The 93,763-nt window shown below is 63.2% G+C and carries 64 protein-coding genes and 1 pseudogene; 24 read left to right on the top strand and 41 right to left on the bottom strand.

Translation table 11 applies throughout. From position 1 onward, the window contains the following. Positions 1 to 236: 236 nt before the first annotated feature. Together BMZ66_RS22780 and BMZ66_RS22775 are read right to left on the bottom strand one after the other, a co-directional pair. Positions 237 to 677 (bottom strand): hypothetical protein, encoded by a 441-nt coding sequence (locus BMZ66_RS22780; protein ID WP_092678685.1) that lies wholly within the window; start codon positions 675 to 677, stop codon positions 237 to 239. Between the two features lie 262 nt (positions 678 to 939). Then, the gene (locus tag BMZ66_RS22775) at positions 940 to 1,335 is read right to left on the bottom strand and encodes a hypothetical protein (RefSeq protein ID WP_092678684.1); all 396 of its coding nucleotides are present in this window, start codon (positions 1,333 to 1,335) and stop codon (positions 940 to 942) included. Between the two features lie 147 nt (positions 1,336 to 1,482). Here BMZ66_RS22775 and BMZ66_RS26510 point away from each other — a divergent pair. Both BMZ66_RS26510 and BMZ66_RS26195 read left to right on the top strand, forming a co-directional pair. Beyond that, positions 1,483 to 1,755, top strand: a pseudogene (locus BMZ66_RS26510) (transposase); the annotation flags it as partial. A gap of 299 nt (positions 1,756 to 2,054) precedes the next feature. Then, a complete protein-coding gene (locus BMZ66_RS26195; protein ID WP_234795213.1) occupies positions 2,055 to 2,294 on the top strand; it encodes a hypothetical protein in 240 nt (79 codons plus the stop codon). 232 nt (positions 2,295 to 2,526) lie between these two features. Here the strand turns inward: BMZ66_RS26195 and BMZ66_RS22765 are convergent, their stop codons facing one another. From BMZ66_RS22765 to BMZ66_RS22690, 16 genes are all read right to left on the bottom strand, one after another. Further along, the gene (locus tag BMZ66_RS22765; protein WP_092678682.1) at positions 2,527 to 5,976 is read right to left on the bottom strand and encodes a hypothetical protein; all 3,450 of its coding nucleotides are present in this window, start codon (positions 5,974 to 5,976) and stop codon (positions 2,527 to 2,529) included. A gap of 280 nt (positions 5,977 to 6,256) precedes the next feature. Beyond that, a complete protein-coding gene (locus tag BMZ66_RS22760; RefSeq protein WP_143080373.1) occupies positions 6,257 to 6,778 on the bottom strand; it encodes an efflux RND transporter periplasmic adaptor subunit in 522 nt (173 codons plus the stop codon). Between the two features lie 188 nt (positions 6,779 to 6,966). Continuing rightward, positions 6,967 to 7,416, bottom strand: a complete 450-nt coding sequence (locus tag BMZ66_RS25650; protein ID WP_177204868.1) for a zinc-binding dehydrogenase — start codon at positions 7,414 to 7,416, stop codon at positions 6,967 to 6,969. After that, the gene (locus BMZ66_RS22750) at positions 7,401 to 7,865 is read right to left on the bottom strand and encodes an alcohol dehydrogenase catalytic domain-containing protein (protein WP_092678679.1); all 465 of its coding nucleotides are present in this window, start codon (positions 7,863 to 7,865) and stop codon (positions 7,401 to 7,403) included. Before BMZ66_RS22750 ends, BMZ66_RS25650 begins: the two co-directional genes overlap by 16 nt. 48 nt (positions 7,866 to 7,913) lie before the next feature. Further along, positions 7,914 to 8,816 (bottom strand): alpha/beta fold hydrolase, encoded by a 903-nt coding sequence (locus BMZ66_RS22745; protein ID WP_092678678.1) that lies wholly within the window; start codon positions 8,814 to 8,816, stop codon positions 7,914 to 7,916. Between the two features lie 24 nt (positions 8,817 to 8,840). After that, a complete protein-coding gene (locus tag BMZ66_RS22740) occupies positions 8,841 to 10,328 on the bottom strand; it encodes an alginate export family protein (protein ID WP_177204867.1) in 1,488 nt (495 codons plus the stop codon). Between the two features lie 67 nt (positions 10,329 to 10,395). Continuing rightward, positions 10,396 to 10,620: a DUF2798 domain-containing protein gene (locus BMZ66_RS22735; protein ID WP_092678676.1), complete on the bottom strand. Its 225-nt coding sequence runs from the start codon at positions 10,618 to 10,620 to the stop codon at positions 10,396 to 10,398. Between the two features lie 46 nt (positions 10,621 to 10,666). Next, positions 10,667 to 11,224 (bottom strand): hypothetical protein, encoded by a 558-nt coding sequence (locus tag BMZ66_RS22730; protein WP_092678675.1) that lies wholly within the window; start codon positions 11,222 to 11,224, stop codon positions 10,667 to 10,669. Positions 11,225 to 11,254: 30 nt separating this feature from the next. Further along, on the bottom strand, positions 11,255 to 11,704 hold the full coding sequence (locus BMZ66_RS22725; RefSeq protein ID WP_092678674.1) for a nuclear transport factor 2 family protein: 450 nt from the start codon (positions 11,702 to 11,704) through the stop codon (positions 11,255 to 11,257). A 64-nt stretch (positions 11,705 to 11,768) separates the two neighbouring features. Then, positions 11,769 to 12,431, bottom strand: a complete 663-nt coding sequence (locus BMZ66_RS22720; protein ID WP_439645772.1) for an NADPH-dependent F420 reductase — start codon at positions 12,429 to 12,431, stop codon at positions 11,769 to 11,771. A gap of 7 nt (positions 12,432 to 12,438) precedes the next feature. Then, on the bottom strand, positions 12,439 to 12,927 hold the full coding sequence (locus BMZ66_RS22715; protein ID WP_092678672.1) for a hypothetical protein: 489 nt from the start codon (positions 12,925 to 12,927) through the stop codon (positions 12,439 to 12,441). Positions 12,928 to 12,980: 53 nt separating this feature from the next. Next, positions 12,981 to 13,406 (bottom strand): nuclear transport factor 2 family protein, encoded by a 426-nt coding sequence (locus BMZ66_RS22710; RefSeq protein WP_092678671.1) that lies wholly within the window; start codon positions 13,404 to 13,406, stop codon positions 12,981 to 12,983. 12 nt (positions 13,407 to 13,418) lie between these two features. Then, the gene (locus BMZ66_RS22705) at positions 13,419 to 14,150 is read right to left on the bottom strand and encodes an SDR family NAD(P)-dependent oxidoreductase (RefSeq protein WP_092678670.1); all 732 of its coding nucleotides are present in this window, start codon (positions 14,148 to 14,150) and stop codon (positions 13,419 to 13,421) included. A gap of 11 nt (positions 14,151 to 14,161) precedes the next feature. Then, a complete protein-coding gene (locus BMZ66_RS22700; RefSeq protein ID WP_092678669.1) occupies positions 14,162 to 15,091 on the bottom strand; it encodes an alpha/beta fold hydrolase in 930 nt (309 codons plus the stop codon). A 20-nt stretch (positions 15,092 to 15,111) separates the two neighbouring features. After that, positions 15,112 to 15,852 carry an isochorismatase family protein gene (locus BMZ66_RS22695; RefSeq protein WP_092678668.1) on the bottom strand — a complete coding sequence of 247 codons (741 nt, stop codon included), beginning with the start codon at positions 15,850 to 15,852 and terminating at the stop codon, positions 15,112 to 15,114. Between the two features lie 53 nt (positions 15,853 to 15,905). Continuing rightward, a complete protein-coding gene (locus BMZ66_RS22690) occupies positions 15,906 to 16,286 on the bottom strand; it encodes a hypothetical protein (RefSeq protein WP_092678667.1) in 381 nt (126 codons plus the stop codon). A gap of 291 nt (positions 16,287 to 16,577) precedes the next feature. On the opposite strand from BMZ66_RS22690, the gene BMZ66_RS22685 reads away from it, so the two are divergent. The 3 genes from BMZ66_RS22685 to BMZ66_RS22675 all read left to right on the top strand — a co-directional run bounded on the left by BMZ66_RS22685 (position 16,578) and on the right by BMZ66_RS22675 (position 25,554). Continuing rightward, positions 16,578 to 22,538 (top strand): sigma 54-interacting transcriptional regulator, encoded by a 5,961-nt coding sequence (locus BMZ66_RS22685; protein WP_092678666.1) that lies wholly within the window; start codon positions 16,578 to 16,580, stop codon positions 22,536 to 22,538. A gap of 500 nt (positions 22,539 to 23,038) precedes the next feature. Further along, on the top strand, positions 23,039 to 23,626 hold the full coding sequence (gene kefF, locus BMZ66_RS22680) for a glutathione-regulated potassium-efflux system oxidoreductase KefF (RefSeq protein ID WP_092678665.1): 588 nt from the start codon (positions 23,039 to 23,041) through the stop codon (positions 23,624 to 23,626). Positions 23,627 to 23,637: 11 nt separating this feature from the next. Next, entirely contained in the window at positions 23,638 to 25,554 is a 1,917-nt protein-coding gene (locus BMZ66_RS22675) for a monovalent cation:proton antiporter-2 (CPA2) family protein (protein ID WP_092678664.1), read from the top strand. A 355-nt stretch (positions 25,555 to 25,909) separates the two neighbouring features. Here the strand turns inward: BMZ66_RS22675 and BMZ66_RS22670 are convergent, their stop codons facing one another. The 13 genes from BMZ66_RS22670 to BMZ66_RS22610 form a co-directional block, all read right to left on the bottom strand. Continuing rightward, positions 25,910 to 27,193: a sugar MFS transporter gene (locus BMZ66_RS22670; RefSeq protein ID WP_092678663.1), complete on the bottom strand. Its 1,284-nt coding sequence runs from the start codon at positions 27,191 to 27,193 to the stop codon at positions 25,910 to 25,912. A gap of 33 nt (positions 27,194 to 27,226) precedes the next feature. Continuing rightward, positions 27,227 to 28,675, bottom strand: a complete 1,449-nt coding sequence (locus tag BMZ66_RS22665) for a glycoside hydrolase family 125 protein (protein ID WP_092678662.1) — start codon at positions 28,673 to 28,675, stop codon at positions 27,227 to 27,229. A 123-nt stretch (positions 28,676 to 28,798) separates the two neighbouring features. Continuing rightward, a complete protein-coding gene (locus tag BMZ66_RS22660; protein WP_092678661.1) occupies positions 28,799 to 30,148 on the bottom strand; it encodes a right-handed parallel beta-helix repeat-containing protein in 1,350 nt (449 codons plus the stop codon). Positions 30,149 to 30,220: 72 nt separating this feature from the next. Then, entirely contained in the window at positions 30,221 to 31,234 is a 1,014-nt protein-coding gene (locus BMZ66_RS22655) for a zinc-dependent alcohol dehydrogenase (protein WP_092678660.1), read from the bottom strand. 55 nt (positions 31,235 to 31,289) lie between these two features. Beyond that, positions 31,290 to 31,697, bottom strand: coding sequence for a VOC family protein (locus tag BMZ66_RS22650; RefSeq protein WP_092678659.1), 408 nt, complete (start codon positions 31,695 to 31,697; stop codon positions 31,290 to 31,292). 11 nt (positions 31,698 to 31,708) lie between these two features. Beyond that, complete coding sequence (locus tag BMZ66_RS22645) at positions 31,709 to 33,838, bottom strand: hypothetical protein (RefSeq protein ID WP_234795212.1); 2,130 nt, start codon at positions 33,836 to 33,838, stop codon at positions 31,709 to 31,711. Then, entirely contained in the window at positions 33,838 to 34,572 is a 735-nt protein-coding gene (locus BMZ66_RS22640; RefSeq protein WP_092678658.1) for an RraA family protein, read from the bottom strand. The genes BMZ66_RS22645 and BMZ66_RS22640 overlap by 1 nt, the downstream gene beginning before the upstream one ends. Then, positions 34,569 to 35,270 carry an SDR family oxidoreductase gene (locus tag BMZ66_RS22635; protein WP_092678657.1) on the bottom strand — a complete coding sequence of 234 codons (702 nt, stop codon included), beginning with the start codon at positions 35,268 to 35,270 and terminating at the stop codon, positions 34,569 to 34,571. Before BMZ66_RS22635 ends, BMZ66_RS22640 begins: the two co-directional genes overlap by 4 nt. Beyond that, a complete protein-coding gene (locus BMZ66_RS22630) occupies positions 35,267 to 36,979 on the bottom strand; it encodes a sodium:solute symporter family transporter (protein WP_092678656.1) in 1,713 nt (570 codons plus the stop codon). The genes BMZ66_RS22635 and BMZ66_RS22630 overlap by 4 nt, the downstream gene beginning before the upstream one ends. A 67-nt stretch (positions 36,980 to 37,046) precedes the next feature. After that, positions 37,047 to 38,717 (bottom strand): GH39 family glycosyl hydrolase, encoded by a 1,671-nt coding sequence (locus BMZ66_RS22625; protein WP_439645771.1) that lies wholly within the window; start codon positions 38,715 to 38,717, stop codon positions 37,047 to 37,049. Between the two features lie 150 nt (positions 38,718 to 38,867). Further along, a complete protein-coding gene (locus BMZ66_RS22620) occupies positions 38,868 to 40,187 on the bottom strand; it encodes a TolB family protein (protein WP_177204865.1) in 1,320 nt (439 codons plus the stop codon). Between the two features lie 57 nt (positions 40,188 to 40,244). Then, positions 40,245 to 41,681: a RagB/SusD family nutrient uptake outer membrane protein gene (locus tag BMZ66_RS22615; protein ID WP_092678655.1), complete on the bottom strand. Its 1,437-nt coding sequence runs from the start codon at positions 41,679 to 41,681 to the stop codon at positions 40,245 to 40,247. Between the two features lie 19 nt (positions 41,682 to 41,700). After that, positions 41,701 to 44,856, bottom strand: coding sequence for a SusC/RagA family TonB-linked outer membrane protein (locus BMZ66_RS22610; RefSeq protein WP_092678654.1), 3,156 nt, complete (start codon positions 44,854 to 44,856; stop codon positions 41,701 to 41,703). A gap of 386 nt (positions 44,857 to 45,242) precedes the next feature. Here BMZ66_RS22610 and BMZ66_RS22605 point away from each other — a divergent pair, with 386 nt between their 5' ends. Both BMZ66_RS22605 and BMZ66_RS22600 read left to right on the top strand, forming a co-directional pair. Beyond that, a complete protein-coding gene (locus BMZ66_RS22605; RefSeq protein WP_092678653.1) occupies positions 45,243 to 46,010 on the top strand; it encodes an SDR family oxidoreductase in 768 nt (255 codons plus the stop codon). Between the two features lie 22 nt (positions 46,011 to 46,032). Further along, complete coding sequence (locus tag BMZ66_RS22600; RefSeq protein ID WP_092678652.1) at positions 46,033 to 46,770, top strand: IclR family transcriptional regulator; 738 nt, start codon at positions 46,033 to 46,035, stop codon at positions 46,768 to 46,770. Between the two features lie 36 nt (positions 46,771 to 46,806). On the opposite strand, the gene BMZ66_RS22595 is transcribed toward BMZ66_RS22600, so the two are convergent. Continuing rightward, a complete protein-coding gene (locus BMZ66_RS22595; RefSeq protein WP_143080372.1) occupies positions 46,807 to 48,822 on the bottom strand; it encodes a glycoside hydrolase 5 family protein in 2,016 nt (671 codons plus the stop codon). A 290-nt stretch (positions 48,823 to 49,112) separates the two neighbouring features. Here BMZ66_RS22595 and BMZ66_RS22590 point away from each other — a divergent pair, with 290 nt between their 5' ends. From BMZ66_RS22590 to BMZ66_RS22550, 9 genes are all read left to right on the top strand, one after another. After that, entirely contained in the window at positions 49,113 to 51,404 is a 2,292-nt protein-coding gene (locus BMZ66_RS22590; protein WP_092678650.1) for a glycoside hydrolase family 3 C-terminal domain-containing protein, read from the top strand. A 52-nt stretch (positions 51,405 to 51,456) separates the two neighbouring features. Further along, entirely contained in the window at positions 51,457 to 52,374 is a 918-nt protein-coding gene (rbsK, locus tag BMZ66_RS22585) for a ribokinase (RefSeq protein ID WP_092678649.1), read from the top strand. Positions 52,375 to 52,445: 71 nt separating this feature from the next. Continuing rightward, positions 52,446 to 53,441, top strand: coding sequence for a GRP family sugar transporter (locus BMZ66_RS22580; RefSeq protein WP_092678648.1), 996 nt, complete (start codon positions 52,446 to 52,448; stop codon positions 53,439 to 53,441). Between the two features lie 77 nt (positions 53,442 to 53,518). After that, the gene (locus tag BMZ66_RS22575; protein ID WP_092678647.1) at positions 53,519 to 55,096 is read left to right on the top strand and encodes an ADP-ribosylglycohydrolase family protein; all 1,578 of its coding nucleotides are present in this window, start codon (positions 53,519 to 53,521) and stop codon (positions 55,094 to 55,096) included. A gap of 82 nt (positions 55,097 to 55,178) precedes the next feature. Next, positions 55,179 to 57,509 (top strand): beta-glucosidase BglX, encoded by a 2,331-nt coding sequence (gene bglX / locus BMZ66_RS22570; RefSeq protein WP_092678646.1) that lies wholly within the window; start codon positions 55,179 to 55,181, stop codon positions 57,507 to 57,509. A 45-nt stretch (positions 57,510 to 57,554) separates the two neighbouring features. Further along, positions 57,555 to 60,002 (top strand): GH92 family glycosyl hydrolase, encoded by a 2,448-nt coding sequence (locus tag BMZ66_RS22565; RefSeq protein ID WP_092678645.1) that lies wholly within the window; start codon positions 57,555 to 57,557, stop codon positions 60,000 to 60,002. 109 nt (positions 60,003 to 60,111) lie between these two features. Beyond that, on the top strand, positions 60,112 to 61,458 hold the full coding sequence (locus tag BMZ66_RS22560) for an MGH1-like glycoside hydrolase domain-containing protein (RefSeq protein ID WP_092678644.1): 1,347 nt from the start codon (positions 60,112 to 60,114) through the stop codon (positions 61,456 to 61,458). Between the two features lie 90 nt (positions 61,459 to 61,548). Next, positions 61,549 to 63,735, top strand: a complete 2,187-nt coding sequence (locus BMZ66_RS22555; protein WP_092678643.1) for an alpha-galactosidase — start codon at positions 61,549 to 61,551, stop codon at positions 63,733 to 63,735. A 131-nt stretch (positions 63,736 to 63,866) separates the two neighbouring features. Continuing rightward, positions 63,867 to 67,499, top strand: coding sequence for a choice-of-anchor D domain-containing protein (locus BMZ66_RS22550; protein WP_092678642.1), 3,633 nt, complete (start codon positions 63,867 to 63,869; stop codon positions 67,497 to 67,499). Between the two features lie 1,111 nt (positions 67,500 to 68,610). Here the strand turns inward: BMZ66_RS22550 and BMZ66_RS22545 are convergent. The 7 genes from BMZ66_RS22545 to BMZ66_RS22515 all read right to left on the bottom strand — a co-directional run bounded on the left by BMZ66_RS22545 (position 68,611) and on the right by BMZ66_RS22515 (position 78,716). Next, positions 68,611 to 69,498 carry a glycerophosphodiester phosphodiesterase family protein gene (locus tag BMZ66_RS22545; RefSeq protein ID WP_092678641.1) on the bottom strand — a complete coding sequence of 296 codons (888 nt, stop codon included), beginning with the start codon at positions 69,496 to 69,498 and terminating at the stop codon, positions 68,611 to 68,613. Next, positions 69,498 to 70,994 (bottom strand): calcineurin-like phosphoesterase C-terminal domain-containing protein, encoded by a 1,497-nt coding sequence (locus tag BMZ66_RS22540; RefSeq protein WP_092678640.1) that lies wholly within the window; start codon positions 70,992 to 70,994, stop codon positions 69,498 to 69,500. Before BMZ66_RS22540 ends, BMZ66_RS22545 begins: the two co-directional genes overlap by 1 nt. Positions 70,995 to 71,092: 98 nt before the next feature. Beyond that, positions 71,093 to 71,578 carry a hypothetical protein gene (locus BMZ66_RS22535; protein WP_092678639.1) on the bottom strand — a complete coding sequence of 162 codons (486 nt, stop codon included), beginning with the start codon at positions 71,576 to 71,578 and terminating at the stop codon, positions 71,093 to 71,095. A gap of 12 nt (positions 71,579 to 71,590) precedes the next feature. After that, the gene (locus tag BMZ66_RS22530) at positions 71,591 to 72,373 is read right to left on the bottom strand and encodes a DUF5689 domain-containing protein (protein ID WP_092678638.1); all 783 of its coding nucleotides are present in this window, start codon (positions 72,371 to 72,373) and stop codon (positions 71,591 to 71,593) included. 54 nt (positions 72,374 to 72,427) lie between these two features. Further along, positions 72,428 to 73,894 carry a SusD/RagB family nutrient-binding outer membrane lipoprotein gene (locus BMZ66_RS22525; protein ID WP_092678637.1) on the bottom strand — a complete coding sequence of 489 codons (1,467 nt, stop codon included), beginning with the start codon at positions 73,892 to 73,894 and terminating at the stop codon, positions 72,428 to 72,430. An 18-nt stretch (positions 73,895 to 73,912) separates the two neighbouring features. Beyond that, a complete protein-coding gene (locus BMZ66_RS22520) occupies positions 73,913 to 77,179 on the bottom strand; it encodes a SusC/RagA family TonB-linked outer membrane protein (RefSeq protein WP_092678636.1) in 3,267 nt (1,088 codons plus the stop codon). A 1,003-nt stretch (positions 77,180 to 78,182) separates the two neighbouring features. Beyond that, positions 78,183 to 78,716 (bottom strand): hypothetical protein, encoded by a 534-nt coding sequence (locus BMZ66_RS22515; RefSeq protein WP_092678635.1) that lies wholly within the window; start codon positions 78,714 to 78,716, stop codon positions 78,183 to 78,185. 931 nt (positions 78,717 to 79,647) lie between these two features. Here BMZ66_RS22515 and BMZ66_RS22505 point away from each other — a divergent pair. From BMZ66_RS22505 to BMZ66_RS22485, 5 genes are all read left to right on the top strand, one after another. Beyond that, positions 79,648 to 80,388, top strand: coding sequence for an RNA polymerase sigma factor (locus tag BMZ66_RS22505; protein WP_143080371.1), 741 nt, complete (start codon positions 79,648 to 79,650; stop codon positions 80,386 to 80,388). Then, entirely contained in the window at positions 80,385 to 81,233 is an 849-nt protein-coding gene (locus BMZ66_RS22500; protein ID WP_092678632.1) for a HEAT repeat domain-containing protein, read from the top strand. Before BMZ66_RS22505 ends, BMZ66_RS22500 begins: the two co-directional genes overlap by 4 nt. Positions 81,234 to 81,364: 131 nt before the next feature. Continuing rightward, positions 81,365 to 82,132 carry a hypothetical protein gene (locus BMZ66_RS22495; RefSeq protein ID WP_092678631.1) on the top strand — a complete coding sequence of 256 codons (768 nt, stop codon included), beginning with the start codon at positions 81,365 to 81,367 and terminating at the stop codon, positions 82,130 to 82,132. Positions 82,133 to 82,225: 93 nt separating this feature from the next. Continuing rightward, on the top strand, positions 82,226 to 82,942 hold the full coding sequence (locus BMZ66_RS22490; RefSeq protein WP_092678630.1) for a DUF4097 family beta strand repeat-containing protein: 717 nt from the start codon (positions 82,226 to 82,228) through the stop codon (positions 82,940 to 82,942). Between the two features lie 260 nt (positions 82,943 to 83,202). Continuing rightward, a complete protein-coding gene (locus BMZ66_RS22485; RefSeq protein WP_092678629.1) occupies positions 83,203 to 85,653 on the top strand; it encodes a TonB-dependent receptor in 2,451 nt (816 codons plus the stop codon). A gap of 45 nt (positions 85,654 to 85,698) precedes the next feature. On the opposite strand, the gene BMZ66_RS22480 is transcribed toward BMZ66_RS22485, so the two are convergent. Both BMZ66_RS22480 and BMZ66_RS22475 read right to left on the bottom strand, forming a co-directional pair. Beyond that, positions 85,699 to 86,430 (bottom strand): LytR/AlgR family response regulator transcription factor, encoded by a 732-nt coding sequence (locus tag BMZ66_RS22480; RefSeq protein WP_092678628.1) that lies wholly within the window; start codon positions 86,428 to 86,430, stop codon positions 85,699 to 85,701. After that, the gene (locus tag BMZ66_RS22475) at positions 86,396 to 87,433 is read right to left on the bottom strand and encodes a sensor histidine kinase (protein WP_092678627.1); all 1,038 of its coding nucleotides are present in this window, start codon (positions 87,431 to 87,433) and stop codon (positions 86,396 to 86,398) included. Before BMZ66_RS22475 ends, BMZ66_RS22480 begins: the two co-directional genes overlap by 35 nt. Before the next feature lie 266 nt (positions 87,434 to 87,699). Between BMZ66_RS22475 and BMZ66_RS22470 the strand changes: the two genes are divergently transcribed. The 3 genes from BMZ66_RS22470 (at position 87,700) to BMZ66_RS22460 (ending at position 93,115) form a co-directional block, all read left to right on the top strand. Beyond that, positions 87,700 to 88,626 (top strand): ABC transporter ATP-binding protein, encoded by a 927-nt coding sequence (locus BMZ66_RS22470; protein WP_092678626.1) that lies wholly within the window; start codon positions 87,700 to 87,702, stop codon positions 88,624 to 88,626. Further along, the gene (locus BMZ66_RS22465; RefSeq protein WP_092678625.1) at positions 88,623 to 92,204 is read left to right on the top strand and encodes an ABC transporter permease/M1 family aminopeptidase; all 3,582 of its coding nucleotides are present in this window, start codon (positions 88,623 to 88,625) and stop codon (positions 92,202 to 92,204) included. Before BMZ66_RS22470 ends, BMZ66_RS22465 begins: the two co-directional genes overlap by 4 nt. Positions 92,205 to 92,881: 677 nt before the next feature. Next, positions 92,882 to 93,115, top strand: coding sequence for a hypothetical protein (locus BMZ66_RS22460; protein ID WP_143080370.1), 234 nt, complete (start codon positions 92,882 to 92,884; stop codon positions 93,113 to 93,115). Positions 93,116 to 93,763 lie beyond the last annotated feature (648 nt).

Genomic DNA, 93,763 nt, shown 5'->3' with positions numbered 1-93,763 from the left:
ACGCCATTCTTCGCTCGGTTACCAATCGCCAAACCACTTTGAAACCCACTTCAAAACCACGTCCCAATTGTGTCCAGCCTAGCTAGACCACCTCAAATTATGCGACTACACCATTAAACTTTTCAAGTAAGCTCGGCCGCAACCTTACCTTTTTACCAGTTCACGAAAACGGTCCCAAGGTAAACTTGCTCCGTTCAAGTTAAGGAGCCGTTGATCCTAAGCTGGGCATTACTGGCCTACTCCCAGGAATAGTAGTAGCTGATTTCCTGGGCGATGGAATCGTAGTCGCTAGCGAGCACAAAGTTCCAGCCCAGCTCGACGGTGTGGGCGACGGCGCGGCGCGCGGCGTAGGCCGCCGGCTCGACCAGTTCCGCAGCCGGGCCTGGGCCCAGATGCTGCCAGCACCCACAAAACAGCGTCGAGACGGCGTAGGCTAGGGCACGGTCCAGCGGGGCGGCGGCCTTGCTCGCCCAGCTACGCTCGGAGGGGACCGGGCCGTTGAGGTGGCGGTTGAGCGCCTCGTAGCAGGCCACCACGTCGGCCAACTGCCGGGCGACGGCAGGGCCGGGAACAGGCTCCCGGGCCAGGGCCTGCAGCAGGCCTTCGGTCTCGGGCACGCCGGCGCTGGGCAGGTTAGCGTGGTTCAACAGGCGCTGGACGGCCTCGGGGTATTCCATGGACGGCAAAGTAGGCAGCGAACCGGGAGGAATCCCCAGGTAAATTCGGTTTAGTGAAAGGGTCGTGGCTGTTGCAGAACTCGTGCAGCGCATGCGCTAGTTGAGCAAAAGCGAGTGCGCTTAGCTAAAAAGAGGCTTTGGAAGCTTATTTGGGCAGTTGTTGCCTGGTCAAATTAGTGAATCTGGCCTGCCGGGGGAGTTCTGCAACAGCCACGGTCAGAAACGCAAAGCAGCGTTATTGAAGTAGCTCGCTCATGGGGTATTACATGTGCTTGGGGGGCTGGTAAGGTTCGTCGTCGCGGTAGTTGTCAAACGCCCCGGTGGGGGACATGTACACCCGGGAGGACAGGCGGTCGCGTACGCAGCCCGAAGTGAAGGCCATTTTCAGCGCGTGCCCGTCGAGGGGGGCCCAGTTCACCTCCAACCAGCAAAACCCGACGGGTTCGATGAGGGCGTAATTGGTTTCGGGCGGGAAGAAGTCGGTGTAGCGGCCGGGAATGAGGTAATAGTCGCTGCGCCAAAACCAACTCACCGGCCGAAAGACCGTGAGGGTCTTTCGCCCGTCGGGGCTGTGCACAAAGGACCGGTGCGCGTTCAGCAGGCACAACAGGGCAAACAAAGCCCCGACGCAGAGTGCGCTTTTGTAAATGGTTTTCATGGGATTAGATGCCTACACCCCCTGCGCGGCGTGAACGCAAAGGAACGGCTCCCTCGCTTATCATAGTGCGCTTCATCAGTTCAGCCAAACGGTGGTGGCTGTTGCAGAAGTCCCATCCTGGTGGCCTGGGTGGTTCGTAAAAGGCGGATGCAAGGCAAGAAGCTGTTGCTCGACAAAGAGGTGACCCGCTTTCGGCTCTCCGAGCGGGTGCCGCCCCACAATTTGTACCGTCAGCTGGCCGAGCTGGTGGACTGGGAGTTTCTCTACGACGAGACCCGTGCGCTGTACAGCCACACCGGGCAGCCCTCGCTCGACCCGGTCGTGTTCTTCAAGCTCGTGCTCGTGGGCCGACTGGATAACCTGGTCAGCGACCGCCGCCTGGTCGAGCACTGCGCCCTGCGGCTGGACATCCTCTTCTTCCTCGGCTACAAGGTGGACGAGGAACTGCCCTGGCACTCGACCATGAGCCGCACCCGCCAGCTGTTTCCGGCCGCCGTCTTCGAACGCTTGTTCGACCACGTTTTCGCCCAGTGCGTGGCCCGGGGCCTGGTGGCCGGCGAGCGGCAGGCCGTCGACTCGGCCCCGGTCAAGGCCAACGCAGCGCTGGAATCGGTGGTGGAAAAGCAGCCCGCCGGGCCGACAGGGCCCCGTTTGGCCACGGATGAGCCGTCACCACCCGCCCCGACCGGGTCAGTGGTGACGGCCCCGGCCCCCACCAGTTGCGCAACCTCGCCACCCACCAGGCCCGGCTCGTCGCCCACTCCAGCGTGCCGGGCGCCCAGCACCCCAAGGCGCGGCTGCTCAGCAACAAGACGCACTACAGCCCCGCCGACCCCGACGCGCGCATCTCCGTCAAGCCCGGCAAAGCCCAGGCCCTGAACACCATTCAGGCCAAAATCGACGCGGTGCAACAGGACCTGGAGGCAGGCCGGGCGGTGGCGGGCGGGTCAGTGTTTTAGGGCAGTTATGGGACAGTCCTGTCGGCAGCTGACTTTTCTATGACCTGCTTACCCGCCACCCCTACGGCGAAGTGTCCCGTGCGTGGTCCGAGAACAGGTGCTCGTCAAGCTAGAAACGTACAAAGACGGGGGTCTGCTGGACACGAAGCACTTCTGAACGGGCCGGGCCACCAAAACGGCGGGCAAACAGCTTGGTAAGCAGGAGGTGTGCTTCCTTCTGGGCCCCGGGAGCTCAGAAGAAGAAGCCCAACCGTACCAGCGGTAACGAGTCTTCTCCGGAAAACCCGTACATGGCCGAGAGCACCACCTGCTGAAATGGCGCCACCCAAACCCCGCCGCCGTAGCCGCGGTGCCAGCGGCTCGCGCCTTCGCCGGGCATCCACACCCGACCAAGGTCGTGAAACGCGAGCATGCCGTACGAGGCCGGAAACAGGTAGGTGCGGAATTGGCCCACCCGCAACCGCACTTCCGCATTGTTGTAAACGCTCTGACGGCCGGCAAAGCGGGTCCGGCGGTAGCCGCGGAGGGTGGTGAGCCCGTCCAGAACGGCCGCCTGGAAAAACTCGTAGTCGTGGCTGAGGACGGCTGTGCCCCCCAGGCGGGCCGCCAGGGTTAACTGCACCGGGTAGCGCACGCTGCGGTAGAGCGCCAGCTCCGAGCTAAGCCTCGTCAGCGGCCGCGCGGCAGTATTTAAGCTACGCAGCGTTAACAGCTCGGCGTGCCAGCGCAGGCCATCGGGCAGGAGCAGGGCGGGAGGGCGTCCGTCGTAGCTCACCCGCATGGTGCCACCGGCGTAGTGCTTGGGGGTAAACAGCGCCGCCGGCCGCAGGCGCTCGTCGCTCAGGCCCGCCAGCAGCCTTCCGGCAGTGCGCTCCACTTCCACAGCCTGGTAGCTGGGCCCGGCGGCGAGTTGCCAACGCGTACTCAGCCGGCGTTGCAACTGCACGCTTAAGGCAAGTTCCCGAAACCGGACCCGGTAGTAGCGGATGCCCTGGCTTTCGTCGAAACGGGTTTCGTTGCCGAGCCCGAAGAAATTGCGCACGTAGTTCGGTGCCTGCAGCCCTGCCTGCACCTGCACGTCATATGGTCCCAGCAAGTGGTTGAACTGCCCCGCGTAGGCAAAGGAAAACGCGCCCGTGGCCAGTGCGACGCTGCCAGTGAGCTGCTGCGTGACGGCCCAGGGCGGATTGCGGAAGCCGGGCCGGCGCCAGAGCACTCCCAGGCCCAGAAACACGCCGTCGTCGACATTGAAGGCCACCGGGTAACGTGGCCCCGTGTAATTGTACTGGAACGCCTGGGGGTCGTAGTCGTTGACGCCGGCCGTGGCGGCGCGCCGGTCGCGGGTTTCGGGGCCGGTCGTCAGCGCCAGGCCCCGGGGCTCGTCGTACACCTGGGTGCGGCGCGGGCCGTGGCGCACCCGGGAGTCATCACTCACGCTGTCGCGGCCCGCCCCGCCGATAATGCGCAGCAGCGGACCTTCCCCCGCGGTGCCCCGCACCGTGAAGACATCGTCCCCGCCCAACCCATACAAGCGGATTTCGCGGGTTTCCGCGGCATTAAACACTCGCTCGTACTTCACCGGGCCGCGCTGCCCCTGCGCCGACAAGGCGAATACGGACACTCTGGTCTGGTCGGAACCCCGGCGCTCCACCTCGAAGGCTTCGCGCCCGTCGCTGCCCACCACGTCCACGTTGCGGGCCAGAAACCGGTAGTACTGCCCGGCCCAGGCGGGCAGCTGGTCGCGGTGCGCCCGCAGCTTGGCCAGTAGGGTAGCGCCGGAATGCTGGTACACCGAGTCGGGGAGCTGCGCCAGCGCCCGGGCCAGCACGTCTTCGGTCAGGGCCGCGCGCACCGAGTCGGCTACCGCGCGCCAGTCCGCTTCGCTGAGCTCGGTCAGAAAGCGCCGGTCGAAGTAGCGGGCCTGGAAGTTGAAGCTGTTGACGTTGCGAAAGGTATAGTCGAAGCCCTGAAACTTGGGCAGCATCCATTCCGAGCTGGCCCGGCGGGGCACCAGCCCCTGGTTGACGAAGTAGGCCTGGTCCCGGTCGCGCGGGGCCGCCCGGAAAAGCCGGCCCCCGTCGGGCCGGCGGTAGGCCAGCCAGCGCCACTGGTCCTCATGACGGTCCCAGTCGGCCAGCACCATATCCAGCAGCCGGGCGCGCAGCACCTGGCGCTGGTCCACGCGGTGCCGCGGGTCGGCCTGCAGCTGCTCGATGACATCGGCGGTGCTGTAGGTTTTGGGCAGCAGCTGGCCGGTAAAAGCGGCGGGCGGGCCGGGGTCGCGGGCTTCGAGCAGGGCCAGGGCGCCGGCAAAGGAGTGGCGGTAGGGGCCCAGGCGCGGGTCGTCGGGTACGAGCACCACTTGCGGCCGGGTATGCGGCACGCCGGCGGCTTCCGCCAGCGTCGGCACGGTCAGGGCGGCATAGGGATGGGAGGCGGAAATTTGGTCCTGCACCACGTCGGCAGCTAGGGTGTGCCGCAGAAAAGCCGGCACGGCGCGGTCCACGTCCTTGCTAATGGAGCGCAGCACGTACTCGCGCCCGTCGCCGCCCAGCAGGCGCAGCGACTTGGTTTGCTGGCCGCCGCCCCGCTTGAGGGGGGTGAGGCCTCCGTGGGCCCGGGCCAGGTCGAGCACCGGCACGCGCACGGCTTGCCCCCACTCGGCGCGGTAGTTAGCCCCGAGCAGCCTGGTCCGCCACTTGCCGGCGCCGTATTGCGCCCCCGCCCGGACCTGGGCAGTCGTATCCAGCCGGGCCGAAACCAGGGCCGGGGCAGGCGACGGCGCCACGCTGGTCGGCTCCCGCCAGCCCCGTTGGAACAGCACCGGCCCGGCCGCGCTGCACAGGCGCAGCGTCACACTGTCGGCAGTTCCGTAATCCAGGCGGGCGAAGCCGGTGGTGCGGGCCGCAAACACGGCGGTGGGCCGGGGCTTGCGCCCGCCGGCCGTGGCCCCGGCTCCGCTGACCACGTAATGCTGGCCTGCCCCCGGCTCCAGGTACTGCAGGCTGGGTTCGTGGCCGCCCACGTAGGTCAGGTGCGGGTAGCGGTTGAGCACGGACAGCAGCGACTGGCGCAGCAAGCGGTTACGGGGATTGGGCAACAGAGCCAGCGCTGCCCCGTAGCCCGCGCTGAAAAGCGGGTGGTGGCCGGCGACCAGCACGTGCTTGCCCTGGCTGCGGCTGAGAATGTCGTCGAGCTGCGCCGCCACGGCCCCCGGGTCTTTGGCATCGCAGGAGGAGGCTTCACCCGGCTTTTCCCAGGCATGCAGCCACCACTGGGTATCGAGCACTACCAGGGTGTGGGTAGCATCCAGCGCCAGTTCCACGGGGCCGGGACAGCCGTCCGAAGGCAAGAACAGCGCGCGGGGCAGGGCAGCTTTGATAAAGGCTTCCTGCTGGCGCACCCGGTCCCATCCCCGGGCCCCGCCGTCCTGCCATTCGGCCTCGCCGGGCAGGAATACTACTCTTCCGGGAAAAGTCTGCAGCTCAGCCAGCAGTGGCCGCAGCCTCGTTTCGGCCGCTTGCTTTGCGTGCTCGTGCTTGGACGGCATTCCTGCGACGGGCCACTGGTCGCCCAGTACCACCAGGACGCTGCCGGGGCCGGCGGCACGCGCCTGCGTCAGCAACGCTGGCAATGCCACGGATACCAAACCCGGCGCGGCCGCACCCGTGCCACCGAGCATAAATACAGTTAGCGAGGATGGCCCTGTTCGACTTGATTCCACCAGTTGAGCCTTGGCCGCCGATACTCCTCCCACGGCAAGCACGAGGCGGCAGGCTACCAAAAGCCGCCTCCACCTTACCCAAGTGGATTGCGGCAATCCTTTTCCGGGCCCGGTAAAGGCATCAAGCCAAGCTAGAAAGCGGCACGGCACGTTCATGGTTGAGGAGATTAAGGAAAGAGACCAGAAGCAGGCAGTCGAAAAAGCAGGCAGACCTCAGCTCGGCAAGAGCAGCAAAGCCTCATTTGGGGTCCGGCCCCTGGTTGACTTCGACGGAAACAACCGCTGCCAGAGGGGGCGGCAGCCGGCGCCGCACGATGGCCTGCTCGCCAATGCGGAACGGGGCACCAGGCTTGAGCAGTACCGTCCAGGTACCGGGCAGCTCACTTAGGTCTAGTGCCGCCAAGCTGCCCGACGCCACGCGGGTGGGACGCGTGGCCACCCACACCGAGACCGAGTCACCTACCCGAACCCGAGCCGGCCGGGTGTTACCCGGCGGACAAACAACGACTAGGAGATGCCGCCGCGAGATGGTAGTGACTTGGGTTGTGGGCGTCAGGTATTGCCCGGCAGCAATTTCGCAGGGCCCCAGGAACCCGTCGCGGGGCGCGACCACGAAGGTGTAGTTGTAAAGTTTCGCCAGCACGTCCCCCCGGTGCACGTATTCACCGCCGGTAAAGAAGAGCCTGCGCACCCGGCCGACCGTGCGGGCCAGTAGCGGCTCCTGGCCGCCCGCCCCCACAACGCCCGCCGTCGAGAGCAATAGGGAATCAGGCCCAACCCCAGGCAATGGCAACGCCCGTTCGACAGGAGGAACAACTGCGGGGCAAACCCTTCGGCCGCACCACCCCCCGGCTCCCACGACGGCCACGGCAAAACAGATAAGTACCAGTCGTATCATAACGCTTAGGGCGATGAAAACCATTTTTGCCAGTTTTGGGGTAGTGGCCCTCACCCGGGGATTTGCAGAATAACCTTGCCCGGCGTGCCGGGAAGCTGCGCCAGTTCCAGGGCCTGGGCGGCCCTGGCCAGCGGCAGAACCTGGGCCACCTTGGTTTCAATGCGGTGGGCCGCGGCGCGCTGAAGCACGCGGTGAAGCGTGGCCCCGTCAGGGGAAGGCCGGGCATGATGGCCCCGCAGCTGATAGGTGGCAAGGATTTCAGCTTCCGGTACTTCCACGGTTGATACCACCCGGCCACCGGGCCGCAGCACCCCGTAGGAGCGCCGCAGCAGGTCTCCGCCCAGCGTGTCCAGCACCAAATCCACCTCGGGCACGACCGACTCAAACGTCGGCGCTGCCTGGTCCACCACCCCGCGCACGCCCAGGCTTTCGACGTAGGCCACAAACGGGGCGGAGGTCGTGCCAAACACTTCGGCGCCCTCGCTCAGGGCCAGCTGCACCGCCACGCAGCCCACGCCCCGGCCGCCCCGTGCACCAGCACCCGCTGCCCGGACCGTAAACCTCCTTGGGTGAACAGCCCCTGCCAGGCCCACAGTCCCGCCAGGGGCAGCGTCGCCCCCTCTGAAAAGCTTAGTCCCGCGGGCAGGGCCGCCACCGCCGAAGCCAGTACGCACACCCACTCGGCAAAAGCGCCCAGTACGGAGGGGCAAATCAGGGCGCACACCGCATCGCCCACGTGCCAGCCGCGCACCTGCGGCCCCGTACCGGCTACGAGGCCGGCCACCTCCTGGCCGGCAATGCGGGGCAGGGCCGCCGCTTCCGCCAGGGTCAGGTCGTCGGGGTTAACCCCGGCGGCGTGTACGTGAATCAGCACGTCCGCTGGTCCCACGGTGGGAGCGGGGGTGTCGCGGTACCAGAGCTGGCCGTGCTCGGCAAGGATGGCTTTCATGACGGCGTAATTAGGTGCAACAGGTAAGGGAAGGCCCGTGAAGGCTGCTTACTCCGCAGCTTGGTCGGCCTCGCCGAAGAAGTCCAGAAAATGAGTGGCCAGGGCTGCCGGCTGCTCTTCGGCAAGCCAGTGGCCGGCCCCTTCCAGTACCAGGGGCCGAACGTCCTCGGCCGCGACCGCGAAGGCCTGAGCGATGTAGGCGCCCCCGCTGCAGGCCCCGCCCACGGCCAGCACCGGCATGGGCAGCTTGCGCTGGGCGCTTGCGCGGTTGTGCTCGGCGTCGGTCCACACGGCGGCGTAGAGGTTGATGCCGGCCCGGAAGGCGCCGGGCTTGCTGAGCTGGCGGGCGTACACTTCGAAGTCTTCCGGACTGACGGCGTCGGGGTTGCAGGACAAGTGCCAGAATATCCAGCTCAGAAACTTGCGCTCCTGCCCGCCCATGAAGCTTTCGGCTACGTCGGGCAGGGTGAAGAGCGCCGCGTGCCAGTTCACGCCGTTGTGCCAGTCGGGGCCGGGCGTAATGCCCTGCTCCCAGACGCCGAAGCCCGGCAGGGCAAACTCCATGAACACGAGCCGGCGCACGGCCTCGGGGTGGGCCGCGGCGTAGGCGTAAGCGACGCCCGCGCCCAGGTCGTAGCCCACCAGGTTGATGCGCGCGTGGCCCAGCTGCTGCATCAGGCCATAAATGTCGGCGGCCAGGGTGCGCTTGTCGTAGCCGGTGGGCAGGATGCTGGAGCCGCCGATGCCGCGCAGGTCGGGGGCGATGACCAGGTAGTGCTCGGCCAGGGCGGGCATCAGGCGCCGCCACATGTGGGAGTGCTGCGGAAAGCCGTGCAGCAGCACCAGCGGGGCGCGGCCGGGCCGGGGCTCGCCGGCCTGCAGGTAGTGCAGGCTGACCTCGCCCACCTGGGCCCGGTGGTGGGTGATGGCAATTTCAGAAACAGTGTTCATGTTGAGGAAAGTGAGATGAAGCCATTAGAATTTAAAGGTGAGCCAGCTGGCCAGGTAGTGGATGTCGCGGGCCGGGGGCGTTTTCCGCAGGAAGGTGCCCGTGCGGAAGTAGGCGTAGCTAGCCGTCAGGGACAGGTAGCGGCTGAGCTGCCAGCTGGCGTCGAGTTCGGGTTGGGTGCCCACGGAGCGGGCCCGGCTGGGGCCGGGGGGCGTGACCGGGAAACCCGGCACGTTGTAGAGGCCATCGCCCCGGCTTTGCCGCCAGAAAAAGTAGCAGTAGCCCAGCAAGGTCAGCCCCTTGGCTGGGCTTAGCCGCAAAGTCGGGGCAAAGCCCACCAGGTTGGGCGGGCCGGTGGCCCCCGCCGCCCCGAAGTAGGCCCCGCGCGGGGCCGGGGCCAGGAAGGTCTGGTTGTCGGGGTTGGCCGGGTCCAGGTCGCCGCTGTTGGCGCCCAGGTTCAGGCCCAGCGCGGGCTGGCCGCGCCACTGGGGAAAGCTTAACGTGTTGCTGGAGGCCACAGCCCAGGCCCGGATGCGGCCCGTCCCAAACGTGCCGACCTGATAGGTAGCTTCCAGGTCCGAGCTGAGTTGGGCGGTGCGGTACCAGAGCCGCCCGCCGCCGGAGTGGCGGGTTTCGGCGCCGCGCCCTTCGGCCAGCACGCCCACGTCGCGGTCCTGGCCCAGGTAGTACAGGTCCAGGTGGAGGGCCGGGGTCAGGGGCCGCGTGGCGTAGCTGCCCCAGATGCTCTGGGTAGGGTCGGCCCCGTCGTCAAAGACGCCCCGGTTGGTTTCCACGGGCCGCACGCCGAATGCCTCCACGTGCCAGGGGCCGGCCTGAATGGCAAGCAGGGCCCCGTCGAAGGCCTGGCGCACGTTGGGCAGCTCCCGCACGGAAATAAGCCGGCCGGCCCCGTACTCCAGCTCCTGCCGGCCCAGGCGCAGGCGCAGCGGGGCCGGGTCACCTTCTCTGGAGGCCTTGCCCACGCCCAGCTCCACAAAGCCCTGGTTCAGGTCCAGCTCGTCCACGTCGGGCGGGCGCGGGCCATTGCGCTGCCCGGCGGCCAGCCCGCTTTTGAGCTCGGCAAACACCCGCACGTGGGGGCCCAGCTGGGCGCTGGCGTGGGCCATGGTTCGAAATAGCCAGTAGCCGTTGTCGTCCGGGGGCCGGGTGCCCCACTGCTCGTTTTGATAGCGCTCGTAAAACACCCGCGCTTCGCCCCCCAGGGTCAGAAACCAGGCGGGCTGCGCTGGCCCGCGCAACGGGAGGTACTTAACCGGGTCCAGCGCGCCGCGGCGGCGGGTAGAGTCGCGCAGGTAGCGGTAATCTTCGTCGTAGCGCAGGGGCCGGGGCCGGGGTGGCGCGGCAGCCCGGGGCTGGCCGGACGGGGTGTGGTCGGCCGGGGTGGCCAGGATAACCGAGGAAGGCGCCTGGGCCCGGGCTGCTACGATGCTGCCGGCCAGGACGAACCCCACGGCCAGCAGCCCGCGCTTCGCCCCGCCAGGACGGTCAGACAAGCAGGAGGGCAGGGGAGCCATAGGCCGGAAAATGGGTCAGGAAAGGGAAGTAGCCGGGGGGCGGGTATCAGCGGGTTATTTTCTGCACCAGGGCGGCTACCCGGGGCGAGAGCAGCAGGGCCGTGGGGATGCCCACGCCGGCCCCCACCGCAAAAGAGAACAGCCAGGCACTCAGAAAGCCGGGGCCCAGGGGCGTGTGCAGGGCCGTCATTACCAGCGATATGAGCAAGCCCATGGATAAGCCCATGAGCAGGCCGGTAAGGGCGGGCGCGTATTTTTTCGGGATGGTCATGGGCCGGGAAGAAGGGGTTGGCGGAAGCCTGACCCGGCTCGATGGCTCACCAGGTCACGCGAAACGAGTTTTTGTAAAGGCCCTCGGCGGGTCCCGACGGGTCCAGGTCCACGCTCAGGCGCACGGCCCCGGCCGGTTTGTAGCGGCGGGCCAGGCCCGTCACCACCCCGTGCTCAAACTCCACCGGGTGGGGCGTGCAGCGCTCCATGCGCAGCTCGCGGGCGGCTACTTCCGAGGCCCGGTAGTAGCCCATGCGCACGCCGCGCACATTGGTCTGGTACACGCCGTCAAGGGCCTGCAGCGCGGCGAGCAGGGTGGGCATGCCGGTGGGAAACACGCCGTGGTCTACCATCAGCAGGCCGGTCTGGTACAGGGTGCGGGGCCCGAACTGCTGCTCGATTTCGGCCAGCAGGTTCAGCCAGGCCTGCATGGGGTACCACTGGCCGGGCCGGGGCAGGGCGGGCAGGCCGTGGCGCCCCATCATCTCGCGGCACTGGTGGGGCAGGAACACCCCGGTCAGCACCGCCCGCACGCTGTCGCCATTGATTTCGGCCAGGGGGTCGAAGGAAATGTAGCGGCCGGCGGCGGGGAGTAGAACGGACATGGTAACCGGATGGATGAGGCTGTGGGGCCGCTACTCTGCGCGGAAGGCCGTGCCCGTGAGCGGGGTCTGGTCGAGGTAGAGCACGCGGTAATCGCGCTTCTGGAACCGCCACCGGTCGTCGACTTTCACCAGCGCGTCGGTGTAGCGGGCCAGGTTGAAGTTGCTGTTGGTGCCGTCGGGCCAGCCGCGGGCTATTTCGTTGACGTAGAAATTGGCCGTGGCCGTCGGGCCGTGCACCGTGATGTGGGCACTGGTGGAGAGCTGCACGAAAAAGTCCCAGGAGCCGAGCAGGTGCTCAAAGGCCGCCACCACGTTGTCCAGCCCCACAAACTGCCGGCTGATGGGCGGCCCAATTATCCACTCGGCGTCGGCAGTCCAGAGGGAGCGAAACAGGGCCACGTCCACGCGGTTGGCCGCGTCGGCGTACTGCTCGGCGAGCTTATGGATTTCAAATTCGTCCTTCATGTGATGAAAGTCCATGGGTGTAAAGTGGGGGGGTAAAGGGGAAGACGAAGCGTGAAGCAGGGGGTGGCGGTGAAAGGACCTAGCGCGTCAGGATTTTTAACCCGGCCTGCGGAAACAGCCCGGAAGTGGCCGCTAGCTGCACCCACACGCTGGCCAGGGTTTCGAGGCTGCGGGCTTGCCGCAGGGGGCCGACGTCCAGGGGCTGAAAGCCCGCCTCGGCAATGAGCTGCACGGCCACGGCCTTGGCGGCGGCGTGGTCGCCGCAGTACAGCAGCGAGGGTATCAGTTCCCCGAATTGGCGGTCAGGGGCCAGCAGCACTTCGGCAAACGTGGTGTTGAAGGCTTCCACGAGGTGGGCCGCGGGCAGCCGGCGGGCCAATTCCTCGGCCACCGACTCGGTGCGCTCCGTGGGCAGGCCCATGGTTTGGCCCGCAAAGTCGGGGCGCAGCCCGCTCACGCAGCTGAGCACCGGCTTGCCGCCGACCACTTCCGGCACGCCTGCCAGGGCCTCATCCAGAGCCTGGTAAGGCACGGCCAACAGGACCACCCCCCCAAACCGGGCGGCATCCGCCGGCGTACCGAAGCTGGCGCGGGGCAGGGCTGCCGCCTGCTGGCGCAGGGCGGCCTGGTCGCGGGCAAAGCTCAAACACACGGTGTGGCCCTGCTGAGTCCAGATGGTGGCCAGGGCCCCGCCCATGTTACCGGCCCCAATGATTCCAATGTTCATGATGTTAGGAAAAATGCCCGGGTTATTTCTGAAACCAGGCCGGGTTGACGTAGCCGAAATACTCGCGGAAGCCAGTCAGCTGGCCCTGCTCGATGCGCAGGCTGATGACGTTGAAGCCGGCGTAGGCCATGCCCCCGGCCACCGTGCCAGCCGAGTCGAAGTGAAAGGTGAAGAGCGTGGCGCTGCTCGTGACTTCGACCCGGGAAAAGGTGAGTTGATTCGGTTCCTTTTCCCGGCCGGCCACCAGCTCGCGCAGCTTGGCCAGGCCGGGCAGGCCCGTCACCACCCCGGTGAGCGGGTGCGAAAACTGCTGGAACTTCGGCCCCAAAAAGGCCTTGAACGCGGCGTAGTCGCCGGTTTGCTCGCCGCACTGCCAGGCGCTGAAAATGCGCTGCGCCAGGGCGGCGGGGACTTCGGGCGGCGGGGTGCCGGCGGGCGTGGCGGCCAGCGCCAGGGGCACGCTCAGCAGCAGGGCGCCGAGCAGGCCGGTCAGGGAATAGAATGGGTTCATGAACACGAACAGAAAAGGAAATAGCCGGGAGAAACCAAGCGGCCGGGGTGGTTCTATTGCGCCGCGATACCGGCCATGCCGACCATGAGGTCCACGTCGATTTCGCCGAAATACTCGCGGTAAGCCGCGATTTTGCCGTCGCGCACGTCGAAGGAGGCGGCAATGCGGTTGTGGTAGGGCGTGCCACCGAAGAGGGTGCCGCCGTCCTCGAATTCCAGCACGACGGTATCCCCGTTGGCAGTGATGCGGAAGGGCTCCTCGTAGAGGATGTGCGGGCCCGAGGCAGCAATCTGCCGGTAGCACTCGGCGGCCCGCTCGCGGCCCTCGTTGCGTCCTTTGAACGGGCCCACGGGCATGTAAAACACGAAGTCGTCGGTGAGCATTGCCAGGTAGGGCTCAATCGGGCCGCCGGTGTGGATGGCGGCCAGCAGGCGCAGGGCCTGCCGGGCGGTGTCGGTGGGGGTAGCAGTAATGTTCATGAGGATAGGGCGTTAAGCCAAGCTGCTGGCGGGCGTTAGGTGCAGGGCGTGCACCACGTGTCGCGGGTTGTAGTCGGAACTGGTGAGCAGGGCAGCGACATGCTCGGCGACCTGCTGCGACGTGACCTGGCCGGGGTAAGTAGCCGCTTCGTGGCGGGTGGCCACGCGGCTGTATATCACCAGACTGCTGACCTGCACGCCCGAGCCGGCCGTTTCCAAGGCCATGCCTTTGGTCATGGCCAGCTGGGCCGAGGCGGCCACGGAGAGCTCCACCGCGCCGGGGTACACCGCGTCGGCGGCCCCGCCGTTTATCATCAGGTAGCGGCCGCCGCCTTGCTTTTCCAGCAGGGGCAAGAAGGTGCGGGCGGTGAGGAAGTGGGCCGTGAGGTAATTGGCCAGAAAGTCCTGCCACTCGGCCCACGCCAGGGTGTGGAACGGCTTGCCGTAGAAGCGCCCGTTCAGGGCCGCCACCACGGCGTCGAGCCGGCCGCCGGTGCGCTCCCGCAGCCAGGCGCGGACGTTGTCGGCCCCGTCGGGCGTGTTCATTTCCTGCTGCAGCGTGTGCAGCTGCCCGGGGCCGGCGTCGGCGCAGTAGTCGCGCAGGCGCTGCAGGTTGGCGTCGGAGCGGGACGGAACCGCGACGGTGGCGCCGGCCCCGAGTAAGAAGCGGACGATTTCCTCGCCCACGCCGCCGGTGCCGCCGGCCACGAGAATGACTTGGTTGGTTAAAGTTTCAGCAGGCATGAGGAAATTGATTAAACGTGAAGCGCCGGAACGGCAGCAGAGGATGTCGAAGCAGCCGCGGCAGATTCGGCACCGCGGGAAAAGAAGGTTAGCAATGCCTGGGTCAGATGCTCCGGGGCTTCCTCGGCCACCATGTGCCCGCAGTTGGGAATGATGCCGCCCTCCACGTGCTCGGCCACGGCCGCCAGTTGGGCATGGGTATAGGAGGTGCCATACTGCCCGCCGAGACCGAGCACGGGCAGGGTGAGCTTGCCCCGGGCGATGACTTCGGCAAACTGGTCGGTGGTGGTCAGCGCGTCGCGGTACCAGCCCACGCTGCCGCGCACGCCGCCGGGAGCGGCGTAGGTGCGCAGGTACTCGGCGCGGTCGGCGTCGGTGATGGCGGCCGGGTTGAAGAGCATTAGCCCGTGCAGGTAGTGCCAGAACTCCCGCTCCCGGCCCGTAATGAGCACCTCGGGCAAATCGGCCGCGTGGTTGAAGCCGAAGTGCCAGTAGCCGCCGTAGGTCTCCTGGCGGAAGGTGGTCATTTCGGCCAGGTTCACGGCCGGCAAGGGCTCGTCGAGGTAAGTGAGGGAGGCCACTTCGGTTGGGTGGTGGGCGGCCAGCAGGAAGGCGGGCAGCGCACCCATGTCCCAGCCCACCACGTGTACGGGCCCGGTGGCGGCGGTTTGGGCCAGCAGCTGCCGCAGGTCTGCCACCAGACTCAGGCCGTCGTAGCCGGTGGCGGGCTTGTCGGAGTCGCCGTAGCCGCGCATGTCGGGCGCGACGACGCGGTAGCCGGCGGCCACCAGCGCCGGGGCCACGTGCCGCCAGGTGTAGGAGGTGCCTAGCCAGCCGTGCACCAGCAGCACCGTCGGGCCTTCGCCAGCCGTGCGGTAGTGCAGCTTCACGCCCCCGTTCACGTAGGCCCGGGCGTGGTCGAATTCAGAGTAAGTCAGCATAGCCGGATAAAGTCACGTGGTTACTTCTTGCCCACCTCGGCAGTGTAGCCCGAATAGAAGCCGCCCCAGGCACTGTGCTCCTGGTAAATCTGCCCCAAAGTGGCCCCTTCCGGCTTTTTCCAGTCGCCGAGCAGCTCCGAGCCGAGCGACACCCAGGAGGTCATCACGGCCCCGGCCTGGGTCAGGCGCATCATGGCGGCTTCTTCCACCAGTTTCTCGTTCGAGCCCGAGCAATCGGTCACCACGTACACCTCGTAGCCGGCTTTGAGGGCGTCCAGGGCCAGGTGGGTGGTGCAGTTGTCGATGGAGATACCGGCCAGAATCAGCTTTTTGCGGCCCGTCTTTTTCACGGCTTCCACGAACTTGGGCTCCTGCCAGGCGCTGACCGTGTGCCGCTCAATGCGCGGGGCATCGGGCAGGTACTGGGCCAGGGCCGGGTAGAACTTGCCCCGGAAGCCGCCCTCGTCGCCGATAACGAGCGTGGGCAGCTTGAAGAGCTTGCCGAGCTTGGCCAGGGCCGTCACGTTGTTGTTGTACAGGCTTTTGTCTATGGTCTTCAGGCCGGGGTCGAAGCCGGTTAGAAAGTCTACCATCACCAGCACCGAGTTTTGCGGGGTGAGCTTTTCCAGGTAATTCGGGGGCGTAGCCGCGGCGGCCTTGGGGGGCATTTTTTTCGGGTGCGGGTCCCCGGCCCAGGCGGCGGGCAGGGTGGTCAGGCTGCTGGTCAAAAGCAGAGCGGAAAAGAGCAAGCGGTTTTTCATGGGGTTGAACGTAAAAAGGGTGAGTAGTAAGAAGTGGTACAGGAAAGCCGGCGCTAGGCGGGCAGCAAGGCCAGCACTAAGGGTGGGAGCAGGCACGAGGGCGAAATCAGCCGCTGCCGTCTAGCTCGCTGCCGTCGTTGCGGCATCCGGAGCGAAGCCGGGACTAGTGGCTGGGGCTGCCTTACCGGCTGCTGGGTGGGCCAGGCAGTCAGCAAGCACCAGGCGGCGGCGTAGAGCAACTCCAGTAAGTCGACTTCGAGCAGCAGGTACAGCGCCAGCCGGGCATCGGTTAGCAGGCTGTGGTCGTCTTCCGCTACTACCTGCCCTGGAGCGACGGGGCCGAACCGATACAAGTGGCGGCGTAGAGTCGTCGGCTGGGTTAGCAAATCGGCTCCTTCGTTGAATTGGCCGGGGGGCGGGAAGAAGTAGGACATAGGGGCGGTCAGGAAATTCCACTGGCACAATACTGGTCCGGTGTCTGTCCCCTAAGGCCAAGTGTAGTGCCACTTCGCCAGCAGCAGCCGGTCGGCAAGCACCAAAAGCGCCTTCTGCCTACTGCTGGGGGCCTTTATTGGCATTTAGGGCTACTGGTTGGGCGCTTAACGTGCTCCAGCTAATTGGAATTCTCCAGGCCGAACTCCAATATATTGGAGAACGTGCGGGTATACTTTCGGCCTGTTCGGCTGTTTTGTATTTTCGGTGCTTCAACCTATCGTCATTGCGCTATGCAAGCCAAAACCTCCAACCTGCACAACGGCAACCGGCGGCCGGCCCAGCAGCGGGAGACATCCATGCTGCTGGCCGTTAGCCAGGCCATCGCCACGGTGCGCGACAAGCAAGACCTGTTGCGGCTCGTGTTCGAGCACATCAAGCCGGTGTTTGGTTTTCATGACTGCGGCTTGTTCGTGCTCGACGCCGACGGGGGGCACCACAGCGACTGGACCGTGCTGCTGCCCGAAATTGACCCGTCCGCAGGCAACGTGGCCTTGCGCACGGCGGGCCTGGGGCGGCACCCCCACCCAGGCTCGGTCATTGCTGCCCACATGCAGCAGGCGGCGGCTGGCCCGTTTATCCTCGATTTCGAGCAGGAGCAGCGGCGGCATCCGGACTATCCCTTCTTCCGCATTGCGCTGGCGGAGGGCTACCGCGGGGCCATGGCCGGCCTGTTGCAAGTAGGGGGGCGACCCGTTGGCATGTTTTACGTCAATTCCCAACAAACCAATTTTTTCCAGCCGGCGCAGCTGCCGCTGTTTCAGGCCGTGGCCGACCAGGTAGCCGTAGCCGTAGCCAACATCCTGGCCAATGAGGAAATTGCGGCCCGCGAGCGAGAGAAAACCCAGCTGCTGCGCATCTCCGAAGCCCTGGCCGAGGCGCGCACCCGACGCGAGCTGCTGCAAGTCACCTTCGACCAGGTGCAGGCCGTGCTGCCCTTCGCCGACGCCGGCCTGTTCGAGGTGCGGCCCGATGGCACCAACCGCGACTTCACCGTGGAAGAGCTGCTGCAAGGCCTGCCACTGACCAACGTGCTTCACCAGGCCGGCGTGCACGGCTTTTTGCCCCCCCACGCCGCCGTCGACTACTTCCTGCACGAGCCGCGCATTCAGTCCCTGGCCTGGCTGCAAGCGAACATGCCGGGCCACCCGCACTACCCTTACCTGCAAAAAACCGGCCTGCTAGAAATCCTGGGCGGGCCGCTGCTGCACAACGGCCGCGTCATTGGCATGCTCTGCTTCTGGGCCCGCGAAACGGGTGCCTTCCATCCCCGGCAGTTCCCCCTGTTCAAGCAACTTGCCAGCCTCGTGGCTACGACGGTGGCCAACGTTCTGGCCCGCGAGGAGATTCTGGCCCGCGAGCGGGAGAAGGCCACGCTGCTGCGCATCAGCAGCGCCCTGGTCACCATTCGGGACCGGCGCCAGCTCTTCCGCGTCATCTACGACGACATCCGGCCCATTTTTCCCTACGACAGCGCCGGCCTGTTTGTCGTGGATGAGCCGGCCCAGACCCACTCCGAAATCACCGACGACTACATCCTCGACTCCGACGACGAGCGGCTGCTGGAGGCCGAGGTTGGCCGGGGACCATTTGCGCATCCGGGCTCGGTCGTCGAGTACATCATGCAACAGCCCGGGCCGAGACTCTACGATTTGGAGGCACTGGCTCAAACTCATTCTCACCCCCAACTTCCGCTTATGCTGGAAACGGGCTACCGCCAACTTATTGCCGGGCCCCTGGTCACGGGCGGGCGGACCTTTGGCATGGTGTGCTTCAACGCCAAGGTGGCAGACCGGTATTCGGCCCAGGACCTGCCTTTGTTTCAAGCCATTACCGAGCAGTTGGCCGTCGTTGTCTCCAACATCCTGGCCCACGAGGAAATCGTGGCCCGCGAAGCCGAAAAAAGCGCCCTGCTCTCCATCAGCGAAGCCATTGCCACGGTGCGTAACCAAGAAGATTTGCTGGGCATCATTCTCACCCGCATCAAACCCCTGCTCCCCTTCTACGATTGCGGCATTTTGGTCGTGGACAAGCCAGGGCAGCGCTACCTGGATTTGGCAACCATCCATCCCACCGTCGACGACTCTGAGGTAAACCACCACCTGCACCAGGCCGGTATTTACGATGCCGGCGGCTTGCCCTACCCCGGCTCGGCGGTGGAGTGGCTCGTGCAGCAAATGACGGCGGCCCCGGGCCCGGTGTTGTTTGATTACCGGGCCGACAACACGCATTTTTCCGACGCGGCGTTGCTGGAAACCCTGCGGCAACTCGGTTACTGTGAAGGGCTGGCGGGCTTGTTGCAAACCGGGGGCCAAGCCTTCGGCTGCTTCGTGGTCAATGCCCGGCAGCCTGGGCAATTCCAGCCCGTGCAGTACCGCTTGTTTCAAAGCATCACCGAGCAGCTCTCGGTGGCCGTGGCCAACATTCTGGCCAACGCGGAATTGCAGGAGCGGGAACGGGAAAAAACCGTATTGCTGTCCATCAGCGAGGCGCTAGCCACGATTCGCGATAAGAATCAGTTGTTGCAAACGGTGTTCGAGAAAGTGCGCCCCCTGCTGCGGTTTCACGACACCGGGCTTTTCGTACTGGACAAATCGCAGCAGTTTATCGAGGATTGGGCCGTCACCCTACCGGATGTCAGCCCTTCGGAAGCCAACGTGAAGCTGCGAGCCGCCGACGCAGGCCGTATTCCGTATCCTGGTTCGGCCATGGAGTACGCCGTGGGCCAACTGCGGGCGGCACCGGGCCCGCGCGTGTTTGCCTACACCGAGGAGCTTATTGCACAGTTTCCGGACTATCCGCAGTTCGTTGTGCTGCGGGAGGTGGGCTACAAGGAATCGGTAGGGGCGCTGCTGCGGACCGACCAGGGCGAGTTAGGAATCCTGTTTTTCAACTCGGTGACGGAAAATCATTTCACGCCCGCGCAATTCCACCTGGTGCAAACCATCGCCGACCAGGTGGCCGTGGCTGTGGCCAACATCCTGGCCAACGAAGAATTACGGGCCCGTGAGCAGGAAAAAGCCTTACTACTGGCCGTCAGCGAAGCCATTGCCACGGTGCGCGGTAAAGAGGAGCTGTTTCGCATCTTCAACGAGCAGCTACGCCCGGTGCTTGGCTACGATTATGCTTCCGTGCTAGTCATTGACCACTTGGCCCGGGCGTACCGGCACTTCTTAATCATTGCTGATGAACCGCTGGAACACAACCCGCTCTACCAGGAAGCCCAGCGTCCCCGGCCCTTCAACGACTTCATCGAAAAGGCTTTGGCCTCGGAAGTGCCGCTTACCTACCGGCCGGCAGAGTTAATCGAGCAGTTTCCGCAGGGACCGGGATTGCGGCTGCAAGTCCAGCTCGGCATCGAGCAGTCGGTGGTGTTCTCGCTCCAGCACGCCGGGCAGGTGATAGGGTTGTTTATTCTGCACAACACCCAGGATAAAAACCTGGGAACCACGTTCCATCCCTTGTTTCGCAACCTTGCCAATCAGGTAGCCGTGGCCGTGGCCAATATCCTGGCCAACGAGGAGATTGTGACGCGCGAGCAAGAGAAGACCGTGTTGCTGGCCATCAGCAACGTCATTGCCACCATCAACAACAAAGCCCAACTGTTGCGGCTCCTCTTTGAGCAGGTGCGGCCGCTGTTTGACTTCGACGACGCGGGCCTAGCGGTCTTGGGGTCCGACGGACGGCACTACAACGATTGGGTGGCCCAGTACGCCGACGTGCTCTCGCCCGACATCGCCGCTAAGCAAACCGCCGACCATCGGTTTGCTTGGGGCGGCTCCTTGCTGGAGCACGCCGCCCGCGAGGTGACGGCGGCCGGGCATCCCTTGGTATACTCCCTCACGCCCGCTCTGGCCGAACAGTGGTCAGAGGCTACCTATTTGTCGACCGAACTGGCCGACGAGCAGCAGGAGGTTCTGGCCACGACGCTACGGGCCGGGGGCCAGTTGTTGGGCTTATTTAACATCAACAGCAAGCGCAAAGGCCACCTTAGCACCATCAACCACTTCATTTTCCAGGCGGTAGCCGACCAAGTGGCCGTGGCGGTGGCCAACATTCTGGCTAACGAGGAGCTGCGGGCCCGCGAGCAGGAGAAGACCATGCAGCTAGCGGTCAACAATGCCTTGGTCAGCAGCAAGAACCGCGAAAGCCTATGCCGGACCTTGGCCGAGCAAATGAATCAGCTGGTGCCCTTTTCCTTGTTCGTGCTCTGCATCTGGTCGCCCGCCGACGAGACCCGCTTCCAGGCCACGCTGCGCCGCCAGCCCGACGGCCAGTTCGTGTCCATCCAGCGCGAGGTGCAGCAACTGTTTCCGCCCGCGCTTAGCCCGCCGCAGCGCCGGGCCTTGTTTGAGTCGCCCGGCGTGTTTGCCGGGGCCGCGTTCGAGGACTTGTGCCGGCAGTATCCGCTCTATGCCTTCGTGCGCGAGCAGTTTGGCGTGCACTCCCACCTGCGCCTCTCGCTAAGCGAGCTGGCCGGAGCCGAGGCCTCCATTGTTGTATCCGGCCCCGGCCCCGAGGATTTCCAGGAAGTTGACTACGCGACCCTGCAGCACCTCCTTCCTCAGATTACGCTGGCCCTCGACAACCTGCTGGCCTTTGAGCGCCTGGACCAGCAGCGCCGCGAAAAAGCCTCCCAGGTGGCCACCACCAATGCCCTAACCAGCGACCAACCCTTCAACGAGCTGGTGCGTAGCTTGGCGGCGCCCATCGATTCGCTGGTGCCCTGCGACCTGGTGCATTTGTGCCTGCTGCCGCCCCACGCCGCGGGGGTCGAAGCCGACGTGGCCGTGGTCAAGGAGGGCGGGCGGTTTCAGCCCCTGCCCCGGGCCGAGGTGTTGCGCCACCTGCCCGCCGAAACCCTGGCCGCCGGCTTCGAGGAGCTGCGGGCCCTGGCAACCCAAACCCGGCTGTACGTAGGCGACGAAGTGCCCCCCGTCTTGGGTGCCAGCGGCTTGCTGCACTATCTGCACCAGGCCCAGGCCATGCGGGCTTTTCTGCTCGTGCCCCTGCGGGTGAACGGGCTGGTGGCCGCCGGCTTGCTGCTGGCCCACCGCTTCGCCTACGGCTTTGCCGCCGCCGACGTGGCCAAAATCGAGGCCCTGGCCGCCCAGATGGCCCTTGCCTTGGGCAACCGGTTCGCCTTTGCCGAAATTGCCACCCTGCAGCAGCAGCTGGCCGAGGAGAACAGCTACCTGCAGGACGAAATCAAGACTACCCACAACTTCGAGGAAATCATTGGCACCAGCCCCGCCATCCTGGCTGTGTTCCAGCAAGTCAGCCAGGTGGCGGCCACCGATACGACTGTGTGCATTGGCGGCGAAACCGGCACTGGCAAAGAACTCATTGCCCGCGCCCTGCACAACCTCTCGCCCCGCAAGAACCGCTTGCTGGTGAAAGTAAACTGCGCGGCCCTGCCCGCGCAACTAATTGAGTCGGAGCTGTTCGGCCACGAAAAGGGCGCCTTTACCGGCGCCCACGAGCGGCGCATCGGCAAATTCGAGCTGGCCGACGGCGGCAGCATCTTCCTGGATGAAATCGGCGAGCTGCCCCTGGAGCTGCAAGCCAAGCTGCTGCGCGTGCTGCAGGAGAGGGAAGTGGAGCGCGTGGGGGGCAAAGGCCCGATTCGCACCGACGTGCGCATTATTGCCGCCACCAACCGCGACCTGCAGCAGGAAGTGCAGGCCGGCCGCTTCCGGCAGGATTTGTACTATCGCTTGCTAGTGTTTCCCCTGCTGCTGCCCCCGCTGCGGGAGCGGCGCGAAGACATTCCGGCCCTGGCCACCCACTTCCTGTTTCAGTTTGCCAAGAAGATGGGCAAGCCCCACAAGGGCATCGCGCCCAAAGCCATGCACGAGCTCATGGCCTACGACTGGCCCGGCAACATTCGCGAGCTGCAGCACACGCTGGAGCAGGCCGTTATTGTCTCCACGAAGCCCCTGTTGGAGCTGGCCCGGCCACTGGCCGCCGCCCCGGCGCCAGTATCTGAAGCCGACCGCCCAGCAGTATTTCGCCAGCTTAGCCTCGATGAAATGGAGCGACAGCATATCCTGGCCACCCTGCGCTACACCGGCGGGCGCATTCGCGGCAGCGGGGGGGCCGCGGAGTTGCTCGCCATTAAAGCCACGACACTGGAAGCGCGCATGAAAAAGCTTGGCGTCAGCAAAAGCTACCTGCACCAAGCAATTGTTTAATAAAGCTTTACGTGGTTCTCTCGATTAACACATTTCCACCCGCTGACCATAGTAGGTGCCACAGGGCAACTCTGGGTGAAGAGCAAGCCAATATGCCCTACAGCCCGTAACTAAACTTCACCACTTCGCGAAATACATTTCGACCAGTGAGTAGTAGCCAGACCAAGGGGTGTGCCCGGTTTATCAAACTGCTCTTAGGCAGTGGCAGGCAACAAGTGTCCGGCGGGCAACTCAGTCGCGAGTGTTTTTTGAACTATCAAATACTTATAAGGTCGCGCCGGTTTAACGCAACAGAGCATTACGGGAGCCATAAGTGCCTGAATTGGTTTTGCACCAACACTATTTCTCGCCCTGCAATTGCATGAACTAATCCTGCCGTACTAACCGACTCGCCTGGTGACTTTATTTAGCTGTCGACGGTGTGCAGGCCCCGCACTGCTGTCGCTCGCCGTGAACCATATAACTTGTCCGAGATTTACGATTTTCCTTATTTGCGTCATATGGCTCGTATTCTGGTTCAATTTGCGCATCCGGCGCTGGAGAAGTCCCGGGTGAACCGGCGGCTGATTGCGGCGGTGGAGTCGTTGGACTTTGTGACGGTCAATGATTTGTACGAGCAGTACCCCGACTTTGACATCGATGTGAACCGGGAGCAGGAGCTGCTCTTGGCCCACGACTACGTGGTGTTGCACCACCCGTTTTACTGGTACAGCGCGCCGGCCTTGATAAAGCAGTGGGAAGATTTGGTGCTGGAACACGGTTGGGCCTACGGGCGCACCGGCAATGCTTTGGCGGGCAAGCGTATGTTGAGCGTTATCACTACCGGCGGCCAGCGGGAAGCCTACCAGGAAACGGGCGCTAACCGCTACACCATTCAGCAGCTGCTCGTTCCCTTCGAGCAAACGGCCCGGCTCTGCCGGATGGAGTACCTGCCGCCCTTCGTGGTGCACGGCTCGCTGCGCATCACGGAGGCGGAAATTGAGGCCGCGGGCGCCCGCTACCGCGCGTTGCTCACGCTGCTGGCCACCGGCCAGGCCGCGGAATACGCCGCCGCCCAGGCACCCTTTCTTACCGATTTGGCCCACTAATTCCATGCTTTATGAGTCAAGCTGTTTTGCTGCAAGCGTTGGTGTACCTGGCGGCGGCGGTGCTGTTTGTGCCGCTGGCCAAGCGCTTTGGGTTGGGCTCGGTGCTGGGGTACCTGCTGGCCGGGATGGCCATTGGGCCGGCCGGGCTGGGGCTGGTCGGCGCGGAGGGCCAGGACGTCATGCACGTGGCGGAGTTTGGCGTCGTGATAATGCTGTTTCTGGTGGGCCTGGAACTGGAGCCGGCCGTGCTCTGGAAGCTCCGCACGCCGATTCTCGGGCTCGGTGGCCTGCAAGTGGTCGTGACGGCGCTGGCCCTGGCCGGGCTGGCCCTGGTGGCCGGCATCGCGTGGCAATCGGCGGTGGCCCTGGGCCTGATTCTGGCCCTGTCGTCGACGGCGATTGTGCTGCAGACCTACAAAGAGCAGCACCAGTTGGGCACCCCGGCCGGGCAAGGCACGTTCGCCGTGCTGCTGTTCCAGGACATTGCCGTCATCCCGATTCTGGCCCTGTTGCCCTTGCTGGCGACGCAGCCCGCCGCGGCCAGTGGGGCTGCTGCCGACCACAACTGGTTGGCCGCCGCCCCGGGCGGGGTGCGCGCCCTGGCGTTGGTGGCGGCGGTCGCGGGCGTGGTGGGGCTGGGCAAGTACGGGATGCGGCCCGTGTTCCGCTTGGTGGCCCGCAGCGGCTTGCGCGAAGTATTTATTGCCACGGCGTTGTTGCTGGTGGGCGGCGTGGCGCTGCTCATGGAGTTGGTGGGGCTGAGCCCGGCGCTGGGCGCCTTTGTCGCGGGCGTGGTGCTGGCTACCAGCGAGTACAAGCACGAAATCGAGAGCGACATCGACCCCTTCAAAGGCTTGTTGCTGGGGTTATTTTTCATGTCGGTGGGCGCGGCCATCGACTTCAAGTTGATTCGGGAAAACTCCGGGCTGATAGCCGGGGCGGTGGGGGCCATTATGCTGGTCAAAACGGCGGTGCTATTACTTCTGGGGCAACGGTTCACCGGCAACCGGGCCCAGAACGTAACGCTGGCGCTAGGCCTGAGCCAGGTGGGGGAATTTGCGTTCGTGCTGCTGTCCTTTAGCTCCCAAAACGGCATTTTGCCCGCTAGTCTCACCAGCATTGCCACGGCCGTGGTGGCCCTCAGCATGGCACTGACGCCGCTGGTGTTCCTGCTGAACGAGCGGGTGCTTCAGCCCCGCTTCGGGCCGTCGGCTGCCCCTGAGCGAGCGGCCGATCCGATTGCGGAAAAGAACCCCGTCATCATCGCCGGCTTTGGCCGGTACGGCAACGTCGTGGGGCGTTTTTTACGCGCCAACGACATCGGCACCACCGTACTGGATTTTGACGCCGACCGCGTGGAAACGCTGCGGCAGCTGGGCATGCCCGTGTACTACGGCGACGCCTCCCGGTACGACTTGCTGCACGCAGCCGGGGCCAGCCAAGCCAAAGTCCTCATCCTCGCCCTGGATTCGGCGGAGCGGACGCTGGCGCTCGTGACGCTCGTGCGGCGTCACTTTCCCCACCTGCGCATCCTGGTGCGGGCCCACGACCGCGCCGACGCCTACGAGTTCATCGACGCCGGCCTGGCCCACGTGTACCGCGAAACCGTGGACAGTTCCCTGCGCCTGGGCGTGGACGCCCTGCGGCTGCTGGGCGTGCGCGCCTACCACGCCCAACGCGCCGCCCGCACCTTCCTGCGCCACGACGAGCGGGCCCTGCGCGAGCTGGCGGCCGTGCGCAAAGACCGCAAAACCTATTTCAGCACCGCCCGCCAGCGCATCCAGGAGCTGCAAGCGCTCCTGCATTTTGACGCGGCCAACGCAAACCTACGGGAAGTAGACGAAGGCTGGGACAACGACTCCTTGCGCCAGGAAGCGCCGCCCGCCCCGACCACGCCCGTTCTCCCTCAGCCCCCCTCGGGGTCGTGAACCCCATCGTCAGTCTTTCACCAGTGGCAAAGCAGGCTTGGCGGTACCCCCGCCATTGTTAACCACGCCCGCCGCAACTAAGATAAGGTATGATAACCTTTACTTATCATATCTTATCTGCAAGGATAGGCTACCCGAAACGGTGGCTTATTCTTTATCGACATAGGTAGCGATAAGTAAGAGCCATCATGACCGTGTCCAAGCGCTTTGCCGGTTTGGGAAAGCCCCACCGTCGACGGATATTGGGAAGGTCTACCGCCAGCGGCAAGCCGAACTGACTGGGCAATCATTGCCGGGAACGACATGCAGAAGGCGGAAAGGCGGGGCCATACCGAAGCACCGCCGGCTTAATATTCTAAATCGCCGCCGTGGCGGGCATGACCGCCCGGCGGCTGCCGCGCAGCCCGTACCAGACGATGTAGGCGTAGCAAAGCACCGGCAGCAGCAGCGCCAGGCGCAGGCCGCCCTGGTCGGCCACGAAGCCAAACAGCATCGGCACCAGCGCCCCGCCCACAATGGCCGTGCACAGCAGCCCGGAGGCGGCCTCGGTGTGGCGGCCGAGCCCGGCCACGGCCAGCGTAAAGATGGTCGAGAACATGAGCGAGTTCATCAACCCCACGGTCAGCAGGCCCCACATGGCCACCGCGCCCGTGCTGTTGATGGAAACCAGCACCAGCGCAATGGCGCCCACGGCGTTGAAGGCCAGCAGCTTGCCGGGCGAGAACTTGTTGAGCAGATACGCCCCGGCAAACCGGCCCACCATGGCGGCAAACCAGTACAGCGCCACCCGGTCGCCGGCCGCTTTCGGCGACAGGCCCAGCACGTCGGGCAAGGCCAGGTAGCTTACAATGTGCGAGCCGATGGCCACCTCGGCGCCCACGTAGGCGAAGATGCCCACCACGCCCAGCACCAGGTGCCGGTAGTGCCAGGCCTGGGACGCGTCGGCGGCTGGGGCGTCGGCCGCGGCGTGCGTGATTTGGGGGAGGTTGACCCGGCTCAGCAGCAGGCTGATGAGCAGCAGCACGGTGCCAATGACGAGGTAGGGCACCTGCACGGCCGTTACGTCGATGGTTGCCGCGCTGGCGGCCGTGTCCAGCTGGGGCAGGTGGCTTAGAATGAGGGCACTGCCCAGCAGCGGCGCCAAAAATGTGCCCAGCGAGTTGAACGCCTGCGTGAGCGTGAGCCGCGCCGACGCCGAACGCGCCGGGCCCAGAATGGCCACGTACGGGTTGGCCGCCACCTGCAGCACCGTGATGCCCGAAGCCAGCACGAACAGCGCCCCCAGAAACAGCCCGTACACCCGCTGCGCCGCCGCCGGATAAAACAAGAACGCGCCCACCGCCGCCACCCCGAAACCCACCAGCATCCCGCGCTTGTAGCCGATGCGGGCCACCAGCTTGCCCGCCGGAATGCTCACCAGGAAAAACGCCCCAAAAAAGCACAGGTTAATCAGGTTGGCCTGCGCGAAGGAAAGCTGAAAAATGGCCTTGAGGTAGGGAATCAGAATGTCGTTGAGGCAGGTGATGAACCCCCACAGGAAAAACAGCGTGGTCACGGCGCTCAGCGCCGACGCGTAGCGTGCCTGCGGGTGGGTGCCCGTAACGGGCGGGCTTGAAAGGGTAGGGGAGACAGATGCCATGGAAGAATTTGAAAGAATACAGCAGCCGGACCGCTAAACCGGCCGGCTCAATAAATAGGGTTTCTCATCGGCTATTTTGACGATGAACTCGCCGAACAGGGTGTTGGCCCAGGCAAACCACTTGCGGGTGAATTTGCTGGCGTCGTCCTTGTTGAAGGACTCGTGCATGAAGCCGGTGCCCGCGTGCGTGGCCTTCAGCGTTTTCAGGCTATTCAGGATGTCCTCGTCCCGGTTAGAGGTCAGGGCCCGCATGATGACGCTCATGGGCCAGATGTTGTCCTTGCCGGCGTGGGGGCCGGAAATGCCTTCGGCTACCGTGCCCTTGGCGTAGTAGGGGTTGTCGCCGTGGGAGAGCAGGAAGCGGCGGGTGTTCTGGTAAATTTCCTCGTCTTCGGGCCCGATGGCGCCCAGGTAGGGCAGCGAAAGCAGGCTCGGCACGTTGGCATCGTCAATCAAATAAAACGAGCCCGAGCCGTCGATTTCGTAGGCCAGCATCCGGCCAAATTTCTTGTGCTCGATAACCGCGTGTTCCTTCAGGGCCGCGTGCACTTCGTCGGCCAGGGCCGTGCACTCGGCCGCGAAATCCATCTGCTGAAAAAGGGCGGCTGTCATCTCCGCCAGCTGCCGCAACGACTTCACTGCGAAGAAATTGGACGGAATCAGGTACGGAAACACCGTCCCGTCGTCCGAGGGCCGAAACACCGAGCAGATGAGGCCGTTGGGCTTGGCCAAGTTGCCGTTGCCGGCGGCGGCGGCGGTGTCCGAAGGCCACTTGGTGACGCGCTGAAAGTGGTACGGGCCGGGGTTTTCCTTGCGCTGTTGCTCCTTGAACGTCTTCACGATGAGCTGCATGGATGCCAGCCAGTCTTTATTGAAGCACGCCGGGTCGCCGCCCGCTTTCCAATAGCCGTGCGCCAGCCGGATGACGTAGCACAGCGAATCGACTTCCCACTTCCGCTCGTGCACGCCGGGCTTCATGTCGGTTTCGGCTTTGCGCCACTCCGCCGTGCGGCTGGCGTCCTGGTAAAAGGCGTTGGCATAGGGGTCAATCTGCACGTTGCGGGCGTGCCGGTTGATGACGCCGGTGATGAGGCGTTCCAGTGCCGGGTCCTGCTTCATAAACGGCAGGTAGGGCCACACCTGCGCCGACGAATCGCGCAGCCACATGGCGTCGATGTCGCCGGTTATCACGTAGGTGTCGGGCTTGCCGTTCACCTCGCCCACCGTCACGGTGGTGTCCAGGGTGTTGGGGAAGCAATTGGCAAACATCCAGGCCAGCTCTGGGTCTTTGATTTTTTTCTGGACCTTGCTGATTTGCGCTTCAATGGCCTTGCTGGTAAACCGCCGGTCCTTCAGCGCCGGGCGCTGCGAGATGAACGGCGCAGCCGGTCCCAGGCCCTGCGCATAATCCGCAAAAGGAGCCAGCGTGAAGCTAGCCCCCAGCAGGGCGGCATCCCGTAGGAATTGTCGTCTTTGAAGCATAAAGCAGGGTTGAATAAGTGGGAGGGAGGTGGGGGCGGTAAACTCGACTGCTACCCTGGGGCCGCTTTAGGAGCGGGCTGGCGGCGAGCTGCGCTGGTGGGCGCCCACGGGCCACGGAAGTGCTTACTGCTCGTAAGCACCCCGGTCGCGGGCACCGCGCTGCGGGCGTTTCTTGCCCACGAGGTCGGTGGGCTGGGGCAGCTCGTCGCAGCCGGAGTCGCGAGCGAGGCTGCCTTTGGCCAGGCGGAAATTGCCCTTGCTCAGGTCGGTTTGGGCGTTGAGAAACCCGGGGTCGGCCACGAGGTCGTGCGGGCCGCTCATTACCTGCTGGGCCGCGGGGTAGAGGTTGTAGTCCCAGCGAATGTTGGTGTTGCGGTTGTTGCCCGTAACCTTGCCGCCGGGCTTAGGCACGATGATGTTATTGAGGATAACCACGTCTTCGGAGCGGTTGGCAAACAACTCCTCGTAGCCCACCACTTGCCCGTTGCAGTAGGTGGTGTTGTTGACGATGTCGACGTGCTTGGTGCGGAAGGTGTGAATGCCCGAGCCGCCGTTGTAGGCACTCACGTTGTTAGCAATCAGGGCGCGGCCTTTCCACTCAGGGCGCTTGGCTTCTTCGGGCTTGGGCGCGGCGGCCGGGGCCACAATGGCGTCGCCGTTGGGGTTGGTGGCGCCGGGCGTGGCCGTGGGTTGGTCGGTCACGTCGAGCAGGATGCCGTTGCCGTCGCTGAGCTTGCCGGTGCGGTCCCAGGGTACCTGGGTTTTGTTGTTCCACACTAGGTTGCGCCGAATGATGATGTGGTAGCCCGGCGAGTCGTCGTGCGCCCAGTTTTCCAGCAAGGTGATGCCGGAGCCCGCGTAGCGCATAAACCAAGCGTTGTTGAACACTTGGCAATCCTCAATGGTGAGGTAGTCGATTTTTAGGCCGGTGATGCCGCCGCCCGCGCACTTGCCTACCACGCACCGGCGAATGACGACGTGGTGGGGCATGGCATTTGGCGGGTTCTGGCGGCCATCGAAGCAAATGCCGTTGGTGTTGAAGTAGGGGTTGGCCTTGGCATTCTTGGCGTCGGCCTTGGCTTCGTCCAGCGAAATGGCGTCGTTGTTGCCCATCACCGTCAGCCCCTCGAACACGTGATACGAGCTGCGGATTTGAATGCCCGTCCAGCCAATGGGGTGCACCACGGGGCGCTGGCCGGGGGCCGCCTTCCACGTAATCCACGCATCGGGCCGGCCCGAGCGCTCCACCGACACCACGGCCCCGCCGTCGCCGGTGTTGTCGTTGGAATAGACCCCGTCGCTGATGAGCACCACGTCGCCGGGGTTCACCAAATCGGCAGCCTTTTGCAGGCTGCGGAAAGCCGTTTTCCGGGTTTTGCCGTTGTTGGCGTCGTTGCCGGTGCCAGCCACGTACCACGTTCCGGCAAAGGCCGTGTGGGAGAGCAGGAGCAGAAGGAAAAGCGTAGGTTTCATGGAAGGAAAGGCCTAAGGGTACAAGCGCCGCGTCGGTGCACGGTTGAGATGCTGGCTAGCGTCGAGGCCTGCTCATGAGCACTGAAGCAGGTATTTCATGCCCGCCGGGTTGCGGTCGATGGCGTCGAATACCGACTGTGCCTCGGCGAGCGGCGCGACTTGCGTGATGAGTTCCTCCAGCGGCAGCGCGCCGCTTTCGGCCAGGGCAATGGCTTCCTCGAAGTCCTCGGGCTCGTACACGCGCACGCCGATGAGCTGCAGCTCGCGCCAGAACACCCGGAACAAATCGACTGGCTTGGGCTCGGCGTGGATGGCCACCATCACCATGCGGCCGCGGGCACGGGGCAACTGCGTCATGGCGGCTACGCCGGCCGCCACGCCCGATACTTCGAACACCACATCGGCCATGGCGCCGCTGGTGAAGCGCTCCACTTCCGCTACCAGGTCCGAGGTACTCGGGTTGACGGTATCCAAATCCAGGGAGTGTGCCAACTCCAGCCGGGCAGCGTTTACTTCCGAAACGAGTACCCGCGCGCCCTTCTGCCGCGCCACCAGCGCAATGAGAATGCCGATGGGGCCGCCGCCGATGACCACGACGTATTCCCCGGCCTGTACCCGGCCCAGGCGCACGTCGTGGCAGGCCACGGCCAGCGGCTCAATCATGGCGCCCAGCGTCAGGGGCAGGCTATCGGGCAGACGGTGCAGGGTGTGGGCCGGCACGTTCCAATGGCTTTGCATGCCGCCGGGCGTGTCGATGCCGATGAACTTGAGGTTTTTACCGATGTGGTGCTGGCCGTTATCGGAGGGGTCTTCGGTGCCGGGCTGCAGGGGGCGCACCGTCACGCGGTCGCCCACCTGCCACCCGCTCACACCCTCGCCAATAGCCGCGATTTCGGCCGAGACTTCGTGGCCGATTACTTGCGGCAGAGAAAGCCGGTGCGGCATGGCGCCATGGTAGAGGTGCACGTCGGTGCCGCACACGCCGCAGTAGGCAACTTGCAGCTGCACCTCGCCGGGAGCGGGCGGCACGGCGGCTGTGGGCTCAACACGGAAGGTTTGATTGCCGGTGAAAAGGAGGGTGCTCATGGGTGGGAAATGAGGTTGTTATTGTTGGGGATTGTGCGCGGCGCCGGGGGTGAGGTTATTCCAGCGGACCACGCTCCAGGAGCTGCAGCATGTTGCCTTCGGGGTCGTAGAAATTGCGGACGCGGCCACCGCCAATGGCGGGCATTACTTCGCCGCCCCACTGCACGCCGTGCTCGTCGAGATGGCGCATGGCTTGGTCCAGGTCCGTGATGCGCAGGGCCAGGTGCGACCAGCCGGGCGTCCAAGTGGTGCGCTTGGGGCGCGGGGTGTCGTCGCGGGGCATGATTTCGAGCAGCGAGTTGTCCGGGCCCCGCAGCATCCAGACCACTTTGCCGGTGGCCTCATTGCGGTATTCAAACCAGCGCGTGTAGCCCAAAACGGTGCAGTACCACTCGGTCAATCCTTCGATATTGGCAACAGCCAGCCCGGGGTGGTCTACCCCAGTAAAAGTTAAGCCGTTCATTTACAAGGGATTTATATCGTGAGGCGGGAGCCGTCGAGGGCGGTAAGGCGGTAGTCGAATTCGTCGGTTTCTTCTACCAGCCAGTGGCCGCCGGCTGTGCGCAGGTGCAGGCGGAGGAGGGTCAGTTGGGGCAAGTGCAGGGTAAACTCCTGCGCTCCGTGGCGCACGGTCCAGGAGTCGGGGTCGGGGCCGGCTTCGAGCTGCCAGACGGCCAGATTCTTGGCTTCGTCGGCCACGAGGACGTGGAGCCGGTGCGTGGCCCGCGTCGGGGCCGGGTCGGTGAAGCGGAACAAGAGCCCGCTGCCGGGGCGCCCTTCGCCGAGCTGCGCTGGCTCGGGGTGGTAGGCGTCGTGCAGGTAGCTGTACACGGGGCCAGCGGGCATGGGTGAATGCTTGGCGCTGGCGTGCCACAGGCGGAGCCCAACGCCGTGCCGCGTGGCCTGCACCTGGCCGGGCGCCGTGCCAATTTGCGTGGCATCGTCCTGATTATTAATCAGCCAGTTCCAGACCGTGGAAACGGGCTCGGCAGCCTGAATGCGGTCGAGCACGAAGGTGACGTGCGGGCCGCACTGCAGCCAGAGCCGGGTGAATTCCTCAATCGGGTGGCCGTAGGAAGCGGCTGCTTCCGACACCACCAGCGATACGTCGCCCACGCGCCGGGCGGCCCGCAGCCGGCCGCCTCGCTCCACGGGTCGGCCCACGCTGCCGTCGGACTGGATGAGGCGGCGCGCCAGCACGTTGCGTTGTTCGAGTAGCTTGATTTTGGCCAAATCTTCCTGCAAGCCCAGCTGGTCGGCTTCGACGAGGAAGGTGCAGGAGTTGTGGGTCTGGGTGGCGCTTTCCAGGCCGTGAATCAGGTTGCGGTAGCAGCTGTGGCCGGGGTCGGCCAGCAGGCGTTCCTGGCCGTAGGTCAGCATGAAGCTGTTTAAGTCGCCCTGCAAATGGCCCGGCGCGTAGCATCCTTCGTTCATGCCGCCCTGGATGGCCAGCACGGATTTGCCGCCCCAAGCGTCGCGCACGAAGGTGTTGCCGTTGGCATAAGCGGCCGTCAGGGGCAGGCCAGCCTGCTCGGGGGTTAGGACGACGGGCAACGTCCGGGCGAGCAGTGGCAAGGTGAGAAAGCCCCAGTCATTGATAAAGCCAAAGGAGGCCAGGTTGTGCGGCCCTTGGGTTGGGCAGGATTCATAATATTCCTGGAACAAACCCCGGGCGAGGCCCGCCGCCACGGTGTCGGAGTAGCGGGCGGCCACGTGCAGCAGCAAGTCGCCCGAAGGCCGGAACAGCGCAGCCGAGTCGTTGAAGTTCACGGCCCGGGCCCGGGGCTCGGGGCCCCAGCCGGCCAGGGGCTGGCGGTAGAGCATGCTTTGGGCCACCCAACCCATGCCGCGGCCGTAGGCGGCCACGTCCAACTGCTGCGCATGGCCGGGGTACTTGCGGATGAGGGCTTCATAGGCCAGCATCAGCGCATTAGCCAGGTAGTTGCCGTATTGCAAGGACTCGCCATAGGAGCCATCGGGCTGGAAGGCCTGGGCCAGGCGGGCCAGGTCGGGCAGCAGCTCGTCGAGCAGCTCTTCATCGCCGAGTGCGGCAGCGGCCACGATGGCCCCGGAAGCCATGATGCCGCGCCAGTTGGCCAGGTGGGTGTTTTGCTGCAGCCAGCGCTGGCAGAGCATGAGGCCTTTTTCGTGCAAGGCCTGCCGCACTTCCTCCTGCTCGTCCTCGCTGAGCACCTCACTCGCCAAGTCCAACACCGCCGCCACGCCCCAGCACAAATGCGCCGTTTCGAGGTGGCCGGTGAAGGGCTCGGAGTGGCTGCGAAACCACGGGCCCACCCAGTCCGCAACCGGGCGGCGGGCGGTGCGCAGCGTTTCTTCGCGCAGCCACTCGGCCAACGCCGCTGTGGGCGCCAGCGCGTGCTCCATCGCCGCATCCGACAGGTACTCGGCGGCCGGGTACCACCAGCCCAGCCGGCCGCGGTCGGTGCCGGCGGGGTCGTCGGCGAGGGCGGGCGCGGCCAGCCGCGCGGTCACGCGCTGGGCCAGGGCCGCGCGGAACTGCGCCAGCACCGCGTCGGAGCTGGTGAGAATGGCTTCCTTTTCGCTGGCGGTGAGGAAGATGGACCGGGTTTGCACGGCTTCCATTAGAAGTAGCCGCCATTTCTGACCACGTCGGTGGGCTTCATGCCGCTTTCCACCATTTTTCGGATATCTTCCTCTTTGTGCAAGATGTTTTCGGCGGCAATGAGCACGTCGTAGGCAATGTTTTGGGGGATGGCAATCACCCCGTCGACGTCGCCAAAAATCCAGTCGCCGGGCTGCACCTTCACCTCGCCCATGAGCACGGCCTTCTGGTAGTGGTACATGCGGAAGCGGCCCAACATGCCGGTGTTGGCCTTGTACTTGTGGAACACCGGGAAGCCCAGTTCCAGGATGGCCAGCGTGTCGCGGATGCCGTTGACGATGGCCCCGCGGCACTTGAGCTTGAGGGCGGCCATGGTCATCACCTCGCCCCACTGCGAGGTCACGGTGTCGCCGGTGCAGTCCCACACCACCACCGAATCGGGGTGCAGGTCTTCCAGCATCTGGGCCCGCATCTCGAACTCGCCTTCGGTGGTGATGTCGGGCCCGCCCTTCACGGTGAAGGCCAGGCCTGCCATCTTCATGGTTTCGCGCAGGGGCGCGAAGTCCGCCGGCAGGCTGGTGGCGTGCATGTTGTAGTGGAAGCGCAGCACGTCGTTCACGGCCCCGGTGTAGAGGGCGAGGTAGCGCTCGCGCATCTCGGCCACCGGAATGGGGAACAGGGCCGTGGGCTTGGGGGCCGGGTCGGGCTGGTGAACGCCAGGGGCCGGGGCGGGGGGGGCGGTTTTCGTTATCATCCGGCTAAGAATTTCATGTTGTCAAAATTGATTTCCCGAATCACCACGTACTCGGGCTGGCTGAGCACGAAGGCGATGACGCGGGCCACGTCGTCGGCTTGGAGGAATTTTTCGCGGGCCACCGGCCGGTCGCCCCAGTAGTTGCTGTCGGTGGGGCCGGGGTTCACGTCGGTCACCTTGATGCCGTGCTTGAGCACTTGGTCGGCCAGGCCGCTGCTCAGGCCGCGGGCCCCAAACTTGGAGGCGCAGTAGAGCGGCGCGCCGGGGTTGGTGCGCTGCCCGGCCATGGAAATCACCGACACGATGTGGCCCTGCTGGCGCGGCTTCATCAGACGCAGGGCCTCGCGGTTGCAGAGGAAGACGCCGCGCACGTTGGTGTTCATCATGCGCTCGTAGGTGTCGAGGTCGGTTTCGGCTAAATCCGGGGTGGGCAGGCCCAGGCCGGCGTTGTTGATGAGCACGTCCACGCCGCCATAGGTTTCCACGCAGAGGCGGAAGGCGGCTTGCACGTCGGCCTCCTGGCCCACGTCGCCGCGGAAGGAAGTGAGGTTCGGGTGCGGCAGCTCCTCGGCCAGTTGGTGGGTGCGGCTGAAGTCGAAGACCCGGGCGCCCTGCTCCAGCAGCTGGCGCGCCGTGGCCCGGCCGATGCCCGAGGACGCCCCGGTGATGAAGATGACTTTGTTTTCGAGCGGGTTCATACGGGTTGGTTGGCGTAGTCTTGGGTCAGGGAGCGGGCGGTAGTTACCAGGGAAGTAGGCGGCACGGCCCGCGTGAGGTACCAGAGCAAGCCCGAAAAGAAGAGGCAGACGAGGCCCGCTCCGAAGGCGAACCGGCCGCTGATTTGGCCCAGCGAGGGCCCGCTCATGGCCATGAACAGCCCGCCCGTGACGGCCAGCGCCACGGCGTAGAGCCGCGACATGGAGCGCATGAACACGGGGTCTTCCACGGGCTTCTCGGCCTCGGTGAGGGGCGTGGCCAGGCGGCGGAAGAACTTGGCCACCCGCTCGCGGTACGCGGCGTCGGGCGAGGGCACCAGGCCCGAAACCAGGAAGACGGCCACGCAGGCCACAATCTCAATAAAGGTGGCCATCTCCCACGACACCGACGGCGTGGCGTTCAGCACCAGCCCGATTATCATGCCCACCACCACCGTGGCCAGCGCGCCCCAGGGCCGGGGCCGCTTCAGCACCACGCCCAGGATGAGGGGCAGCGTCATGGGAATGGCGAACAGGCCGGTAAACAGCTTGTTGGCTTCGAACGCACCGCCGAAGCCGCCTACGAACAGGGCCCCCACGGTAACTATCGCGCCCAAAGCCAGCGTCATGATGCGGCCCACCCAGAGCATCTGCCGGCCGCTCGCGTGGGCGTTGAACACCCGCTCGTAGATGTCGCGGGTGAGCACGCCGGCCGTCACGTTGTACTCGCCGCTGAGCACCGACATGGTGGCCGCGAACATGGCCGCCACCATCAGGCCCATGATGCCCTCGGGCAGCAGCTTGAGGCACACGCTCACGTAGGCCATCTCGGGGTTTTCGAGGCCGGGCAGAATGGCGCGGGCCGCAATGGACGGAAACAGGAAGATGATGGGAAACAGAAAGAAAAACACGGCCGTCAGCAGCCCTTGCTTCTGGCTGGCGCGCTCGTCGCGCACGCTGTAGAAGCGCTGGATGAAGGTCCAGTTGCCGCTGTACTTTACCAGTATCATCAGATAGTAGACGCCCAGGTACAGCGGCATGCCCTTGGGCCCGTTGAAGGGGTCGAAGTGCTGCGGGATGGTCTGCATGAGGTTGGCGATGCCGCCGCCAGCCTTTATGGTGAGCGGCACCAGAATGAGCGTGGCTACCATGAGGATGATGAACTGCACCACGTCGGTCACCACCACGGCCCACAGCCCGCCCGCAATGGTGTAGATGGCCACGATGATGCCGCAGCCCAGGATGGCCTGCTCCAGGCTGATGCCGGCGGCCGTTTTCACGAACAGCCCCAGCGCGTAAAGCCGGACCATGTTGTCGAGAATCTTAAAGCCCACGCCTCCCCAGGCAAACACCTGCCGCACGGCCGGGCTGAAACGCCGCTCCAGCAGCTCCATCGGGGTCATCACGCCGGCCCGCCGCCAGCGCTTGGCGAAGATGGCCACGCCCACCAGGGCCGGCAGCACCGTGCTCCAGATGAGCGTAAGGGCCACAAAACCGTGCTGGTAGGCAATGCCCGCGTAGGCCACGAACATGAATGTGCTGAACTTCGTCATGAAGTTGCTGATGGCCCCCGACACCCACGGAATGGCATTGCCGCCCTTGAAGTAGTCGCCGATGTTCTTCACAAACTTGCCCAGAAACAGGCCGATGCCGGCCATCAGGGCCATGTAGATGGCAATGGCCCAGTAGTCTAATGTTTGCAGCGTTTGCATGGGCGGGTGGGATGAGGGAAGGGTGGGGAAGGAGCGGGTCAGGGGGCGGAGCAAATGCCGCCTAGCGTCAGGGAGTGGGGTTGGCCGCGCGCGCAGTGCTCAGGGGCTGAATCTTAATCAGGCTTTTGTCCGCAATGAGGATGGGCGCGTCGTAGACCGGAATGTCGGTGAAGGTGTAGATGTTGCCTACCTTTTTCCACTGCGTGGCCGGTATCTCGTACACCCGGCCGCTGACGATGTCCACGTACACCGGCTGGTCGATGTCGGCGTTGGCGAAGGTGAAGGTCAGGTTGCGGGTCTTGTTGGATTCGGCCGGGACGTGGTCGTTGGCCCAAATCGTGTAGAGCTGCTTTTTGGTGGTGACGTGGCGGTAGCCGTACACGGCCAGGTTGCGGTCGGTGCCCTTGGTGTACACCACCGCGTCGGGGTTGGTGGGCACGATGGCCGCGTTGTGCTTGCCTTCCAGCTGCTCAATGCGCTGCAGGGAGTTATCGAAGATGGACGTGACGTTCTGGATGGCGTAGTAGGCCATTTTCGGTCCCAGCGCCTTTTTGCTCGAGTCCGACTTGATGATGCCCTTGTAGTTCATGCGGTTGATGGGGCCGTTGGTGTACGCCATTTCGATGATACCAAAAATGCTCGTTTCGACGTCGTGGCCCAGGTCGCCGAGCATGCGGCGGGTGTCCCACTTGGCTTGCGTGAGCTCGGTCCAGTCATGCTCGGCCAGGGCGCCGCGGCCGTAGCCTCCGCCCGAGGGGGCGCCGTTTTCGCCCTGGCGCAGGCGCATGCCCGGCGCGTACTTGTGCAGGCTGGCCCGCAGTGCCAGCACCTTGGGGTAGTGCGAGTCGGGGTTGTAGGTGTAGTCGTGGTAGGTAATGTTGTCGAGCAGCTTCAGGCGGTCCTGGTCGGCCAGGGCCTTGAAGAACGCCTCGGCGTAGGGCAGGTCCATGTGGCCCAGGGCCAGGCCCGAAATCCGGGCTTCGGGCTGCACGCGCTTCACAATGTCGATGGTGCGCACGTGCAGGGCAGCGGTGCGCTCGGGGGTGTTGTCGAGGTTATCGGCGAAGTTGGGTTCGTTCCAGATTTCCCAGTCCGTTACCTTGCCCTTGTAGCGCTTCACCAGGGCCTCCACCCACCGGTCCCAGGCAGCCAGCGCCTCCGGGGAGGTGGGCATGCCGGCTCCAAGGTTAGCGCCGCCCCCGCCGGGGTAGTTCTGGTTGCCGTAGGAAAGCTGCAGCCAGGGCTGCAGGCCGCGCTTGTGAGCGTCGTTGATGATGTTGTCCAGCCACTTCCAATCGTACTTGCCCTTGACCTTCTCGGTCTTGTTCCAGCCGGCCTGCATGCGCAGGCGCTTGATGCCCAGCGGGGCAATGTAGGTCTTGTACTGGTCGTAGTCGGCGAAGTCGCGGTCCAGGGTTTCGCAGCCAATCAGCCAGTTCGAGGCCCCGATTTCGGCTGTGCTGCGCGGCTTCACGGTGCCCAGGCGGGGCATTGCCACCGCCAGGTCGGTGCTGACCCGGTCGGGGCCGGCGTCAAGCTTCTGCGCCAGCGCAGTCGAGCCGCCCAGGGTGGGCAGGGCGGCCAGCAGCCAGCACAGGTGGAGCAGGGTGTTTTTCATGGAGCTGAATAGTTGAGAAGCCAGCAAGCGGCGAATCTGCGGAGGAAGACGTTCTGCCTTATCGGCCGTGCGCTTGTCGAGCACCTCCACCACGCGGGGGCAGCGCGGTTTGTATCCCACCACTCACGTGCGCCGCCGCCGGGGACAACACTTCGGTGTTGCAGCAAACGAAGTACTGATGCGGTAGAGGTGCTCCGGCAAGCGGACGGCCGATAAGCAGCAGAAAAAAGGTTTTAAAAGGGTTTTTTAGCAGAGTCGGCGGCGTGCGGACTACTGATTGGTTACAGCTTTTTTCTTGGGTGGAGTAATGAGCTTACCGGCCAAATCGGCCAGATACACGCCGCGGGTATTGCCTTCGAAGCCGTTGAAGATGACGTAGCGGCCGGTGCGGTCCCAGGCCGGGTGGGGGTCGATGCGCAGCTCGCCGTCCGCGTTGGAGACGTAAATCTTAGCGATGGCTTCTTCCTGCCCCGAGGCCACGTTCAGCAGCCGGATGGGCACCGTGCCGTCGGTGTAGCCCAGCTCGCCGGGGTAGGCGTCGGTCACCATCAGCGGCGGGCCGACGGGACTAAAGGAAGGGTGGCCGGAGCCGGGCGTAAACACGGTTTTTAAATCGGTGCCGTCGTAGCGGACGGTGATGATTTCCAGGCCTGGCTGGCCGTCCACGTTCAGGTTCATGGAGAGGCGCTCTCCGTCGGGCGTCCAGTTGATGTGGTGCCCGCCCTTGCCCCACTGCGCGGGCGTGATGGCCGTGCGCAGGTCCGAGCCGTCGGGCCGCATCGTAATCACCGCGCGTTGGCGCGGCCCGCCGCCCTTGGGCGCCCACTGAATGGTGGTGAGCAGCCGCGTGCCCTGCGGGTTCCATTTCACCTGGAAGCAGTAGTACTCGAAGTCGTTGGGGTTGGGAATGGCCAGGCTGGGAACCGACTTTTCGTAGATGTCGCGGATGCTCACGATGCGTTTGCGCACGCCCGTGGCCGTGCTGGTCACGTCGAGGCCGTCGGTGGCCACCGGGCCGTAGTTGTGGGGCGTATTCGCGTCGGGCAGCACCACACCGTAGCCCACCTGGGCATAGCGCGAGGAAACCAGATTGTACGAGGCCAGGTACTTCCCGTCGTTAGACACCATGAACACCGTGCCGCCCATCCGGCGCGACTTGCCCGTGAGGGGGTTGAGGCGCACGGCGAAGGCCTGCCAGGTGGCCGGGTCCACGTCGTTGAAGTACAGGTCCTGGTCGGTGGCGCCCCACTGCACGTTGGCCCCCATTTGCATTTCCCAGCCCCGGGACTGGGCCACCACCCGCTCCTTGCCCGTTTGCCGGTCCACCAGCACCACTTCGCCCACCTCGCCCGGCTTGGGCGCGCGGGTTTCTTCCGGAAAGCGGAACAACGCCAGGTAACGCCCGGAAGGGCTCATCGGCGAGGTGTCGAAGAAGCGGTGAATCACCCGGCCGGTGCTCACTTTGACCACCGGTACCGTGGCCGCCCCCGTGAAGGCCGGGAAAACCCCCGGGGCGACCGGCTGACCCAGCGCGGGGGCGGCCACCGCCAGCCCCGCCAGAATAAGCCCTTTTACGTGGTTGAGTATCATGAGTAGCGAAGCGAAGGAAAGACGGTCGGTAGGGAATAGTCGCGCAGCACGAGCGGCTTAGTAGCCCGGGTTCTGCGCCAAATTCTTGTTCAAATCGGTTTCGCGCTGGGGAAGGGGGTACAGCACTTGAAACGGCTGCACGGGCTTGCCATGGGCCCTCATCACGTCCTCAAAGCGGTTGGTGCGCACCAGGTCGAACCAGCGCTGGCTTTCGAAGGCCAGCTCCACGCGGCGCTCCTGCTCCAGGGCCAGGCGTAGGGCCGGCTGCGTGGCAGCCGTGGTGTTGGCCAGGCGGGCGCGGGTCCGCACCAGGTTGAGGGGGGCGGCGGCGGGCTGGCCCAGCTCGTTGAGCGCTTCGGCGTACATGAGCAGCACGTCGGCGTAGCGCAGCACAGGGAAGTCCACGTCCGACTCGCCCCGGATGATGCCGGTTTGGCGGAACTTGACGGGGTAGGGCTCGTTCACGACCACGCCCGTGGTGCTGGTGTACGACAAGGCAATGGACGCCGCCCGGCGGGCGTCGCCGGTGGCGTACGCGGCAATCAGGTTGGGGGTGGGGCGGTTCAGGCCGTCGCCGGCCCCGCCCGTCACGCCAAAGTCCGGCGAGAGGGCCGAAAACGGCGTCCACTGCGAGTAGAAGCTACCGCCCTGGCCAATCTGGCCGCCTTTGTACTGCACGGCCAGCATCACCTCGCGGTTGTTGGCAAACGACGTCGCCAACGAAAAGGCATCGGCGTAGTTCGGCATCAGGCTGTGCACGTTGGCGTCCACAATCTCCTTGAGCTTGGCGCTGGCCAGGTCGTACTTTTTCTGGGTGAGGTACACCTTGCCCAGCAGGGCTTTAGCCGCCCACCGCGAGGCCCGGCCCGCGTTGGCGGCCGTGATGGTGGCCGGCAGCTGGCCTTCCGCAGCTTTCAGGTCGTTTTCGATGAGTGCATACACCTCGCCAACCGGCGCGCGGCCGACGTTGGCCGTTCCATAAGGGTCGTTGACTTGGGTGGTAATCAGCTGCACGGGCCCGAACAGGCGCACCAGGTTGAAGTAGTACATGGCCCGCAGGAAGCGGGCTTCGCCTTCGTACTGGTTTTTGAGGGTCGCATCGAAGCTCACGTCCGGCAGTTGGTCAAGAATGCCGTTGGCCCGGCCAATGCCCTGGTAGTGCCCCAGCCAGGCGTCGCGGAAGTAAATGTTCGCCAACGAGAAGTTCAGATCCTCAATTTCGAAGGCGCCGGCCGAGGCCACGGTACGCGGAAAGCCGTAGTCGGTGTTATCGGTCGAGACTTCGCCCAGCCAGATAAGGGCGCCCGCGCCGTTGCCGTAGAGCCCCGGGTGCTTGAAGGTGGAGTAGGTGCCCACCACAGCGGTGTTGAAGTCGGCGGCCGTCTTGTAGAAATTGGCCGTGGTGCGTTCGGTTTCCGGCACCACCGTGAGAAAATCTTTGCACGAGCTCAGCCCAAGCGACAGCAGCGCGAGGCATATCAGGTTCTTTTTCATGACGAGTTGCGGGTGGGATTTAGAAAGAAACGCTCACGCCCGCGGTGTAGGAGCGCGCAATGGGGTAGCTGCCGAAGTCGGAGCGCGGGGCCAGCAGGTTGTCGCCAGCCGTGCTCGCCTCCGGGTCATAGCCCGGGTAGTTGGTGAAGGTGAGCAGGTTGGCGCCGGTGGCGAACACCCGGGCGCCCTGCAAGCCAATGCTGCGGCTGAACTCAGCGGGCAGCGTGTAAGCCAGCGTAACGGTGCGAATGCGCAGGTAGGAGCCGTCGAAGATGTACTGCGAGCTGTACTGCGCGTTGTTGTTGCGGCCGCCGCGGATGCTGCGCCCGAAGCGTCCGTCGCCGGGCTGCGAGGCCGAAATCCAGCGGTTGTCGTACACGTACTTCGTGTTGTTCTGCACCCCGGAGTTGTTGAGCATGAACGTGCCGTTGTACACGTCGAAGCCCACCATGCCGTTGGTCATAATGTCGAGGCTGAAGGCCTTGTAGGCAAAGGTGTTGTTGAAGCCGAAGAAGTACTTGGGGTGGGGGTTGCCAATCACTTCGCGGTCGTTGTCGTTGATGACGCGGTTGCCGTCCGAGTCTTTCCACTTCACGTCGCCGGCGCGGGCCAGGGGCTGGGCGCCGTATTCGGTAGCTTCCGCGTCGGTCTGGAAAATGCCCAGCTGGCGCCGGCCAAAGAACACGCCAATCGGCTGGCCCACCATGGTCACGTTGCTGTTGGCCGTCTGCCCGTTGGCCGAGGCGAAAATCCGCTCCGCGTCGGTGCTCAGGGCCAGCACCTTGTTGCGGTTGAAGGTGATGTTGGCGTTGGTCGTCCACTTGAAGTCGCCCACGAAGTTGCGGGTGGTCAGGGCCATTTCCAGGCCCCGGTTCTGCACCTCGCCAAGGTTCACCACGGCGTTGGTGAGGCCCGTGGCGCCGGGTACCTGAATATTGAACAGCATGTTGGAGTTGCGCTTGTCGTACACGTCGGCCGTGAAGATGACGCGGCTGTTGAGCACGGCTAGGTCCAGGCCCAGGTCCAGCTGCTTCATAGTTTCCCAGCCCAGGTTGGGGTTCGAGAACGAGCTGCGCACCAGCCCCGGCGTTAGGGCATCGCCCACGATGTAGTTGCTGTTGCCCAGCTGCCCGATGGCGCGGTAGTTGCCGATGGCGTTGTTGCCCGTCAGGCCGTAGCTGGCCCGCAGCTTCAGGTCGTTGATTACGTTCTGCTGTTTGAGAAACGCTTCCTCCGACACGCGCCAGCCCAGCGAGGCCGACGGGAACGTGCCCCACTTGTTGTTGTCGCCGAAGCGCGACGAGCCGTCGCGCCGGATGGTGGCCGTGAGCAGGTACCGGTCCATGAACACGTAGTTGGCCCGGGCCAGCAGTGAGAGGATGGTGTAGTCCTGAAATCTGCCGGCTGGGTCGTTCCCGCCCTGATTGGCTCCGCCGACCACGATGCCGCCGTTGATGTTGGGCACCAGGTCGTCGGGGAAGTTATTGGCCGTTATGGCAATGGCGTCGCTCATTTCCTGCTGCGCCGTGAAGCCGCCCACCACGTTGACAGCATGCTGGCCGAAGGTGCGCTGGTAGTTCAGCGTGTTCTCGTTCAGCCAGCTGATGCTTTCTGCCCGCCGCGCCACTGCCAGGGCCGGACCAGTAGCGGCGGCGGTGTTCAGCGTCGAAGGTATCCAGATTTGGCTGCGGAAGAAGTTCAGGTCGGCCCCGAGGGTGGTGCGGAACTTGAGCTCCGGCAGCAGGGCGTACTCGGCGTAGGTGTTGCCCAGCAGGCGAAACTGCGTCGAGGGGTTTTTGTATTCGTTGGCAATCTTCACTGCGCTCTGCACCGATACTGACTGCGCATCGGGCGCCGGCACGCTGGTGCCGTACGAGCCGTCGGGGTTGTACACGGGCACGTTTGGCGGCTGGGCCAGCGCCGCCTGAATGACCCCGAACGAGCCGTAGTGGCCCGTATAAGGCAGGTCTTGCTGGCGGGTGTAGCTCGGCAGCAGGCTCACGCCCACCCGCAGGCGCTTGGCCACGTCGGCGTCCACGTTGGCCCGTACGCTGTAGCGCTGCAGGCCCGTGTTGAGAACGATGCCCTGCTGGTCGAAATAGCCGGCCGACACGCCAAAGCGCACGTTGTCGCCGCCGCCAGAGGCCGACACTTGGTAGCTCTGAATCCGGGCCTTGCGGAAAATAGCGTCCTGCCAGTCCGTGCCCTCACCCAGCGAGGCCGGGTCGAGCAACGACGTGGGAATGCGGAAGTTGGTGGGCCGCACGCTGTTCGGGTCCGTGATGCGGGGCGTGAACGTGGGCGTGCTTGGCGTGTTGTCGAGGTAGCCGTTGTTGCGGGCGTCGATGGTGAACAGCGCAAACTCCTGCGCATTCATCATCTCCAGCTTCTTGGAGATTTCCTGATAGCCGGCGTACACGTCGAGGCCAATCTGGGACTTGCCCGCCTTGCCGCGCTTGGTGGTGACGATGATGACACCGTTGGAGCCGCGCGAGCCGTAGATGGCCGTGGCCGAGGCGTCTTTGAGCACGTCGATGCTTTCAATGTCGTTGGGGTTGATGGTGTTGAGTGGGTTGCCGCCCCCGGCGCCCGATACCGGGAAGCCGTCGATGACAAACAGGGGCTCGTTGCCGCCCGTCACGGAGCCCACGCCCCGAATCAGGATGCTGGTGTTGCCGCCCGGCGAGCCCGAAGAGCTCGAAATCTGCAGGCCGGCCACCTGCCCCTGCAGGGCCTGGTCGAAGCCCGACACCGGCACCCGGGCCACGTCCTGGCCCGATACGGTGGTGATGGCGCCCGTGAGGTCTTTCTTTTCCTGGGTGCCGTAGCCCACCACGACCACCTCTTTCAGGGCCTGCTCGTCGCCCACCATACTCAGGTTGAGTTGCGAGCGGCCACTCACCGGCACCTCCTGGCTTTTGAAGCCGATGTAGGAGAGCACCAGTATGGGGTTGTCGGTGGCCACCGTCAGGGTGAAGGTGCCGTCGGGGCCGGTAGACGTCCCGTTGGTGGTGTTTTTCACCAGCACCGTTACGCCGGGCAGCGGCTGATTACTGGCATCAACCACGGTGCCCGCCACCGTCTGCTTGGTTTGGGCCCAGGCGGGCGCAAAAGGGAAAAATAAGCTCAGGATAAGTAAGCCAACTTTCCAGAATCCGGTAAGAGAACTGTTCATCGGGTGGGAGTTTTAGTTTGTCATTATGAAATTGTCATTTGACATTGCAATAGTAACAATTAATTTTTGTTCCCCAAAGATTTTTTTACAAGGAAAAATTACTGAGACTTTTTATTCATCATTATGCCAGTTTAAGTCAGGCGGAATTTAGGCTCGCAATATTTGAATCGACATCAAAAGCCACTAAAATAGGCTTTTGCGTTATAAAAAGACCACTTCGCAACAATTTAACTCCCTCCGTAGCAAGTGCGCGGTCGGGCCTGTTGCTCCCACAAATTTTTTGCTTCACACTGTAGCTAAAAACTATTGACCAGGTGAGCCGCGGCATTTTTGTTTTCATCGATATTGCTCTAATATTGCAATCAATTCAACATTGATACAGTATCATGAGCATTTCGTCGTTCGACCTGACTGGTAAAACCGCCCTAGTCACCGGCTGCAAGCGGGGCATCGGCCGGGCCATGGCCGTGGCGCTGGCCGAAGCGGGGGCCGACATCATCGGCGTATCGGCCTCGCTGGAGCTCGCGGGCAGCGAAGTGGAGCGCGACGTAAAAGCCACCGGCCGCGCGTTCCGCGCCTACCAGTGCGACCTGAGCCAGCGCGCCGCCGTCTACGATTTCCTGACCCAGCTCCAGCAGGATGCGCCCGTCATCGACATCCTGGTGAACAACGCCGGCACCATCCGGCGCCAGCCCGCGGCCGAACACTCCGACGCCTACTGGGACGAAGTGCTCGACACCAACCTCACTGCGCCCTTCCTGCTGGCGCGGGAGCTGGGCAAAGGCATGGTGGCGCGCGGCCACGGCAAGATTATTTTCACGGCCTCGCTGCTCACGTTTCAGGGCGGCATCACGGTGCCGGGCTACGCGGCCAGCAAGGGCGCCATCGGCAGCCTGGTAAAGGCCCTGGCCAACGAGTGGGCCGCCAAAGGCGTGAACGTGAACGCCATTGCGCCCGGCTACATTGCCACCGACAACACGGCCGCCCTGCGCCAGGACGCCGACCGCAGCAGCAGCATTCTGGCGCGCATTCCGGCTGGCCGCTGGGGCGAGCCCGACGATTTCAAGGGGATTACCGTTTTCTTAGCGTCGGAAGCGTCCCGCTACGTGCACGGCACCATCATCACCGTCGACGGCGGCTGGATGGGACGTTGAGATTTTTTAAGCAGCAGAGGTTATGGTTTTAGTTGTCATCAAAGCGCTGGACATACTCGAGTTCGTGGCCCGCGACAGCGGGCGCACGTACTCGCTCACCGAAATTGCGGCCGGCCTGAACATGAACCAGGCTACCTGCGTCAACATCCTGCAAACGCTGGTGGAGAAAAGCTACTTGGAGCACATGGGCCGCAAAAAGGGCTACCGCCTGGGCCCCAAAGCGTACGACCTCACCAACAACCAGGCCTACAGCCTGAACCTGATAACGGCGGCCCGCGACGTGATGGAGAACCTCACCCGCAGCCTCAACGAAACGTGCCTGCTGGGCGTCATTCGCAATCAGAAGCGCTTCATCGTCCACATTGTGCACGGCGACCAGGACCTGCAGGTGCGCAGCCCCACCGAGCGCAGCGTGTACGAAACGGCTTCGGGCCGGGTGCTGCTGGCGTACCTGAGCGAAAAAGAGCTGGCCGCCTTCGTGGCCTCGGTTGGGCTGCCCAGCGCCGAAAACTGGCCGGGGGCCGACACGCCCGAGGGCCTGGCCGCCGTGCTGGCCCAAATCCGGGCCGACGAGCTGCTGGTCACGCTCTCGCCCAGCCACATTGTGGGCTTGGCCGTGCCCATCTGGCAGCAAACCCAGGTGGTGGCCAGTCTGAGCCTGTTTTTGCCGGAAAGCCGGTGCACGGCCGCGCGCAAAAAGGAAATCATCCAGGCCCTGCGCCAGGCCGCCCGGCAGATAAACCAGCAGCTGGCAAGCTAACGGAGCCGTTGCGGGCGGCACGTAAAACAACGGCAGTTACTTCCGGCGCAGGGTCAGCACCAGCGCATCGTTGGCCTTCAGGGTCAGGGACGTGCTAGCCGGCTTTGGGCCGTGGAGGCTGCTGGCTATTTTCCAGCCCTCCAGTAGGTGGGCCGTGGTGGCAATGTCGCTGGGGCTGTAGTTGATGAGTACGACCACTTTCTCGTTCGGGCTCACCTCGTGCTCGGTGGTCCCGACCAGCGGATGGGGCTGCGTGAGCACCCGCGCGGCCAGCTGCGGGCGGGCAATTTCCCGGTAGATGCTGGCGTAGGCGGGTTGGCCCGCGTCGAAAGCGCCGGGGAGGGCGGCCAGGTTTTGCTCCAGCGGAAAGGTGAGCAGGTAGATGCGGCCTTTGCCGTAGGTTGTTTTCAGGAATACGGGGTTGCCGTCGCCTTCTTTGGCCAGCACGGTCGCTTGCTTCGAATCAATGAGCAGTTTGCGCTCCGCCGCGGCCTCGAACACCAGGCTGTCAGTTCCGAGTTTGGAGGCGAAGCGCACCCGGCTACGGCGCTGGCTGTTGGTGCCCACTTCCACGCCCAGGGGGCCGTTGAAGGTGGGCAGGTAGGCATCGTCCAGCGAGATGTACAACGTAGCGCCGGCCTTCACTTTATCGAGCAGCGCAAACCAATACGCCTTGTGAAAGGGCTCAACGCCCTTAAGCGAAGGCAGCAGGTACAGGGGCGCGTCGGCCAGGGGCTGCCCGGCCTTCTGAAACCGGAAGTCGAACCCCGCCTGCTTGGCCAGCACGAAGCTGGTGTAGCCCACGCCCCAGGTGTCCTGCCCTGCGGTGAGGATACACACGGCCTCGGTTTTACGGGGCGGCAGGGCCTTGAAGGGCAGCTGGTCGATGAAACGGCTGAAGGTCTTGAGCTCGCCCAGCACGGGCTTGGGCCGCCGGTCTTCGCCGATGAGGCCCAGCTCGTTTTCCACCGAGGAGTAGTTGTAGGGCGGGTAGGCAAAGCTGAGCTGGTCGTAGGCGCACCACCAGAGCGTGCCCATGCAGTCGTGGGCCCAGTTCGAGAACAGCGCCGTGCGGGCAAAGGCAGCTTTCTCCTTCTCGCCGCCGGTCATCGGGCCCATCACGCCGGTTTCTTCGACTAGGGCGGGCTTGCCGCCTAGGTCGCCGTAGAGGCGGGTTTCGGCCGCCGCGTGCAGGATGGTGCGCATCGTGTTAATGCCGTCCTGGCTGGCGTAAGGGGTCCAGAGCGAGTAGGGGTGGGTGGTGAGCACGTCGGTGGTGGCGGCCTGGTCCTCAATGCGCCAGGGGGCATTTTCCTCGGCGCTCAGGCTGTGCATGCCCGAGAGCAGGGGCCGGGTGGTGTCCTCGCTTTTGACGGCGCCGGCCAGCAGGGCCGACCACAGGTAGGCCTGCTGGTGGCTTTCGACCTTGCCCATCACGTTGCACTCGTTGCCGAAGTCCCAGGCCAGGATGGCGGGCTGGCTTTTGAGCCGGTGCACGAAGGTGCGGACAAACTTCTGCTGCCAGACCAGCGCTTCGGGGTCGGTGAGCAGGTCGCGGCCGGCCAGCGCCGGCGGCACGTACAGCTGCCCGCTCATCCAGCCCGTTATCAAGCCCACAATCAGCTTGATGTGGTGCTTTTGGGCCAGCGCGGCCAGTTCCTCGAAGTGACGCAGCTGCTCCTCGCTCACGCCGCTGGCACCCACCCCGGCCGTGGGCAGGGGCTGCTCATCGGCAAAGCCCACGTACTTCACCGAGCCGCCGCCCCCGTACACTTTTTGAATGGGCTGGAAGTCGGGCCACAGCGGGAACACGCGAATCACTTTGATGCCATTTTCCGCCAGCTGCCGGAAATCCTGGTCAATAACGGCGGGCCGCCAGTCGCGCCACATGTGCGTGCCGGCGTGCGAGGCCCAGTAGTTACAGCCCACCGCAAAGGTGCCGGGCTGCGTCAGCAAGGCCGGCTGTTGTGCCCGCCCGGGGTAGCTGGCCAGCAGCAGCACCAGAAGCAAGAGCCTACGGTGATGGCGGGTGGCGGAAGATAGGGCAGCCATAGCTGAACTGGTTGAGGGAGTGAGGTGAAAAACCAGTCAGCCGTTGGCCCGGGTGGGCAGAGCAGGGTGCCTTGGCAACGGGTGATGATGCCGGTCGGGCCGGTCGGGAGCCCCTGGCAAATCAAATTTTCGAGAGGGGAGCCAAATGTAGATATGAATTATTATTTTTCATTACCGAATAACAATTTACCATAAATACACTATTATTGCTCTGTGAATAAAAAAGGGTGGCTCTTCGCCCCAGGTTGCGGCCGCCCTTTGCACTGCCTTCTTCCTCCCACTTGCACGCCATGTTCAAGCAATTCCCACCCCTTAACGCCCTGCTGGGCCCCGCTTTTTTTTGCGCTCTGACCAGCTGTAGCTCGCCGCAAACCCACCAGGCGGTGGCGGCAGTGCCCCCGGTGGCAACTCAGCCGGCGCCCTTGCTCGCCCACGAGGCCGAAGTGAACGCCCTGCTCCAGAAGCTGACGCTGGAAGAGAAAATCAAGATGATACACGCCAACTCGGCCTTTGCCTCGGGCGGCGTGCCGCGCCTGGGTATCCCCGAGCTGATGACTTCCGACGGCCCCCACGGCGTGCGCCCCGAGCAGGGCCGCGACTGGAAACCGGTGGACAGCCCGCACAACGCCGGCACCTACCTGCCCACCAACAACACGCTGGCCTCGACCTGGAACCGCAAGCTGGGCTACGCCTACGGGGCCGTGCTGGGCGCGGAGGCCAGCTTCCGGGGCAAAGACATCATCCTCGGCCCCGGCATCAACATCATCCGCGCCCCGCTCAACGGCCGCAACTTCGAGTACCTCAGCGAAGACCCCTACCTGGTTTCTCAACTGGTGGTGGGCTATATCCGCGGCGTGCAGGACCAGGGCGTGTCGGCCTGCGTGAAGCATTTTGCGCTGAACAACCAGGAAATCCAGCGCAGCAAAATCGACGTGCACGTGAGCGAGCGGGCCCTGCGCGAAATCTATTTGCCGGGCTTTCAGGCGGCTGTGCAGCAGGGCGGCGTGCATACCCTGATGGGCGCCTACAACAAGTTTAGGGGCCAGTACACCACCGAAAACGCCTACCTGATGCTGGACATCCTCAAGGGTGAATGGGGCTTCAAGGGATTGGTGATTAGCGACTGGGGCTCGACCCACAACACCCTGGATGCCCTGCGCAACGGCACCGACGTAGAAATGGGCACCGACTTGGTGCTGAAAAACAACAGCCTCGACCAGTCCGCCACGGCCAGCGCGAGCCCCGGCCCGGCCGTCCGGGTCACGCCGACGAAAACCATTTATGACCGGTTTTACCTAGCCGATGCGGCGCTCGCGGCCGTGAAAAAAGACCCGGCGCTGCTGCCGCTGCTCGACGACAAGGTGCGGCGCATCCTGCGCGTGATGTACGCCACCAATATGATGGGTAATGCCAAGCGCCAGCCCGGTTCCCACAACACCAAAGCGCACCAGGCCACGGCCCTGAAAGTGGCCGAAGAAGGCATCGTGCTGCTGAAAAACGACGGCATCCTGCCCCTGAAAAAAACCGTGCGCACCGTGGCCGTCATCGGGGCCAACGCCACCCGTGAAAACGCTGGCGGCGGCGGCAGCGCGCAGCTCCGGGCCAAGTACGAAATCACGCCGCTGCAAGGCATCAAAAATGCCCTGGGCAGCACCGCCGCGGTTACCTTTAGTCCCGGCTACGTGGTGGCCCGGGGCCAAAAAGTCGACCCGAAACTAGTGGCTGAGGCCGTGGCCGCCGCCAAAGCGGCCGAGGTGGTGATTTACGTGGGCGGCTCCTTCCACGGCTATGACTACAAGGTGTGGACCGACAACGCCTACGACGCCGAGGACACCGACAAGCCCGACCTGCACATGCCCTTCGGGCAGGACGAACTGGTGCGGGCCGTGCAGGCCGCCAACCCCAACACCGTGGTAGTGCTGCTGGGCGGCGGGCCCATGGACGTATCGGCCTGGGTAGGCCAGACCAAAGCCCTGGTGGAAGCCTGGTATCCCGGCATGGAAGGCGGCAACGCCCTGGCTCACATTCTGTTCGGCGACGTGAACCCCTCGGGCAAGCTACCCTTCACCTTCCCCGTGAAGCTGGAAGACTCGCCCGCTCATAAGCTGGGCGAATACCCGAGCACGCCCGGCAACCCCCTGAAGCAGACCTACAAGGACGACATCTACGTGGGCTACCGCTACTTCGACACCTACAACGTGGCGCCGCAGTTCGCCTTCGGCCACGGCCTGAGCTACACCACCTTCAAGTACGATAACCTGCGCGTGACGCCCGGCCCCAAAAGCGCCACCCTGCAGCTGACGGTGACCAACTCCGGCCCCCGCGCCGGGGCCGAAGTAGTGCAAGTCTACGTGCACGACCCGCAAGCCGCAGTGAAGCGCCCAGAAAAAGAGCTGAAAGGCTTTGAGAAGGTCTTTCTCCAGCCCGGCGAAGCCAAAACCGTGACCCTGACGCTGGACTCCGGCGCCTTTCAATACTACGACGAAGCTCAAAAGCAGTGGGTGCTCGAGCCCGGCCGGTTCGACGTGCTGGTGGGCAGCTCCTCGCGGGATATCCGCCTGAAAGGCAGTGTCACCCTGTAGTTGGGCTTTCGGTCCGCCATCTCCTTCATCACTTCTTTTTTCCTGCCCGCTCATGAACCGCAACATCTTAGTTATCGGCAGCGCCAATACCGACATGGTCATCACCACCAAGTACTTCCCGCGGCCGGGGGAAACGGTGATGGGGGAGCAGTTCCTGATAAACCCGGGCGGCAAAGGCGCCAACCAGGCGGTGGGCGCCGCCCGGCTGGGCGGGCAGGTCACGTTCATCACCAAGTTCGGCACCGACCTGTTTGGCGAGCAGGGCCGGGCGCAGCTGCTGCGCGAAGGCATCGCCACCGACTACGTCTTATCGGACCCCGACCAGCCTTCCGGCGTGGCCCTGATAACGGTGGACGAGCACGGAGAAAACAGCATTGTGGTGGCCCCCGGCGCCAACGGTACCCTCTCCGCGGCCGACGTAACCGGGGCCGACCAACCCTTTGCCGAGTGCGAGCTGGTGCTGATGCAGCTGGAAATTCCGCTGCCGACGGTGGTTGCGGCCGCCCTGCTGGCTACCAAGCTGGGCAAACGAATCATCCTGAACCCGGCGCCCGCACAGGCGCTGCCCGACGAACTGCTGCGAGCGCTGTTCCTCATCACGCCCAACGAGTCGGAGGCCGAAATCCTGACCGGTATTGCCATCATCGACGCCGACTCGTTAGAAGCGGCTGCCCAGGCCCTGCTGGCCAAAGGTGTTAAAAACGTGGTCATCACGCTGGGAGCAGAGGGCGCTTACCTGCGCACGCCCGCCGGGGCGCAGCACCTGCCCGCCGTGCGCACGCAGCCGGTGGATACCACGGCCGCCGGCGACGTCTTCAACGGCGCGCTGGCCGTGGCCCTGGCCGAAGGGCAGGAATTGCTCGCCGCCGTGGCCTTCGCCAATCAGGCGGCAGCCATTTCAGTCACCCGCCTCGGGGCGCAGGCCTCGGCTCCCTACCGGCACGAGCTGCGGCAGCCAGTGACCTGCTAGCCAGGCTTTCAGGTCGCGCAGGCCCCACGTGTGGCCGCTGTCCTTTCTCTCCCCATCCTCAACCCCATCCCATGTTCATCATCGATTCCTACACCACGGCCGTGCTTTTTTGCGGGGTCACCATGCTCTGCTGGGGCTCCTGGGCTAACACCCAGAAGCTGGCCGCGCAGCAGTGGCGCTTCGAGCTTTTTTACTGGGACTACGTGCTGGGCATCGGGCTCACGGCCTTGCTCATCGGCCTCACGCTGGGCAGCACGGGTGCGGCCGGGCGGGGCTTTCTGGCCGACCTGCGGCAGGCCGATGCGGCGGCCGTGGGCTCGGCGGTGCTCGGCGGCGTCATCTTCAACGCCGCCAACATTCTGCTGGTGGCTGCCATTGCCATCGCGGGCATGTCGGTGGCTTTTCCGGTGGGCATCGGTATCGCGCTGGTGTGCGGGGTGATGGTTAACTATCTGAGCAACCCGGTCGGCGACTCGGGGCGGCTGTTTCTGGGGGTGGGGCTGGTGATGGTGGCCATTTTGCTCAATGCCTTTGCCTACCGCCGGGCGGCGGCCCAAAAGGCCCAAGTATCGGGCCGGGGGCTGCTGCTGGCCGTGGTGGCCGGCCTGCTGATGGGCTTTTTCTACAAGTACGTGGCCGCGGCCATGTTCCCGGATTTTAGCGTTCCCGTGGCGGGCAAGCTCAGCCCGTACTCGGCCGTGTTCTGCTTTGCCGGGGGCGTGCTGCTCAGCAACTTCCTGTTCAACTCGCTGCTCATGCGGCACCCCTTCAGCGGCGCGCCGGTGACCTACGCCGACTACTTCCGGGGCAGCGCCCGCAGCCACCTCATGGGCGTGCTGGGCGGCGGCATCTGGTGCGTGGGCATGGCCTTCAGCATCATCGCCTCCGGCAAAGCCGGGCCGGCCATATCCTACGGGCTGGGGCAGGGCGCCACCGTCGTGGCGGCCCTCTGGGGCATTGTCATCTGGAAGGAATTCCGGAACGCGCCCAAGGGTACGCCCATGATACTCAACGGCATGCTGGCCTGCTACCTCGGCGGCCTGGTGCTGATTATCGCCGCCCGCTAACCCACGCGCTCGGGGATACCGCCCCGCGGCGACAAGCCAGCACTCACTTGATACTTTACATCGCCATGCTAAATCCCATGAAAAACAGGTTCTTACAAGCCGCTAGCCTCGCCTGCGGCCTGGCGTGCACGGCCCCGGCCACCCTGGCCCAAGCCCCGGCTAAAAAGGCCGCCAAGCCCCCGGGCGCTGCCAAAACCCTGACCCTGACCAAGGCGGCGCTGCAAAACAAAATCAAGGGCGGTTGGGCCGGCCAGACCATCGGCGTGACCTACGGCGGGCCCATGGAGTTCAAGTACAACGGCACGCTGATTCAGGAGTACCAGCCCATTGTGTGGTACGACGGCTACCTGAAGAAAACAATGACCGACGACCAGGGCCTCTACGACGACATCTACATGGACCTGACGTTCGTGGAAGTGTTGGAGAAAGAAGGTTTGGACGCCCCCGTCAGCTCCTTTGCCAAGGCCTACGCCAATGCCGGCTACTACCTCTGGCACGCCAACCAGGCCGCCCGCTACAACATCCTGCACGGCATCGCCCCGCCGCAGTCGGGCCACTGGCTGAACAACCCGCACGCCGACTGCATCGACTACCAGATTGAGGCTGACTTCGCGGGCCTTATGTCGCCGGGCATGCCCAACGCGGCCTCGGCCATCAGCGACAAAATCGGGCACATCATGAACTCCGGCGACGGCTACTACGGCGGCGTCTACGTCGGGGCCCTCTACACGCTGGCCTTCACCACCGACAACATTCCGTACCTCGTGGAGGAGGCCCTGAAAACCATTCCCCGGCAGAGTAAATACCACCAGTGCATCAGCGACGTGATTCGCTGGCACAAGCAGTACCCCAACGACTGGAAGCAGACCTGGTTTGAGGTGCAGAAGAAGTGGACTTCCGACCTGGGCTGCCCCGACGGGGTGTTCAAGCCCTACAACATCGACGCCACCGTCAACTCGGCCTACGTGGTGATTGGCCTGCTCTACGGGGGCGGCGACTTCGGCAAAACCCTGAACATCTCGACGCGCTGCGGCCAGGACGCCGACTGCAACCCTTCGTCGGCGGCCGGCATTCTGGGCACCATTCTCGGCTACGATAAGATTCCCGCCTACTGGAAACAAGGCCTGGCGGACGTGGAAGCCATGGACTTCAAATACACCACCACCTCGCTCAACAAAGTGTACGCCGTGGGCTTCAAGCACGCCCTGGAAATGGTGCGCCGCAACGGCGGCAAGGTGGAGGGGGAGCAGGTGACCATCAAGCTGCAGGAGCCCACGCCGGTGAGGCTGGAAGAGAACTTCACTGGTCACTTTCCGGTGACCCGCCTGAACCCCAACAAGGCCCTGAAAGACGAGTACAGCTTTGATTTTGAGGGCATCGGCTTCGTGGTGACGGGCCAGACGGCCAAGTGGGCGTCGGAGTCGCCCTACGTCTTCAAAATGCAGGTAACGATTGACAACCAGGCCCCGGAAACCGTGGACCTGCCCACGGCTTTCACCACCCGCCGCTACGACCTGGCCTGGAAATACCAGCTGCCCAAAGGCAAGCACACCGTGCGCCTGAAGCTGCTGAACCCCAGTCCGGAGCTGGAATGCAAGCTGGGCGAGGTGTTCATCTATTCCGACAAGCCGGTGGCCGAAGTAGCTCTGAAATAGGGGCCTTACCCAGCCGACTGAGCCTCCCCAGCACGACGGAAACTGCCAAAGCACCACTGTACCCCCAAAACCGATTTTTCTCATGCCAAAGCTTTTCCGCGCTGCCCTCGTCCTAGCCTGCGTGCTGAACCTGACGTCGCTGAGCGCCCAGCCGGCCGCGCCGCGCCCGGCCCCGTTGCGCGACGACCCAAAGATGAAGCTTTTCATCGACGGGCTGATGCGCCGCATGACGCTGGAAGAAAAAATCGGGCAGCTCAACCTGCTGGCCGTAGGCTTCGATGTAACGGGGCCGGTGGTGAGTAAAGACGTCGATGCCAACATTCGCCGGGGCAACGTGGGCGGCGTATTCAACACGTACACGCCCGCCGCCGCCCGCAAGCTTCAGAGCATTGCCGTGAAGGAAACGCGGCTGCGCATCCCTTTGCTGCTGGGCTACGACGTCATTCACGGGCACCGCACCATGTTCCCGATGCCGCTGGGCCTGGCCGCCACCTGGGACCTGGGCGCCATCGAGCGCAGCGCCCGCATTGCCGCCGAGGAAGCCGCCGCCGATGGCCTGCACTGGGTATTCTCGCCCATGGTAGACATCGCCCGCGACCCGCGCTGGGGCCGGGTGGTGGAAGGCGCTGGCGAGGACCCTTACCTGGGCGCCCGCGTGGCCGAAGCCATGGTGCGCGGCTACCAGGGCCCCGACAACGACCTCACTCGGCCCAACACCGTGATGGCCTGCCTCAAGCACTTTGCCCTCTACGGCGCTGCCGAAGCCGGCCGCGACTACAACACCGTGGACATGAGCCGTCAGCGCATGTATAACGAGTACCTGCCGCCCTACCATGCCGCCATCGACGCCGGGGTGGGCTCGGTGATGTCGTCTTTTAATGACATCAACGGTCTGCCCGCTACCGCCAACAAGTGGCTGCTGACCGACCTGCTGCGTCGGCAGTGGGGTTTCCAGGGTTTTCTGGCCACCGATTACAACGCCGTGAACGAGCTGACAGACCACGGCCTGGGCGAGGCTTCGCAGGCGGCCGCGCTCGCCCTGCAGGCCGGCGTCGATATGGACATGGTGGGGGAGGCCTTCCTCAAGCACCTGGCCCCTAACCTCCAGAAAGGCCTGGTTTCCCAGGCTGACATCGACAAGGCCTGCCGCCGCATGCTGGAAGGCAAGTACCGCCTGGGCTTGTTCCAGGACCCGTACCGGGGCGTGTCGGACAAGCGCGCCCGCCAAGTCATGGGCCGGCCGGAATACTCGGCTGCTACCCGCGACCTGGCCCGGCGCAGCTGCGTGCTGCTCAAGAACGAGCGGCAAACCCTGCCCCTGAAAAAGGCCGGCAGCATTGCCCTGATTGGCCCCCTGGCCCAAAGTCAGCGCGACCTAATCGGCTCCTGGACCGCGGCCGGCGACTGGAAGCAAGCCGTGTCATTGGAGCAGGGCCTGCGCGCCGTGGGCGGCCCAGCCGTGAAAATCACCTACGCCCGCGGCGCCAACCTCACCGACGACCGCCGCCTGCACGACCAGCTCAACGCCGGCGGCGGGCAGCTCATGTTTGACGCCCGCTCCGCGGAGGAAATGATTCGCGAAGCAGTGCAAGTCGCCCAGCAGGCGGACGTCATCGTGGCCGCCGTGGGCGAGTCAGCCGGCATGACGGGCGAGGCCGCCAGCCGCGCCGACCTCGGCCTGCCCGGCCAGCAGTTGGAGCTGCTCAAGGCCCTGAAACGCACCGGCAAGCCCCTGGTGCTGGTGCTCATGAACGGCCGCCCGCTCACTCTGAGTTGGGAAGACCAAAACGCCGACGCCATCCTCGAAACCTGGTTTGCGGGCACGCAGGGCGGCAACGCCATTGCCGACGTGCTGTTCGGGGCCTACAACCCGGCCGGCAAAATCACGATGACCTTCCCCCGCGCACTGGGTCAGGTGCCGATTTACTACAACCACAAAAACACCGGCCGCCCCGCCCTCGGCGACCCGAACGACAAGTATAAGTCCAGCTACCTCGACGTGCCCAGCTCGCCGCTTTACCCCTTCGGCTACGGGCTGAGCTACACCAGCTTCGAGTATGGCAAGCCCGAGCTGAGCGCCAGCACCGTCAAAATGGGCCAGCCCCTGGAAGTATCCGTGACGGTGCGCAACACCGGCAATTACGACGGCGAGGAAGTGGTGCAGCTCTACGTGCGCGACCTGGTGGGCTCTAGCTCCCGCCCCGTCCGCGAGCTGAAAGGCTTCCAGAAAGTGCTGCTCAAACAGGGTGAAAGCCGCCGCCTCACCTTCCGCCTGACTTCCGACGACCTGCGCTTCTACAACGAGGAGCTACAGTTCGTGGCCGAGCCCGGCGCCTTCGAGGTCTTCGTGGGCGGCAATTCTCGCGACGTGCAATCGGTAGGCTTCACGCTCGAAGCGGCCCCCGGCCTGTAGAGACGCGGCACCGCGCCGCCCAATGCTCATTCAATCTTATCCGCCATGAACCCAGCCTTCGCCGTCCAGCTGACCGCCGCCCGGACTTACCTCCGGCAAGCGCTGCGTGCTCTGGTGAATAGTTTGGACGCCCTGAGCGCCGCGCCCGCGCCACCGGTTCCCCAAGAAGCTCCGTCGCCGGCGGCTGGACAGTCGTGGGTGTCGGCAGAAGCGGAAGAGATGCTGCGGGAAGTGCAGCAGGAGGGGCCCGTGCGCCTGGTCTTTACTTATCGATATCTGCTCAGCGGCCTGTTGCTGACTAGCAGCGTAGCCGCGGTAGCCCAAACGGCCGCCAGCGCCCCCATGCCCAAAGCCGCCAAAGTCCGTCAGCTGGCCGACTACGTGGACCCCTTCATCGGCGTAAACGACACCAAGGCGGGCGCTTCGAACTGCGTTATTGGCCCCCAGCTGCCCTTCGGCTCCATTAATCCCAGCCCACAGACCCAGGATGGCGACCAGGACGGCTACTCCCCCCGCCAGCCCATCCGCGGGTTCGGGCAGCTGCACGTGAGCGGCACGGGGTGGGGCAAGTACGGGCAGGTGTTCCTCTCCCCGCAGCTGGGCGTGGCCCCCGGCGAGAAAGACCACGACTCGCCCAAGGCAAACGAGCGGGCCCGCGCCTATGAGTACGCCGTGCAGCTGACCCGCTACGGCATCACCACCTCGGTGACCCCGGCCCGGCACGCGGCGATGTACAAGTTCGTGTTCCCCAAGTCCGACCAAAGCAGCATTCTGCTCGATATTACCCACTGCCTGACCCGCGACATCGTGCCCTTCGTGGGCGGCGACGTGCTGGCCGGCAACGTCACCTTCACCGGCCCCAACCGCGACGAGCTGCGCGGCTACGGCACCTACCGGGGCGGTTTCGGCGAGGGCAACTACCACGTGTACTTCTGCGCCCGCGTGGCCAAAAAGCCGGCCGCCTTCGGCACCTGGCTCAACGGTAAGCTGCAACCGGGCCAGGTTAGCGACTCGCTGCGCCAGCCCAACGATAGGGTAGGAGCATACTTCACTTTTAAGACCGCAGCTAACGAAGCGGTGTACCTGAAAGTAGCCGTGTCGCTGAAAAGCACCGAGCAGGCCGCCCGCTGGCTCGACGCCGAAATTCCCGGCTGGAACTACCAGAAAGTGCTCAGCCAGGCTCAGGCGGCCTGGAACCACCAGCTGGCCAAGGTGCAGGTAACCAAGGGCTCTGAGCGCGACAAGCGTCTGCTCTACACGGCCCTCTACCACGCCCACCTCATGCCCCGCGACCGGACGAACGATTTGCCCGGCTTCGGCCCCGAGGTGCCCATGTGGGACGACCACTTCGCCGTTTGGGACACCTGGCGCACGCTGTTTCCCCTTCATGTGCTGCTGAACCCCGGCACTGTGGCCGGTACCATCAACTCCTTCAGTGCCCGCCTGCAGAAGAACGGCAAAGTCAAGGACGCCTTCGTGGCCGGCAATGACATGCAAATGGAGCAGGGCGGCAATAACGTCGATAACATCATCGCCGACGCCTACGTCAAGCAGGTGCCCGGCGTGAACTGGCAGCAGGCCTACGCGGTGCTCAAGTTCAACGCCGATAAAGAGCGGCAGGGCAGCGCCGGCTGGCGCAAAAATGAGCCCCTGCTGGGCAACTACAAAAAGCAGGGCTGGATTCCCTTCGGGGTCATGGCCGGCAGCATGACGCTGGAGTATGCCTACAACGACTTCTGCGCCGCCCAGGTGGCCCAGGGCCTCGGCCATACCGACGACGCCCGCCGCTACCTCCTTCGCAGCAAAAAATGGGTGAACCTGTGGAACCCCCAGGCCGAGAGCGACGGCTTCACCGGCTTCATCGTGCCCCGCACCCAGGACCGGGAGTTTCTGCTCATCGACCTGAAAAAGCGGCAGGGTTCCTGGAAGCAATTTTTCTACGAGGGCAACTCCTGGACCTACTCCTGGTTTGCCCCCCACCAGCCGGACACGCTGGTGGTGCTGAACGGCGGCCCGGCGGCCTTCGCCAAAAAGCTGCAGCACGCCTTCAAGCAGGACTTGATTCAGTATGAAAACGAGCCGGCCTTCCTCGCACCCCAGCTGTTTCACCACGTCGGCCGCTCCGATTTGAGCAGCTACTACGTGCGTAAGCTCCTGCGCGAGGGCTTCAACGAGCAGGAAGGCTCGCCCGGCAACGACGACAGCGGGGCCATGAGCTCTTGGTTTGTCTTCTCGGCCCTGGGCTTCTTCCCCAACGCCGGCCAGAACTACTACTACCTCAACGGCCCCCTCTTCGAGGACGTGACCCTGACGCTCAGCAACGGCCGGCGCCTGCGCATCGTGGCCCGCAACGCTGGCCCAGACAACATCTACGTGCAGTCGGTAAAGCTGGCCGGACAGCCGGTGAAGGGCTTTTCCATCACCCACGAGGAGCTCATGCGCGGCGGCCTTTTGGAATTTGAAATGAGCAGTAAGGCCTTGGCGCTGCAGTAAGCTGCCGTGCCATTGCGGTGGCCGTGATGTGCGCGCTGCGAAATGATACACCCTTCTGACATACAAAGGATTAGTCAATAATCACTCGTCTTTTCCCTTTTTACCCCCCATGTCTCAACGTCGTACTTTCCTGAAAAGCGCAGGGGCCGCCGGGCTCACTGCCCTCCTGTCCCCGTTGGACGCCTGCTCCGCTGCGCCGGCCGCTGCCGAGACAAGTGCGGCGGCCGGCTCCAAGCCTTTTGTCGTCTCGCCCGAGCTGGCCCAGCGCATGTACGACAAGGCCTTGAGCATCGCTAAGTCCAAGATTCGGGGCGGGGAGAAGGAGCCGTTTTTCAAGAAACCCTACCTGGACGAGGCTTTTTCGCCCAATATCTTTTACTGGGATACCTGCTTCATGGCCTGCTACGCCAAGTACCACCAGCAGGAATTGCCCATTGCCCAGGCCCTCGACAACTTCTACCGCGTGCAGGACGAGGACGGCTATATCGGCCGCGAATACACGGAAAACGGGCAGCCATTCTGGGAAAAGCACCACCCGGTGAGCATCAACCCGCCGCTGCTGGCGTTTGCCGAGTTGGAGCTCCACAGCCAGCAGCCCGACGTGGAGCGTCTGCGCCGGGTGTACCCGAACCTGAAACGCCACTTCGATTTCCTGCAGCGCACGTACCGCGGCGACGACAACCTGTACTTCGGCGACACCCTGGGCATGGGCATGGACAACATTCCGCGCTACCCGGCGGGCTGGAAAGACGACGGCAAAGGCTTGCCCGTCAAAAACCTTTTCCCCAAAATATTCCAGTACCGCGGCACCAATGCCAGCTGGAACATCCAGGGCCGGCTCGTGGACTTCTCGTCCCAGATGGCCTTTTTCGCTTTAAACCTCAAGCGAATAGCCCAGCTGACCAGCCAAGCGGCCGACGTGCCCGCCTACGAGCAGGCGCACGCCGCCATCAAGCAGGCCCTCAACGAGCACTGCTGGAGCGAGGCCGACGGCTTTTACTTCGACCTGGGCTACGGCCAGCCCATCCGGCGCTTCCACGTGGGCATGTACTGGGCCCTGCTCGCCGAGTGCGTGCCCGCCAACCGCCTCAATAAGTTCGTCGCCCACCTCACCGACCCGAAGAAGTTTGGCCGCCCCGTGCCCGTGCCTTCCCTGGCCGCCGACGAGCCCGAGTACAAAGCCTACGGCGACTATTGGCTCGGGGGCGTGTGGGCGCCCACCACTTACATGGTGCTGCGCGGCCTGCAGCACGTGGGCAAGGCGGAACTCGCGCAGCAGCTGGCCCAGCGCTTCTACGGCGTGGTGGCCCAGGTATTCCAAAGCAGCGGCACCTTCTGGGAAAACTACGCTCCGGAATTCGCCAGCTACGGCAACCCCGCCAAGCCCGACTTCTGCGGCTGGACGGCCATCGTGCCCATCGCCATCTGGCGAGAGTTCATCAAAGCCAAGGCTTAAGGGCCAGCAAAAAAGCCCCCCGCAGCCGCGCCCGCCGCTACTTGCCTGCTTCCCAAGACGCCCTCAACCATACGCTTTCCCGCCCTCCACATGAACCTCCGCTACCTCTATTTCTTACTGCTGCTCACCCAAGCTTTACCCGCCTGGGCGCAAACCAGGCCGCCCGTCATTGCCATCGAAACCGAGCACCTCAGTTTGGTGCTGACGGTGGGCTCCAACCAGAAGCTCTACCAAACCTACCTAGGGGGCAAATTATCGACCGCCGACCGGCAGGCCCTGCCCAAGCCCGGTCCCTTCGATGCCTACATGCCCGCCCCCGACGAGGCCTACGTACCGGCCGGCACCGACAACCTCTTCGAGCCGGCCATCCGCCTGGTGCACGCCGACGGCAACCCCGGCCTGGCCCTGGCCTTCGCCGACGTGAAAACCGTCAAAAACAGCGACGACCTGACCACGACCACCGTGCACCTGCGCGACCCGGCTTACCCCGTGGACGTGCTGCTGCACTTTGCGGCTTACCAGAAAGAGGACGTCATCAAGACCTGGACGGAAATCAAGCACCGCGAGAAAAAGCCCATCGTGCTCACCCAGTACGCCTCGGCCATGCTGCGCCTGCACGCCCCGCACTACTGGCTGACCCAGCTGCACGGCGACTGGGCCGCCGAAGCCCAGGAAGTGCAGCACGAGCTGACCAGCGGCCTGAAAGTTATCGACTCCAAGCTCGGCACCCGCCCCAGCTGGTACCACACGCCCTCCTTTTTGGTGGCCCTGGACAAGCCCGCCACCGAAACCAGCGGCGAAGTGCTGGCCGGCACCCTGGCCTGGACCGGCAATTTTCGCCTGGCCTTCGAGGTCGATAACCTGAACACGCTGCGCCTGCTGCCCGGCATCAATCCCTACGCCTCGGACTACACCCTACCGGCGAATCAGTCCTTCGTCACGCCCGAATTCATCTTCACCTACAGCGCCGCCGGCAAGGGCCAGGCCTCGCGCAACCTGCACCGCTGGGCCCGCCGCTACGGCATCGTCGACGGCACCCAGCCCCGCCTGACGTTGCTCAACAACTGGGAAACCACCTTCACCAGCTTCACCGAGTCCCGGCTCGATTCGCTTATCGGCGACGCGGCCAAGCTGGGTGTGGACTTGTTTCTGCTCGATGATGGCTGGTTTGGCAACAAGCACCCTCGCAACGACGACAAAGCCGGCCTCGGCGACTGGCAGCCCAACCGCGCCAAGCTGCCCAACGGCATCGGGCACCTCGTGCAAACGGGCACCAAAGAAGGCATCAAGTTCGGCATCTGGGTAGAGCCCGAAATGGTGAACCCGAAAAGCGAGCTGTACCGCCAGCACCCCGAGTGGATTCTGCGCCTGCCCAACCGTCCCGAGGACCTGTCCCGCAACCAGCTGGTGCTCGATTTGAACAATCCCAAAGTGCAGGATTTCGTGTACCAGACCGTCGACGGGCTACTGGCCCAAAACGTGGGCTACGTGAAGTGGGACAACTGCCGCATGATTACCAACGCCTACTCGCAGTATTTGGGCAAAAACCAGTCTCACCTCTACATCGGCTACGTGCAGGGTCTGTATAAAGTGCTCGGCCGCCTGCGCCTGAAGCACCCCCGCCTGCCCATGATGCTCTGCGCCGGCGGCGGCTCGCGCGCCGACTACGGGGCCATGAAATACTTCACCGAGTTCTGGACCTCTGATAATACCGACGCCTTCGAGCGGGTGTACATCCAGTGGGGCTTTCTTAACTTCTTTCCCGCCAACACCCTGGCCAGCCACGTCACCAACTGGAACCGCCAGCACACGCTCAAGTTCCGCACCGACGTGGCCATGATGGGCAAGCTTGGCTACGACATCGACATCGCCAAGCTCACGACCGACGAGCAGCAGTTCAGCCACCAAGCAGTGAAGGCTTACAAGCGCCTGAGCCCCACCATCTGGCAGGGCGATTTGTTCCGCCTCCGCTCGCCCTACGAGGGCAATCAGGTGGCGCTGATGTACGTGGACGAAGCTCAGCGCCACGCCGTAGCCTTTGGCTATAACCTGCACACGCGCTTCCACGAGGCCGTGTTGCCCGTCCGGTTCCAAGGCCTGGACCCAAGCAAGCGCTACAAAGTGGCTGAAGTCAACCTCATGCCCAGCCAGAAAGCGGAGCTGCCCGCACACGGCCAAACCTACTCCGGCGACTACCTCATGAAAGTAGGCGTGCTGCTCAGCGACCCCGAAGCCAAGCAGCTCACCAGCCACGTGTTGGAGCTGACGGCCGAATAATTCCCCCAGCGAGCGGGGCCCGTACGGCGCAGCCCGGTCGGGTCGGCCGGTTTTTCGATTTCACGGCTGGCGCTGTCCGGCCTCTGAGATACATGCATTCATTTCTCATCTTTTCACCAACCTTCCTTCTTATGAAAAACAAGGTCTCCCAACTGCTCCTGTGGCTGCTGCTGTGCTGCGCGTTTTCCGGCGCGTCCGCCCAGGATTATTACGTCTCGGCCCTCACAGGCTCGGATACCAACGACGGCTTAACGCCGCAAACGCCCCTGGCTACCATCCAGAAAGGGGCTGATATCGTTGGTCCGGGCGGCAAAGTATTCATCATGACCGGCACCTACACCCGCATTACCCGCGGGGCGGTGTTGGAATTCACCCGCGCTGGCACGCCCGATGCCTACATCACCTTCACCCCTTACCCGGGTCATAATCCCATCCTCACGTCAACCGGAGATTCGTGGGATACCGCCGTTATCGATGGCTCGTACGTGATTTTGGACGGCCTGGAGTTTGCCGGCAACAACGCCAATCTCACCCTGGCCGGTGCGCAGGAATCGTACCTGCAATCGCGCGCGACGCCGGCGGTTTTCAATGCCCGGTTCAATACCAACGCCATGGCCGTGGCTAAGAATGCCCCTGCCCACCACGTCATCATCCGCAACTGCAAGGTTCACGATTTTCCGGGCGGCGGCATTGGAGTGGGAGGCGCTGATTACGTGACCATTGAAAACAACACCGTCTACAATAACTCGTGGTACACCATGTACGCCACCAGCGGCATCAGCATTCTAGGGCCGAAACCGATTGATACTTTTACCGGCTACAAGATGTTTGTGCGGGGTAATACCGTCTATAACAACTTTACCCAGGTAAGATGGCGGCGGACTAGTCTCGCTGCTGATGTCATATCTGATGGCAACGGCATTATTCTGGACGTCAACAATGGTAACCAGGGCACACCCGTGTACACCGGCCGCACCTTGGTGGAAAACAACGTGAGCTACAACAACGGCGGCGGCGGCATCCACGCTTTTCAAGTCGCCCGCGTCGATATCATCAACAACACGGCTTATAACAACGGCCGGGTGGTCGGCTACCCGGAAATTGATGGGCAGTCGAGTACGGATGTTAAAATCTACAACAACATCATGTACGCCCGCACCGGGGGCAACTGCAACGGTAACGACGGCGCCGGGGTGGTCTACGACTTCAACGTGTACTACAACGGCCCATTTTTACGGCAGGGCGCCAACGACGTAGTGGCGGACCCCAACTTCGTGAAGCTGGCCCCGGACGCCAGCGCAGATTTCCGCCTCCGGGCTCCGAGCCCGGCCCTGAACACGGGCAGCGCCGCTCCCGGCTTGTTCAGCGCCCAGGACATCACCGGGCTGGCCCGGCCCCAGGGCAGCCGCCCCGAACGCGGCGCCTACGAGTTCCAGTCGGGCAACCAGGCCCAAACCATCACTTTTGCTGTCTTGCCCGCCCTGCAAGTGGGCGCGGCCGACTACGACCCGCAGGCCACGGCTTCGTCGGGCCTGCCCGTGACCTACCGCAGCTCCGATAACAGCGTGGCCACTATCATCGATGGCAAGATTCAGCTCGTGAGTGGGGGTACCGCTACCATTACGGCCCAGCAGGGTGGCGACGCCACCTACGCCGCAGCCCCCGAGGTCAGCCAAACGCTCACCGTCGACGCAACCGGCTACGGCCCGCTGAGCCTGAACTCCACGTTTGAGACGGGGACCGAGGGCTGGCGCGTATTTGTCCTCAGTTCCCCGGCGGCCATATCGATTGCCGCCGTGCCCCGGACGGGCTACACCGGCAATGCCCTGGAAGCCACGGTTACGCCCCTCGCCACGGGCGCCGGCACCTTCGACGTGCAGCTAATTCACGCTATGCCGGTGGAAGCGGGCAAAACCTACACCATCCGCTTCCGGGCCAGCACGGTGACGCCGCCGCCCTCTCCCGCCGGGGCGCTGGATTTAATTGTGCAGTCGGATAAAGTGCCGTTTACCACCTACCGGTCATTTTTTGCCACCCGATTCACCGCCACCGCCACCAACTACACCTTCTCGTTTACGCCGGCCGTGACCGATGAAACCACGCAGCTCAAGTTCATGCTGGGCCGCTTCAACACCCCAGTGTACATTGATGATGTCACAATTACCTCGACGCCCACGCCGGTAATGGTCATCAAGCAAGGGGCGACGGTTATTGCCGACAACACACCCACCGGCACGACCAGCAACTTCAACTTCGGGACGGTGGCGTTCGGCAGCCCGAAAAAGGTCACGTTCACCATCGAGAACACCGGTACCCGCACCCTGAACCTGCTGTATGCACAGAAAATAAGCATCACGGGGCCCGGGTTCTCCCTGGCCACCAACGCGCCCGCGCCAACCATAGCGGCGGGGGGCAAGGTGACGTTTGAGGTGGAGTTCGCGGCCCCAGGCAGCGGCACTTTCCAAGGCAACCTGGTAATAGCCAACAGCGACCCGGCCGTGAACAAGAACCCGTACAACTTCCTGTTGTCGGCCACGGGCGTCCAAGCCGACCAAACCATCGATTTTGCTGATTCCCCGGATATCACCTACGGCGACGCCCCCCGTTCGCTCGCGGCCACAGCCAGCTCGGGTTTACCAGTGAGCTACACCCTCATCAGCGGTCCGGGTAGTATCACCCAGGGCAATGTGCTGTCCTACACGGGCGTGGGCGAATTGGTGGTGGAAGCCACCCAGACCGGCAGCACTGGCTACAACGCCGCCGCCCCGGTCCGCCGCACCTTCACCGTGGGCACCAAAGAGCTGCTGGTAACGGCCGAGAACAAAACTGTCACTTATGGGGATGCCATCCCAGTTTACACCTATACCATCACAGGCTTCGTGCTGAACGAAACGGAAGCCCAAATCAGCGGCCGCCCGGAGCTGAGCAGCCCGTACAAGCCAACCACGCCGGCCACCGAAACGCCCGTTATCAGCGTGGCAGCTGGCACCCTGAGCGCCGCCAACTACCGCTTCACGTTAGTAAACGGGCAGGTTACCATCAAGCACACGTTCCCGCAGCTGCTGGAAGCCGAAATGGCCACCATCGTGGGCGGCCGCGTAGTTACTCAGTTTGCCGGGTATACCGGCGCGGGCTACGTAACCAAAATCAACAAGGGGGATAACACGGTGGAGTGGACGGCGAACGTTTCCGGCGCCGGGGTAAGCACGCTCACCTTCCGTTTCGCCTCCGACAACCCGGCCCAAACCCTGGTGTTGACCGTAAATGGCCAGCTGATTCCGGGTGGAGTTAGGTTCGCCAACACCGGTGGCTGGCGCAATTGGACCACGGTTTCGGTACCTGCCACGCTGAAAGCCGGCATCAACACCATCCGCCTCAGCGGCAGTGGCAGCGCTGGACCCAATCTCGATAACCTGGTAATTACCAACGACACTTACGGCGCTCCTGCCCTAGCTCGGACTAGCGGCATCAGCCAATCGGCCCGTGCCGCCTCGGCTGACAAGCCGGCCACACTCATCGTGCAGGTGTATCCGGTGCCGGCCTCCACTTCCTTACGGGTAGCCGTTCCGGCCCAGGGCCAAGGCGAAATCGTGGTGCAAATCATCGATAAGTACGGGCGGGTCGTGTCCTCGCAGCGGGCCTCGGCGATGCTGGGCTTGAATGATTTTGATTTCGACGTGCGCGCCGTTCCCGCCGGAACCTACATCGTGCGCACGACGACGGCCGAGTTAAGCATGACTAAATTCATTCAGATAGAGCACTAATCACTCTTTGATTTTGAGTACGAAAAGCCCCCCAGCTAATCCGGCTGGGGGGCTTTTTTGAGCGCAGCCTGGCCTTGGCTAATTTGGTGGCCCGACCTTCCTGTTATTGAGCAGGAGGTTGAGATTTCGCTACGGCTGCGCTGCCGGGGGCACCCAGGGCAAAACCTGGGGTAAGTAGCGCTGGCGGGGCGAACGCTGGCGGGGCGAACGCTGGCGGGGTCACTACAGCCCCACGCAACTGATATTCAACCTGACCGCCCGCAACCGCCGCGACCCGTCCTTCCGGGACGCCGAGCTGTTCGACGCCATCGCCGGCATGCCCTACTTTGGCATGACCTACTCCGGAAGCCGCCCTTTTTTGCCGGCTACATTGAAGGCACCGCCGCACGACGGCAACACCTGAGCAGAGTAGGCTTCGCCTACAACGAGCAAACCCACCAAGTTACCGTGCTGCCCGCGCCCACCCCGCAGTAACTGGCCCTGCTTAGCGCCCGGCTCGCTGGACTTAATTGATGCCGTCTGCACCCGGTTTGCACCGGATTTGCACCCAGGAATGTCCGGGCAGCCTTAGGCAGTTGGTGGTAGTGCTTTATATAAAAACCAGAAAAGCCAGCAAAGCAAGGGGCGTGTCAAAAACCATATCGTGGCCAGGGCTACCCAACAACCATAGTTCAGGCCGGACAAGGTCGACTCAGGAGAGCTAAGGGCGCCACATATGGCCAGCTTGTTCGTTTGACAAAGAGCAGCGATAAATAAGAGTTAAACGGACCTTCGATAAGCACTAGCCTGCGCCATCGGCCCGACCAAATAAATTATGGTAAAGCTTACTTTTTCCATTGCTAATCCACCAAAAGGAGCAGCATCGGTTGTACTGTGTCCTCAATTAAACGTGCGCTCGACAAGTATTACGCCGCACCAGTCTTCGGGGCCGTTCGTCCCCGTTTGCAAGCCGCAACTCAGGGCTCGACCTGGGCCGCTGAACCGGGCGCCAGGAGCCAAGAGCCCGCCTGGCGCCGGGCCAGCTAATCCCCATGACTTAAAAGACTATCCTCTTCAGTTGTTATTGTTAAAAAAACGGTTTGCCTTACCCTGGCGGCAATTCCTGCCCCGACTAATCAGCATTCACCAGGTCCGGATAATCCGTGATCAGGCCGTCAACGCGTAGGTTCTTCAGGCGGGCGGCCTCCACGGCGGTATTCACAGTCCAGGGGATAATCAGCAGCTTTCGTTGGTGGCAGGCCTGCACCAGGGCCGGCGTTACCAGCTTGTGATTCGGGCTGTAGATGGTCGGGGCAAAGCTCAGGCGCTGCAGGTTCTGCGCCAGGCTCTCGATGTTCTCGACCAGCAAAGCCGTGCGCAAGGCGGGCTGCAGGCGGTGGACCACTTCCAGCGTGCGCGGGTCGAACGACTGAATAATAACGCGGCTTTGCACGCCTTTGGCATTCACCACAGCCAGGAGCAGGCGCACGAATTCTTCCGGGGCGGGGTGGTTCAGGCCGTCGCCCGCCGGCGTGGTTTTGGTTTCGATGTTGTAGTGCGGCAGGGGACGTTTCCGCCGGCGCGCGTGGGCTTCGGCCGAGTCGATGACTTCGGCCAGCAGGGGCTTGTAGGTGAGCAGCTTTTCCTGCTTCGGGAATTTGGGGTTGCCGTGGCTGCCCGCGTCGTAGCGCCGGATGGCGGCGTAGGGCAGGCCGTACAGCCGCAAGGTTTTACCCGCTTCTTTGGCCAGGGGCTGGCCATTGGGCTGGTACACGAAATCGGCGTTCAGAAACGGGTCGTGCGAGAGCAGCACCTGCTGGTCCTGGCTGATGGCGATGTCCATCTCCAGGGTCGTTACCCCCAGGTCCAGCGCCTTGCGCATGGCCGGAAGGGTGTTTTCCGGCATCAGCCCGCGGCAGCCGCGGTGACCCTGGATGTCCAGCGGACGGGTTTGCGCCCACGCGCGGCCGGGCAACCCCAGCAGCGCCCACGCACTCAGCAGCAAGAGGCTTTTGCTCATCAAACGGTCAGGGTATCGGTGTACACTTGTCCGAACCGGTCGGTTACTTCGATACGGATTTCTTTGGCGCCGGCCGAAGGTCGGGCAAAAAACAGGTGGTCCGTTAGAGTCGGCTCCACCCACTTGTGCTTGGCGGGCAGCTGGTCGCCGCCGTGCAGTTTGACGGACAGCGGGTCGAGGCCGACTTGCTGCTGCATCTCGCCTTGGCGGGCGCCGTTTTCAAACCAGGCCACTTTCCATTGCGGGTCCCAGTTCCAGACGTTGGCCACGATTTCCTCGGGCCGGTTGGCCACGCTGCCCTTCGGGTACAGGCGGAACTGGTGCCGGCGGTCGTGGCCCACCGATTTGTAGTACCACTTCAACTCACCGCCGTTCACCTCGTACACGCCGTAGCCGCTGGGCGAGCCATCGGTGCAGATGGGGCCGGTCCACCAGGCGCCGCACACCGCGCCGTGGGTGTGCTCGATGGTGTTTTCGTTGAAAATCTTCTCGCACACGTGGGTGTGGCCCGACATGATGTGCGCCGTAAACGGCTTGAGCAGGCGGTACAGCTCGGCCCGGTTCGAGACCACGCCGCCCGGCGGTTCGTCCTTGAGCTTGTTGCGCCGCTTCTCGCCGCTGTCCACCGGAATGTGCAGCGCCACGACCACGGTCGAACCCGGCTTCACGAAGCTCAAGTCCTGCTCCAGCCACTGCAACTGCTTCTCGGTGAGGTACCCGATGTACTTTTTGGGCGGGCCGATAAAGAAAACATTATCAAGCACCACGTAGTGCACTTCGCCGCGGTTGAAGGAATAGTAGGTGGGGCCGAACAGGCTTTTGAACGTCTGGGCCGAGCCTTCGTCGGTGCGGGCCGTGAGGTCCATGTCGTGGTTGCCGATGACCTGGAAGAAGGGAACCCCGGCGATTTCCACGGCCTTTTTGTAGTCCTCGAACAGCTCGTGCTTGTCCCACACCAAGTCGCCGCAGCCGATGGCAAAGGTGTTGGGCCCGTACTGCGCCGCCAGGGCTTGCAGGTCGGGTGCCGAGGAAGTTAGCAGCTCGTGGCAGTCCTTTTTGTTAATCATCTGCGGGTCGGCCCACACCATGAACGTGTGCTTGGTGTCATCACCGGCCAGCTTTTGCAGCTCAAAATCCGCCGTCATTCTATCCGTGCCCGCCTTGATGGGCTGGAAGAACTGCGCCACGCCCTTCTGGTTCGGAAAAGCGTAGCCGCGCGGCAGGGTGATGTACACGAACTCCGCCGTGGCGTTGCTCTCCAGCGTGTATTTACCGGCTTTGTCGGTCAGCACGATGTTGTAGCCGTCGGTCACGGGCACGCCCGCCAGGCCGGTGCCGCGCTGGTGCACCTTGCCTTTGATGACGAGGGGCGCCAGGCTAAGCTTGTGCCGGGAAGGCTGCTGGGTGGTGTCGACGGCGAGCACGGCCGGGGCCAAGGGCAGGCCGAGACCCGCCCCGACCAAGCCCAGGCTTTGAAGGAATTTTCTGCGGAACATAAGAGGGAAGGGCTGGCGCGGGGAAGCAGCGGGAGCGCGGGTAAAGAACCGTATCGGTTCCGGCCCGCGCCGACTCGCCGCCTCCCCGCGACCGCCCGTTAGTTTTCGTAAATGGCGATGTCGTCGAGCCCGAGGCGGCCGTTGAGCACGGCGGGCGGGTTGCTCACGCCCAGGCCCAGCTTGTTGATGCGGAAGCGCACCGGGCCGGTGAGGGTCATCAGGAAAGTGATGGAGCGCTGCCAGTTGCCGGCATCGGTCACCACGGGGCCGGTTTGCCGCCAGGTGCGGCCCTGGTCCTGCGAGTACTCCAGCTGCCAGGAGCTGGCGGCGTCGGTGTAGTAGGCGCCGTAGATGAGCGTGACTTTAGACGCACCGTTCGGCAGGTCGAACTTCATTTCGACCACGGCCGGCACGCTCAGCCCTTGCTGCATGCGGATGCCTTGGGCGCCGGTGTAGCGGTCGCGGCCCGAGGTGTTGCCCAGGATGGACTGGAACAGCTTCCAGGGGCCGCTGGGGAAGGTGAGCGTGTTGTCGGGCACGGCGGCGGTGTTCATGTCGTAGCTGGCTTTTGTGGCCTGGGGCACCGCCTCGAAGCTTTACGGGAAGTTGCGGTAAATGGGGCCGCTGGGGTCCAGTGCATCGGCGGCGGTGCGCATCCAGAGCTGCGGGGCCGGCGTGCCGGCGTCCACCTGGCCCACGGCAATGCCCTGGAACGTGGCGCTGGCCGGCATCCGGCGGGTAGCAAAAGCGGCGGCGGCTTCGGTGTGCAGCGTGAGGCGGTTGGTGCCGCCGTCGGCCAGGGTTTTGTCGCCGGCGTAGGTATCGCCCGACACCGGCAGGGGCATGATGCTCCCGCCCGTGACCCGAACCAGCGTGCCTTCGTAGGCATCGAAGTTGGCCAGCAGCGTGGCCAGGTTGAGGTCGCGGGCTGGCACGGGGTTGTTGCTGCTCACCTTGCGCACCTGGCTCGCGTTCACGCCCTCCAGGCGGAGCGCGCCGGCGCGCTTGGCCAGCGTGGCGCCCGCAATGTCCACCACCACGGAGTCGCCCGCCGCAAAGGCCGGCCCGCTGGCGTTCAGCGGAATGATGATGCCGCGCACCACGCCGCGGCGCTTGTTCTGCACCACGATGGCGGTGGGGCCACCGGGCACGTTCTGGCCCGTTGCATCGGTAATAACGATGCCCACAATCTGGTGCGCCCCCGAAAGCTGGCTGGATTCCAGCACCACGTTCGACCCCTGGTAGAGCCGGCGCACGTCTTCCAGGGAAATAATCGGGCTGGGCGTGCCGGCGGCGTAGTTGGTATTCTCCTTTAAGCAGCTGGTGCAGGCCAGGGCGGCGAGCAGGCCCCAGAGGGCAGATAATAGTTTGGTCTTCATGGAGTTCAGCAAATCTTGGGGAGAGTTAGCGGCGGCGCGGTAGTCCGGCGCGGCTTACTGTTGCCACCACACTTTGGTGTTGACGTTGTCCGGGCCCTGGTCCGCCACGGCGGCCTGGTAGTTCACTTGGTTGAGCGACTGCACGTAGAGCGGGTAGTTGATGCGCGCGGGCATCTGGCGGTTATTTTGCAGGCCGGGGCCCAGCGGCAGCACCGGGTGGCCGGTGCGGCGGTACTCAAACCACTGCTGGAAATCGGTGAAAAACAGCGCGTAGTACTTCTGCAGGTGAATCTGGTCGAGCTTGGTGTCGAAGTTGCTGCCGGGCTCCCACTTCACGTCGGCGTTGGTGAGGAAACCCGGGGGCACGGCCAGGCCCCAGAGCGTGATGCCGTTGGTGGCGCCGGTTTCGTAGAAGGTTTTGGCATCGCCACTAATCCAGCCGCGCAGGGCCGCTTCGGCCAGCAGAAGCTGCACTTCGGGGTAGTTCAGCATGTTGCCGAGCAGCGGCTCGGTCATCAGCGCGGCGGGGTAGGTGGACTTGGCAGCCGGAATCTGGGTGGCGGGGTAGCCGCTGGGAATGCCCTCGTAGGTGCCGTTGGAGAGCGTGGCCCACTTGCCCAGGCGCGGGTCGTTCCACTCCACTAGGTTGTTGATGAAAAACTCGCCCATCGAGTTAAACGAGCTGAAGTCGGCGGTGCGCCAGGTCTGGAAGGGCGACTGGTAGGGGGCCGTGCCCGTCCAGCGCAGGATGGCCGACTCGGCATTGCTGGCGATGAGCGGGTAGTCGGCCGCGTTGGTGTTCACCAGCTCGCGCAGCTTGGCTTGCGGGCTCAGGCCCCGGGCAACGGCGTCGGTGCGCTGCGACACGCGCAGCAGCAGGCGCAGGTAGAGCGAGTTGCCGAACTTGCGCCACTGCAGGGCGTTGCCCTGATAAATAGGGTCGAGCTGGGCCTGGCTCGCCGTGAGGTTCACGTTGGTTTTGAGCAGCTCGTTGGCTTCCTCCAGCTTCGCGAACAAGTCGCGGTAGATATCTTCCTGCCGGTCGAACTTGGGTTGCAGCAGGCCCGCGCGGCCCTGCAGGGCTTCCGCGTAGGGCACGTCCCCGAACGTATCGGTGAGTAGCGAAAAGGTCCAGACCTCGCAGATGCGGGCGATGCCCATGAAGGTGCTGCTCTGGGTGGCCGCGGCGCTGGCGTACATGTCGCGGAAGTCGGTGAGCTGCGTGTACCAGCCGTTCCATAGAAAGTCGGCCTCGGCCGGGCGGATGACGTAGCGGTGAAACTCGTCGCCGTCGACGCGGGCCACGTGCACCTGCATCAGCTCGTTGGTGATGCGGTGGGCCCGGTCCATGTTGCGCTTCACCAGGTCGGTGAGGGCCGGGGCCAGCAGCGTTTCCGGCAGCACGTTGGGGTTTTGGTTGGGGTTGACGTTCAGCTCCTCGAACCCGTCGGTGCAGGCCGGCACGGAAGCCAGGCTGGTGCCCGCCAGGAGCAGGAAAAGCAGTCGTTTGAGGTTTTTCACGGCGATTAAGAAAAAGCGTTAAATGCCCACCGTCAGGTTCAAACCCACGGTGCGGGTGCTCGGAAACTGGCCCAGCTCGAAGCCCAGGTCAATGGTGCCGTCGTTCAGGGTGCCGAACTCGGGGTCGAAGGCCGGCCACTTGGTGAAAATGAACAGGTCGCGGCCGTACACGCCGATGGAGGCCTGGGTCAGCTTGAGCTTGCTGAGCAGCGGGGCGGGCAGGGCGTAGTCGAGGCGCATTTCGCGCAGCTTGATGAAATCGGTGCGGAAGAGGTTGGCTTCCACGTTGTCGCGGCCGTAGTGCGCCACGTAGTAGTTCGGGAGGTTCTCGGCCACCACGTCGTTGGGCCGGAAGCTGCCGTCGGCGTTCCGGGTCACGCCGTCGCCGATGATGCCGTTGTAGCGGCCCGGCAGGGTGAGCGTGGACTTGCCCTGCTCGGCCAGCACGGCGTTGGTCATCGAATACGCCTTGGCCCCGTACTGCGCATCGAACAAAACGTTCAGCCGGAGGTGCCGGTAGCTGAATTCCGTGCCCGCGCTGGCCCGCCACTGGGGCAGGGCGTTGCCGAGGTACTTGATTTGGTCGCCGAGCACGGGGTAGCCGTTCTGGTAGAGGATTTGGCCGTCGGGGGCGCGCTCGTAGCCGCGCCCGTAAATGGCGCCCATGCTGCCGCCGGGCCGGGCTTCGACTGTGCCGCGGCCGCCGGGGCCGCGCTGCAGTTGGTAGGTGAACACGCTGTCGGCCAGCGCCACCACCTGGTTGCGGTTGGCCGTGTACGTGCCAAAAACCTTCCAGCCGAAGCCTTGCGGGTTGCTGATGACCTGGGCGTTGGCCTGAATTTCCAGCCCGTCGTTGCGCACCAGGCCGGCGTTGAGCACGGCCTGGTTGTAGCCCGAGGCGCGGTCGACGGGCACCTGCAGAATCTGGTCGTAGGTGTTGTTGCGGTACACGGCCACGTCGAGGCCGATGCGGTTGGCCAGGAAGCGCAGGTCGGCGCCCAGCTCCACGCTTTCGGTGCGCCGGGGCTTGAGGCCGCTGTTGGCAATGGCGCCGGGGTTGCTCAGGCCCGAGGGAAAGCCCGGGGCCACGGCGTAGGTGTAGGCCGTGAGGTAGGGCGTGGTGGTGCCGCTGCCCACCTGGGCCCAGGAGCCGCGCAGCTTGGCGAACGAGACAATTTCCGGCAGCGGCAGCACCTGCGAGAGCACCGTGCTCAAGCTGGCCGACGGATAGAAAAAGCCGGTGTTGGCCGTCGAGTTGGCCGTGGCCAGGGTGCTGGTCCAGTCCTGGCGGGCCGTCAGGTCGAGGTACAGGAACTTGTGGTAGCCCAGGGAGGCCAGGCCGTAGAAGCTGTTCACGGCGAACTCGGCGCGGTAGGGCAGCGCGATTGGCAGGTCGCGGCTGTTGGCGAAGGTGAACACCTGCGGGTAGAGCAGGCGCTCGGCGCGCAGCTCGTCGCGGTTGTAGCGGTTGCGCAGGGCGCTGCCGCCGCCCGAGACGCTGGTTTCGAAGCGCCCGAACTGGTGGGCGTACTGCAGCAGGAAGTCGTGGTTCATCTCCTGCGAGAAGATGTTCTGGGTGCGGAACATGCCCTCCTTGTACTTCTCCGTATCCTTGGGGCGCTGCTGCGAGCGCGCCTCGTACGAGTAGTCCAGTGCGGAGCGCAGCATCAGGTTCCAATCCTTGCTGAACTTGTAGTTGACCTGCACATTGCCGGTGAGCGAGTTGCGGTTGCTCTTATTGAGCATCTCGTAGGTAATCAGGTACGGATTGTCCACCAGGCTGCTGAAGGGGTAGCGCTGGGTGATGCCCACCGAGCCGGGCAGCCAGTAGTCTTTCACCCAGTTGAGGTCGGCGTTGGGCAACTGAAACATGAGCCAGTACATGAGGCTCTGGTTGTTGTAGCCGGTCGAGGGCAGGTTGTCGCTGGCCCGGTTGGTGAAGTTCACCTTGGTCGACACCTGGAGCTGGTCCGTTATTTTCTGGCTGGCCGAGAGCGCCACGGAGTTGCGCTGGTAGCCCGTGTTGGGGATAATCCAGCTGTTCTGCAGGTTGGTCAGCGACAGGCGCACGGCGGTGCGGTCGGTGCCGCCGTCCAGCGAAATGGTGTTGGTGAAGGTTTTACCGGTTTGGAAGAAGTCCTGGCGGTTGTTTTCGTAGGGTACCCACGGCGTGCGCTCGGTGCCGGCCGCGTTGGTGGCGGGGTCGTATTGGTAGAAGGTCTGGCCGTTGAATTTCGGGCCCCAGGCCGAGCTGCTGCTGCGGGTGCTGGGCCCGTCGGCGGTGGCCCCGTAGGAGTAATAGTTTTCGCCCGCGGCGCCCTGGCCGTACTCGTACTGGTAGTCGGGCCAGCGCGAAATCATGTCCACCGCGGCGTTGGAGTTGAAGGTGACGCCGATGCCTTTCTTGCGCGCTTTGCCTGATTTGGTGGTGATGACAACGGCGCCGTTGCTGCCGCGCGAGCCGTACAGCGCCGTGGCGCCCGGCCCCTTGAGCACCGTCACCGACTCGATGTCCTCGGGGTTGATGTCGCTGAGGCCGGTGCCGAAATCGACCGGCGACTCGCTCTGCAGGTAGGCCGTGCTGCCGTTGCCCGAGAGCTGGGGCCGGTGGCTGCCGCCGAGCACCACGCCGTCCACCACAATCAGGGCGTCATTATCGCCCGCCAGCGAGCTTTCGCCGCGCAGGATAATCTTGTTCGAACCGGCCGGCCCGCCGCCGGAGCGCACCAGGTTCAGGCCCGCCACTTTGCCAGAGAGGGCATCGGTCCAGTTGTTGGATTTGGCCTCGGTGAGCTGCTCGGTAGCCAAAGTGGTGACGGAATAGCCCAGGGCTTTCTCTTCGCGCTTGATGCCCAGCGCGGTCACTACTACCTCGTCGAGGCCGGTGATTTCTTCGCGCAAGGCCACATTGTAGGTGCTGTTCTCGCCCACGGCCACTTCGTGCGGCAAGTAGCCCACAAACGAGAATATCAGCACGCTGCCGGGCGGCACGGCCAGCTCGTAGCTGCCGTCGGCGTTGGTGATGGTGCCGGTCGTGGCGTCCTTCACCCGCACCGACACGCCGGGCAGGCCTTCGCCCTTGGCGTCTACCACCCGACCTTTTACCGGCTTGGGGTCGGCCTTTGCCGCGCCAGGCGGGTAAGCAGCCCCTACGGCCACCCGGGTAATGGGGGGCGCCGGGAGCGAGGCCGCGTGGGCAACGGCTGGGCTCAGGGCCGTCAGCCCGAGTCCGGCCAGCGCGCGTCGCCAGCCAGCCCCCCTTTGAGGGTACCTCGTTTGTCTCATAGATTTGGAAGTGAGCGTGGTTAAATTTTTCCGGATTTAATGGACCCTCCAGGGGGCCGGCAGGTACGAACTGCAGGCTTTTTACCGGAAGGCACTGCTGGTCCGTGAACTTGTAGCGCCCAGACCGGCACCCGAACCCCAACCTTGCTTTGCGGCAAGCGAGCAAACCTGCCGGAAGCGGATGAAATCAGCCTGCTGTACCCGCGGGATTGCCGCATCTGAAGCGGAAGAGAACCGGGCAGAAATAGCTTAACGGTGGACCCACTGGCGAGCTTCATATCAGGAGACAAAGCTATTGGCGGCATGAGGCGACACGGTTATTGCAGCGTTAAGCTATGGTTACCGGGTCAAGGCCAAAAGCACAGTCGGTGCGTGGTGGCAAGGCCCCACCGTTTTCCGCAGAGCTCATTTCGGCAACACTACCTCAGACCTGGCAATCGGCCGAGCCCTCTTAACGACAGCTTTTGTGAGAATGAGGGTTAGCTGAGGCCGCTCTTTAGCAAGGGAAAAGATACCCTCGTCAGTAAAGCTCAGCGTTGCGCAAAACGTGTCTGGGCACCCAGGGCTACTCTGAAGCGAGCGGAGGCAGTTAGGCGTATTATGGCTCGATTACGATTAGGTAACCCTTGCCTCAACCGCTTCCGGGCCGCTATCCGGCGGAGTACTTTTGAGCCGAACCAGGAAGTAAGCCCCGCTTGGCCGTGGTGGGTCGCGCCAGGCGGGCACTACCAACCTTGTTTCATTATAGCTAAATGGATGCGAGTGCGCTATTGCTGTTTCTAAACAGCCCCAATCTGCAAGTTGGGGCTGTTCTCGTTTCAGCCCGGCCGGCAGTTACTCAGCGATGACGCCCTGCTGAGCGCCCATTTGAGGGCCGGATAGTGGCGCTGAATGAGGGCCACCTTTTTATCGGCGTCGGCTAGTGTGCTCAGAATTCCACTCACGCAAAACGCCCGGTGCGGGAAGGCACCGGGCGTTGAAAAGGCAGTCAGCTATTCGCAATTTACTCCGCCGAGCTCTCGGCGAGGGGAGCCGCTGGGGTAGCGTTGGCCACCGGACGTTTCGGAGCAGCGGGGCGACGGGCAACGGGTTTGGCGCCGGCGCCGGGCTTCGTGTTGGGCTTTGCGGTCGGTGTCGCATCGGCCGCCGCTGGGGTCGCTGCGCCCTTCTTGGTCGCTTTGCGAGCGGCTTTGACCGTTTGCTTCTCCTGCTTGCGGCGCTGCTCAACGAGTTGGGCGGCCAGCCGCTGGAGGGTCTTGCTTACTTTTTTAGAAGGGCGGGCTTCTTCCTGGCCGGCTGCGCTCAAGTGGGGCAGCAAGAGCTGGCCTAGCTCGCCGGTCAGACTTTTGCGCGCTTTTTTAGCGCTGGGAGCAGCCGGCTTGGCGGCCTTGCCCTGCGCTTTTGTTACCTGTTTGGTTAGTTGCCGCAGGGCTTTGGCCACGCCCTTAGTTGGTTGCCCGTCGACGCCTTCAGTGCCCATGTGCGGCGCGAGGGCATTGGCCAACTGCTCGGCGATGGGGTTCTTTTTCTTGCTCATCGTAAGATTTTAAAAAGGTGGAACAGGCGCCACGCCCCAAGCCCTGGCCACCAACACCGGGCAGCGAGCCCGGAAACTTAGGGGTAGAGCTGCCAGACGACGCGACTCCTTGTTCCAATTAAGATGCAAACCTACGGGGTCTACAGTTGAGCTGCCCCAAAACTCATGTTATGTTTTCCAAGGCTCCTTGCTCTGGTCTGACTCGTCCAATAGGGAGGACCGCCCCTGGCTGCGCTGGGGCAGCGACGGCAACACCTGCACCAGCCTTACTGCCGCCATGGCGCCCGCCGCGAGCTGCACCGCCTTTATCCATGGCTGAGCTTGTTGCTTATCACGCCACGAGTAAGCTTCCGGCAACGAAGGCATCTAACGCCTGCTCGGCCGCGAGTTCCTGGCTGATCAGGCGTACCCCACTTGCCTTATGGACACCGGAATTAATTCTGGTACCGATCCCGGTATCCATTGCTGTGCAAATTCAGGTGCACTCATTGTTCACGGGCAGGGCAAAGCTTGAGCGCTGAGGCCCCGGTAATGACTAGTCGACTACGTAGTCCTGATTTGATTCTAGAAGCAAAAAAGAAAATGAAAAAGAAAATGAATAGGAATTGTTGAGGTTGACTTGCCATGACTAAAAAGCGAAAGCCCCGCAGCAGTGCTTTTTTCTTTGCAAGAATAGGTATCGATAAGTAAGAAGTACCACTACCTACTTCGCATTCATAAGGACTGAGGTGGTCTAGCCAAGCCGGACTGTGGGCCTGAGCCAGGGCCGAAAGACACTTTTAGCGGGCCGGAGCTCTCACTCCCGGCCGCCCGGCAGCAGGCTCAGCCGTGGGCACAAACGCGCCTCCGGCACCCGGCACCTTATTATTCAGTAGCGTTGCCAAAGTATTTCATCAAATGCTAAACCAACCTGCCCGCTTCTTCTATACCGGTGGCCAAAAAAGAGCTTGGGTGCCGTTGCGAAGCCCTGGTCAGTAACCTATCGGGACGCGTCCCCACAAGCAAGTCCCCCTTGCGAAACGTGGATCGGGACTTTCCAGCTTTTCAGAAAAAAAACTTAGTGGCCCATGTAACCAATGGCCATTTTGCTGATACTCCCTACAAATCAACAGCAATCCTCACGGTGGAACCCAAAAGTGACGAAGAGTTAATGGCAGCTGTTCACGCCAATGACCTCGCGCAGGTGGTGCTATTGTTTGAGCGCTATAAGAGTCCGCTTTTTAACTTTCTTTATCGCCTGAGCAATGATTACGAAACGAGCCAGGACCTTACTCAAACCGTATTTGAGCGTCTGTTAAAGTATCGCGCCAGCTACCAGCTTGGTCAGCCCTTTAAGGCCTGGATTTACCACCTGGCGCGTAACGTTTACACCCACTACTGGCACCTCGGCCAAAAAATGCGCACCACCGACGTGTTGGAAGAAGAGCGTCAGGGGGGCCTGGGTTCCGCGGCCTTTACTCAAATGGCCACGCTGGAGTGCGAGCAGGCCTTGCAGGAAGCCATGGCGCTACTGGCTCCCCCAGAGCGCGAAATCCTGGTGCTCCATCGCTTCCAGGGCTTCAGCTACGAGGAAATAGCGGCCATGCTGGGCTGCACGGCTGGGGCGGCCAAAGTAAAAGCGCACCGGGCCCTAAAAGCCCTGCGCACCATTTATTTCAGTGAACAACCATGAATAGCATTCCTGCTTCTGCCGATTGCCTTGACGTAGCCGACCTGCTGGTTGACTATACCGAAGGCACCCTGTCCCCGGAGCAGACAAGCCGGGTCACAGCCCACATGGCCCACTGCCTCCGTTGCCAGCAGCACGTAGCCCATACCTGCGAGTTAGCTGACATAATGGCGGCGATAAGAATAGTGCCCCCACCGGCGGCACTCGACGCTGCCTTGTTGGCCGCCTTGGCGCAGGAAACGGATCAGCTAAAGCAACCAGCTGGGGCAGGAAGCGAAGCGATAGTGGTGCCACTAAACCCCACTTCGGTGCATCCAACCAGCAGCGGCTGGTGGCTGCGCATTGCGGCTAGTCTGCTGCTGCTAGCGGCGGGAATGGTGCTCGGCAACCACTGGCGGCCCCTGTCGTCCGCCACGGTTGCCCTTTCGACTCCGGACGCCCAGGCCGCGCCGCGCTTTCAGGCGCTGGTGGGCAACCTGACGGCCCCCACGCTTTCGGCCAGCCAACGCCTGCTGCTGGTGAGTGAACTGGCGGCCGAGGCCCAGACCAGCGGAGACCCGGTGGTGCAGGCACTGATTAACACCCTGAATTTTGACCCTAATCCCAACGTGCGCCTGGCCGCCGGCAAGGGCCTCTACCGCCTCCGGGCCGACCCCCGAGTGGCCGAGGCCTTCGTGCAGTCGCTCACCATCCAAACCGACCCCTACGTGCAGATTTTGCTGATCGAACTCCTGGTAGAGATGCGCGAGCAACGGGCCAAGCCCGAACTGGAGCGCCTGTCGCGGCGCCCCGATGCCCTGCCCGTGGTGCGTCAGGAAGCCAAAGCGGGCTTGGGACAGCTGATATGAGGGGCCGGGGCAGCATGCGCCAGTGTCGGAATGCTTAACACTTAAGTCTCACGTTTTCAATTTATTCAACGAGGCCCGCCTGAGGTAGCATCTGGTAGTCGCGGTTGCGGGCTTATTCTATTTCCTTGCTCATGAAAAAGGCTTTCCTATTCACCTTGCTGTACATGCTGGCTGGTACAGCAGCCCTGTGGGCCCAAGATTATAAGGTTAAGCTGGAAGGCAAGACCAATAAGATTGTACTGGAAATGCGTGGCAGCCGGGTAACGCTGGAGGGCTACAACGGCAACGAGATTGTAATCCAAGGCAACGGCTACCAGCCCCCGCCCAAGCAGGCCGAGGGCTTGCGGGTCTTGTCCGGGGCCGAGGACAACACCCGCATTGGCCTGTTCGTCACGCAGCAGGACCAGGCCGTGCGCGTCGTGGAAGCTTCGCGCCGGCCTACGCATTACGTCATTCGGTTGCCACGCCAGCTGTCGGTGGTGTTCAAACAGAACGAGCTGGGCGGGGGCAACTTTAAGGCCACCGATTTAACCGGCGACATCGAAGTGCGCCTGCAAGGCGGCCGGGCCGAGCTGCTGAACATGAGCGGCGGCGTGGTGGTCAGCGGCATGGGTGGCGGCGTGACGGTGCGCTACGCGGCCATTGGCAAATCGCCGAGTGCCATTTCCACCCTCGGCGGCGACATCGACGTCACGATGCCCGCCAGCAGCAAAACGACGCTGCAGCTGCACTCAATGGGGGGCGAAGTGTACACCGACTTTGAAGTTTCGGTGCGCAGCAAAGGCGACGACCTGCGCAAGGTGGGTGGCCCGACCAACGGCGGCACCGTGAACGGGGGCGGCACCAACGTCTCCCTCCAAACCCTGAGCGGCAACATATTTCTGCGCAAAGCCAAGTAAAAAATGGGAGGAGGGAGACCATGGCTGCCTGCCTGCTTCGCCCTGCTCCCTGCCTCGCCTCTTGGGTTCGGTCACCTCACAACTTCACTTATCATGAAACTTCTCCTGCTCCTGGGTACCATCAGTGCCCTGCTGCTGAGCGCTAGCCCCGGTCAAGCCCAGAAAATCATTGAAAAAACAGCCTCGCTTCGCGATAATCAGCGGCTGGTGTTGGAGTTGCCCTTTGCGGCCGCCATTCGCATCAAGGGCGTTAGCGGCAAGGAGGTGGCGATAAAAGCAACTATTAGCATCAACAACAACCGGCTCAACGATGCCCTGCTACTGACCATGACCACCGTGGGCAATGCCGTGGAAGTGAAGTCGGCTTTTGATGAGGCATTGCTGGGCAACAGCCAAAAGACGGATTGCGTCGATAGCCCAGGGTCCAATCTGTTGATTAATAACGTTGACGGAAAGGGACAGGGCGGCTACCGCATCTGCCTTCACGTCGACTACGAGGTCGAAGTACCGGCGGATGTTTCGCTCACGGTGAACACCATGAGCGGAAACATCCAGGTAACGGGCCTGAAGGGGGCCCTGGAGGCCAAGTCCTTCGGCGGCTTCGTGGACGTGAGCTGGCCGCCGTCCAGCGGGGCCGAAGTGTCCCTTAGCAGCAACAAGGGGACCGTGTATACCAACCAGGATATTGCCCTGGACAACAAGAATGCCGCGCCCACGGGCCAGCTGTTGCGCGGCAAACTCGGCCGCAGCGGCCCGGCCGTAACGCTGGAGTCCTATGGCGGCGACATATTTTTTCGCAAACAGAATTAACCAATTAACCAGCTGCCGCCGTCTGCATCCGGACTTGGCCCTGAGTAGAGGAGCTTATTGCCTCCCAAATCGAAACCTAATTCAGCTTATTAAAGGCTTTTCAACCGGGCAAAAAATTGCTCGCAGTTGATTCTTCATGCCCTCAATGAAGGGGCTGTCGGCTACGGCCGCCCATTGCAAGCGGTGGCCAACCTTGAGAAAAGGCACCTGAGTGACTTTGACTTTATCGCAAGAATCGAAACATTTAATTCCAAATAATCATGTTCAAGTTCCGTACTCAGCTGCTTCTGGTGCTTTGTTTATTTCGCCAGGCTCCCGTTTTGTGGGCGCAGCAGGCGACGCCTCGCTACGTGTTGCGGGGCACCGTCCGGGGACTTAATAAAGCACCCCTAGCGGGGGCCAGTGTCCAGCTGACCCGCCACCCATCCGCAGAGCTGGTGAAAGTAGAATTATCGGACGAAGCAGGCCGGTTTAGCTTCCAAAATCTGGAGAACGGGCAGTATCAGCTCTCCGTCATGCACTATGAGTACGCGGTATACCAGTCGGGCGTGCTACCCGTGCAGCAAGACACGGAGCTCCCTCCCATCGAGCTTATGGAGCGGGTAGTCAATCTGAAAGAGGTAGAAGTTACCGCCGTAAAACCATTTATTGAGCAGCATTTTGACAAAACCGTCTTGAATGTAGAAAGCAGTGTGACGGCGGCCGGGAACAATACCTTGGAGGTGCTGGAAAAGGCCCCGGGTCTGGTGATTGACCAGAACGACAACATCAGCATGCGGGGGAGAGAAGGGGTCATGGTGATGATTGACGGCAAGCGGGTGCCCCTGTCGGGCGCCGAATTGGCCAACCTGTTGCGGACCATGCCGGCCAACTCCGTGGAGAAAATAGACCTGATTACCAATCCCTCGGCCAAGTACGATGCGGCCGGCAATGCGGGAATAATTGATATTCGGCTGAAAAAAGAGAAAAATCTGGGCACCAACGGCAGCATCAGCGCCTCCTTGGGCCAGGGGAAGTATCACAAGAGCAACTCTTCCCTCCAGCTCAACCACCGCTCCATGAAACTGAATGTGTTTGGCACCTACGGGTATAACAACCGCAGGGACTTCTTTTACAACGACGTGTACCGCCAGTTTTTCGAAGGCAATGCCTTTGTTGGCGCCTACGACCAGCAAAACCGGATTCACACCTCTTCCAAGGGCCATTTCGGCCGGGTGGGGGCCGATTACTACCTGTCCCCCAAAACCATTGTCGGGCTAACTTTTAACGGCAGCTTTCCCGTGCTGGGAAGAAGAAACATCAGCCTGAACCGGTCGCTGGTGCTGGACGACCAGCGGCAGCTCCAATCGTACTTCCTGACCCGCCCCTACATCCGCAGCGAACGGCCAAACAGCGGCGTTAACGTCAATATCAAGCACACCCTGGATAGCACGGGCCGGGAAATTTCCGCTAATCTGGACCTGCTCCAATACGGCACTTCGGAGGTGCAGGACTTTGCCACCACGTACTACGACGCGAATAACGAAGAAAGCCAGCCGGCTTACTTATTACACGGGGACATCGCGGGAGAATTAACCATAAAATCCGCCAGGGTTGACTATGAGCAGCCCTGGGCCGTCATCAAGGGGACGCTGGAGGCGGGTTGGAAAAGCAGCCTGGTGGAAGCCGACAACAACCTGCAATACTTCAACCGCAGCAACGGCGACAATGAGCTGGACCCCAACATCAGCAACCACTTCTTGTACCGGGAAAACATCAATGCGGCGTACGTCAATGCCAACAAGAAATGGGGCAAAGCAAGCGTGCAGGTAGGGCTGCGGTTCGAGAATACGAACGCCGAGGGCGTACAGCTCACGGACGGGCAGGAATTCAACCGGCAGTACAACCAGCTTTTCCCGAGCGGTTTTCTGGGGTACCAGGTCAACGAGCAACAAACCCTTGGGCTCTCCCTTAGCCGCCGCATTAACCGGCCCACTTACAGCCAACTCAATCCGTACATCAGCTTCATAGACCCGAGCACCTATTTGACGGGCAATCCTTTCTTGAGGCCGGAACTCAGCTACGCGTTTGAACTAACGCACACGTTTAAGGATAAGATTGTCACCAAGCTCAGCTACAGCCGCACCGACGACGTCATTGTGAATGTTTCATCGCCGGCCCCGAACGTGGACAAAGTCATTGTCCAGCAGAGCCAGAACCTGGCGCAGCTCAACAACTACGGCTTGACGGTCACCCTGCCCTTGAAGGCGGGGAAGTGGTTGAACAGCATCAACAACGGCAGCCTGTATTATTCCCTGTACGAAGGCAATCTGGCTAATACCGCTTTGCGAAACGGCCGTCCCACCTTTAATCTGAACTCCAACAACAGCATCGCAATTTCAAAGGATTGGTCCGCCGAACTAACCGGCGTTTACCGGTCCGGGCAGGTGATTGGTTTTCAACAGGTCAAGCCCATCTACTTTGCTTCCGCGGGGGTGCAAAAACGACTTTGGGATAACAAAGCAACCCTGAAGTTGAGTGTTTCGGACATTTTCGCTACCAACATAATTAGAGTTAGCACGGCCCTTACCGGTTACACGGAGAACGCCAGAACATGGCGCGATACCCGGGTGCTAACCCTCGGCTTCACCTACCGGTTTGGCAAGAATCAAGTTGCTCCTGCGCGCAAGCGGACCGAGAGTGCCGAGGAAGAGAAGGGCCGTGCTGGGTAGTGAGTTGAGGAGTTGTTGCTTGCTAAAGCGAAGGCGTCTCCAAGCTTACTGAAACCGCTTCAACTGGGCAAAAAATTGCTCGTTGAACGTGTCGCTGATGGGTATCAGGTGGTCGGCAATTCGAATCCGGTTTTTTTCGATGTGGTCAATTTTGTCCAGGGCCACCATGAATGACTTGTGCACCCGGGCAAAGCTTGCCACCGGCAGCTGCTCCTCCAGCTTGGCGAAGCTCAGCAGGGTCATCACATTCTCCTGCGGGGTGTAGAGGCGCAGGTAATCCTTCATGCCCTCAATGAAGAGAATATCGGCTATGGCCACCTTTTGCAAGCGGTGGCCAACCTTGAGGAAAAGATAGGCCTGGGGCGGTGGGGCCGGCAGTGGTCCAGCCGCCCGTTCCGGAGGGGGCAGTCGTTGGCAATGGTCGTGGTACAACCGGAGCACGCCCTGATAGAACCGCTCAAAGGAAAAGGGCTTGAGCAGGTAGTCTTTCACTTCCAGCTCGTACGCTTTCAGGGCATACTGCTCGTAGGCCGTCGTGAGCACGACCAGGGGCCGCGGGCTGAGCATGGGAATGAAGCTGAGTCCGTCCAGGTTCGGCATGTTGATATCCAGGAACAGCAGGTCCGGTTTATCGGCCCGCAGAAAACCGGTGGCTTCCAGCGGGGAGCTAAACGAGCCTTTCAGGATCAGAAAAGGCACTTTGGCGATGTAGGTCGCCAGAATCTGCTGGGCCAGCGGCTCGTCATCGATGATACAGCAGGTGAGCGGTTGGTTCATGGGCGGGCAGCGACTCGAGGCGCAAGACTACTTCAAAATAATCAGTACCGCTCGCAACGTCCAGGCGGTGCTGGTCGGGATAAAGCAGCCGCAGCCTTTTTCGCACGTTGGCCAGGCCGATGCCGCCGGGTTCTGGTGCGGCCGCTGGTGGGGCCGTATCAACCGGGTTGCGCAGGCGAAAGGTCAGGCTTGCTTCCTTCACCAGCACGCTGATATGGATGTCGTGCACCTGCAAGTGGGTGGGGCTGTGCTTGTAGGCGTTTTCCAGCAGGGGAATGAGCAGCAGGGGCGGCAGGTAGCAGGCGTTGGTATCGCCCTCCACTTCCACCCGGGCCACCGGGTTTTGACTGTAGCGCAGCTGCTGCAGGCTGATAAAGTCCTGCAGGTAATTAAGCTCCTGGCTCAGGGGCACCAGGCTGGTATTTGACTCGTGCAGCATGTAGCGCATGAGCGACGCCAGGCGCAGGATGGCGTCGGGCGTGAGCGGCGACTGCAGATAGGCCAGGGTGTGAATGTTGTGCAGCGTATTAAACAAAAAGTGTGGGTTCAGTTGGGCCTTCAGGTAGGTGAGCTCGGCCTGCGCGGCCTGTTTCTCCAGCTGCTCCCGGCGCAGGGCATTGCTGAACCAGTTCTGAATGGCGCGCACAAATCCGCTGATGACCACCCAGAACAGGACGACGCTCAGCAGGGTGGTAAAGTAGTGGTCCAGAAAGTTGGACAACTCAGCTAACTCACCATACTCTAGCGTCAGGAAGGGGAAAGGTCCCAGCAGCAGCAGCAAAACCAGGCCCAGCAGGTAGAAGGGGAACTGGCGCCGGCTCCAGAAGCGGCTTAGCAGGTAGTAATGGCTGTAGAACACGCCGGCGCTTCCCAGCAAGAGGCCCCCGGCCAGCAAAGGCCACTTTGAGTGGCCCTCACTCTGGAAAATCCACGAGAAGAGCAGCAGGACTACCAGCCAGCTAACGAGGTGAATCGGGGAGAAGACCTTTTCGATGCGGTTCATGGGCCAAAGGTATTTTCTGCTTTGCCGCCGCAACCGGCTAGTATACCACGTCGGGGGAAGAATCGACCACTGGGACCGGTCACTCGACCACGGGGGTTGTCGAAGCAAAGCCGCCCGTTGCCGATTTATTTCCGGCCGTGGCATATCCCTTTTTTGCCTGACTGCGAAGCGCTGGTTCTTTGACCCACTGCCGCAGTTCGGGCCACTCCGGCTTGCCTGCTGACCGCAGCTAGTCACTCCGCAAAAAGGAAGCACACCCTCTCCGTATGGAAAATCATCCCCCCGACCTCACCATCCGCAACGTCTCCAAAACGTATCCCAACGGGGTTAAAGCGTTGCAGAACATTTCCCTCACCATACCCCGGGGCATGTACGGCCTGCTGGGGCCGAACGGAGCCGGTAAATCGACCCTGATGCGGATGCTGGCGACTCTGCAGGAGCCGGATGAAGGGCGCATCGACTGGGGAGACCTCAATGTAGTTCAGCACAAGCAGGCGGTGCGAGCCTCTTTGGGCTACCTGCCCCAGGACTTTGGCCTTTTGGGACGCGTCCGGGCTGAGACTCTGCTGGACCATTTTGCCATCCTCAAAGGCATTATCCAGCGGGCGCAGCGCCATGAAGTGGTCGCCGACTTGCTGCACCAGGTAAACCTTTGGGACCAGCGCCGGCAGAAGGTCGGTGGATTCTCCGGGGGCATGCGGCAGCGCTTCGGCGTGGCCGTGGCCCTGCTGGGCAACCCCCGACTGCTAATTGTGGACGAGCCGACGGCCGGCCTGGACCCCGCCGAGCGAGTCCGATTCCTGAACCTGCTCAGTGCTCTGGGAGAACAGAGCACGGTCATTCTCTCCACCCACATCGTGGAAGACGTGGCCGAGCTCTGCACTCGCATGGCCATTATCGACCGCGGCCACATCCTGCTCGAAGCCCAGCCCTTGCTGGCTGTGAAAGACCTGGAAGGAAAAATCTGGCGACGGCTGGTGGACAAAAGCGAGCTCCCTACCATTGAGCAGGCCCATCCGGTGATTTCAACCAAGCTGCTCAGCGGCCGCACCCTGCTGCACGCTTACTGCGAACACGACCCGGGCCTCGGCTTTAAGGCAGCTGAGCCCACCCTCGAGGACGTCTATTTCAGCACCATGACGGGGCATTACCGCCCCTCGGCTGCCCTCCACCTTCCACTGGCCACGGCATGAAATTCTGGTCCATCTTCCGCTTTGAGTGGGCATATCAGCTGCGCCGGCCCTCGACCTGGCTTTTTTTCGGCGTGGTGCTGGGCCTGGTCGCGCTCGTCATCAACGAAATAGCCGAGTACGCCGCTACCGTGGAGACCGTGCTGCTGACGGCCCCACTCACCGTCGCCGAGCTTACGGGGTATGCCACGAAGTTTGGCTGGCTGCTGCTGGCCGCGCTGGTGGGGGATGGGGCCCTGCGGGACATCCAGACGCGCATGGACCCGCTGCTATACACAACTTCTTTGCGCAAAAGAACTTATCTGGGCGGGCGGGTTGCCGGCACGTTTGCGCTGGGCAGCCTGCTGCTCGTCGTGGTGGTGCCCCTGAGCCTACTGCTGGCCCGCTACACCCCGGGGGTGGATGCGGACCTGTTCGGTCCCCTGCAGCTATCAGCATACTGCCGGGCCATTCTGCTGCTCGTCCTGCCCAATGTCTTTATTGCTACGACCCTGCTCTATTCCCTGGCGTTGGTTACGCGCCACCCCATGGCCGCCTACGCCGGGGCCCTCCTGCTGGGGGCACTTAGCACGTTTAGCCTGGAGATAACGGCCAGCAGCTGGCAGTGGGCCCAACTGCTCGACCCCTCTGCCCTCAAGGTTGTGACGGCGGAGCGAATGGCCGTGGCCCCCGGGCAAGCCAATACCCAGGTGCTAGAGCTGTCCGGGCCTTTATTGGCTAACCGCACGCTGTGGCTGGGGATTTCTCTGCTGCTGGCAGGTGCGGCCTACGCCCGCTTTCGGCTTATGTATTATTTTCCGGTCCGGAGCTGGCGGCGCAAGCCCGGGGCGCCGGCGCCGGCTCACCGGGTGCAGCCCCGACTGGTGAGCGTTCGTCCCCAAGTTCAAACGAACGGCTGGCGCACCCATCTGTACCAAACGGTGGCGCTGGCCGGGCGCTACGCCTGGGAGCTGATAATCAGCAAGGTTTCTTGGGCCATTCCAGCCATTGCCCTCTACGCCGTGGTGCTGCTGCCCAATATGCTGCAGGGACCCATGAGCGTGCCGGGTTTTCCTACCACGATGCGCGTGACGGCCCTGATGAACAACGCGGCCCTCGAAATCACGGTCGTGCTCTTCATTACCCTGGTCGTAGGGCAGTTGCTGTGGCGGGAGCGCGAGGCCCGACTGCAGGAAATTGCCGACGCGGCGCCCGTACCCACCGGGGTATTGGTGCTGAGCAAGTATCTGGCCGTGGGACTCGTTTTGGTGCTGCTGCTGCTCGCCTTGCTGGCCGCAGGCATCGTCGTGCAAGCAATGGGCGGTGGCGTGGACCAAGTTGACTTAGGCCCGTACTGCCTGACCTTGTTGGGGGCCCGGCTGCTGGAGTACCTGCTGCTGGCAGCCGTAGCCTTCGCGCTGCACGTCCTCGCCAATCAACCCTACGTGGGCCACCTGCTGGTGCTGCTCGTCTACTTTTATACCTTGCTTCCGCGTCTAGTGGGCATTGAGCACCCGTTATTGGTGTTCGGGTTCGACCCCGGGTTCGGCAGCTCCGTTTTTTACGGAACCGGGCCTTTCCTGCTGCCCTGGGTTTTGTTCCGACTGTACTGGACGGGCTGGGCCCTGCTCGCCCTGGTCGCGGCCCGGCAGTTGTGGGTGCGCGGCCAGGCCACCGGCCTGAAGTGGCGGCTACGTCAGGCCCGGTCCGGTTTGGGGCGTAAGTCGCTTTTTGGCGGCGCCCTCCTGCTGGTAGCAGCCACGGGCGCGGTGATTCTCTACCATACCAACGTGCTGAACGAGTACACCACCGTGGCGAGTAAGCAAGCCCGGCAAGTGGCCTATGAGCAACGCTACGGTGCCTACCGCACCGCGCGGCAGCCCCACCTGACCGGCACCCGCCTGCGCGTGGAACTTTATCCCGACCAGCGCAGGGCCACAGTAGAGGGCATATACCAGCTACGCAACAGCAGCGGGCGCATCATCGATTCGCTGCACGTGGCCGTAGCGCCAGAAGTCGAGACCAGCGGCATCCAGTTTAATCGGCCTGCCACGGCGGTCCGCACCGACGACCGGCTGGGCCACCACATCTACCGACTCGCGCAGCCACTGCAGCCGGGTGATTCCCTGCAGATGAGCTTCAAGGTCCTTTTTGCCCCCCATGGCTTCACCAGCCGGGGAATCGCCACGGCGCTTATCGACAACGGTACTTACTTTACCAACACCGACTGGTTGCCCGCCATCGGCTACCAGCCGGGTCGCGAGCTCAGCGACGAGCGGGGGCGCCGAGACCAAGGCTTGCCTCCTCGTTCGGCCACTGCTTCGCCTCATCAGGCCTCTGCCCGGCTGGACCGGTCGGGTCGGGAGCAGGTTCGCCTGGCCGTGACCGTGGGCACGACGGCCGGGCAGATAGCCGTCGCCCCAGGCAGCCTGCGGCGAGCCTGGCAGGCGGGCGGGCGGCAGTATTTCCACTACGTGACCGACGCGCCAATCCGGAACATGTACCCGGTCTATTCGGCCCGGTATGCCGTCCGGGAATCGCGCCAGGGCGACACCGACATCCAGGTCTTTTACCACCCGCGCAATGGGCTGAATCTGGCGCGAATGGAGCAGAGCCTGCGCGCATCCCTGGCTTACTACACGCAGCATTTCAGCGCCTATCCCTTTCGCCAGCTTAAGTTGGTGGAATACCCTGACCCGGGTACGGGGGGCATCTCCTTGCCCGGCACCATTGGATATTCGACCAATTTTGCCATGCTCCATCCCGCCCGCGACGACCGGGGCTTTGATTTGTCCTTTGCCGTCGTCGCCCACGAGGTGGCCCATCAGTGGTGGGCGCACCAGTTGATTAACGCGGACGTGCAGGGCGCCGGGCTGATTACGGAAAGTCTGGCGTGGTACAGCGCCCTGAACGTGGTGGAACAGAGCAAAGGCCCGGAACACCTGCGCCAGCTGCTGGATGCCATGCGTCAGGCCTACTTTAGCCCCCGGGCCCGGGCTGGCACGCCGCTGCTGCTGGCCGAGGATGCGTTTCAGGCTTATCGCAAAGGGCCGATGGCCATGTATGCCCTGCGGGAATACGTAGGCGAGGAAAACGTGAACCGGGCGCTACGCGCGCTGCTACGCCGATTTAAAGGTGGCGAGCCGCCTTACGCGACGTCGCTCGACTTCTACGCTGAAGTGCGGGCGGTCACGCCCGATTCCCTGCACTATCTGCTCCGGGACCTGCTTGCTACCAACACCTATTGGGAATTGCAAACCAAACAAGCCCGCGTGGCTCCCACGGCAGATGGCGCCTGGCTGGTTACGCTCGAGGTGCTGGCGCGGAAAGTCCGGGTAGACCCGGCCGGCACCGAAACAGAAGTGCCGATGAATGACTTCGTGGAAATAGGGGTATTTGGGAAGGCGAGCACCAAGGGGCTCACATCGTTAGTGCTGCAAAAAAGGCGAATTCACTCGGGGAAAAATCAGTTGGTAGTCCGGGTAACACAGGAGCCCGAGCAGGCCGGAATCGACCCTCGGCATTTATTGAACGACACGGAGCCCGCTAACAACAGCCGGCGGATTACGCACTCACCAGTAGATGGGCTCACCCGCGAGTAGGAACAGAAACCCCGCTAGGTGGTCGGCAACAGCTGAATCTGTTAGGCGCAAAGGCGGGGGCTCTTTCCCCAAGCGGTATTAATGAGCAGCAAGTGGCCATTTGCAACCAGACCGTGGGCTACTATAACCTGGGTTGCTGTAAGGCAAATGCCTTTTAAGCACTTGCGTCGATTCATATTTCTTAGCGGAGCTTCCTATTACTGCTCTGGCGCCCCCCAGTAAGGCGCGGGCTCGTTAAAGCGAGTGGGCTAGGAGAATCAGCTTGGACTCGTCCATTTCTGCGTGCCCTATGGGCAGCCACAGAACGCGAAGCCTGGGAGCATTGGAGCATTTCGCTCTACCAGGCAATCACGTCAGCTTTGGTCAGCACGGATTCATGGGCAATACGTAGTCAGCTCAGGTAGTGCTCGACATTAAAGCCATTGTGAATGGGAGGGTCCAGCACCCAATCAGAACGACAGAAAGAAAACAAAGTTTCCTACTTACTTTGAAGTACAAAGTTCTTTAATTTCATTTGCGCCAGCCTCGCCTCCGCTACCTAACCCTCGGATCATACCGCCGACCAAAGCACATTTCAACGCATGGTCTTTTGCTCCGGCTTACCTATTGCTAGTCTTTGCCAAGGGCTTAAGGAGTAGCGGGGTTTCTAGCAGAGAAGCGGGGAGATGGAGGTGCCGATGGACGATTGGGTGGAAGTCGGCGTGTTTGCCCCCGACGGTCAAAGCCAAGAGTCGGGCCGGCCGCTCTACCTGCAGAAGCGCCGCCTTCGCTCGGGCAAGCAGGCGATCACCCTACCGGTACCGGGCAGGCCCGCCCGCGCCGGCATCGACCCCCGCCACCTGTTCGTCGACCTGGAAATGGAGGACAACACCAAAGCGGTAAAGTTGGGAGGACGAGGACCCTTTCCTTAAAAGGGTCGGTGAGGCAATGCGAATTCTGATTGCGGGTGGGGAGCATTGCATAAAAGTTAAGTGAAAAAAGCTGACCGGCCGGGCCGTAGAGGTCACGCGGGCTGCCCGGGGGGCGGGCCTAAAAGAGACGACATGGGGTCCGGACCGCGAGCCTGCATCTGTCCACCAAAAGGGAGCACGATAAACCAGCTCCCAAGGAGGAGATTTTCGAGGTCGGATAAGGTCAGAAAAGCTGGTCGTACCTGATCAACCCGTCCGAGCGGATAAGTGGTGATAACGATTGCAGATCACGCGTTGTCAACAAGCGACCAGATTCACTGATAAGGGTATCTTACCATTCGTTTTCTATTTGCTTACATAAGGAACGATAATGCTTACTTATGATGCCCAAAGGCTGCTCTTCTAAGCGGCCTTTTTTCTTTAGCAGATTAGGTATCGATTAGTAAGAGCCCTGCCTATCTTAGATTCCTCCGGCCGGCTGCCTGCTTTTGCCGTGGTCCCACTGCTGAAGCAACGCGCGGGCACTCATTATTATAAGGAGTGTCTGCGCCAAGGGCTACAAGCCGAGCTTCTGGGCGGCGTTGTGCTGGCGCACGTTGTCGAGGCGGGTGTAGCGGCGAATCATGTCGGTGGTCTTGTGCTTGGTCT

It is taken from the genome of Hymenobacter arizonensis (genome assembly GCF_900115775.1).
Classification (GTDB): Bacteria; Bacteroidota; Bacteroidia; order Cytophagales; family Hymenobacteraceae; genus Hymenobacter; species Hymenobacter arizonensis.
This window is presented reverse-complemented; position numbering and strand designations above follow the sequence as displayed.

Excerpts from the sequence above, each read along its gene's own strand:
- BMZ66_RS22485 (WP_092678629.1), top strand. The coding sequence starts at position 83,203 with ATGTTCAAGTTCCGTACTCAGCTGCTTCTGGTGCTTTGTTTATTTCGC.
- BMZ66_RS22520 (WP_092678636.1), bottom strand. The coding sequence starts at position 77,179 with ATGAGACAAACGAGGTACCCTCAAAGGGGGGCTGGCTGGCGACGCGCG.
- BMZ66_RS22560 (WP_092678644.1), top strand. The coding sequence starts at position 60,112 with ATGTCTCAACGTCGTACTTTCCTGAAAAGCGCAGGGGCCGCCGGGCTC.
- BMZ66_RS22750 (WP_092678679.1), bottom strand. The coding sequence starts at position 7,865 with ATGAAAGCCATCCTTGCCGAGCACGGCCAGCTCTGGTACCGCGACACC.
- BMZ66_RS22580 (WP_092678648.1), top strand. The coding sequence starts at position 52,446 with ATGTTCATCATCGATTCCTACACCACGGCCGTGCTTTTTTGCGGGGTC.
- BMZ66_RS22575 (WP_092678647.1), top strand. The coding sequence starts at position 53,519 with ATGAAAAACAGGTTCTTACAAGCCGCTAGCCTCGCCTGCGGCCTGGCG.
- BMZ66_RS22565 (WP_092678645.1), top strand. The coding sequence starts at position 57,555 with ATGAACCCAGCCTTCGCCGTCCAGCTGACCGCCGCCCGGACTTACCTC.
- BMZ66_RS22640 (WP_092678658.1), bottom strand. The coding sequence starts at position 34,572 with ATGATAACGAAAACCGCCCCCCCCGCCCCGGCCCCTGGCGTTCACCAG.
- BMZ66_RS22540 (WP_092678640.1), bottom strand. The coding sequence starts at position 70,994 with ATGTTCCGCAGAAAATTCCTTCAAAGCCTGGGCTTGGTCGGGGCGGGT.
- BMZ66_RS22705 (WP_092678670.1), bottom strand. The coding sequence starts at position 14,150 with ATGCCTGCTGAAACTTTAACCAACCAAGTCATTCTCGTGGCCGGCGGC.
- BMZ66_RS22700 (WP_092678669.1), bottom strand. The coding sequence starts at position 15,091 with ATGCTGACTTACTCTGAATTCGACCACGCCCGGGCCTACGTGAACGGG.
- BMZ66_RS22670 (WP_092678663.1), bottom strand. The coding sequence starts at position 27,193 with ATGGCATCTGTCTCCCCTACCCTTTCAAGCCCGCCCGTTACGGGCACC.
- BMZ66_RS22675 (WP_092678664.1), top strand. The coding sequence starts at position 23,638 with ATGAGTCAAGCTGTTTTGCTGCAAGCGTTGGTGTACCTGGCGGCGGCG.
- BMZ66_RS22710 (WP_092678671.1), bottom strand. The coding sequence starts at position 13,406 with ATGAACATTACTGCTACCCCCACCGACACCGCCCGGCAGGCCCTGCGC.
- BMZ66_RS22495 (WP_092678631.1), top strand. The coding sequence starts at position 81,365 with ATGAAAAAGGCTTTCCTATTCACCTTGCTGTACATGCTGGCTGGTACA.
- kefF (WP_092678665.1), top strand. The coding sequence starts at position 23,039 with ATGGCTCGTATTCTGGTTCAATTTGCGCATCCGGCGCTGGAGAAGTCC.
- BMZ66_RS22685 (WP_092678666.1), top strand. The coding sequence starts at position 16,578 with ATGCAAGCCAAAACCTCCAACCTGCACAACGGCAACCGGCGGCCGGCC.
- rbsK (WP_092678649.1), top strand. The coding sequence starts at position 51,457 with ATGAACCGCAACATCTTAGTTATCGGCAGCGCCAATACCGACATGGTC.
- BMZ66_RS22475 (WP_092678627.1), bottom strand. The coding sequence starts at position 87,433 with ATGAACCGCATCGAAAAGGTCTTCTCCCCGATTCACCTCGTTAGCTGG.
- bglX (WP_092678646.1), top strand. The coding sequence starts at position 55,179 with ATGCCAAAGCTTTTCCGCGCTGCCCTCGTCCTAGCCTGCGTGCTGAAC.
- BMZ66_RS22460 (WP_143080370.1), top strand. The coding sequence starts at position 92,882 with ATGGACGATTGGGTGGAAGTCGGCGTGTTTGCCCCCGACGGTCAAAGC.
- BMZ66_RS22620 (WP_177204865.1), bottom strand. The coding sequence starts at position 40,187 with ATGATACTCAACCACGTAAAAGGGCTTATTCTGGCGGGGCTGGCGGTG.
- BMZ66_RS22650 (WP_092678659.1), bottom strand. The coding sequence starts at position 31,697 with ATGAACGGCTTAACTTTTACTGGGGTAGACCACCCCGGGCTGGCTGTT.
- BMZ66_RS22780 (WP_092678685.1), bottom strand. The coding sequence starts at position 677 with ATGGAATACCCCGAGGCCGTCCAGCGCCTGTTGAACCACGCTAACCTG.
- BMZ66_RS22550 (WP_092678642.1), top strand. The coding sequence starts at position 63,867 with ATGAAAAACAAGGTCTCCCAACTGCTCCTGTGGCTGCTGCTGTGCTGC.
- BMZ66_RS22695 (WP_092678668.1), bottom strand. The coding sequence starts at position 15,852 with ATGAAAAACCGCTTGCTCTTTTCCGCTCTGCTTTTGACCAGCAGCCTG.
- BMZ66_RS22545 (WP_092678641.1), bottom strand. The coding sequence starts at position 69,498 with ATGAGCAAAAGCCTCTTGCTGCTGAGTGCGTGGGCGCTGCTGGGGTTG.
- BMZ66_RS22665 (WP_092678662.1), bottom strand. The coding sequence starts at position 28,675 with ATGCTTCAAAGACGACAATTCCTACGGGATGCCGCCCTGCTGGGGGCT.
- BMZ66_RS22635 (WP_092678657.1), bottom strand. The coding sequence starts at position 35,270 with ATGAACCCGCTCGAAAACAAAGTCATCTTCATCACCGGGGCGTCCTCG.
- BMZ66_RS22655 (WP_092678660.1), bottom strand. The coding sequence starts at position 31,234 with ATGAGCACCCTCCTTTTCACCGGCAATCAAACCTTCCGTGTTGAGCCC.
- BMZ66_RS22515 (WP_092678635.1), bottom strand. The coding sequence starts at position 78,716 with ATGAGCAAGAAAAAGAACCCCATCGCCGAGCAGTTGGCCAATGCCCTC.
- BMZ66_RS22465 (WP_092678625.1), top strand. The coding sequence starts at position 88,623 with ATGAAATTCTGGTCCATCTTCCGCTTTGAGTGGGCATATCAGCTGCGC.
- BMZ66_RS22775 (WP_092678684.1), bottom strand. The coding sequence starts at position 1,335 with ATGAAAACCATTTACAAAAGCGCACTCTGCGTCGGGGCTTTGTTTGCC.
- BMZ66_RS22730 (WP_092678675.1), bottom strand. The coding sequence starts at position 11,224 with ATGTCCGTTCTACTCCCCGCCGCCGGCCGCTACATTTCCTTCGACCCC.
- BMZ66_RS22645 (WP_234795212.1), bottom strand. The coding sequence starts at position 33,838 with ATGGAAGCCGTGCAAACCCGGTCCATCTTCCTCACCGCCAGCGAAAAG.
- BMZ66_RS22490 (WP_092678630.1), top strand. The coding sequence starts at position 82,226 with ATGAAACTTCTCCTGCTCCTGGGTACCATCAGTGCCCTGCTGCTGAGC.
- BMZ66_RS22690 (WP_092678667.1), bottom strand. The coding sequence starts at position 16,286 with ATGTCCTACTTCTTCCCGCCCCCCGGCCAATTCAACGAAGGAGCCGAT.
- BMZ66_RS22600 (WP_092678652.1), top strand. The coding sequence starts at position 46,033 with ATGGTTTTAGTTGTCATCAAAGCGCTGGACATACTCGAGTTCGTGGCC.
- BMZ66_RS22715 (WP_092678672.1), bottom strand. The coding sequence starts at position 12,927 with ATGAACCCATTCTATTCCCTGACCGGCCTGCTCGGCGCCCTGCTGCTG.
- BMZ66_RS22590 (WP_092678650.1), top strand. The coding sequence starts at position 49,113 with ATGTTCAAGCAATTCCCACCCCTTAACGCCCTGCTGGGCCCCGCTTTT.
- BMZ66_RS22630 (WP_092678656.1), bottom strand. The coding sequence starts at position 36,979 with ATGCAAACGCTGCAAACATTAGACTACTGGGCCATTGCCATCTACATG.
- BMZ66_RS22610 (WP_092678654.1), bottom strand. The coding sequence starts at position 44,856 with ATGAACAGTTCTCTTACCGGATTCTGGAAAGTTGGCTTACTTATCCTG.
- BMZ66_RS22530 (WP_092678638.1), bottom strand. The coding sequence starts at position 72,373 with ATGAAGACCAAACTATTATCTGCCCTCTGGGGCCTGCTCGCCGCCCTG.
- BMZ66_RS22470 (WP_092678626.1), top strand. The coding sequence starts at position 87,700 with ATGGAAAATCATCCCCCCGACCTCACCATCCGCAACGTCTCCAAAACG.
- BMZ66_RS22605 (WP_092678653.1), top strand. The coding sequence starts at position 45,243 with ATGAGCATTTCGTCGTTCGACCTGACTGGTAAAACCGCCCTAGTCACC.
- BMZ66_RS22480 (WP_092678628.1), bottom strand. The coding sequence starts at position 86,430 with ATGAACCAACCGCTCACCTGCTGTATCATCGATGACGAGCCGCTGGCC.
- BMZ66_RS22745 (WP_092678678.1), bottom strand. The coding sequence starts at position 8,816 with ATGAACACTGTTTCTGAAATTGCCATCACCCACCACCGGGCCCAGGTG.
- BMZ66_RS22555 (WP_092678643.1), top strand. The coding sequence starts at position 61,549 with ATGAACCTCCGCTACCTCTATTTCTTACTGCTGCTCACCCAAGCTTTA.
- BMZ66_RS22765 (WP_092678682.1), bottom strand. The coding sequence starts at position 5,976 with ATGCTCGGTGGCACGGGTGCGGCCGCGCCGGGTTTGGTATCCGTGGCA.
- BMZ66_RS22735 (WP_092678676.1), bottom strand. The coding sequence starts at position 10,620 with ATGACCATCCCGAAAAAATACGCGCCCGCCCTTACCGGCCTGCTCATG.
- BMZ66_RS22595 (WP_143080372.1), bottom strand. The coding sequence starts at position 48,822 with ATGGCTGCCCTATCTTCCGCCACCCGCCATCACCGTAGGCTCTTGCTT.
- BMZ66_RS22725 (WP_092678674.1), bottom strand. The coding sequence starts at position 11,704 with ATGGACTTTCATCACATGAAGGACGAATTTGAAATCCATAAGCTCGCC.
- BMZ66_RS22660 (WP_092678661.1), bottom strand. The coding sequence starts at position 30,148 with ATGAAACCTACGCTTTTCCTTCTGCTCCTGCTCTCCCACACGGCCTTT.
- BMZ66_RS22500 (WP_092678632.1), top strand. The coding sequence starts at position 80,385 with ATGAATAGCATTCCTGCTTCTGCCGATTGCCTTGACGTAGCCGACCTG.
- BMZ66_RS22615 (WP_092678655.1), bottom strand. The coding sequence starts at position 41,681 with ATGAAAAAGAACCTGATATGCCTCGCGCTGCTGTCGCTTGGGCTGAGC.